Genomic DNA, 111,955 nt, shown 5'->3' on the forward strand with positions numbered 1-111,955 from the left:
CCAGGCAAGATCGTTCCGCAATAGCTCAGTGGTAGAGCAACCGGCTGTTAACCGGTAGGTCGTAGGTTCAAATCCTACTTGCGGAGCCAATTTAGGCCCGTTGGTCAAGCGGTTAAGACACCGCCCTTTCACGGCGGTAACACGGGTTCGAATCCCGTACGGGTCACCAATATGGAGGATTAGCTCAGCTGGGAGAGCACCTGCCTTACAAGCAGGGGGTCGGCGGTTCGATCCCGTCATCCTCCACCATTTTTATTTATTCCATCAAACCTATATATATGCCGGTGTAGCTCAGTTGGTAGAGCATCTGACTTGTAATCAGAGGGTCGAGGGTTCGAATCCTTTCGCCGGCACTCCTCGGGGGGGTAGCGAAGTGGCTAAACGCGGCGGACTGTAAATCCGCTCCTTCGGGTTCGGCGGTTCGAATCCGCCCCCCCCCACCAGGTTTGAGCCATTAGCTCAGTTGGTAGAGCATCTGACTTTTAATCAGAGGGTCGCAGGTTCGAGCCCTGCATGGCTCACCATTTTTTTGCGGAAGTAGTTCAGTGGTAGAATACGACCTTGCCAAGGTCGGGGTCGCGGGTTCGAATCCCGTCTTCCGCTCCATATTTTCTTCCCTTTAAGGGGCCTTAGCTCAGCTGGGAGAGCGCCTGCCTTGCACGCAGGAGGTCAGCGGTTCGATCCCGCTAGGCTCCACCATATGTTTGTTTCTTAAGTTAGTGATGACTTAAGTTTTTTTTTGCCTAAAACCATGAACCATTCAAATGAGAGTACAGAGAAAGGCAGCCTGCCACCATTCAGGCTGCCTTTTTGTATGTTTATTCATTGCGATGCCGAGTTGAACCAAGTGAATGATAGCGTTTACAATTTAGGTATCAAGTGCTTAAAGGGGGAATGGCAATGCAATGGTCATATATTCATGTGCCGCTACGATACGGTCAAGGAAAACTCGGGGTTGACCAAGGTCCGGCGAAATTAAACGAATTAGGAATGGAAAAACTCCTTCCGACTGAAACGGTCAAACATACAATTCGTGTATTACCGGAATCAGAGATTCGTGAAAATGAAGAACATTTAAAGCGAGTCGATGGTGTCTTACACACTGTCACCGAGTTAGCGGAAGTCGTGCATCGCGAAATCACCGCAAATCGGTTCCCGTTGATCGTTGGGGGCGATCATAGTATGGCAATCGGTACACTTGCTGGACTGGCGCAAACGGGACCATACGGCGTTATTTGGGTAGATGCACATGCCGATTTAAATACCGGAGAAACTTCGCCGTCAGGCAACATTCATGGGATGCCACTTGCTGCAGCAATGGGGATGGGCGATGTTCGTCTGACAGAGGTAGGTGGACGTGAGCCGAAATTATCGCCAGAGCATTTAGTGTATATTGCGCTTCGTGATATCGATGAGGGCGAAATGAATGAAATCAATCGTCTTGGGATTAAAGTCATTACGGTAGAAGAAGTACGTACGCGTGGTGTCGACGTCATTATGCAAGAGGCGTTGAGCTATCTCCGTGAACGAGTCAACCGTTTTTACATTAGCTTCGATATGGATAGTTTAGATGCAGCGCTTGTTCCAGGAACAGGGACACCAGTTGACGGTGGTTTGACAGAAGTCGAAGCCAAAGCCATTTTAACAGAAGCCATGAAGGCGGATGATCTAATTGCTGTTGAACTCGTTGAATTGAATCCATCATTAGATCGAGACAACATGACAGCAAACTTAGCATACCGTCTATGTGAAACGATTATAAAATCAAAAGAAAACCTGTTATTGGAAGGCGAGACAGTCTGATTTCCTTACAGTTTCCAAACCCGTTTGCTACAATGGGGGTGGAAACTTTTTTTTATTTTCATGAAACCATTTTATAAGTGAGACGTATATAGAAATGACCGCACGTGTAGCGGAGAGGGGAAGTGGATTGATGGAACGGCTGACCACCCGTTTGGTAGATGAATTGAGGGCGGGGAATCACGATTCGTTTGCCGAACTGGTAGAACTATACAAGGATGGCGTCTTTGCAATCGCCTATAAAATTTTGTATGATCGTGGCGAAGCGGAAGACGCTGCCCAGGAAGCGTTCATTCGTGCGTATACACGAATTGATACGTATGACGCACAATATAAGTTCAAAACATGGCTCTATCGAATCACAACGAACGTTGCCATTGATCGATTAAGGAAACGGAAACCGGAGTATTCGATGGATGCTGAAATTGCGGGTACGGACGGTTTGACCTATCAAGACCACTTAGCTGATGAAGCGCCCCAACCCGATGCCCAAGTGGTTCATCGCGAAATTCGAAGTGAGATGCATGAGGCAATCAAGCAACTTCCGGACAAATACCGCATTCCCTTATTGTTAAAGTATGTGGATGATTTGTCACTTAAAGAAATCAGCGTGATGATCGACATGCCGGTCGCAACGGTTAAGACAAGGATCTTCCGGGGAAGAGAAATGTTAAAAACAATCTTTCAAAATAGGGAGGGGTTCAATTGACTCCTGAAGAAAAAGTACAACAATATTTGGAAGATGGCGTTTTGCCCGAAGAATCTGACGAATTGCGTCAGTTGTTAGAGGACGATGAATTATATGAGTCGTATCTACAATATGAACGAATCGACGCAGAACTGAAAGCATTGCCTCGTCCAAAGTTATCAGCAGATTTTACGGCTCGTGTAATGGCGGCCTTGCCTGAAACACCTGCACAAAAAGCACCTGATGCGGTCATTCCGTTATCAAAACCGGTCCGAAAAGAACGAAAACCGCTCTCGAAGCAAATGGTCTGGTTACAACGACATCCAGGTTTGATTGCAGCAGTCCTATTCTTTAGTTTGATGTCGAGTGCGACCCTTGGACTATGGAACAGTGCATCTGAGACGATGACGTATACAAAAGTACCGGGTGTTGTCGTATCAGAGAACGAAGTCATTGTGCCGGCCGGTGTAACGGTCGAGAAAGATATCACGGTCCAAGGTGGCGATTTACGAATCGAAGGAACTGTCAAAGGTGACGCGACCGCTGTAAATGGTCGTGCGTATTTGGCCAGTGCCGGTCAAGTGACAGGTGAGCTTGAACAGATTGACCAAATGTTCGAATGGATTTGGTATTCGATCAAACAGCTTTTCTAAAGACGCTTTTGGCGTCTTTTTTTTCGTTTCAATCTGGTTTCGTTTTGATGTGACGCAATGCGAATATACAGAATTGATGATATAATGGAAATTGCACGATTTAGCTAGGTAGTTAAGGAGGGGAGCATTTGCCGCTACTTGAACAAGTATCATTTTTCTCATTTTTAAATCTTTCAGAAAACGTACATTGGTACGATTATTTGAATGATGTTTTAGATATCGTCGTCGTCACGTACGTCATTTATAAATTAATGATGATTGTGCGTGGGACAAAAGCAGTTCAGTTAATTAAAGGGATCTCGATCATCCTGGTCAGTTGGTTCTTGAGCGGTTTCTTCGGGTTGAAGACGCTCCAGTTCTTGCTAAATCAGGTGATTACGTATGGTCTTCTTGGAATCATCATCATCTTTCAACCTGAGTTGAGACGTGGTCTTGAGCATCTCGGGCGCACGAGCAATTTGTTCGGTCGTACGGGAACAAGTGACGAAGAGCAACAACGACAAATGATTGAAGCAATCGTCAGTTCTGCGCAGTACATGTCAAAACGGCGAATCGGTGCATTGATTGCCATCGAGCGCGATACGGGACTCAATGAATATGTGGAGACAGGTATTCGGATGGATTCTCATATTACGTCTCAGTTGATTATTAACTTATTCATTCCAAACACGCCACTTCATGATGGTGCGATGATTATTCAGGATGGAAAGATTGCAGCGGCAGCTTGTTATTTACCGCTCTCAGAAAGTCCACACATCGATAAAGCACTCGGGACGCGTCACCGTGCAGCTATTGGAGTCAGTGAAGTGACAGATAGTGTGACCCTCACCGTTTCAGAAGAAACAGGAGCGGTCTCTCTTGCGATTGCAGGACGTCTGTATCGAGAGTTGGATGAGGAAGCGCTACGCAACAAATTAATTCAAGAACTCGTCATCGAAGAAAAAGAGACGACCCTCTCGTTCTTCGGTAAAAAAGGAGGGGATAAGTAAGTGATTGATCAGTGGTTACAACATAAATGGTTTCTCCGCTTCATCGCACTTGCTTTAGCCGTCCTTTTATACTTAATGGTCGCAGAGACTAGTTCTTCGAACAATGCGTCGAGCGCGCTGCCAATCGTCGGGCAAAGTTCCATGACGCTCGATGTGCCGGTCGAAGTGTTTTTTGATGAGGTGCAGTATGTCGCATATAATGTACCTGAAGAGATGGGTGTTGAGCTCCAAGGTCCGTCAAGTAGTTTGACGATGACCAAATTGGTGAAAGATTATCAAGTATTCGTCGACTTGACGAACCTCGGGACTGGCTTTCACCGTGTCCCTGTGGAAGCACGAGGGTTCGGTGGCGACGTCAACGTCAAGCTAGACCGAGAAACCGTCGAAATCTACATTGACCGGAAGCAAACGATTGAAGTGCCGGTGTCTGTGAATTTATTAAATAAAGATCAGTTACCGGACGGAAAAGTGGCGGGTGATGTCGAGATCGAGCCGTCTACTGTGAAAGTCACAGGAGGCGCAAGTCGGATTCAAAACGTCAAAGAAATCACATTGAATGTCGATGTCGCAAGTCAAAGTCAGACGTTTACACGAGAAATTCCCCCGACCATTTTAGATGCGAACGGGAATCCGTTGAACGTGTCGGTCGATCCAAATATCATCAATGTGACCGTACCAATTTATGATGAGAGTGCGATGATTCCAATCGAGGTCGTCACGAGCGGAAAAGTGGCCGATGACTTCCGATTAGTTGATACGTTGTTAGGTGAGACGGAAGTCCGTGTCTTTGCACCAAAAGAGGTGCTCGACGCACTCGAAAAAGTCGAGACGGAACCGATTGAACTGGATGACTTAACGAAGTCGGAGAAGGTATCTGCTACTTTACGCCTTCCGGAAGGCGCCACATCACTTGGTAAAAAAGAAGTGGAAGTCCAAGTGCTCATTCGTCCGAACGATGAGTCGAAAGATGACACGGGCGAGTTGACAGAACGGATTCGATTGACGGTCCCGGTCAATGTTCGCGGATATGACCGGACGAATTATACAGTTCAAACACAAGAAGTCGTCAGTGTGACACTTTCAGGGAAACGATCTCTCCTAGAGAACATCTCTTCAAACAGTGTCAACGTGACACTGGATTTGACCGGTTTACCGAGTGGGACACACGCGGTAGATGTAGATTATGAAGTACCAAAAGGCGTGACTGTTGTCTCGCCAAAAACGATCGATGTTCAAGTGACGAGCGTCGATGAAGAAACAGAGACATCTTCCATTCAATAAAGATGTTCAATCATACAAAAGTGAGGATTTAATCTTATGGGTAAATATTTTGGAACAGATGGAGTTCGCGGTGTTGCGAACTCTGAGTTAACTGCGGAATTAGCATATCGTTTAGGTCGTGCGGGTGGCTACGTGCTCTCGAAACATTTGCCAGAAGGCGAACAGCCAAAAGTCTTGATTGGTCGTGACACACGAATCTCAGGACATATGTTAGAGGGTGCATTGATTGCAGGTCTTCTGTCAATCGGTGCAGAAGTGATGCGTCTCGGTGTCATCTCGACACCTGGGGTCGCCTACTTGACGAAGTCACTAGATGCGACAGCGGGAGTCATGATTTCGGCATCGCATAACCCTGTCGCAGACAACGGCATCAAATTCTTTGGTAGCGATGGTTTCAAATTAGATGATGCGACTGAGCAAGAAATCGAAGACATTTTAGACGCAGCGGAAGATACACTTCCACGGCCGACTGGAAAAGACCTCGGTTTCGTTTCAGATTATTACGAGGGTGCACAAAAATACCTTCAAATGTTGAAACAGACTGTAGAAGAGGACTTCGATGGTCTTCACATCGCTCTTGATTGCGCACATGGCGCAACGAGCGGTCTTGCAGCGCGTCTCTTCGCTGACCTTGAGGCGAACGTATCGACAATCGGTAACTCGCCGAACGGGTTGAACATCAATGAAGGTGTCGGCTCGACACACCCTGAGCACTTGGCTGAGTTCGTTCGTGAAAAAGGAGCGGACATGGGTCTTGCCTTTGATGGCGATGGAGACCGTTTGATTGCAATTGATGAGAACGGCGATATCGTGGACGGGGACAAAATCATGTATATTTGCGGGAAATACTTGAGTGAAAAAGGTCGTTTGAAAGACAACACGATTGTCGCAACGGTCATGAGTAACCTCGGTTTCCATAAAGCTGTGGAAGAAGCAGGCATGACGGCGCTTCAGACAGCGGTCGGCGATCGTTACGTTGTGGAAGAGATGAAGAAACATCAATATACACTCGGTGGCGAACAGTCGGGTCACTTGATCTTCCTCGATCACTCGACAACGGGTGACGGGATGTTGTCAGGCGTCCAGTTGGCGGAAATCGTCAAGTCGACGGGCCGTAAACTTTCTGAATTGGCGGCTGAGATGCCAGTTTATCCGCAAAAGCTCGTCAACATTCGTGTAACGAATAAGAACGATGCGATGAACGGCGAGCGTGTCCTCGCAACGATTCAAGAAGCAGAAGCTGAAATGGCTGGGAACGGTCGTATCCTCGTCCGTGCATCTGGAACAGAACCACTCGTCCGTGTCATGGCGGAAGCGCCGACAGCAGAAGAGTGCGACCTCTACGTTGAAAAAATTGCACAAGTCGTCCGTGAAGATTACGGTGTAGAAGGATAAAATTTCAGAAACCGGGAATAACACAAGGGAATCCAACGTTGGATTCCCTTTTTGTTTCCGTTTTGTCATCGAGAAAACAATGGTTCTTCTTGACGAATGGGGGTGTGATTTGTACTATTAAGAGCGTGACCTTGGAAACGGAAGGACACAAGAGTACGAACAAGCGCCAGAACTCTACGGAGTTGACGAGGTTGGAGGTTATCGAGATTTCGGCGGATGCCTCCTCGTCGCCTGTCACGACGAAAAACATACTTTTAAAACGACCGGGTGACCGGACGGACAAAGAAGTATGTGCTGACAGCTCTTAGAAAAAGCCCGTTTCCTTTTTCGAGAAATCGAAGAATAGAGGAGATTTGTTTATGTGTGGAATTGTAGGAATGATTGGGAATACCGGAGCGAAGGAAGTCCTTCTCAAAGGTCTTGAAAAACTCGAGTACCGTGGTTATGACTCGGCAGGTCTTGCGTTGATGCATGAAAATGTCAACGTTCACAAAGAAGTCGGTCGCATCGCTGCGCTACGCGAAATCATCCCAGCAGAAGTAGACGGCACGATTGGAATCGGCCACACACGTTGGGCGACACACGGGGTACCGAGCGTACCGAACGCCCACCCGCACCAAAGTACGACAGGACGCTTCACGCTCGTCCACAACGGCGTAATCGAGAACGACGAAATCATCAAGAAGACGCTTGATGTCCCGTTCCTTTCTGAGACGGACACGGAAGTCATCGTCCAGCTCATGGAGAAGCACTTCGTCGAGCTCGGTGATGTCGAGGCGGCGTTCCGCAAGACGCTCTCGGACCTCCACGGTTCATACGCGATCGCGATGATCGACTCAGAGGACAAAGAGCGCCTCTATATCGGCAAGAACAAGTCACCACTCCTCGTCGGACTTGGTGACGGCACGTTCAACGTCGTCGCATCGGACGCAATGGCGATGCTCCAGGTGACAGACCAGTACCTCGAGCTCCACGACGGCGAGATCGTCATCCTCACACGTGAGTCGGCGACGATCAAGACGCTCGACGGTGACGTGCTCGAGCGTGCACCGTACACGGCCGAGATCGATGCGTCAGACATCGAGAAAGGTACGTACGCGCACTACATGTTGAAGGAGATGGACGAGCAGCCGGCCGTCATCCGCAACATCATCCAGCACTACCAGAACGAGAACGGCGACATCGAACTCACAGAAGGCGTGCGCGAGCTCGTCTCGGAAGCGGACCGCGTCTATATCGTTGCGTGTGGAACAAGTTACCACGCTGGTCTTGTTGGGAAACAATTGATCGAGCGCGTCGCAGGTGTACCGACTGAAGTACACGTCGCGTCAGAGTTCGGTTACAACATGCCACTTTTAACAGAAAAGCCACTCTTCCTCTTCATCTCACAATCAGGTGAGACAGCGGACAGCCGTGCCGTGCTCGTTGAAGTGAAAAAGCTTGGCCATAAAGCGCTCACGTTAACAAACGTAGCAGGATCGACATTGTCGCGCGAAGCGAACGAAACGATGCTCCTCCATGCCGGACCGGAGATCGCCGTCGCTTCGACGAAAGCGTACACGGCTCAGATTGCCGTCCTCGCGATTCTCGCATACGACATCGCTCGTGCGAACGGGAAGAAACTTCCGTTTGATTTGATGCAAGAGCTCGCACTCGTTGCGACAACGATGGATTCGATCATGGCACAAAAAGAAATCTTTGAAGAGCTTGCTGATAAGTTCTTGAAAGAATCACGTAACGCGTTCTTCCTCGGACGTGGATTGGATTCATATGTTGGTCTTGAAGGCGCATTGAAGCTAAAAGAGATCTCATATATCCAAGCGGAAGGCTACCCAGGCGGGGAGCTCAAACACGGTCCGATCGCGTTGATCGAAGATGGGACACCGGTTATCACGCTCGTGTCTCAACCGAACACACACCTCAACATTCGCGGAAACATCAAAGAAGTTGTGGCGCGTGGTGCAGTAGCATGTACGATTTCCATGGAAGGAATGGAACACGAAAACGACGCATTCGTTCTTCCACGTGTTGAACCACTTCTCACGCCACTCGTGACGGTTCTTCCACTTCAACTCATCTCGTACTATGCGGCACTTGCCCGTGACTGTGATGTCGACAAGCCACGTAACTTGGCGAAGTCTGTAACGGTTGAATAATGTTTAAGACCAAAATCTTTCGGGATTTTGGTCTTTTTTGTTGCAATGCGTTAACAAATCATCGGAATGCTCTCAAAAACGTCTGTCCATTCTTAGGAATGGGTACACTCAACGTGAGTATGAATAAAGGAGAGATTCGATGAAACAGAAAAAATGGATGACGGGTTTAGGTGTCATCGTACTCGCTACATCGTTAGCCGCATGTGGGGATACGGCAGATGATCCATCGATGGAGATGTCAGAAGAACAAAGCATGGACCATTCGGCAATGGATCACTCGGGATCTGGAGAAGTACCAGAAGGTTTGATGGAAGCAAGTGATCCGACGTATCCAGTCGGGTCAACCGCGATGATGACAGCGGATCACATGCCAGGGATGGAAGGTGTGGAGGCCACGATTGTCGGTGCGTATGATACAACCGTCTACGCAGTCAGTTATACACCGACAACAGGCGGTGATCCTGTAGAGAATCACAAATGGGTGATTCATGAAGAACTTGAGAATCCGGGTGACGCACCGTTGGCAGAAAACGAAAAAGTCGTATTGACCGCTGACCATATGGATGGGATGAACGGAGCGGAGGCGACAATCGATACCGCCATCGATGCGACCGTCTACATGGTTGATTACACGACGGAAGATGGAGAAGAGGTCACAAACCATAAATGGGTGACCGAGAGCGAACTAGAAGCGATGAAATAAGTGAAGTAGACCTCAAGAGATGCTTGAGGTCTATTTTTTTCGATATATATTTATTGATAAACAATAAAAAACGACGTATGATGTAGAAAATGAAATGATTGGGGTGTGTGACAAGTGAAACGAGAAACCGTCTTTTTAAAACTATCGGTGATTGTCTTAGCCCTCCCGATTCTTGCGGCATGTATCTTTTTATTGCCATTTCTGTGGCGAGAAGCGACAGAGAGTGGGGGATGGATTGCGAATTCGATGCGTCCGATTATTGGGGGTATGTATGTGGCGGCAATCCCTTACTTCATAGCGTTATTCAAAACGTTCAACTTATTGGGGTTGATTGACCGGAATGAGGCATTCTCTTATCGCGCGGTGAAATCACTTCGCGTCATCAAATATTGTGCCCTTGTCATCACAATCATCTATATAGCGACGCTTCCATTCTTCTATTGGTTTGCCGAACGTGACGATTCGCCAGGATTTTTGGTCATCGGATTCGTGTTGGTGTTCGCCGCATTTGTCATTGCCGTCTTTGCTGAGCTGTTACAGAAATTATTGAAGCGGGCCATCGACATGAAACAAGAAATTGATTTGACGGTCTGAGGTGAGAGAGATGACAATCATTGTGAATTTAGACGTGATGTTGGCGAAACGAAAAATGAGCGTGACGGAGCTGTCGGAACGGGTCGGGATCACCATGGCAAACTTGTCGATTTTGAAGAATGGCAAAGCGAAAGCGATTCGTTTCTCGACACTTGAAGCGATTTGTGAAGCACTCGACTGTCAGCCTGGGGACATATTAGAATATCGAGCGGACGAACGAGCAGAGTGAACCCTCTGCTTTTTTTCATGAATTTGAAACGTATTCAATCCATGTTGCGTATATAAGGTAAATCGTTCAAGGGGAGATTAGAAAAAATGGTTCAAACATGGACAGAACGGACGCACGAAGCAATCAATGGGAAGCGGGGTCGACTGTTAGCCTGGTCGCTTCTCTGTGCCGTGATCTTAGAGTTTAGCGCATTGCTCGACCCGACATTGTATGGGGCGAAAGCCGATTCGTTTCAGGCGATTGTATTCCTTTTAGGTACAATCGTCGTATCCTTCATACTGTATCCCATCATCATCGGTTATCACTGGGTCATACTCTCGATTATTCGCGGACAAGACGCGCAGTTTCGTGAGGTGTTTCGACCGATGAAAGAACGATTTGGTAAGCATGTGATGGCTGTCATCCTACTAGCCATCTTCCAGACGTTATGGACACTATTGTTCATTGTTCCGGGAATCATGAAGTTTTTCTCCTACGCGTTCACGTACTTTATTTTGCGAGATGAGCCAGAGCTATCAGTAAGAGAATCAATCACGAAGTCACGCGCGTTGATGCATGGTCAGAAGTGGGAGGCATTCAAACTGATTTTGCCGTTCATTCCGATTTATTTGATTGGCTTCACGTTATTTATGGTCGTGAATTCGGTTTTACTTGCCGTATTCTCCTTATCAATCGCGACGATTCTCATTCGCCCATTCGTCGTTGCACGTTTCGCTGTCATGTATGAAGACTCGCGTCGGACGTACGACGAACAATGGAAGAAACCAGCCTGAAGCATATCAAATAGAGGTTGAAAGGAAAGGGCATGCTACAATCTTCATGAACAGAAAGGGGAATGCTGAATGAAGATTGGAATCATTGGGGCTGGTCTGAGCGGAATTATCGCAGCGCGTGAACTCGTACGTCGAGGTCATACCGTTGAATTGATTGAAAAGAGCCAAAGCGTCGGGGGACGTTTGGCGACACGGCGAATCGGTGACGGACAAGCAGATCACGGGGCCGTCTATTTCACTGTACGTGGGGAAGCGCTCGAACGAGAGGTACAGTCATGGATGAGTGCGGACTGGGTGCGTGTCTGGTATGCCGATCCTTATCCGCGATATGTTGCGACAGATGGGATGAACGGACTCGCCAAACATCTTGCTGAAGGGTTGACTGTCCATTTGAATGAATATGTGGAGCACGTTCGCATGGAGAAGGATGGCGCCGTTATCGTGAAGACAGACGTGACGGAACGTTCATACGAAAGAATCGTCATGACGGCACCGCTTCCTCAATCATTCGAACGACTCGGAAGTTTGGTTGACCAGATTGAACACTCACTCCGGCGTCTCGTGTATGCACCGACGTTCGTCGGTCTCTTTGAATGCACAGGTGATGTACAGATTGGGGCAGATGGGATTCTCGATCAAGACCTGACGCTAGGCGTATTGAAAGTAATCAATAATCGCCAAAAAGGAATCTCTGCGACCTCACTCATCAGCGTCTATATGGAAGAGGCGTGGAGTGAGGAGTGGTATGAGCGACCGGAAACGGAGACGCTTGCAGAGATTGAGCGGTTAGTGCGTGAGGAAGTCGGAGACCTCAGCATCGAATCACGGCAGTTGAAACGGTGGCGCTATGCGCAAGCGAAAGACGTGTGGCATGAACCGTTTTACCAGGTAAGCCACCATCCCATCTATTTGGCCGGCGATATTTTTCTTGAAGCGGATGATCCATCCGGACGTACACGATTTGAGAGTGCCTATTTGTCTGGATTACGTGTCGCTGAAGCAATCGTTTAAACCTTCTACGGAAGGTTTTTTCGTTTTGGTGACGAATAGACAGACAAACGAACTGGAGAGGGGCATTCATATGGGAATGATTGGAACTTATCTGCGAGTAACAGATGATGAGTTGGCGCGGCTACTCGATGAACCTGATTATTTTGAGGAATTGCTCGAGTATGAAGAACGACAAGCGGATATCGATAAAGCGTGGCAGGGGCTTTACTTTTTGCTGACCGGAGAAGCGGACTTGGACGACATTGCTCGTCACTCACTCGGCAGAACGATTTTCGGAGGAATTGTAATCGAAGAGGAAACAGGAACGACCTATTTGACATCGTCAGAGGTGAAAGACTTATCGACCCGTCTTCAATATATCGAACGAGATGCCCTTGAATCACGTTATGACATGACGAGGATGAATGAGCAGGAACTGTATCCGTTCGAGAGAGGATGGGGAAGTGAGGAAAAACAATACTTGCTTGAACAGTTCGAGGAATTAAAAACGATTTTTTCATCTGCGTCACAAAAACAAGAAGGGCTGATCACGTGGATTGGATAAAATACGACTGATATGTTGCGCCGATAGGGTTACCTAATCGGTCTTTTTATTTGACGTTATTTAGTTTAGGGCATAAACTATAACCATCTAGTTTAGGGGGTAAACTAAAAATGAAAGCATTGATGCGTGAAGCGGTGCAGTTGTTTGAAGAAGTGATGTTCCATGGGACGGAGCATGTCATCGAAGCGATGGAAGGGGACGTATGGCGCGAGTATTCGCGCGAACAGCTCCAACTATTGAAGTTACTCGATCAATTTGGGCCCACTCCTGCTGGGCAACTTGCGCAAAAACAAGGCGTCCACAAAAGCGCGGTCTCGAATCGCCTGAAAAAGTTGGTCGAAAAAGGACTTGTCACGAGTCGGCGAGGACAAGACCAACGCGAACGATTGATTGAATTGACCCCGGAAGGAAAGCGGCTCGTCGAAGAAGTGGACGGTGCCGTCTATCGATATGTGGAATCCCTCATCGATGGAGAAGTAGACGAAATTGAAATTGAGCAGTTTGTTCGGACGTTCCGAAAAATAAAACAATTGCTCCGAATTGGGGAGGAATAACACGTGCATAAAATCATTCAATGGCGTTGGGGCATCTTCATTTCCCTCATCGTATTGACGGCAGCCCTGTTTGTCGCGGCGCCGAACTTAACGAAGCAAGCAGAAGAAGCAGGTAGTTTCCAACTTGCAGACGATATGGACTCACAGCGGGCACAAGCGATTTTAGATGAAGCCGGGAAGAGTGACAAAACCATTTCCCTCGTCTACGAGTTCGAGTCGATTGGCGAAGCAGAGCGAACCGATGTCGCTCGTGTCATCGAAGAGCTTAGACAGAGTGAAACGGTCGTGACCGATGTTCTCGATCCGTTTGAAAGTGAGGAGACAGAGGCTCAGCTTGTCTCAGAAGACGGACAGATTGTCCTCGTTCCGATCACGGTCGAAGGTACGACAGAAGAAATCAATGCGTTTGCCGATGACGTGCGGGAAAATGTGCTTCCTCAGGACGAGACGGTATATATCACAGGGGAAGAAATCATTAACAATGATGTGAACTTGAGTGCCCAAGAAGGATTGAAAAAGACGGAGATTATCACGGTCGTGTTGATCTTTGGGTTACTACTCCTCGTGTTCCGTTCAATTGTGACCCCATTCATCCCGCTCATTGCGGTCGGGTTTACGTATTTATTGAGTCAATCGTTCGTCGCGTTCTTCGTGGATTGGTTCGGATTCCCGGTATCGAATTATACACAAATATTCCTCGTGGCCATCTTGTTTGGGATTGGGACAGACTACTGTATCCTGCTTCTTAGCCGATATAAAGAAGAGCTGAGCGCGGGGCATTCGATTGAAGACGCAATCGTCAATACGTACAAGACGGCAGGACGGACGGTCCTCATCAGTGGGCTCGCCGTCTTCGTCGGTTTTGCTGCCATCGGATTTGCTGACTTCCCGATCTTTAAATCGGCGGTCGCTGTCGCGGTCGGGATTGCGGTGTTGCTGTTGATTCTCTTCACAGTCGTTCCGTTCTTTATGGCGACACTCAAACAACGGCTGTTTTGGCCATCGAAAAAAGCGGGCGAGCATCATGACAGCAAGCTTTGGGCTGGATTGAGCCGATTGTCGGTTAATCGTCCGTTCGTCTCGATTTTAGTCGTCGGATTGATTACGGTGCCTGTCTTATTCACATATGACGATGCCCGTTCGTTCAATACGGTCGATGAGATTGGAGACGGGTACGATTCGGTACGTGGACTGAATTTGATTTCTGAAGGGTTCGGTCAAGGGGAATCCCTTCCGGTACAAGTCATTTTGAAACAAGATCAAGCCATTACAGAATCAGAAGTCCCATACATTGAAATGTTCGCAAGCGAGCTTGAAAAAGTAGATGGGGTGAGCGGGGTGCGTGCCCTCACACGTCCGACTGGCGAAGTCATCGATGATTTCTATGTAGACACGCAGCTCGGCGAACTCAGTGAAGGCTTGTCTGAAGCACAGACGGGTCTCGGTGATGTACAGGCCGGATTAGACGAAATCGAGCAGGGTCTGAACGCGGTCGTTGGACAGTTGCCAAGCGGTTCAACCAATGCCGGGGCACCGCTTGCAGAAGCAGCAGCGGGGCTAAATCAGTTAAATGGTCAACTTGGTTTGATTGGACAAGGATTGACAGCGACTCAAAACATTCCAGCTGCCGTCGGACAACTCGGTCAAGTATCGGCGGGTCTTACACAAATCGAATCGGGCATCAATGAAGCGGCGTCCGCATTAAATGCACAAGGTTCTCAAGTCGGTGAACTTGGTAACGGGTTATCACAACTCGCGACAGGTGTAGGTGAAGCGAACGATGGGCTAGGGCAAATCGAGTCCGGTCTTGGCGAGGCGGTTTCGTTCTTACAACAGCTGAGTGAAGCAGATTCACTTCGTGAGACGGGTGTCTATCTTCCGGAGGGGACGCTCACGTCAGATGCGTTCTCACCTGCCGTCGAACGCTACTTCTTTGATGAAGAGACAGCGACTCAGCTCGAAGTCGTACTCGAGATGGATCCTTATTCACCAGAAGCGATTGATGTCGTCGAGACAATTAAAGAGACGATGGATCGTGCTGTCACGAGGACGCCGTATGCAGATGCGACCATCGGGTATGCGGGTATCTCAAGCATCAACAGCGATTTGAATGAGACGTCAACGAACGATTTCAATCGAACGGTAGCCATCATGCTCGTGACGTTATTCATCGTCTTGACGGCATTGTTCCGCTCGATGATCATGCCACTCTATATGATTGCTTCGCTTCTCTTGACGTATTATACGTCGGCGGCGATTACGGAGCTGATCTTTGTAGAAGGACTTGGCTATGACGGAATTAGCTGGGCCGTTCCGTTCTTTGGATTTGTCATGTTGATCGCTCTTGGGATCGACTATTCGATTTTCCTTTTAGATCGATTCCGAGAAGAAACAATCAATGGGAAGACGGTACGTGATGCACTCATCTATTCGATGACGAAGATGGGTACCGTGATTATGACCGCCGCGGTCATCCTCGCCGGGACGTTCGGCGCCATGATTCCATCAGGCGTGCTCAGTCTCGTCCAGATTGCGACGATTGTCATCACTGGTTTACTATTGTACGGATTGATTGTGTTACCACTCTTGATTCCAGCCATTACGATTTCATTTGGCGATGGTGTCTGGTGGCCATTCCGACAAAAGAAAAAGTCTTAAGTAGAAGCGGATGTCTCGTATAATGAGATATCCGTTTTTTGGGATAGAATGTGGTGGATTCGGGAACAGAAAGGCAGGTCGATCATCTAAGGAGGAATATGGTATGGAAATCGTCATTACTGCAATCTTGAAAGCCCATCCCGGAAAAGAAGAGGCGTTACGTGATGCGTTGCATCGTGTGATTCCACCATCGAGAGCGGAAGAAGGATGTCTCGCTTACGTTCTTCACGAAGCAATCGATGCACCGGGAACGTTTGTTTTTTATGAGAAGTATAAAGACGAAGAGGCACTCGATCACCACATCCATTCGTCGCACTATCAGGCATATCGGGATGAAGCCGGGGAGCTTCTTGCTGAGCGTGAAGTCTATCGTTTGCATGAAGTCTGAAAGGAGACTTTCTCATGATTACGCAACCCGTGATTCCGTGTATTTGGTTTGAACAGGACGTTGAAGAGATTGCCGAGTGGTATGTATCCATCTTTCCAGATTCATTTGTCGACTATACGACAAGATTTTCAAGTTCACCCGCAGGCGAGACGACGATTGTGACGTTATCGCTCGCTGGACAGTTCTTTCAGTTACTCGGGGGAGGGACGACGCAAGAACGAAATCCGTCTATTTCCTACATGGTATCGCTCCCGACGACGGAAGAAATCAATGCGTTGTGGGAACGATTATCTGACGGAGCGGATATCTTGATTCCATTAGACACGTACGACTTCAGTCAGCGTTATGGGTGGTTGCAGGACCGCTACGGGGTTTCTTGGCAAATCATGCATGATGGCGGGATGGACATTCAGCTCGTGACGCCATGCTTATTGTTTGTCAAAGAAGCGTTCGGTCGCGCCGAAGCGGCGATGAACGATTGGATTTCCATTTTCAAAGATTCATATGTACTGGACGGACACACCGTACGATATACGGAGGAAGACGGCGACGAGCTCGACGGGAAAATCAACTATGCCCGCTTCGTCTTGTCTGGTCGAGAATTTGTTGTGATGGACAGTAATGAAAATCATATGTTTTCATTTAACGAAACACAGTCGCTCATCGCTTTTTGTGAGACACAAGACGAAGTCGATGCGTATTGGGAACAGTTATCGGCTGTACCGGAAGCAGAGGAGTGTGGGTGGCTGAAAGATCGCTATGGCGTCTCGTGGCAAATCATTCCGTGGGAAATGGAAGAGATGATGACGGTCGGGTCGCAAGAGCAGATTGAACAGGTCGTACAGGCATGTCTGCCCATGAAAAAGCTCGATATCGCAACATTGCGTCAAGCATACTAAACAAAGCTCCCGAGACAAATAGCTCGGGAGCTTGTTCATGGGTTCATTTGCGAGAGTGCGTCCTTCTCGATGATGGTATCTGAGAGACGGAGCTGGCTGGCCGCACGATCGATGTAAGGAGCGCATCGCTCGAATGCGACCGGTTTTTCTGTCTCGACGGAGTAGCATGTGCCGCTACCAGAACGTTTGGTCAAGTCTGGTTCATAGTAATGGTCTTCGTATCGGAAAGCGCCCGTCCGAAATACGGTCAGATTCGGCGTATCATTCAAGAGGGAGTCGCCAAGCATATACGCCGGAGAGATCCCAAGTAAATCGAGAATCGTCGGCGCGATATCAATTTGTCCACCGCTTGCCTCAATGACTTCTCCTGTCGTTAATCCAGACGGTTTGATGAAGAGAGGAACAGCACGGTCGAGTTGAAACGCGTCAACCGTCGAGTCTACTCCTTCGATGGTGGCCATTTCTTCTCCAGGTGCCGTCAGACCGCTATCGTGGTCACCATACATAACGAGAAGCGTCTCATCCCACAGCCCTTCTTCTTTCAATCGTTCGATGAACTGACCGACCGCCGCGTCGACGAAATGGACGGTATGGTAATAGTTTTCGAGAAGCGGGTCGTCAATTTCTGACAGGTCCAATCGTTTCTCGTCCTCCGGAATGTCATACGGCGTATGACTCGTCAATGCGACTAAAAACGCATAGAACGGTTCATTCAACTCTTCCATAAATCCGACTGACGTATTCAAGAAATCTTGATCGTTGAGTGCCATCCCGATGATGCCTTGGTCGGGGTAGTCTTTGTCGCTAAAGAAATGATTGAATCCGATGTTGTCATAAAAATCATCTCGATTCCAAAAGTCTTTACGGAATGAGTGCATCGCTGCCGTATCGTAGCCCGCCTCGTTCAATGATTGAGAGAGCGCACTGAATTGATTTCCCGGGAAACGCGTGTAGACGGAACCGGATTTGACAGGATAGAGTGACGTGTTGACGATGAACTCCGCATCGGATGTCCGCCCCTCATGCGTCTGATGATACACGTTCGGGAAATAGAGCATGTCACGTCGCAATCGGTTCAAATTCGGAGTCAATTCCTGTCCGTTGATTTGTTGATCGATGACAGATGTTTGGAACGATTCGAGTTGTAAGACGATGACATTCGTATCCGGGCTCGGAGCACTTAATTCTTGGTAAGAGAGTGCTTGGATTTGAGAACGCTCCTCGTCGGTCAGTCCCTCGTCCCATCCCATAGCGCGATCGACACCTCGTGCAACGTCCATTGCGTGATAGCCCCAAAAACCGAGATGATAATATTCACGCATGTTGGAGATTGGGTCGTCTGCAATCCATTTTTCCCCGCGCTGATAACTGAGGGTGAGCGGAATCGTGAAAAGTAGAAATCCGAGTGTGAAGCCAGCGAGCGCCAATCGTCTTCCGTGCCGTTTCCTTTCACGGACAGGATGACGTTTCATATAACGTAAAATCAAACCGTAGATGATGAGATCGATGAAGAAGAAAGCGTCGATTGGACGAATGAGCGTCAAGAAGCCTCCACCGACGTCTCCCATCTGTCCAATGTCGGACAGTAAGGCGACGGATAATAAGTCCTCGAAATAGCGATAGTACCAGACGTCCGAGACGAGCAAAGTACTATGTAAAAACAAAGAAACGTATAAAATCCATCGACGAATTGGGTAAGACACGGCGAGTGCCCAACTTGTCAGGAGCAAAATCGTCGCCAAATTGATGAGGAAGAATGAGAAGTCGAACGCCGTCGCGGTCAACCAGCTAAAGAAGAAGAGCTTTGCCAGAGAGAGTGATAAGTAGCTCCAATAATCGAGATATTTGATCATGAACAACACATCCTTTTCATACCCATTCCCGATGAGACGAGTGAGGGAAACGTGAAGATGTGTCCAACAAAAAAGAGGCACATCGGCCTCAGTTGATCAGAAACGTATCACGCAGTTCAATGATGGTTCCTTCAGGTGCTTTTAGTTTACTTAAATGTCCATCGACGACGAAGTAGATGTTCCCACCGTGCTTCGGTAAGAACGTGACACCAAGTTGTTCGAGTCGTGCGACTTCCGCTTCGAGGTCATCCACATAGAGGGCAAAATGGACGGGACCGGCCGCGTGTTTCGAATAGTCTTGTAACGCTTCATCGGCTTTGGCGGTCTGTAGCTCGATATAAAAATCACCGAGCTTGAGCCAACTATTGAAGTCACGCGTATGGAAGTTTGGTGACTCTTGGACGAGTTCAAAACCGAGCGCTTCGTAAAATGACTTCGATGCGGCATAATCTGGTGTTTGGATACAAATATGGTGAATTTGTTTCATCAGGACTTTCCTTTCGTTTGGAGGTCGTTCACTCGGTTGCGGTGGAACGGGGAAGTCACATCTTCCGAGATGAGACTGATCGTATGTCCATCCGGGTCTCGTACGTCAAAGTAAGACATGCCTCCGAAATCGTGAAGCGGTGTCGCGATCAATCCTGCTTGTTCGAACGATTGATACGTGAACTGAATGTCCTCACAGATGACGTTGAAATAGACATGGGCTTGTCCGGATGCATCTTTAAATGTTGCGGGTTGCGGTGACGAGGTCTGGATCAATCCGAGTTGAGTCGAACCGTCTGGCAGACAAATCCCTATTCCTCCTTCCCAGCGCCCGATTTCTTGGGCATGAAAATAAGTGGTATACCAGTTCAGAGACTGTTCGACATCTGATACGGGAATGAAGATACTTCCGATTCGAAACATATGATAACCTCCCTTTCTCTTATTAGTGTAGCGAATGCATGGTCTCGAAGATACGGGGGAAGAAACTTTTTATGGGAGCAAGCGTATGGAAGATAGAGAAAGATAGAAATCAACGAGGTGAAAGCATGAAAGGAAATGAATTCACGATTCAATCGATTGATGCAGTCAATCGAGAGGCGGTCATCGCCCTGACAGTGGACGAGAAACAATCCCGATTCATCGAGACAAATTCCGAGTCGCTTCAAGAGATGGCTGAGGATACGAAATACAATTGGCGGAGCTATGCATTCTATGAAGGCGAGCGACCGGTTGGCTTCATGATGGTCGGAGCGGAAAACCAGACAGAACGTTATGTATGGCTCGACCGCTTCATGATTGGTCAACATGAACAGGGGAAAGGCGTTGGAACGAAGTGCCTACGCATGGCGGTGGACTGGATTCAGACAGAGTACGACGTGGATGATATCATCCTGAGCCTTCATCCAGAGAATGAAGCGGCGAAACGATTTTATGCGAAGAACGGCTTTGTCGACAGCGGCTTAATCGATGAATGGAACGACGAAGCGATTTGGGTCTATCACACAAAAACCCGACCGTCATGAGTCGGTCGGGTTCTCGGATCAACAATTTGTTATTTGAGGACACTTGGTCGCAACTGTTTCACGCGCGACAAAACGAGCCAACCGAGAAGCGCTCCCGTCAAACTAGAAGCAAGGAACGCCGGCACGAAGAAGAAGGCGCCGAACGTTGAACCCATTAACAGTTTCGCGTACGGAACGGCAATCAACGAGGCGATGACACCAGTTCCGATGATTTCTCCGAGAGCGGCAGCATAGAGACGGTTCGTGCGAACGAAGAAGATGCCGGCAAGACACGCACCGATCATGCCGCCAGGGAATGCGAGCAGTGACCCGGTCCCAGTCATGACGCGAATGAGTCCTGTGACGAAAGCGACGAGAACGGCTCCGATCGGACCGACGGTGACTGCGGCGATCACGTTCACCATGTGTTGAATCGGATAAGCGCGAGCGACACCTGTGGGAATCGAGATGAACATCGAGCCGACGACGGCGATGGCAACGAGCATTGCCATCCAAGTGAGTTGTTGAATACGCATGAATAGTCTCCTTTCAAAATAAAAACGCCACGTTTCCAGACGGAAAAATGGCGTGGACATACAGAGACGTATCCCAAGCCACTTCCCTACGCTGGTATGAGCCAGATCAGGTTCAAAGGGTCCGGCAAATGCCGTCTCAGCCCGAGGGCTCCCCTAGTGGTCGTTTATTGGTTTGAGTATAGCATAAATTGGAAGGGGACGGAATTACCCCTCATACTTGGCTAACAGGTCCTCATAGTCCTTCTCGTTCCAAAAGAGCGGTGAGATGGATTCGGGACCTTTTAAAATTTCTCCATCCTGATCATATACGATGGCATACCCGCCTTCGACATCAAATACGAATAAGTCGACAGTGACTTCGGTCACGCCGTTGCCGGCGACGATCACATCATCAATTGGTTCCCGTGCGAGCTCGACGCCCGCTTCATCGAGTTCAACGAGGAGGGCTGACGTGTAGGCATGCCGGTCATAGACCGATTGGAATTCATCGTGTGTGAGGACGACATCGGTAGGTGGGGCACTTGTGCCGAATTTCCGATTCTCAATCTCTTCAACATATTGAAAGAAGGACTCTTCTTGCCAAAAGAGTGGAGCGACCGATTCGGAACCGTTGATTAATGTTCCATCCTGACTGTCGAATACCGTAGCGTACGTTCCGTCATCGAGTTTGAACGGATAAATATCCGCATATGTGTGTTCGAGACCGTTCCCGGCAATGATGACGCGTTCGAACGTCTCACGGAACGGTTTGATGCCTTGTTGCTCGAGCGCAGCAAGGAGCGGTTGTGTTTGTTCATATTGGTCATAGACGTCTTTAAAGTCTTCACGTGTCCATTCGGTGATGGGTTCATCGGGTGATTCGATTGGGATCGGATTGTCTGCCACCGTATCCGTACAACCTGTGAGTAAAAGTGCACTTAATCCGAACATCGCCCATCGTCTCATGATTTCATCCCCTTAACTGACATTTTCCACCATTTTATCATTCATGATGAAAAAGCAGAACCTGTGCACATTCTCACTCGGGGTGAGGACGTGTCGCGTAGTGATCGAGTGTGCTCTTGAAGTGGAGCGTATCTTCTTCAGAAATCGTCACGCCTGAGGAGGTACCGTAGCGAACCGCATGATAAATGGACAGGTTCATCGGTAAATCGATGCGTTGGAACCACTCTTGCAATGTCTCATGAGCACGCAATCGCTTAGTTGGAACGAGAGATTGATTGAATATGATTAGCGCATCACGAATTGGGACGTTCGTGAACGCTGTGAGCGTTGAGACGGACGAAGCGTTCTCGTGTTGTAGCGATTCGATAAGCGGGTCTGTGCTTGAATCAGCATGATCTCGTGCGCGCGCCAAACGTTGCTTCCGTTTCCGATAGATATAAAAGGACAGGCAACAAAGCGCAAGCAAAGCGACGAATAACCCGAGATTTCGTCGTATGTATTCTCCAGAGCCTGTCAATTTATCGAGTGGTTTTATTTTTCCTTTTTGGGGGTCCAATTTAAACGGGTAATCTGCTTTAGATTCATCCATTAAAAGCTTACTGTCTTCATCTGATATGAAATCCGTCGGAGGACTGTTATTTTCCTCGACCGGTATCGTTTCCGGATTATAGAGCCACTCGAATACACTCGTCGTGATTACCATCATCGTGAAGGTGATCAGAAGTGTGGTGGAAATCATGAGAAGAAACTTGTTCGTCCAACGCAAGAGGACACCTCCTTTTTGAATGTTCAGACTATTTGTTGTTTATCTTACCATAAAAAGGTAAAGTTTGATTAAGACAAAAAATGGAGGTCGTCATATGGGCATGGAGCAGGTCATCAAACAGTTGAACGAGGTGTATTTAGGAAAAGAGGATGTCGTACTGCTCTGTTGTACGGCGTTACTCGCGGAAGGACACATTTTGTTAGAGGATGTACCCGGTACGGGAAAAACGTTACTTGCCAAGACGATTGCAGCTAGCTTCGACGGAGCGTTTTCTCGGATTCAGTTCACGGCCGACTTGTTACCGTCTGACGTGATTGGCGCAGATTACTTCAACATGCAGACGCAGAAGTTCGACCATCGACAAGGACCGATCTTTGCGAATATCGTCTTGATCGATGAAATCAACCGAGCGGTTCCACGGACGCAGTCCGCCTTGCTCGAGGCGATGGAAGAGCGGCAAGTCTCCATCGGGGGAGAGACATATCCGATGCCGAAACCATTTTTCGTCATCGCGACGCAAAACCCGATCGAATCGGCAGGGACGTTCCCGTTACCGGATGCCCAGCTCGACCGCTTCTTGATTTCGATTCCGGTCGGTTACCCTGATGTCGCCGAAGAGCGAGAGCTGCTCTTACAAGTGATGCGTCAAACACGGAAAACCGTGGAGGCGGTCGCGACGTTAGACGAGTTACGTCACGCCCAGGAGGAAGTGAAGCAAGTATCGATTCAAGATGACGTCCTCGATTATTTACTCGGGCTCGTCCATGCGACACGAGAACACCAATCCGTCGAGGTCGGTGTCAGTCCACGCGGAGCCATCGCGCTCATGCGGGCTTCTCAAAGTTACGCCTATCTCCATAATCGATTGTATGTCATTCCGGAAGATGTGAAAGCCGTGGCACCTTATGTATTGGCCCATCGCCTGACGTTGACGCTTGAAGGAGGCATCAAATCGACGAAACAGGATATCATCCGTTACATCTTAGACACCGTTTCTGTGCCGGTCGAGGGTTGACGATGACGTTCTCGACACATAACGCCCTACAGAAACAATGGATTCCGGTCTATGGATTCGCTGGGGTGATTCTCGTATTCGTCCCGTACATGGAGATTGTCGGATATGCCCTCTGTTTACTTGCGGGCATCGTCTGGTTCTTCGAACGGACGCGGAAACAGTTAGAGCGAGCCCTTCGTCTTCATATACATACACACGAATCTCTTCTCTTTGTTGGGGATGAGGCGGAAGTGCAAGTGATGCTAGACGGAAGTGAAACCCTCGAACGACTCGGGCTTCCGGTTCGCGTTCGTCTGAAATCCAATACAGCGCTTAGCTTTCCAGACCACGATCGCTCCCCAAATAGTTTAGATATGACGTTACGGACGGATCAGGCCCGTCACTCGCTCCGCGTTCAGGCCGAATTTCGGGGACCAGCTTATATCGAAGAGTGTGTACTCGCTGTGACGCTCCCGTTTCATCTCGGGACGTATCTTCTTGAGTGTTCCATCGAGAAACGGTGGACGGTGCTGCCGTCCCTCACGTTACATCCTCCGGTCGGTACGAAACGATTAGCACTCGGTGACCGTCCTTTGACCGCATCGCCTCTACGGAATCCATTACAGATTCTAGGTTCAAAGCCTTATGAAGGAGAACCGGTCAAGGAGATTGACTGGGTCGCGACGGCGAAGCTTGGACGTGTTCAGTCGAAAGTCTTTCAAAAGACATCGCTCGATACGTTCACGTTCGCAGTCGATTTGAGTGGACCGTCCGGCTATACGTTGCATCACGATTTTGAGTCGATCATCAGCCAAGTCGCGTACGTGACGACCCGACTCTTAAAAGAAGAGTGTAAAGTCGAACTGTTCATCAATCGCTTCAATGGCGAAGGAAAGATGGAGCATCTCTCCCTTCAGGAAGGGGAACGGGGGACACGGATCATTCTCATGTTGCTGGCCGACCTTCATCCCGGGAATCGTTTCATCTCGACAGACGCGTTCGTCCGAATGGTTGAACGGAAACGTTTGAAACAAAGCCATCTCGTCTGGTTCAATCAGCATAACCTGTACGACTAACAAGGAACTTTCCTTCTTCTGGCGAACTGTATCATACAGAGATGACCGAAAGGGAGAGATCCATATGGCAAAACGGAAGTATGCGAATCGACGAGACTGGGAGCGAATTTTAAAGAACCGTTATGCGCAAGAACGCGTTCAGACGGAACAATTTTCAGGGGTGGTTGCTTTATTCCAAATCGATGAGGTTCGAGCGCCACTATATAAAAAACATAAAGGGGAAGAATTTATTGTGGCGGATGCCGGTTTTAGTTGGCTCCAATATTTCCCGGACAATGAACCGTTCGGTGTGACGGCGATGATCAATCCAGAAGGTGAAATCGTGCAGTGGTATATCGACCTCGTCGACCGGATCGGAGAAGAGGATGGCATCCCGTATATGGACGACTTGTTGCTCGATATCCTCGTGTTTCCGAATGGGGACATCGTCAAAAAGGATGAGGATGAGTTCGAAGAGGCGACCGAGAGTGGCGAATTGACACCTGAACAAGTCGAGCGGGGATGGCGTGAGTTTGAAGCGACACTCGAACGGATCAAACGCGGAGACTTCGTCTACTTTGATTTGGCAAAAGGACATTACGAACAGTTAAAACAAAAGCTATGAGTGGATTCACTCTCTCTGCTACAGTAAGAGCGTAGGAGGGGGAGTTTTTTATGAAAGAAATTGAAATCGAGACGTGGGCACGACGAAAACACTTTGAGTTTTTCAAAGCGTTTGACGCACCGCATTTTAACGTGACGGCGAACGTGGATGTGACAAATCTCTATACATATGCGAAAGCGAGTAATCAATCGTTCTTCAAACTCTTTTTGTACGGTGCGGTGAAAGCGGCGAACGCGATTCCGGAATTGCGCTATCGGATCCGTGGTGAAGCGGTCGTCGAACACGAAGTGGTCCACCCATCGTTCACGGTCATGTTAGACGAAGATGTCTTCAATTTTTGCGCGGCCACGTTCAGTGAGGATTTACCGACGTTCTTACAGGAAGTGACGACGCGTATGGAGCGAGCTGCTGATGAAGTCGTGGTTGGGGATGACGAGCCCGACGACTTACTGTATATCACGAGTGTGCCGTGGGTCACGTTCACGAGTATCATGCACCCGACGCATCAGCAACAACATGACAGCGTACCGCGCATCGCCTGGGGCAAGTTTGAACGTCAAGGCGAGCGTCTGATCATGCCGTTATCCGTCCAAGCCCATCACGCACTCGTCGATGGGGTGCATATCGGCAAGTATTACGAAACACTACAAGCTTGGTTAGATGAAGATTTCGCGAAGAAGGTGACTGACGTGCCAGAAAATCATGACTTTAATCGAGCAGTCCGTCTCCGTGAGGAGGGGCAACTCGAGCAGGCGAAGCAACTGTTCTTGTCACTCTTACGGAACGATGAGAAGAATCCGAGGCTACATGCGTACTGTGCGTGGTGCTATGACTCGCTCGGTGAAGAACGTCAAGCGGTACCGCATTATGAACGGGCCATCCGACTCGGGTTGACCGGGGAAGAGTTGGCGGAATCATATCTCGGACTCGGCAGTACGTATCGGGCACTCGGACGATACGCGGAAGCGGAACAGTTATTTGCAGAAGCGATTGAACATTTTCCGGATCATGGGGCGCTCAAAGTGTTTCAGGCGATGACGCACTATAACGTCGGTCGTCATGAAGAAGCGACGGGGGCGTTACTTGAGCTGCTCGCAAGTCCGAAACCGGACGAGAGCATCGCGCGATATCGGCGTGCCATCGCGTTCTATGCCAGGAATTTGAACGAAACATATGACTAAAGGAGAATGACATGATTTCATTACGACCGATCGATGCACAAAATTGGTATACATGCTGTCACTTATCATTGAGTGAACACCAACAATCTTATATGGAGCCGAATGCGATTTCGTTGCTCCAAGCGATGTACGAACCGACGTTACACCCGCGCGCCATTTATGAGGACGAGACGATGGTCGGCTTCCTCATGTACAACACGGAGCCGGAAGAGTTGGATGCATGGTGGATTTACCGAATCATGATCGACCACGCCCATCAAGGTAAAGGAATCGGTCGACAAGCGACAGAACTGATGCTTGAAGAAATCGGAGAAGGGAAATCAATCGTTGTCGGGTATCATCCTGAGAACAAGGCGGCACATCATCTATATGAAAGCCTAGGATTTGTCGATGAAGGCCATCGATTCGGTCGTGAAATGGCAGTGATTCGTCGGAGCGAATAAGGCGGGGAAATCCTGCCTTGTTTTTTTGAATCAAATCGATTGACGGCAAAATCGTCACGTGATATATTTATCTCGAATTAAAGATATTTGAATTTAAGTTAATGCTCTCTTGGACAAAGGAGGGAGACAGATGGAACCGTCTGATGCATTAAAAACGATTACCGTGCTGTTGCGTGCCTCTCAGTCGCTTCAAGACCTGGTGAAACAGGAAGTGGCGTCGTACGGATTAAACGCGACCGAGTTCGCGGTACTCGAGTTTTTATATCATAAAGGGGATCAACCGATTCAAGTCATCGGAAAGAAAATCCTTCTCTCGAGCGGGAGCATGACGTACGTCGTGGACCGGTTAGAAGAAAAAGGGTATCTCATTCGCAAGGCTTGTCCGAGCGATCGCCGCATCACATATGCCGCGTTGACGAATGACGGAGAACACCTGATGCAAGATATTTTCCCGAAGCATACGGAACATATGAACGCATTGTTTGAAGGGTTATCTCTGACAGAGACGATTGAACAGTTGAAACAAATTGGGAAGCGGGCAGAAGCCGCAAAAAATTTTAATCATGTATCTTGAATTCGAGATATAAAAGGAGAGAGAATGATGAATCACGTTAAAGGCATTCACCACGTCACGGCGATCACGAGTAGCGCCGAAAAAAATTATGACTTCTTCACCCATGTTCTGGGCATGCGCTTGGTGAAGAAAACGGTCAACCAGGACGACATTCAAACATACCACTTATTTTTTGCAGACGATAAAGGGAATGCCGGGACAGACATGACCTTCTTCGATTTCCCGGGCATCCCGAAAGGTAAGCACGGAACAAATGAAATCGCGAAGACGTCATTCCGCGTACCGACAGATGAAGCGTTGACGTATTGGGTCCGTCGATTCGACCGTCTCGGTGTCGAGCACGAAGGGATTCAAGAACAGTTCGGGAAGAAGACGCTCTCGTTCATCGATTTTGACGAGCAGGCGTATCAACTCATCTCGGATGAGTTCAACGAAGGCATCGCGTCGGGCGAGCCATGGAAGAACGGTCCAATCCCGCTTGAGTACGCCATCACAGGACTCGGTCCAATCTTTATTCGGATTGCAGATATCACATATTTCAAACAAGTGATGGATCAAGTGATGCTATTTAAAGAGATTGGGAGAGAGGGCGATGTTTATCTCTTTGAAGGAGGTGAAGGTGGAAACGGAGCGCAAGTGATCGTCATTCATGACGAGACATCTCCACAAGCGCGTCAAGGGTTCGGTACCGTGCACCATGTCGCATTCCGTGTCGAAGACCGCAGCGTCCTCGATGAATGGACAGCACGTCTCCAACAGTTCGGTTTACCGACTTCTGGCTATGTCGACCGCTTCTTCTTTGAATCGTCTTATGCACGTGTCGCACCGCAAATCTTGTTTGAGTGGGCGACGGACGGACCTGGATTCATGGGAGACGAGCCGTATGAGACGGTCGGTGAGAAATTGTCACTCCCGCCGTTCCTCGAAGCGAAACGTTCGCAAATCGAGGCGATGGTACGACCAATCGATACGGTCAGAAGCACGAAAACATTTGAGAAAGAATATGAGGGCATGAAATGAGTTTCTTGAATCGTTTGTTTGGAAAATCAGATGCGTCACAACATAACCAAGGAGGAACTACTATGTTAAACATCGGAATCGTACTCGGATCAACTCGTGAAGGTCGTGTCAGCCCGCAAGTCGGAGAATGGGTGAAGGAGCTCGCCGACAAACGTGGCGATGCCAACTATGAAGTCATCGATATCGCAGACTACAACTTACCGCTTCTCGGTGAAGCTGGTCAAGACGCATCAGGTGCAGCGGCCTGGTCGGAGAAAATTGCGCAAATGGACGGATTCATCTTCATCGTCCAAGAATACAACCATTCCATCGCAGCATCTCTTAAAAACGCACTCGACTACTTACGTCTTGAGTGGACGAATAAAGCAGCTGGAATCGTCTCATACGGTTCTGTCGGTGGAGCGCGGGCGACGGAACATTTACGTGGCATCTTGAGTGAATTGTCAATCGCTCACGTACGTGTCCATCCTGCACTCTCCCTATTCACGGACTTCGAGAACGGCACACATTTCACTCCGAAAGACGTTCAAGCACAATCGGTCAACGATATGCTCGATCAACTCCTTCTATGGACGGAAGCGATGCAGTCAGTCCGTACGAAAGCCGGAGAAGTTGCAAACAATTAACAAATCGCGCAGCCAGCCTGGATTCAGGCTGGTTTTTGTGCGTTTTCAAGTTGATTACGCTAAAGTGGAGGAGAATGGAAAAGAAAGGAGGGATTCGATGGTAACACGAAAAATCATCGCAGCTTCCTGGGCCTCACCACTCTATGCGTTTTTGTTAAGCATTGTTGAATTTACGAAACAGACACGTGTGGGAATTTCATTTTTAGAAAGTGTATCGGGATTCCTTTTATTATTTACGATTTATCTGGCATATAGTTTTCCAGTCATATTGACATATGGCGTCTTGACATCGTGGTTGAGCGATTGGTTAGCGAAGCGATTCAATTCGGATCGCGTGCAGTGGTTCATTTCGTTCGCTTTACATATTTTATTTGGACTCGTCTTGTCATGGCTGAGTCTTCTCGCAGCCATTCTGTTTTTCTTCATCGATCGTCGACTGATCAATCGGATGGACGTGACGAAACGAGCTGCAATCAGAAGTGTTTTCATCCCAATCGGATGTCTTCTTGTTGCGATGGGGAGTGTATATCTAATTGGAGTCATTCAAGATCTTTTCGTTCGATTCAACGCATTTTAGGGAAACGAACAAGGACAAACTGAACTAGGGAGGTTTCAAGATGAGATGGATGATTTACGGGGCGAATGGATATACAGGAGAATTGATTGCTCGTCAGGCGGTCAATGATGGGTTGCGTCCGATTCTTGCCGGTCGGAACGGTCGTCAGATTCATCAACTCGGAGACGAGCTCGGTTGCGAGACATCGATTTTTGCATTAAGTCGTGAGGCGGCAATCGAGGCACTTCGCGATATTGATTTAGTCCTCCACTGCGCCGGTCCTTTTACGGATACGAGTCAAGTGATGATCGAGGCATGTTTGGAGACAGGCACACACTACTTAGATATTACCGGGGAAATTGATGTGTTCGAATATGTTCATTCCAAACAGAGGTCGGCTCAGGCGAAAGCGCGAGGTGTCATACTATGTTCGGGTGTCGGATTTGATGTCATCCCGACCGACTGTGTCGCGCGGAAATTAAAAGAATTGATGCCGGATGCGACATCACTCGCCCTCGGATTCTCGGCTGCAGCGGGCATCTCGCCAGGAACGATGAAGACCGCAATTCGTGGGCTCGGGTCGAGTAGTATGGAGCGTGTGAATGGGAAATTGTCACCATTTCCAATCGGGGCGAAGCGGCGGACGATTGATTTTGGTCGTGGAAGCCGTACCGCGATCGCGATTCCGTGGGGAGACGTTTCGACCGCCTACTATACGACGGATATCTCGAATATTACGACATGGGTGCCCGTACCGACAACAGCCGCCTACGCTGCGCGCGCTTTGTCTTGGTTCAGCCCCGTTCTTGGAAAGGATGCAGTGCAACAGCGACTGCTTCGTTATGTCGACGAATACGTATCGGGACCAACTGAAGCCGAACGTGAACAATCATCGACGTATGTATGGGGCGAGGCGACAAATGAAGAAGGACGAAAAGTAGTCGTCCGTATTCAAACGGCGAGCACATACGCCTTTACTGTATACGGTGCACTCGCTGTCGTTAACCGCTTACTCGGCTCCGGTCGGATGCTTGCAGGAAGTTTCACCCCGGCCATGTTATTTGGGTCACATTTCATCGAGGAGATTCAAGGATCGTCCTCGTTCACGATTGACGAGATACGTCCATGAGTCGGGAAGCGTGGGATTTATTTGACGAACAGAGGCAACCGCTTGAACGAACGCATTTTCGAGGTGACGAATTGGAACCGCAGACGTTCCATACGGTCACCGAGGTGTTCACTTTCGACAAAGATGGAAAGCTACTCCTTTCTCAGCGGCATCCGGATAAGACGTATCCACTTCTTTGGGAAGGGACAGGCGGCTCGATTTTAGCGGGAGAGACGAGTCGTCAAGGAGCAGTCCGTGAATTAAAAGAAGAATTAGGACTACACGTCGCCCCTGAACAGTTGCGTTTCGTGACGACTGTCAAAGAGCGATTAATCCGATTCGGTCACTTGATTCGAATGTGATATGCTACACTCAACATGGAAGAAATAAGGGAGGGAACAGCGTGAACCGTTTAGAATTAGCACGACGCATCGAAGGCATCAAAGCGGAGGGGACGTCTGCTTACATTCGACATCGTAAACAAACCCCTCCCTATGAAGGTGCGGAACTGCACGTAGAAGGTAAAGGGCATGTGTTCAAAATGGGAAACATGAGCTTTGCAGTCGGGTTCGGACTTAATCGCCCGACAAGTTTCTATGATTTGCATCAGATGGAAAAATGGGTGCGGGGGAAAAATGTATCCCGTCTACATATCGAAGTTTGTCCACTCGCAGATGACTCCTTACTTCGCTTACTGCAGGAACGTAATTATACACTCGATCATTTCTTAGATGTGTGGATTCTTGATTTAAGGAAACATGAAGGAACCCATGTTTCGAATCAAGTTGAGAAAGTACGAGAGGATACGCTCGATGAGTGGGCGTACGCGATTGCGGCTGGCTTTGCTGAGTCAGGTACGATCCTTCAAGAAACGGTCGATACGGCAAAGGGATTTTATGCACTACCAAGTAATCATGCCTATCTCGTCCGGGAAGAAGATGCTGTCGTAGCGGGAGGGATTCTAGCGACGCAAGACGGGATTGGAGAGCTGTTTCTAACGAGCACCGTACCGTCTTACCGTCAAAAAGGTTACCAGACGCAACTGATTTTGGAACGAATCGCCGAAGCGAAAGCGATTGGATGTGACGTCTTGACGGTGACGACGAAGGTCGACTCCGCCTCGGGACGAAATATGGAACGACTTGGATTTCAGCCATTTTATCAAAAGGCGGTCATGAAAAGTCCAATCCTTAAATAATCAGGCCACCTCATGTGAGGTGGCCTGATTTTTGAATTAAAGGAGAGATTCAGCACCGTCGACATACACTTCAGAACCGGTGACGTGGCTTGACATGTTGCTCGCAAAGAATAAGACGACGTCAGCGACTTGTTTCGCGGCACCGGACTTTCCGGCAAGCGGTTGGTTACCAAGTGGATACTCAATGGGGATGACAATTTCTTCGAGCAATGCATCGTCTCGATTGGTTGAATCGTCGATATTCGTATCGATAGCCCCTGGGCAAATGGAATTCACGCGTATTCCGAATTGCGCGAGCTCCGCAGCTGCCATTTTCGCAAATCCGGTCTGACCTGCTTTCGTTGTCGCATAGCCACTGAAACCAAAGTTTTTAAAGTAGCGATTGCCGTTGATCGACGAGGTGATGATGATACTGCCGCCATTCTCTTTCAAATGAGGAATGGCATGTTTGACGGTCAAAAACGTTCCCGTCAGATTCGTCTCCACGACACCATTCCAGTCTTCAATGGACAAGTGTTCAATCGGTGTGATGGTTCCGTTGCGTCCGGCGTTGGCGAATACGATATCGATTTGTCCGAATCGCTCAATCGTCCGTTCATATGCTTCTTTCATCGCGACTTCATCTGAAACATCGGCGCTGATGCCGATGGCCCGTTCCTCTCCGACGAGACTAGCGAGACGCATTGCATCCTCTTCATTCAAGTCGAGAATGGCGACTTTCGCACCCGCTTGGATGAAACGGATAACTGCGGCACGTCCAATACCAGATGCCGCTCCAGTGACGAGCGCTACTTTTCCAGATAGTAATTTATTTGAAATCAATCCGATCACTCCTTTATCATGACTCTTTCTCATATTCCACAGTTCTGGAAAAGTTACGCTTCATTTCAGAAAATCATGGTGATGTGACTTCAATCGTCCGTGCGATGTTCAAGTTGGACTCTGTGGGGATGACCTCGATAGTGACGAGCTGACCGCTTTGTAATCCTTGTACGCTATTGACGATGCCCGTCACTTCGGTTTGGTCGTTAATTAAGATGACGCGCAAGGTGACTTCTTCTGAGGATTCAGTGGATTCAATCAATAGCTGAGGAATGTCGACTCGTTCAATTTGGCCCTCGACCACATTGTCATTCCATGTACTCATCCAATACATGACGATTAAAAAAAGACCGAGAAAGATTAGGGCAAAGGTTAACCGTGCACTCATGCGCAACCCACTCCTTCATTGTCCGGCATCGCATCTTGTCTAATTTACCTTTACCCGGAAATTCTCTCAATCCTTGAAAAAATAGTAGGAATCTCAAGAAAAATGGGGAATAGAAAGAAAAACGAAAAGGTGAGGTGCGGGCGAATGTGGATGATGGTTGCGGCGCTAGGATTTGTTGCTTGTGTATGGATCGCGTTTGGATGGTTTACAATCGGCAATGCAAGGCGACGAGTACGTGGAGGACTCTTTTCGCTAAGTATGACCTGTCTGTTTGCGCCACTCTTACTTGTGAAGCTAGGAGAACAATACGGATTTATCGGGGTTCAAATAGGACTGACCGTCTTATTCGGTTTACTAGCGGGTGCCTTTTTCTTCGTGGCGCTCGGCTGGACGGGGCGACCGACGAAAGTCCGAAAAGTAAGAACGTTATCAGAAGACCCTGATTTATTTTAAAGGTCGATTCACTAATCCTACGGTATAATGCCTCCTAAAGACATCGTAGGATATGGAGTGAAACATATGATTGCACCACCACAGTTGAAGAACGGAGATACAATTGGGATCATCACGCCTTCTTTTCCGGCACCCGTGCAGTTTGAGGAGCGCTATCAACGTGGAGTCGAGCAACTCAAGCGCATGGGGTTCAAGGTGAAAGAAGGCATCTGTACATATGAATCAGAAGGATATCGCTCATCGTCCATTCGGAATCGCGCGGACGAACTGAACGCATTTTTACATGATCCGGAAGTGAAAGCAATCATTAGTACGATTGGTGGAACGAATTCCAATTCGTTGCTCCCGTATATCGATTACGAGCAATTGCAGAATCATCCTAAAATCATCATGGGCTATAGTGATGTCACAGCGATTTTGATGGCGTGTTACGCCAAAACGGGAGTTGTCACGTTTTACGGACCGGCTGTCGTGCCGTCATTCGGTGAATATGGCGGCATGTTCGACAAAGGAGCGCAATATATGCGAGATATACTCAGCCTCGAACGGACGGCCCCTTTCGATTTGGACGTGCCGAAAGAGTGGACCGAAGAGATGCTCGATTGGTCGACGCAGCAACGCGTCAAAACTTTCCAACCGAATGAAGGGTGGACCTCATTAAGAGATGGAAAGGCGCAAGGAACGTTGATTGGCGGCAATTTGAACACGATGTCAGGATTCTTCAAGTCGGACTATTATCCCGATTTGAAGGGGGCGATTCTTTTCTTAGAAGACTCGTTCAAAACGATGGCTGAAGAAGAGCGTTCGCTCAGTATGTTGAAATTGGCTGGTGCATTTGATGAGATTTCGGGTCTGGTCATCGGCAAGCACGAACATTTCCAAGATCAATCAGCTCCGTTCTCGTTCAACGACTTGTTGCTTGAAGTCGTCGGCGACACGGACATTCCTATTTTGACGAATGTCGATATTGGTCATACGTTCCCGTCACACGTCTTCCCGATTGGCATTCAGGTCGAATTGGATGCGACGAATGGAACCATCCGGTTTTTAGAAGATGGGGTGTCAGCATGAAAGAATACCTCACGATATTTGACGAAAATCATCAAAAAATAGGAGAGAAAGAGCGGGGACAGGTTCATGTAGACGGAGATTGGCATGAGACGTTCCACTGTTGGTTCTGGAAAGACCGATTTGTCTATCTACAGCGAAGAAGCACGGAGAAACAAGATTTTCCCGGGAAATATGACATTACCGCGGCGGGACATCTCGCAACAGACGAGACGGTCGTAGATGGCGTTCGTGAAATCGAAGAAGAGCTCGGACTGTCGTTGACGTTCGAACAGCTCACCTCTCTTGGAATCTTTGAAGACGTGATTGAACTGAACGGATTCCTCGATCGCGAGTATGCACATACGTATAGCTACGCTTATCAAGACGAGCCGCTCCATTTTGATGACCAAGAAGTGATGGATGTCGTCGCTCTTCAACGAAGTGAACTGAGGGCGCTCACGGAAGGACGATTGCGTACGATTGAAGGGAGCTCCCTCATGACGAATCATCATGTTCAAATTACGCAAGCCGATTTAGTGCCGCATCGTCTGACGTACTGGCAACACGTGTTTGAGAGTTTGGCACGAATCGATACCTTAAATCGATAAGGAAAGAATCCGCTGCTCGCCAATCGGTCCACCGATTCGACGTCCGGTATCGACCCATCCGTTTGTCGCATACAGTGTAAAAGCAGCGTCGTTTTTCAGGTTGACGGACAAAACGACTTCCCGAATATGGGGGAATTGTTGACGCACGAACTTCGGAAGTTCTTGGAGTGCCGCTTTTGCATAGCCGTTGCCTTGATCTTCGTAATTGATGGCGAAAGCTGAGAAGAGCAGCGCATGTGATTCGGTCGTGTAGGAAGCGACGCGTTCATTGTCATGTAGTAAAAACATCCCGACCGGTTTCGACTCGACGACGACAATCGGATAAACACCTTTTGGGAGCGGGTCGTCCATGTCTTTTGGAAGAGTCGTGTATTTTTCTTGGTCTGTCGGCAAAGTGAACGTATCGAGAATCGGTCGATGCGCATCGTTTCGATATTCGAGCGTGATGTTCATGAAAAGTCTCCTTCGGGTGTTATTCATTTTTTTTAGAAAAGGGGAATTATATGGCTACACAACTTACATATCGTCAAAATCCACCGCTACACGATTTATATCGCGCGTTTATGACGGGATTTTCTGATTATATCATTCCATTCCAATTCGATGAGCAGACGTTTGAAGACGTCTTTCTCGTGCGAGATCAAAATCAGCCGTCCCGTTCGATTGTCGCCTATGACGGGGAAGAGCCGGTTGGCGTTGTATTGAGTGGGATTGCATACCTTGATTCAGAATGGGTGACGCGTTGTGGTGGACTTGCTGTAGCGCCGCACGTTCGAAAATTAGGAGTTGCGACCGAATTGATGCAACGATTTGATGAGTACGCAAAAGGTACTCGTTTGCTCGAAGTGATTCAAGGGAACAATGCGGCATTGTCTCTCTATCAGCGACTCGGATACAAGACGACCCGTGAAATTTATTACTTTCAAGCGCTATCACTTGAAACGAATGCCCACATGACTTCTGAACCGATTCAAACGCTGTTCGACCAACTGTATCCGACAGCTCAGCATGTTCCGATTTGGCAACGAGACGTACGCGTCACCCAACAGGAGGCGGAACTTGTGAAAGTGACAGAAGATCAACAAGAAGGATTTTTGTTATACCGCGATCATGTATTGCTCGATGTTTTTGGTCACGCTGAAGATGCAGAATGGTTATTGCGCGCGGCTGCGAGTCGATCTCCGCTTCACCTCACATTGACGTCGGACCGTCCTGAATGGATTGACGCAGCACGCCGATTAGGATTTGTACAAGATGACATTTCTCAATTTGAGATGGTGAAAGACAAGTGATAAAGCGATTGTTACTCGTTTGTATCATCGGATTGATGTTAGGGAATACTGCGACCATCATCGCGCTGACGACGAATCTTGCGCCCGGAACGGTGAATCTAATGCTGGCAGGTGGACTTGGGCTGACCATCCTGTCAGTCATCGGAATCGTCCTTATCGGATATTATACGAAGAAACGCAAGTGAAATCCTTGTGAAGTGACGCTTGAAAATATCACATCATGCTGTCATAAATGACATGAAAATGAAAAACTTCATATATTGAAATGTTTAACCCCCAGTGGTATATTCGCACATGTAGCTTTTTTGAAGTTTATGAATGTATCAATTTGGAGGGTTTTATATATATATGTGGAAACAACTGATCATGACAGCAGGTGTCGGCGTGCTCTTATTCCAAGGACAAACCGCATCCGCTAACGAAATGACCCCGCAAGATCTCGTTCAAACAGAGAAATCTGTGCAACAAACCACGAAACAAGTGAAAGAAACGAAACAAGCCATTCAAAAAATCCAGTCAAAATTGGATGAAGTCAATCGCAACGCAGAAGTATTGCGTGACAAGATTGAAGGTACTTCTAAAGAATTAGAAGCAGTCGAAGCGGAACTCGTTCCGACAGAGCAGTCACTCTTTGCGAAAGTCGTGTCTTCTGTTCTACCGAGTGCAAAAGCAGAGGCCGCTGAAGCCGAGGAAGCACATCAGGCACTCGTTGAAAAGAAAGAACAAGCGAATGAGACGTTGAAACAACTAAAAGAAGAGCAACAAAAGATTGAAGCGACCCGTCAAGACGTGAAGACGTCATATGACGAACAGTCGAAACAATATAAGAAGCAAACAAATCAGTTAAGTGATTTGAAGAAGCAATATGAAGCGATGGCTCCTGATCGATTCTTGATGCCTGCAGAAGGACGCCTCTCACAAGGGTTCGGTTCGGCTAGCGGACAGTTCGGATACACATTCCACAACGGTCTGGACATCGCTGCTAAAACAGGCACACCGATTTACGCCGCGGAAGCTGGAAAAGTCACAAAAGTCAGCTCAAGCGGACCTTATGGGAACCATGTTCAAATCGAGCACAACGTGGATGGTCAAAAATGGACGACGGTCTATGCCCATATGCACAAGGTTGATGTGAAAAAGGGACAGACGGTGCGCCAAGGTGAAACGATTGGTCAAATCGGAAACACGGGTAACTCGTCGGGTCCGCACTTACACTTTGAAATTCATAAAGGGGACTACCGTTTTTCGGCCAGTTCAGCCGGAAATGCCGTCAATCCGATGAAAGTGGCAGAACGCCTCGGTGGTGCTTCTCCAGTGAAAGCAACGTTTTAAGCAGACAGATGCCCTGAGCCTCTCAAACGAGGTCAGGGCATTTTTTATTGTTCGCGTGTCGGGTCGTGGTTGCCTTCGCTATCGGCAATCGTATCCGAACTTCCGTAATCTTCGACTTGCGAGAAGGCATCTGTTTTTTGACCGGGTTCATCCGTTCCGTCTAGTTCCTTACGACGGGAAGTCTCATTCGGGTTCAAGACGTCTTCTTCGACCGGGCGATCGAGTTCATGCTCGTGCTCTTCTTCTTCCTGTGCGCGAGCGTGTTCGATGCATAGCGTGGCTTCCGGGATGATTTCAAGTCGGTCGAGTTCAATGTCTTTCCCGCACACTTCACATTTGCCATACGTCCCGTTCTGGATGGCGAGTAACGCCTTATCGACATCGCTTAAGAACTCTTCATCGAGCTCATTGAGCGCTTGGTCACGTTCCCGTAAAAAGAGTTCCTCCCCTGAGTCGGCCGGGTGATTATCGTAATGAGAGAGTTCGCCTTCATCGTACGTCTCTTCTCGGCTATCCATATAACCTTCTGTTTTGGCTTTCTCTTTCAATAGACGTTTCTTAAACGTTTCGATTTGTTCTGCAGTCAACATATTGATTCACTCTCCAGTTCTCAAGTCATTAATATAAGGTTTCCCATTTTGTTTACGGACAAACCTTTTGACGTGGAATCCATCATGTCGAAAGAGGAAAAGGGTATGATAAACATAAAGCGTATGGATTTCAGTAAGGAGGGACGAATCATGAGGAAAGTCGAAGTGGTTGCATACAACCCGGAATGGCAACGTCGATTTGAAGACGAGGCCGGAAAATTGAGTCGATTATTTGAAGGAGAGCTCATCGCGATTCATCACATCGGGAGCACGTCTGTCGAGGGACTCGCGGCGAAACCGATCATCGACATGATGCCAGTCGTACGAAACATCGAGCGAGTCGATGCGTACACGGAACGAATGGAAGCACTCGGTTATCGAGGGCTTGGTGAATACGGGATTCCGAAGCGTCGTTATTTCCGGAAAGGGGAGGAAGAGCGGACGGTTCACGTGCATGTATTCGAAGAAGGAAACCCAGACATCGTGAGGCACCTCGCTTTCCGAGATTACTTATGCACCTATCCTGACGTTCGTGACGCGTATGGCGAATTGAAGCTGCAACTCGCAGCGCAGCACCCGAAAGATATGGAAGGGTACATTCAAGGAAAACATGATTGGATCATCGAGACGGAACGACTGGCGACGAAGTGGTATAAAGAAAGTCATGGAGATGTGAAACCTTTTTAGGGGAACCGTCGTAGAATACATCAAAACCTTGAAGGGGGAATCTCATATGAAACGGTTTCTTGGAAAATGCGTGGAATATTCCTTGGCTGCACTCGTTTTTGTCGGATTATTCTTTATTCTCCGGATGATCGCCGGAGATACAGATAAAGGGTATATGTTGACGCTATTCGGTTCGTTCTTTCTTGTATTACCGATTTCACTTCTGATAGGTTACTTTTTGGCTCGTCCGCTTCAACGTCGCCTAGAAGGGAAAGGGACTTCCTCTTCGAAAGAGCATACTTTGCAAGGGACTGAAAAACCACACGGTGTGCTCGAAGATCGGAACCACACAGGATTTAACGGATAATGGACGGCGTGTTCATCTCGACGACAGATGCCCGACTCATCGCTCGATTGAATCGTTCCATTCATGAGCATCACGTACGCATGAATGCAAATTACTTTGCGGAGTATGAGGAAGAGAAGATGTATGAGGCCTTTTTGACGCTGATGGGGAGACCGGGTCATCATTTCGTAGTGATGGAAATAGGAGCAACCCCAATCGGCTACATATGGTTCGAGGAGAAGGTGAGCGAAGCGACTGCCTTCCGTCAAGCCGTTCGGACGGTGTACGTGCACCACATCAGTATCGACACGATGTATCAGCGGAAAGGGTACGGGCGACGTGTGATGGAGTGGATGGAGCAATGGGCGCTTGACCACCAGTTCAAGTCGATCGAGTTGGATTATTGGATGATCAACAGTGAAGCCGGCTCTTTTTACGAAGATCTCGGATTCGCTCCAAAACGTCAGATTGTCATCAAAACATTGGGGGAATGAGCAAATGGAATGGTTCACAATCGGATTAGGAATTCTCGGGGTACTTTCATTAGGTTGGTTCTTTTATAGTTATTGGCTCGGATATAAAGGGGGAAATATCGTCATGACCCTCGATGAGCACTATACCAAGTTAGAAGAATATGTGCCTGCCATTTTGACGAAGTTATATGAAGATGGAAAGGCCGCTCATTACCTTGGGGACCGCAAGTTCGAAGTGGAAGGAAAGCGTTACGTTCTCGTGGAGCGTACTGTACCAATCGGTCATGTTCCGACACAGCAGACGGTATTACAACCGGAAAAATAAACAAAGGGAGCTCTCGAAAGAGAAGCTCCCTTTGTTTATTTGACGGCTGGGGGGCCGAAGTCACCGCTATGATAGTCGCGGAAGGCTTGGCGAATCTCCTCTTCCGTATTCATGACGAAAGGACCGTGCGCAATATACTCTTCTCGAATCGGTTTTCCCGAATAGATGAGGACGCGTGTGCGGCTTGTCGCTTTGAGGTGAAGGGTACTCATCGCATCAGACGTCTCGTCGAACGTCAATGTCGCGACGTCTGTTTTGCTGAGTGGCGTAATGGAAGATCCAACTTCAATCGAACCAGCGAGTACATACAAGAAGCTGTTATGGTTCGCAGGTAGGACATGTTCGTATTCGCCGCCTTCCTTCAACAATATCTCTGTCATCGTGATTGGAACGAGACTTTCCATCGGCCCTTTCACACCGGCGATTTCACCAGAGTAGACGCGAAGCTGTCCACCATCAATCGCTACGACCGGTGCATCTTCGATATATACATTTTGATAAGAAGTCTTCGTCGTCTTTAGAGACTTCGGTAAATTCAACCACAATTGAAGCGTATGGATGAGGTCATCGTCGACCGCCTCTTCCGCATGACGGGCGGCCCAACCGGCATTCATATATTGAACATCCCCGGCGTCTAAAATCGAATGCCCTCCATGGTTGTCAATGTGTTCGAGGCGACCGTCGATGACATATGTGATCGTCTGGAACCCACGATGAGGATGATCCGAAAATGTCCCTCGTTTGAACCAGTCTTCTGCCATTAAAATAAAGGGATCGAATGCCTCTTTTTGTTCAGGGGGTAATACCCAACCTTGTTGGACGTGCGGATATCCGTTTTGGCGATAATTGACGCGCCAATGTTTGTCGACATCTCTTATAAATGAATGGGTCATAGCATGTCACTCCTTTCCCTTCTTATCTTCCCAAAAAAAGTTTCGGATAAGGTCTAATTTGCCTCATGGATATGCAAAAAAGACAGATGCGCTCGGCATCTGTCGATTCAACTGTTTCCTTCAAATAGGTTATGCCACTTGATGGCGTCCTCACGTAACAGTTTAAAGTGGGCCCCGGTCTTCGAATTCGTGACGTAGACATCATTCCCGTCATAACTCACGTCAAACGTTTGGGCACATACACCTTGAAACAGTGTCAAATAAGGGACCGGTGCAGGTGTTCCTGCATGAGATGTCGCATTCGCCTGTTCAATCGCATGGAAGAGAAAGTCTACTTCTTCTGTTCCGACGTGCTGTAAAAACGAAGCGTCTTTCGACTCTGTACCGAGAAGTGCTAACTCATGAAACAGGGCATGGCGTTCACTGCTCAATGTTGCATGGATTTGTTTCGTCAATTCTTCTCCATGCAACAAATCCGGTTGATGGTAGGTGAGGGAAACGAGCTGACGATTCGCTGTTCCATCTTTCATATAAGTAAAACTATAAAGCGGATAGCGTTGTCCGGGTACAAGGACAGATGGCAATTGTGAGGCTGCTTTCGCTCCAAACATTTGTGACATGTGCGCTTGTTTCGGACGAAGGACCGTTTGATAATCATTTTGATCCGGGCTTGTGTAAATCGCATATTGCGACGTATCGTCTGATTTCTCTGTCCCGAGTCCGATTGAAAGATAAGGATGACGCGATGCATCAATCGGAATCATTAGACGTTCTTCTCCTTCTGACGAGTTCAAGGTCAATTCAAACTGTCCGTTGAATGGCATGGTGATATGGAAAAGGGTATGTTCGATGCCTTTTCGTTCTGGATAGGGCTCATTGCCTATCGGCTTTTTCATCTCTTCCGCAAAGTGTTCATATTCATGTGGTTCGGCAAAGCGAATCTTGGCGGTGTCTGGATACGTGTCTGCTGCATATTGTACGTCGCTCAAACTCTCGGGCAAGCTAGTGGTTTTTGTGACATACGTAATCGAGTCTAGCTGACATTGTACATATGACTCGTTATGGATTGTAAATAAAGTGGCCGTCGGAAATGTGGATGACGTAGCGACATCTGTCAATGGTTGTGTCAGTGTGACCGTCCCGAGCCAGCGTCTCTCGCCATTCGGAATTGTCGAAATCGCATTGTCAGGTTGACACAGTTCGATCATCAACGCACGGTCGGATTCTGGCATTTCGATTTGTTGTCCATTCGGTAACAAGGCACGTCCTTGATAAAATTCTGGGGCGGGCTGGAGTCGGAGTGCGCGTTCTTCCTCGCATCCGAATAAGAATAATAGGATGACGAGGGTACTGAAAATCAGGTACTTTTTCACATCGGTACTCTCCTTCGATGAATCACTTTCACCATTCTAGCACCATTTTTTTGTGACTTTAGTCTTAGGAAAATTAATGTGTTATTTTAAAAAAAAATTAAAAAACCCGTCCAACTTGAACTGGACGGGTAATGAAACCATTTATGCTTTATTTTTACTTTTTAACTTTTTTGCCGTGTCGATTTTTGACGAAAAAGTATTGATATAAAGCGATTTTGAAAACAAGTAAATTTTCTTATACATAATCAAATTAGAATCGAGTGGAATTTATTTGATGAAGTTCCCTTCAATCAACATCTCGACCACGTGCCGCCTTCAAAATTTCGAACCATTCTTCACGTGTAAGATCGATTTGAAGTGCATCGACACCTGTTTGAACGCGCTCGATTTTTCCTGATCCGATGATCGGCATGATGTTCGCAGGATGTTTGATGAGCCATGCGTAGACGATCGAATCAATCCCACTTGCGTTGTGACGTGCACGAATCTCCTCAAGCTTTTCACGGAGCGGTGCATATTGGTCATCTTTAAAGAGTTGGCCTCCGGCTAATGGGCTCCAAGCCATAAGTGGCATCCGTTTTTCGTGACAAAGGTCAACCGCACCGTCTTCGAAATGCTTCAATTGCATTGGAGAGAGCTCAAGCTGATTCGTGACGAGTTGGAATGGGAGACGTGATTGTAGCAAGTTCTGTGTAGATGGGACGTGGTTGGAAACGCCAAATTCGCGTACTTTACCGCTATCACGTAACGTAATGAACGCTTCAGCAACATCATCTGGGTTCATAAGCGGGTCTGGACGGTGAATCAATAATGTATCGATGTGATCAATCGCGAGTTCTTTCAACGAACGCTCCGCTTGCGCGATGATATGTTCTTTCGTCGTGTCATAATAGTTGAGCGTTTGACCCGGATTGAACGATCCTGTCAGTTTGATGCCCGTTTTTGTGACAATCTCCATTTGGTTACGGAGTTCAGGCTTTAGTTTTAACGCTTCCCCAAATAATCCTTCACATGTATAACCACCATAAATATCGGCATGGTCGAACGTCGTGACCCCGAGCTCGAGACATTGTTCGATGAATGTGAGACGTTCCTGCGGGGTCATGTCCCAATCAGCGAGGCGCCACATTCCATGGACGACGCGTGAGAATGATAATTCTTCTGTCAAAGCGATACGTTGCATAATAACTCCTCCTTGGTTGTCAGTCGCTCTTCATTATACGTCTTCAGAGAGTGGACGTCACTTGTCACCCTCTCGAGCAATTTTGGCGTCAAATGAGCTTGTATGCGCTATGATGATAAAGAAGAGAAACAGGAAAGAGGCGTGACAGATGGGTAATTATACACAATATGCGGACGTCACCTTCGAACGGGTGGGCGACTCGTTTCAAGTAACGGCGATGCATCCAGACCTTCATTTGCACGGAATCGGACGAAGTGCGGCCGTGTTTCGTTTAAAAGAAAAGGATCGTGTCATCAAAGTGTTCTTTCCAGGTTATGAACAAATCGCAATCGAAGAGGCAGTCATCTATGAAAAGTTAAAGGGCCTTCCTTATTTTCCGACTTGTTACGAAGCGGGCGACTCGTATCTTGTCATGGATTACATCGAAGGGAAGACGCTTTTTGAGTGTCTAACGGAAGGCGTTTGGATTGACCCGTCTTATATCGAGGTAGTAGATGAGGCGCTTCGCCAAGCACGTTTATTAGGCTTGACCCCATCGGACGTCCACTTACGAAACATTATTTTGACCCCGAACGGACAGATTTTTTTGATTGACTTGGCGCGCTTTCGACAAGGACAACACATTGACCATCAGTGGGAAGACTTGAAGCGAATGTATCGACTTTATCGCTGTCGTTTTATGCCGAAACAATATGATGAGACATTACTTAATCGAATCGCTTATTTGTATCGTAAGTTCGTGAACGACCCGGATTCTTGATCTGGGTCGTTTTTCTTTTATCGATTAGGGAACAAGAGTAACGTGTCCAAAACTGAAGGAGAAGAGAAAGGAGAATCACAGATGGCTCATCGAATTTATGCGAATGAACTCGAAACACTCCATGAGTGTGTGGAGACATGTAATTATTGCTTGGAATCCTGTTTAGAGGAAAAAGACGTACAGATGATGGTCGATTGTATCCGACTCGACCGGGAGTGTGCCGCTGCCTGTGCGTTTCTCGCCGAAGCGATGACACGTGACTCTGCGTTTGTTCCTGAACTCGCTCGCGCTTGCGCGGTCATTTGTAAAGCCTGTGCGCAAGAATGTGAGAAACATAAACACGCGCATTGTCAGGAATGTGCGCGTGTCTGTACAGAATGTGCTTCAATGTGTGACCGTTTGGCCGCATGAAACGAGTGACTGGTCGATTGGACCGGTCACTTTTTTCGTGTCTTTTAAAGAGGGGATTCGTATAATGAAAAAAACGAGAAGTGGGTGTTGGTATGATTCGCAACTGTCGACGAGATGATCTTCAAATGATTTTACATATTTATAATGACGCCATCGTGAATAGTACGGCCGTCTATCATTACGACCCGGTGACGCTCGAGAATCGAGTGACCTGGTATGAAGAGAAGAAAGCCCAGGATTGTCCAATCATCGTATGGGTCGAGGATGATGTCGTCATGGGGTTCGCGACGTTCGGACCGTTCCGTCCGTGGCCTGCGTACCATTACACGGTCGAGCATTCCGTCTATGTACATCCTGGATATCGCGGGAAAGGAATCGGCAACAAACTATTGAAGGAAATCATTCGTATCGCAGAAGCGAGAGGGATGAAGACCGTGATTGGTGGAATTGACGCATCGAACGTGACGAGTATTCGTGCCCATGAAAAAGTCGGGTTTGTTCATTCAGGTACGATCCGAAATGCTGGCTACAAGTTCGGGAAATGGTTGGACTTATCGTTTTATCAACTCGATTTAGAAGGTCCTGCGTCACCAAAAGAGGGATGAATAGGATAGAAAATCTGCCTCCCCATACGATATACTGAAACGAGTGAATCGAATGGAGGAAATCGTATGAGTGAGTACCCGAATTGCCCGAAATGCCAATCATCTTATGTGTATGAGGATGGTCCGCTTCTTGTCTGCCCGGAATGTGCCTATGAATGGTCACCGAGCGAGATGGCAGAAGCAGAAGCAGCATCCCAAATCAAAGATGCGAACGGAAATCCGCTACAGGACGGGGACACGGTCACCGTGATTAAGGACTTAAAAGTAAAAGGCACTTCGCTTGTCGTCAAACAAGGGACGAAAGTGAAAGGGATTCGACTTGTGGAAGGCGATCATGACATCGATTGTAAAATCGAAGGTCTTGGTGCGATGAAATTGAAGTCGGAATTTGTGAAGAAAATCTAAAAAAGTGTTTCGGCGAATTGCCGAAACACTTTTTTGTATTATGAGAAGAACGGTTTATACTCGCGACGTTCATGCATGATGGACACCCATTGAAGCGTCGTGAACTCTTCGAGCACCCATTCGCCGTTGAATCGTCCGAGACCAGAGTTCTTCTCGCCCCCGAACGGCATATGCGGTTCATCGTTGACCGACTGGTCGTTGACGTGAATCATGCCGGTTTCGACTTTTCGTGCGAAATTGGTCGCACGGTAAACCGAACCGTGGACGGCACCGCTCAATCCATACGGCAATTCATTCGAGAGACGAATAGCTTCTTCGTCATCTTTGAACGAAAGGATGACCGCAACCGGACCGAAGATTTCATGTTTCGCGAGTGGCATGTCATTCGTGACGCCACTGAGGACGGTCGGTTCGAGGACGTTGCCGTCTGCTGTTCCGCCGGTATGGACGGTCGCACCCGCATCGACGGTTTTTTCGATCTGTTCTAAGATACGATCGATTTGGTCGTGATCGATAAGCGGACCGACTTGCGTGTCTTTTTCGTTCGGATCGCCTGCTTTCAACTGTTTAACGCGCTCGACGTAACGTTCCACGAATTCATCATGAATCGATTCGGCGACGAGGATTCGGTTCGTCGACATACAAATTTGTCCCTGATGGAAGAACTTGCTGTAGACTGCTGATTCGACGGCACGATCGAGATCGGCATCGTCGAGCACGACGAACACGTTATTTCCGCCGAGTTCAAGAGCGGTTTTCTTCAAGAGACGTCCCGCCTTCTCTGCGATTCCTTGTCCGACTTCGGTCGAGCCCGTGAACGAGATGAGACGTGGAATCGGATGTTCGACGATCGCATCGCCGATTTCAGACCCTCGTCCGACGACGACATTGAGTACGCCTTTTGGAAGTCCTGCTTCTTCGAAGAGGGATGCGAACAGGAGACCACCTGTGACCGGTGTCGCTGTGGCCGGTTTGACGACGACCGAATTTCCGGTCGCAAGAGCCGTCACGATTGAACGTACGGCCAAATGGAGCGGGAAGTTCCATGGGCTGATAATGCCGATGACTCCGAGTGGCTTGCGATATACGCGGTTCTCTTTATTCGGAACAATCGAAGGTTTGATGAGTCCGTCCATACGGAACGGGAACGTCGAGGCTTCTTTAATGATGGCCATCGATGCGGCGAACTCACTTTCTGCCTTGATGCGTGTGCTCCCAGACTCTTTCACGAGCCAATCGACGATGAAGTCTTTATTGTCCATCGTCAGCTGGGCAAACTTCTCAATCAATTCCCGTCGTGCTTGCGGAAGCATATCGGCCCAATCCGTCTGAGACGCTTTGGCTGCTTCATAAGCGCGATTCAAATCATCTTCGTCTGCCGATTGAATCGAGAAGAGTGTCTCGTTTGAGAACGGATTGACGTTGTCGATCGACTTTTCACTTGATCCGCTTACCCATTCACCGTTGATGTACATTTTCGTAAAATCTGTATGCATATTTGAACACTCCTTTGATTTTTCTTCACCATAGGAAGTATTCACTTGTTTTAGAAAAATAAACATCTCAATGGGTCGAACGATCAGAGTTGAAGCATGACGTTCGAGATAGTGGAGGAAAGCATAGGTCTGTTGGTCAAAGTAGAAACGCTGAGGTCGATACAATCAGTAGAGCTATCGTGTGATTTATTCGTCATCACTCTTTTTGAAGTTCCTGAATACTTCCTGTACAGTTAGACGTAGAGAGGGGTTAGAAAGAAATATGAAACGTTATGAAGCGATTTTATTTGATATTGACGATACGTTGTTAGATTTTAAGCAAAGTGAACACGTCGCCTTGGAGCAATTGCTCGCATCCTATAACGTCCGGATGACAGAAGAGGTAAAGGCGCGATATGTCGACATTAATAGCGGTTTATGGCGTGCTTTTGAACGCGGCGAAGTGGACCGGGAAGAAGTGCTGGTCGGTCGTCACACGAAACTGTTCGATTCACTCGGTCTCACCGTCGACGGTCCACATGTCGAACAACAATATCGGGACTATTTACATGCGGGCGTGCACATGATTGACGGTGCGTTAGAGATTGTCCAAACGCTGAGCGTTGATTATCCACTCTATATCGTCACGAACGGCGTGACGGAGACGCAATTCAAACGGTTAGAGTCATCTGGACTATTGCCGTACTTCCAAGACGTGTTCGTATCGGATGCGACGGGCTCGCAAAAACCGATGAAGCCGTTCTTTGACTACGTCTTCGACCGAATTCCAAACGTGACGCCAGAGAAGGGCTTGATTATCGGTGACTCGGTCACGGCAGATATCGCCGGCGGACGGATGTATGGTCTAGATACATGTTGGTTCAACCCGAACGAAGTGGCCGCGACGATGGAGTCAACGTATGAGATTCGACATTTACATGAGTTGAAATCGCTTCTCTAAATTCAAGCCGGATTGAGTGAATGGGCTGGCAAACGGTTCGGTAGTTGAGCGAGTACTTCCGGATAAAGCGTGACGTCTTGTAGACGGTCGAGCTTTTGCCAACGATAAATCAGGTGATCTCCTTCAGGTCCGTAAAAGTCTCCGTCTTGGAGCGGGAGGTCACCGTCTACATAAAAGTACAGTCCAATCTCATGAAACGGTTGATCGTTGTACGTAAACAAGTTCTCGTGCACAAAGGCGAATGAAGTATCGGTCACCTGCATGTTCAGCTCTTCATGAAGCTCGCGTGCGAGTGCGGTTGCAGCTTCTTCACCGAGCGTCACGCGACCACCGGGTAATGCCCAAAAGTCATCCCGGATGTTTCGGTGAATCAATACGTGTCCGTCTTTCAAAAAAATACCGGCGACGCGATAATTGAAGACTCCTTGTTCAGTCGGAAATACGAGGTCCATCTGTATCACTTCCAATCTTTGTAATCTGTTCTAGTATACCTGAAGGAGGGATATGATGTTTCAATCACATACACAATATCGAGATGAAGATTTCCGTGACGTGACACTCCGCGACGAAGTGTTGTCACATGTCACGTTCGAGAACTGTCGCTTTACGTACGTCGATGCGACTGAGCTACAAACGGAGCGCTGTCAGTTCATCAACTGTGATTTCACGGACTCGAAATGGAATGCGTCCCGTCATGTCGGGAGCTCGTTTCTGAACTGCCAATTCCATGGTGCCAACTTGTTCACGAGCGAATTTGAACAATGTAAAATGACCGGATCTTCTTTTGAAGAAAGTCAGTTTGAAGGTGTTCGTGTCACGGAAGGGGACTGGTCGTTCGTCAACCTACGTCACGTGTCGCTCAAGAAAATGGACTGGTCCCACGTTCGATTGGTCGAGGCCGATCTGTATGGATCTGACTTGACCGAGACAGTCTGGCAACAGACGGACTTGACTCGGGCGACGCTTCAACACGCGGTGTGTCGTGGTGCCGACTTTAGAGGCGCACTCGTCGACGGGGTTGATTTTTCAAACGTAACATTGCAACAAACAAAACTAGACGCGATGCAGGCAATTCAAGTCGCGCGCTCATTGGGGGCGATTGTAGAATGAAACCAGAACAAATTATCGAGCAGTTGATTGCGTTCGCGAAAGAACGTGAACACATCCGGACGGTCGTCTTGAACGGCTCACTCGTCAATCCGAATATCCAGCCAGACGCATATCAGGATGTCGACCTTGCTTTTTATGTGGAAGATGTCCAAGCGGTTGCGGACGATTCCTCATGGATGGACACGTTTGGGGATATTTTGATTATGCAGACGCCTGAAACGACTGACCCGAAACGACATGTGACGTTCTTGGTGCAGTATGTGGACGGACATCGGATCGATTTGACGATTCGGAGTGTAGATCAAGTAGAAGCCATGCTCGAAATGGACTCGCTCAGTCAAATCGTATTCGACCGAGATCATCATCCGGACGTTACGCCTTCGGACACCACATATCGCGTAACACGTCCATCTGCTGACGAGTATGCGGCTTGCTGGAATGAGTTTTGGTGGGTGTCGCTCTATGTCGTTAAAGGCATCAAACGGCATCAGGTGCTGTATGCGCTCGATCACCTCGATATCATGCGGAATATGCTCCGTCAGATGATGGAATGGAATATCGGTTATGCGACGGAGTTCTCCGTGAATCTCGGGAAGTCAGGTGATGGGATGCGCGACCACTTGCCGGAAGAGTTGTGGGAGATGCTTACGGCAACATATGCTTCCGCTGAGCTGAGTGCGATTGAAGATACGCATGACCGCTTGCAATCGCTCTTCTTCTTTTGCGCGCAACGCGTCGCCGAACAAGGCGATTTCGTGTTCCGAGAAGAAGAAGCGAGACGTGTCCGTGCCGCATGTGCAACACTTCGACATTCGAACGATTAATGAGGCCGAGAGCCGGGAAACGCTCCTTATAGAGAAAGGAGCGTTTTTTCATGAACCCATATACGACATTTATTGCCCTTTTAGTCGGAAGTCTTGTCCTTTTTGTCGGTATTCGTTTAAAGAAATGGCCGATTATTTTGGTGGCGATGTTGCCTCTTGGTCTCGTCGCATTTAATATGTTCTTACTGATCACAGGACGCTAGAAACAGCTTAAATTGTTGACCGCCCAAATAGGAAAAGGTTTTCAATTGGTAAAAAGATTGATAGAATGTGGTCGAAGACGACTGAATTTCATAATGTTTGCCACTAGGGGAGTCGCGCCACGCGGCTGAGATGGACATGGTCCAGACCCTTCGAACCTGATCTAGTTCAAGCTAGCGTAGGGAAGTGGGCGAGACGAATCATATGGCTTCACCTAGATATGACTGTTCGAGACGCCGCTTCCGTTATGGGAGGCGGCGTCTTTTTATCTGTTATAAGGGGGAGTTACTATGAAATTTACAGATCATTTACGTCAGGAAGCAGACGGATTGTTTGAAGCAAGCTTCCATCATCCGTTCGTCCGTTCACTCGGGGAAGGGACGCTCGACGAGAAGAAGTTCAGACATTACGTCATGCAAGACTCTTACTATTTGAATCAGTTTTCGAAAGTGCAGGCGAAAGGAGCGACGCTCGCACCAACGATGAAACTATCGAGCCGCTTTTTGACGCATGCATTGCACACGATTGAGGCGGAACTCTCACTTCATCGTGAGTTCTTTACGATGCTCAACGTGACAGACGTGGAACTTGCGACATTCGAGCCGGCACCGACCGCTTATGCGTATGCCCTTCATATGCAACAAGCAGGACCGACACTCGGTGATGTATTGGCGTCAATCCTTCCATGTTACTGGGTATATTACGAGATTGGTGAACGCTTAAAAGATAAGCGACCCGATCATCCGATTTATTCGGCTTGGATTGCGACTTACGGTTCGGAATGGTTCCGTGAGCTGGTAGAAGAACAGATTGATCGATTGGATGAATTAGCCGGACAAGCGACAGAAGAAGAGCGGCTTCGTTATACGAAACTCTTCTTGAAGAGTTGTTACTACGAAGTCGCCTTCTGGGAAATGGCATGGACACTAGAGTCATGGACGTTGTCACAGGAGGTCAACCAATGAGACATGAGATTTGGAGTGAGATTCGAAAGCAGGCGCCGTTAATTCACAACATCACAAACACGGTCGTCGCCAATTTTTCGGCGAATGGACTGCTCGCCATCGGTGCCTCCCCGGTGATGGCAGACGCGATTGAGGAAGTGGCAGAGATGACATTCGTGAGCGATGCGCTCGTACTCAACATCGGGACACTCGGTACGATGACCGAAGCGACGATGATTCGTGCAGGGCAAGCTGCAAATGAAGCGGGATGTCCGGTCGTGCTCGACCCGGTCGGTGTCGGGGCAACGTCATTTCGTCGAGATGTCGTCGAGCGTATCCTTCGTCACGTCCGCGTGTCGGTCATTCGTGGGAATGCAGGAGAAATTGCCACATTGGTCGGCGTCGATTGGGCAGCACGTGGTGTCGATGCGGGGGACGGGGCGTGTGAACCACGCCAATTGGCGCTCGAAGCGGCGAAACGCTATGGATGTGTCGTGGCGGTGACCGGAAAAGAAGATCTGGTCAGTGATGGAAGTGTCGTCATAGAAGTCCATGGCGGAACAAAACGAATGACCGAGACGACCGGTACAGGCTGTCTACTCAGTGCGGTCGTCGGAGCATGTCTAGCGGTCGAGAAGAACGCCCTAAAGGCGACGGTGACAGCCGTGTCGGGATATGCCTATTGCGGGGAGTTGGCGAGTGAACGGGCAGAAGGACCAGGAGATTTTCCGATTCACTTCTTAAATGCCCTTCATCAATTGACGCAACATACAATCCCGACGAATCGAATCGAGGTGTCGACATCATGAGACCGCAAGTATTGACGATTGCTGGATCTGACTCAGGGGGAGGCGCCGGGATTCAAGCTGATTTAAAAACGTTTCAAGAGCTCGGTGCGTTCGGGACGAGTGTGCTGACTGCGATCACGGCTCAAAACACACTTGGTGTTCATGGGATTGAAGCGATTTCCACGGAAATGATCATTGGGCAAATCGATGCGGTAACTGACGATTTTAACATTACGGCATGTAAGACGGGAATGTTGGTAGATGCGGAGCGAATTGAAGCGGTGGCAAAAGCGCTTGAACGCCATCGGTTCGAGCATGTCGTCGTCGATCCTGTCATGGTGGCTAAAGGGGGCGCTTCTTTGTTGCAGGAGAATGCAATCGAAGCACTTCGTACGAAACTGTTGCCACATGCGACGGTCGTGACCCCGAATATTCCTGAGGCAGAAGTATTGACCGGAATTAAGATTCGGACGGAGTCCGACCGAATGAAAGCCGCTCATTCGATTCGTGGACTCGGTGTCGATGTCGTCATCATCAAAGGTGGGCATACGGAAGGTGTGGAGGCAGTCGATTTGATTGTGACTGAATCTGAAGCATTTCAAGTGAGCGCACCTCGCATAAAGACGAAAGATACACATGGAACGGGATGTACGTTCTCTGCAGCCTTGACGGCCGAATTGGCATATGGAAAGACGCTACGCCAAGCCGTCGTAGATGCGAAGCAGTTTATTCATCAGGCGATTACACATGGATTATCGATTGGACAGGGGCATGGACCGACGAATCATTGGGGACATCGTTTAGCGAAAGAAGAGGTGATTACCGTTGACGTTCTGTACGAAACAAGCGCTCGCTAAGCAACTTCGTCTTTATTTTGTGTGCGGGACAATCGATGCTTCTGATTTGGTGTCGACCGTCGAAACGGCACTTCGATGTGGTGTGACATGTTTTCAATTTCGCGAAAAAGGTAAAGATGCATTGTATGGAGATGAAAAAGAAGCAATGGCTAGGACGCTCCAACAGGTATGTCGCCAAGCGGAAGTGCCGTTTATCATCAATGATGATGTAGAGTTGGCACTTACGATTGATGCAGATGGAGTACATGTCGGACAAGACGATTTACCAGCTGAATGGGTTCGTAAACAATTAGGACCTGATAAATGGTTAGGGGTGTCTGTCCATACGATGGAAGAAGTGCGTGCAGCGCTTCCGTTCGCAGATTATGTCGGAATCGGTCCGATTCATGAGACGAAAAGCAAACTGGATGCGGGACATGTGCGTGGGACGGAACTGATTCGACAGGTCCGTCAGCAATATCCACAGCTTCCGATTGTGGGGATCGGAGGTATTCGTCCAGAGCATGTTCCTTCAATCATTCATGACGGGGCAGACGGCGTTGCCGTCATCTCTGCCATTGCTTCTGCACCGGATGTAGCAACGGCTACCCGGCGTTTCGCTTGTCTCTGAATTCATTTTTGAGGAGGAAGACAGATGAACGTATTTGTAATCGGTGCAAACGGTCAGATTGGCCACCAATTGGTGGAGAAGTTACACAAGGAAGGGAAACATCAAGTCACGGCGATGGTACGTAAGGAAGAACAACTCGAGGACTTTAAGTCAAAAGGGTATAATGCGGTACTCGGTGACCTCGAAGGTTCGGTGGCAGATTTGCAAAAGGCGATTGATGGGATGGATGTCATCGTGTTCGCGGCAGGTTCTGGTGGAAGCACTGGGGCAGATAAGACACTTTTGATTGACCTAGATGGTGCGGCGAAGAGTATCGAAGCGGCACAAGCGAATGGGAACATCAAACACTTCGTCATGGTCAGCGCCTTAAAAGCAGAAGATCGCTCGTCTTGGCCAGATTCGATGAAGCCTTACTACGTAGCGAAGCATCACGCAGATCGCTTGCTCGAACAGAGTGGACTCACATACACGATTGTACGTCCTGGTGCTTTGACAGACGATGCAGGAACGGGCAAAGTGAACACGAAATTCGAAGGAAGTGGAGAGATTCCACGCGAAGACGTCGCATCATTCTTGGTGCATGTCCTTCATAACCATTCGAATGCACAGAACAAAGCGATTGATTTAATTAAAGGGGATACCCCAATCGAAGAAACGTTATAAGCGTGTGATATTAGGAACGGGATGTAAATCATCCCGTTTTTTGTCGCTTTAAAGAGGGAAAAGGGTGCAACATAGCGAAATAACCGAATACGAATCAATAAGGAGGTTCTGCATGACCGAGATGTTCATTTATCTGGTGGTTTACTTACTGCCGTCATTTTTGCTCGGCTTTTTAGCACTCGATGTCTTTCAACGAAATCCGAATAAAGTCGAGCATCGGTTGCTGAGCCTGTTTGTATTCGGCTATTCGATGCTTTTCTTGGCGGAATTTGTCCGCCATCTCTCTCCGATCGAGTATAGTCCAGCACTCATCGCGTATTGGTTTGGGAATGCCGGGATTTTCATCTTTATTTTTTCCGTACACTTTATATTAAGTATTACGGGCGTTGGAGCGAAAGCGCCTCGTTGGCTTTATCCATGGGTCGTCTATTTACCGTTGATTCCTGTCATATTGACATACATTCGGCGAGAGAACATCATCAACAGCCAGCAATTTGAACAAGTTGGCATTTGGATTTATCCCGAATTCAATTCTTCTTACTTGATTACGTTGACTGTCGGAAACATCTTTCACCTATTGATTATCGGTCTGATTTTTTATGCGCTAAAACGCGCAGAGCGAAGGGAGCACCAACGCGTGTTGCGCATGCTCTTTTGGACTGCAAATGCCGTGTTGGTGTGGGATGTCGTATTCGGCTATTTTCAATTCCGTGGATTCATCCCGCCCTATTCATACATGTATGGCGGGCTCGTTTGGGCGGTGGCCTTGGTCATCGCGATGAATCGTTTGGACTTCTTAACTTCTTACGTGAAACGATACGGCACCCTCTATAATTTGAATCCATCCGCTATCCTATTGATTGATTCGGAAGGCAAGGTAGAGAGTGCGAACCCTGCCGCACGAACGTTATTCCATACGGTACGTGTCGTGAATGAACGCTTCGTCGACTTGTTACCGGAAAAGAAAAAAGCGGAATGGATTGAACATTACAGCCAACACTTCAGGACACGGAAGAAGTTTTTAGAATTTGAAACAAAGATTATGACGAAGTCTGGGCAAGAGCGATATGTCGTCATCGATGGGGACTTTGTCGATATTGATCGAACAATCCATGGGATGATCATCATACGGGATGTACATTCGTTCAAAGAGGCCGAGCAAACGATTCGCTTCTTTGCCTACCATGATCCGCTTACGAAATTGGCAAACCGACGTGCCTTTTATGAACGGGCAGATCATGAGTTGCTTCATGCATCGAGATTATCATTACTCATCATTGATTTGGACGGCTTCAAAGCGGTCAACGATACGTATGGACACCAAATCGGGGACCACTTCCTGACCCATTTAGGTGGACTATTGGAAATGTCGGCACGAGACGTCGGCTTGGCTTCCCGTGTCGGAGGCGATGAGTTCTACATCTATGTAATCGACTTATCGGAAACCGAAGTGCTTGCGTTTATTCATGAGCTCCAGATGACGTTGAGCCGGAACCCTTACAGAACGTCGGATGTGACGATTCCGATTCGGGCAAGTATCGGGGTCAGTCATGCCCCGGACCAAGGAACGGACTTGGATACATTGATTCACAAAGCAGACCAGGCGATGTATCAAATCAAGCAAGGCGGGAAAAATGATTATGCGATTTATGATGAGGCGTTACATGGTCCAAAATAACGGGAACATAGAAATGGTTAATCGTTGAGAGGAGGATGGAATATGTCAGAAAGACCGTTAGTAACGATGCGTGCCGAAGGAGATGCAGGAGGCGTCAAGACAACTGTACATGTAGGAGAGCACACCCCTTTTATCGTGGATGAGCCGGAACGGCTCGGTGGAACGAATATGGGACCGAATCCGCTCGAATATCTTCTCGGAGCGCTATCATCTTGTACGACGATCATGATTGCCTATGTCGCCCAAGATTTAAATTTTGATTATGAAGGGGTCCAATTCGTGACGGAAGGGACACTCGATCCGAGAGGATTCCAAGGGATGGAAGGCGTCCGAACGTATTTTGAGTCAGTTCAGATGAAAATCGTATTGGATACGACCGAGTCGGATGAGCGAATTGCCGAACTACGAAAAGGCGTCGAGGCACGATGCCCGATTCATAATCTCATGCACGCGGCGGACGTGGAGATGAAGGCAGATTGGACTCGAAAATAAAGATGGGGGAAACCTCATCTTTTTTACATAGTAACCATGAAAAGAGTACGGAGGAAAACCAAGTGAACCACCAACTGATGACATCTGAATGGGCAAGTCAAATTCAAAAATGGACGTACGCAGCTCCTTATGATTTCTATAATCAATCACCTTCCGAAGAGGGGATTGACGAGTTGATGACGTATCAGGCGATGGTAGAAGAACACGAGCTGATTGGCTTCTATTGCATCGGCGTCCCGGCTCAAGTGCCGAATTCGGACTACTCGTATTCTTCAGATATGACGGATATCGGATTCGGAATGCGACCCGATTTGACAGGTAAGGGACGCGGACGGTCGTTTGTGACATACGTCATCGAAAGGGCATTGGAACGGGGGAAACCGCTCCGTCTGACCGTTGCTTCTTTCAATGAGCGAGCGATTCATCTATACGAAACGGTCGGCTTTCGTATAATCACATCGATTGAACGCAATGGTGTCCCGTTCCACGTGATGGTGCGCGATTAACCATACTGTTTTTGATGTGCCTTTTTACGTCGTAAATAATCCTCATCGGCACGGAGTTGATCCCAATACGTTTTGAAGATACGGGCAGACTCTGCTTTTTCTTCGTCAATTTCGCGCTCGTGGATGTCACCATCTTCTTTATATTTACGACCACCTTTATAATTGGCATAGCGCCGGGCCCGCGTGTAGCCCATTTGGATGAACTTTCGGGCCATGTCCATTCCGACGAAATCATCGTTCGCGCGATACTGTTCAAACAATTCTATGATCTCTTCAGCGGATTGCTGGGCGATGTCTGGCGTCTTGAATCGCCAATGGGGCAAAATCTCACTTTTATACGGTTCCACGAGTAGTACACCTTGTTCACCACGACCGACCCGATACAATTCGGGTTGTTGTCGGAAGTCGATTTCATCGAAGTTTAAGTCATAATCAAATGGCATGTTCATTCCTCCTCGCCTAACGTTTTCCCATTAGGTTGGGGAAAGAAACAACTTGAAGGAAAAGGATGGGTTTATATGATCAAGATGGAGACAGCGCGGTTGATGTTAAGAGCATTTACGCTAGAAGACGCAGAGGATATGTATCGTTACGCTAAAGACGAACGTGTCGGACCGATGGCTGGTTGGGCGCCACATGAATCCGTTGAAGAGACGAAAGATGTCATTCGACTGTTTATTGAGGAAAAAGACGTATGGGCGATTGTGTTGAAAGAAACCGGGCAAGTGATTGGCAGCATTGGATTACACGACCGAAGACCGGACCCAATGATTCAACATGAGGCCCAACGTGAAATCGGTTATGTACTCAGCCCCGATTATTGGGGGCACGGCTATGTGCCGGAAGCCGTTCAGGCGATGATTCGATTTGGATTCGAAGCGTTAGGACTGGAGCGGATTTGGTGCGGCTATTTCAGCTTCAATGACCAATCGCGACGCGTCGTTGAGAAATGTGGGTTCACTTATGCGTTCACGAAAACGCAAGAATTGACCCGACTCGACGGACGAACGGTAGAATGCCTCGTCTATGTCCAACTCAATCCGACGTTCTCCACACATTGAAGCGCTGTTTCAATGTGTTTTTTCATGAAATGATAAAAACCTCTTGATATGTAACCGGTTACACATTAAGATGGTTTTGTAAGCGTTTCCAGAACGGAGGATGACAAATGGCGACCATCAAACAAGTGGCAAAACATGCGAACGTCTCGGTGGCGACCGTATCACGGGTCATGAATAAAAGCGGATACGTAAGCGAAGAGGCGAAAGAAGCAGTTGAAAAGGCGATTGCAGAATTGAATTACGCACCGAACCGAGTCGCTCGTTCGCTCTATAAAAAGTCATCAAATTTGATTGGACTCATCATGCCAGACATCACGAACCCGTTCTTTCCACAACTGGCTCGGGCAATTGAAGATGTCGCCAATCAGCATGGGTATCAAGTCGTCCTGTGCAATACAGACGAACAACTTGAAAAAGAGCAGACGTACTTGGTTGCCTTGCAGACGATGCATGTCGATGGTCTGATCATCACGACGAATCATTCGCACAATCCGAATTACGAGACGTTGGACTTACCGATGGTCGCACTCGACCGGATCGTGAAGGCGGGAATCGACGCCGTCGTATCTGACGGATATGAGGGCGGAAAGTTGGCAGCCGACACGTTGTTAAGACGAGGTGCGACACGACTGGCTCACATAGCCGGACCCGATCATCTGAAGACGGTCAAACGTCGGACGGAAGGATTTGTCGAAGAAGCAGGAGACAAGCTCGTCGGGATGACCGAGTCCACGTTCACGTTCAAAGATGCGTTGAAAGCGTCCCAACAACTGTTCGATCATGCTTGGCCGTTTGACGGCATCTTTGCAGCGAACGATGTGATTGCGGCCGCTGTGCTTCAGGAAGCGGTTCGTCGACACATCCGTGTCCCGGAAGAGCTTCAGGTCATCGGATATGACGGAATTGAATTAGGCGAGATGACGTCTCCACCACTGACGACCATCGTGCAGCCCATCTATGAGATGGGACGAGTGGCGACAGAGCGGTTGCTTGATTTGATTGAGAAAAAAGATACACGACCGAAAGAGATGCTTTTACCGGTCACGTTACTTGAAAGACAAACGACAAAGCGGGAGGAGAGATAAAGAATGAAGCGCATTGTTGTCATTGGCAGTATATCGATGGACCTTGTCGTCACGTCCGACAAACGTCCGCAAGCAGGGGAAACGGTCATCGGCGAGTCGTTTCGTACCGTTCCAGGGGGGAAAGGTGCGAACCAAGCGGTCGCCGCTTCTCGATTAGGCGGTGCTGTGCAGATGGTCGGTTGTGTTGGAAGTGACCCGTTCGGCCAACAGATGATTGAAAACTTTAAACAGCAAGACGTCGATGTCACGCATGTTCGGATCGTCCCGAACGAAGTGACAGGTACGGCGCACATCGTCTTGGCGGAAGCCGATAATTCGATTGTCGTCGTCCAGTCAGCGAACAAACAGGTCATCTTCACGAAGGAAGAATTGGATCAACTTCTTGATGAGCAGTCGTTCGTACTCTTGCAACTCGAGATTCCAATCGAAACGGTCAAACAAGTGACCGCTTACTGTAAGGCAAAAGGAATCCCGGTGCTTCTCAATCCGGCACCGTCTCAACCCATCCCACCGGAAGTGGTTGAAGCGGTCACGTACTTAACACCGAACGAACATGAGTGTCGTGACTTATTTAACGACGCCTCCGTGGATGAAGTGTTGGAACGATATCCGAACAAACTACTCGTCACAGAGGGCGTCCGTGGCGTTCGGTTCCATGACGGGCAAGAGGTGCGACACGTACCAGCGATTCAAGCGAACGTCGTCGATACGACAGGGGCAGGTGACACGTTCAACGGTGCGCTCGCTGTTGCCCTCATCGAACAAAACGAGCTAGAGGCGGCGGTGCGGTTTGCGGTGGTCGCGTCCGGCATGAGCGTCGAAGGGTTTGGTGCCCAAGGCGGAATGCCGACACGGCAAGATGTATTACAACGATTGGAGCGCGTGTGATGAAAAAACAAGGGATTTTAAACAGTCATCTAGCAAAAATCTTTGCCGACCTTGGGCATACGGATCGTGTCGTCATCGCGGATTGCGGATTACCAATTCCAGACGGGGTGAAGCGGGTCGACCTTAGCCTTCGAGTCGGAGAACCGTCATTTCTAGAGGTGCTCGATGTCGTCGAAGCGGATTTGGTCGTAGAGCGCATCACGATTGCCGAGGAAATCCTCACAAACAATCCGACGATTGCAACTTCACTGAAAGAACGATACACCAACGTCGACATGTGTTCGCATGAAGACTTCAAACGAGAGGTAGCAAAAGCAAAAGTCGTCATTCGAACCGGGGAAGCGACACCTTACGCCAACGTCATCTTACATGCAGGAGTCATTTTCTAAGGGGGGATTCGATGCATATTCAGTTGAAAGGCATCCATAAGTCGTTCGGCCCGGTCTCTGTCTTAAAAGGAGTCGATTTCGAATTGTTGCCTGGAGAGATTCATGCGCTCATGGGTGAGAACGGAGCTGGAAAATCGACGCTGATGAAAGTGATGACCGGTCTTCATGCTCAAGATGAAGGAGACATCCTCATCGATGGGAAAGTGCGTCAGTTCAAGCACCCAAAAGAAGCTGAGCAAGAAGGGGTCGCCTTCATCCACCAGGAACTCAACATTTTGCCGGAGATGACGGTGACCGAAAACCTATTTTTAGGTCGTGAACTGACGGGACCGTTTGGGATGGTCAAACAGCAGGAAATGACTAGACGCGCTCGCGAATATTTGGCAGAACTGAACGTCTTCATGGATGTCGATGAAGTAGCACGCAACTTATCGGTCGGTCAACAACAGATGATTGAAATCGCCAAGGCGCTCATGACGGATGCGAAAGTCATCGTCATGGATGAACCGACGGCCGCCTTAACGGACCGTGAGATTCAGGCACTCTTCGCCGTATCACGGGCACTGCGAGATCAAGGCGTGTCCATCATCTATATCTCTCACCGGATGGAAGAGATTTTTGACTTATGTGACCGAATCACCGTGCTTCGGGACGGACAGTCCATCTCGACCCGGCTGATTCCCGACACTTCCTTTGAGGAAACTGTACGTGACATGGTCGGACGCGAAATCGGTGAACGGTATCCGACACGCACCGCGCAGCTCGGAGATGTCGTGCTCGAAGTAACTGATTTAATAGGTAACCGGTTCCACAATGTATCGTTCAACGTCCGTGCCGGTGAGGTCGTCGGATTCTCCGGATTGATGGGAGCAGGACGGACTGAAGTGATGCGAGCCTTGTTCGGAGCAGATGCCCATAAAGGTGGAGTTATCAAATTGAACGGACAACCAATTCGGATCAAGACGCCGGCTGACGCCATTAAACACGGAATCGCCTTTTTGACAGAGGACCGAAAAGGGGAGGGCTTGCTCCTCGATTTCTCACTTCGAGAAAACTTGTCGCTCCCGACACTCGATAAACGAGCGAAAGGATCGGTCATCTCCAAACAACAAGAAGCGACGTTCGCGGAAACATATTTACAAAAGCTACGAGTTAAACATCATTCGATGGAACAAAAAGTGAAGTCGTTGTCTGGTGGGAATCAACAGAAGATTGTGCTCGGTAAATGGTTAGGGGTCGAGCCGGACGTCTTGATTTTGGATGAACCGACCCGTGGAGTCGACGTTGGCGCCAAGAAAGAAATTTACAACATCATGAGCGACCTCGCGGAATCGGGAGTTGCCATCATCATGGTTTCCTCCGATTTACCAGAGGTGCTCGGGATGAGTGACCGAATCGTCGTCATGCGGGAGGGCATTGTGACCGGGACGCTCACGAAAGAAGAGGCGACACAAGAAAAAGTGATGACATATGCGACAGGAGGGCAATGATATGGAATTGAAAGCAACGACTGCACTGAAGCGCCCGGGTCGACTTGGATGGGGACAAAAGTTAGGACCACTGTTTGGTCTACTCGTCATCGTCGTCGTCGTGACCGCGCTCGAACCTGGATTTTTATCATTAAATAACATCTTTAACGTACTGCGCCAAGTTTCCATCAATGCCTTGATTGCCTTCGGGATGACGTTTGTCATCTTGACAGGTGGGATTGATTTATCAGTCGGATCGATTTTAGCACTCGCATCCGCATTGGTGGCTGGCATGATGGTGGACGGTCAACATGCGGTCATGGCCGTTGCACTCGGATTGATTGCAGGTGCAGTTCTCGGAGCATTTAACGGGGCTGTCATCACATACGGGAAAGTGGCACCGTTCATCGCGACATTGGCCACAATGACGATTTATCGGGGGTTGACGCTCGTCTATACGGACGGAAGACCAATTACCGGTCTCGGGAACTCTGGCTGGTTCGAGATGCTCGGACGCGGCTACTTCTGGATCATCCCAGTGCCTGCATTGACGATGTTACTCGCATTCGGTGTCCTTTATTTCATTTTGAAAAAGACGACATTCGGACGTCATACGTACGCGATCGGTGGGAATGAAGAAGCGGCTAAATTGATGGGGATTGGTGTCAACAAGGTCAAAATCATGATTTATTCGCTATCGGGTATGCTTGCGGCACTCGCTGGCATCATTTTGACGTCACGTCTCAATTCCGCACAACCGACGGCAGGAACGTCATATGAACTTGATGCCATCGCGGCGGTCGTTCTCGGGGGAACGAGTCTTGCGGGTGGTCGCGGCTGGATTGTCGGAACATTGATTGGGGCACTGATCATCGGAACGTTGAACAACGGATTGAACCTTCTCGGCGTATCTTCTTTCTTCCAACTCGTCGTAAAAGGTGCAGTTATATTGTTTGCAGTATTGCTTGATCGTCGACAAAACGCGTAACACGCGAAAGGGGAAACGGAACATGAAAAAATGGACAGCTTGGCTACTTGCACTGACAATGGTACTGATGGCAGCTTGCTCGACTGAACAACCGGGGTCAACGTCTGAGACGGAAACGAAAGATGGGGACTATGAAATCGGACTCTCAATCTCGACGTTAAACAACCCGTTCTTCGTCGCATTGAAAGAAGGGGCAGAAGAACAGGCAAAAGAAATGGATGCGACATTGACGGTAGCGGACGCGCAAAACGATGCCGCGAAACAAGTGAATGACGTCGAAGATATGATTCAAAAAGGAATGGATTTGATTCTAATCAACCCGACAGATTCAGAAGCGGTCGGTGCAGCGGTTCAAGCAGCGAACGACGCCGGTATTCCAGTCATCACGGTGGACCGTAATGCGGAAACAGGTGATGTGGTCGCACACGTTGCTTCAGACAACGTCGCAGGTGGACAGTTGGCAGGGGATTACATGGTTGAACTCGTAGGCGAAGGTCAAAAAGTCGTCGAGCTCGAAGGGATCCCAGGAGCTTCTGCGACGCGTGACCGTGGACAAGGATTCAACGAAGCGATCGATGGAAAATTGGAAGTCGTGGCAAAACAATCTGCAAACTTTGACCGTGCAGAAGGATTGACGGTCATGGAGAACATTTTGCAAGACAATAAAGACATCGTCGCTGTATTCGCACATAACGATGAAATGGCACTCGGTGCCGTTCAAGCGCTTGAAGCAGCTGGAATGAGTGATGTCAAAGTCATCGGATTCGATGCGACAGACGATGCGGTCAAAGCAGTTGAAGGTGGGACAATGGCAGCGACCGTCGCACAAAAACCGGCTGAAATCGGAAAACTCGGTGTAGAAGCGGCCATCAACCACTTGAGTGGTGAAACGGTGGAAGCGAACATTCCGGTAGAACTTGAATTAATTAAATAATCAAGATGAAACCTCACGGTGCCTCGATTTCGGGTAGGGCCTCGTGAGGTTTTTGAATATTCACATATCCCCCTTCATAAATTGGATAGGAACTCCCTTTTTCAGGGTATATCTAGGTAAAATACAGGAAGGGGGAGTCGTTTCTTCTTTTTGAGAAACGCAACACATATGTATAAGCTCAAACCGGTGTTTAAAGAACGTATTTGGGGTGGTCGTCAGCTAGAGACGTTATTTCATCTTTCGTTACCGGAAGGGAAAATCGGTGAGTGTTGGGCTGCCTCCGCACATCCAAGCGGAATGACCACTTTTGAAAACGGACCATATGAAGGGCAAACGTTAGCGGATTTATGGGATGCACACCGATTGGAGCTATTCGGTCCGTATCCATTCGCAACGTTCCCCCTACACGTCAAACTACTCGATGCTCGTGCCTATTTATCGGTACAAGTTCATCCGAACGATGAGCAGGCACAACGTCTCGAACAAGAAGAGTTTGGGAAAGAGGAGTGTTGGTACGTGTTAGACGCAGAACCAAATGCCGAGATTATCGTCGGCCACACGTTCCGAACGAAACAAGATGTGTATACATGTGTGCAACAAAAAGAATGGGCGACTCGTCTAAAGACGCAAGCCGTAAAAAAAGGAGATTTCATTTATATTCCGAGTGGAACGGTACACGCTCTCGGTCCAGGTGTCGTATTGCTCGAAATTCAACAGACGAGTGACCGAACATATCGCCTATACGACTTTGATCGAGTGGATGACACGGGTCGTCTTCGTGAGCTTCATATCGAAAAAGCCGTAGACGTGATGAACATTCCGGATCGCCGGACAGATGAACTCGTGCGGACGAATTTAGAAGATGCGTTGACGACCGAATTGATTTCAAAACCATCCTTCAAAATCATACGACACCAAGTGAATGGGGTCCCCGCGATTTTAGAACAGTCCGAAACGTTCCGGTTGATCTCGGTCGTTTCGGGAGAAGGCTTCGTGCAAGGTGAAGACGGCATCCAAACCATCCGGGCAGGGGAGCACTATTTCGTTCCAAAAGGAAAAGGACCTCACTTGTTCACCGGGAAGGTGGAAATCGTCACAAGTGAAGTCCCTGTTCCAACAACGCATCGCGTCAATACTGTTTATCAAGTGGAGACGGCACAGGACAAGCATCGTCGAGTGTCCAATCGTTTGAATACTGAACCTCGATGAACACGACGTCTTCGTGAGCTTTGAGCGTGTGAGCCGCACCGCGTTGAATCGAGATGACGTCGGTCGGCTTCGCTTCAAACGATTGTCCGTCAATTGTCACGGTCGCTGTTCCTTGAAGTAACGTCCAAATCGTATCGGTCGCTTCATGGTAATGATAGCTGAGTTCTTTCCCTGACTGGACGAGCATCCGTCTTGTCACACTATGATGACCGTCCGCGAGTGTCTCGTGATGAATCACTTCTGATTGTCCCCAACGCTTCCATTTGAACTTTGGATAGTCGTCAGAAGAAGCGAGATAATCTTTCAGTTGCGGGGTCGCATCTTTTGTCGATACGAGAATCCCGTCTGCGTTGACGGCGACGACGAGGTCTTCGAGCCCGATTCCAATCAACGGGAGGTTCAATTCGTTGATGACATGCGTGTTCGTTGATTCGAACAGATCCACTTGGCCGTGGGTGGTGGACGTCATTTCTTCGGTCAATGTGTTCCATGTTCCTAAGTCCTTCCAGTCCCCATCGTAGCGATGAACGAACACGGACTCCGCATGCTCGACGACGGCGTAGTCGAATGACGTTTTTTCTAAATCATCGTAGCGAGTTGTCAGCTCTGAATAGGTCGTAGGCAAGTTCCGCTCTGCCAGTTCATCAAGTAACAAATGAAGCTTACACGCAAATATCCCACAGTTCCACAATGCACCTTGCTCAATCAGTTGCTCCGCCACGTCGACCGTCGGTTTTTCTTGGAACAAGCGAACGGAGGAGATTTGAGCCGTTTCGTGTGGGACGATGTATCCGTATTTCGATGTCGGGTGAAGGGGAGTGACCCCAATCAAATGTAAGGCATCGTCACTCGTCTGTACCGCTTCATCCACTTGAGGGAAATATTCAAAGAAGCGAAGATCGACATAAGCATCGACCGGCATCACGAGTACCGTCTCATTCGGGTCGACACGTTGTTCGTTCAAATAACTAGCGCCGAGCACGATGGCAGGAAACGTATCACGACGACTCGGTTCGGTGATGATATTGGCATCGGTCCCGATTTGATAAACGATGGCATCGCGTTGAAGCGCGTTTGTTAAAATAAAGGCATCCCGATTTAATTGCATGTCACTTAGTTGTGAGAAAACGCGTTCAATCATCGATTGTTTAGCACCTTGACCGTCATCAAGTAATCGAATGAACTGTTTCGAGTTGATATCGTTTGAAAGTGGCCAAAGACGCTTTCCAGATCCACCTGATAGTAAGAGTAGTTTCATTTCGTGACACCCTTTCTCGATTAACATTTCGGAGGTACACAACATGGCAAATTACTTACTCGTCGAACCGCACGAGCATACACGCAAGACATTGGCTCGTCTGTTGATGAAAGAAGGAGAACTCATTTTTGAAGCGACCGAAGCGACGGAAGCGATTGAGATTTTAGAGTCGAGCGACATCGACGTCGTCATCACCGAATTAAGACTTCCGCATACGGACGGGGTCGAACTGTTATCTTATGTGAAGAAAAAATTCCCGCTCATTCATCAAATCGTATTGACTGACTATACGCACACCCATACGTTGATCGCGGCCGTCAATTACGGAAACGTCAAGCGTATCATGACAAAGCCGATGAAAATCGATGAGTATGTGATCCGCGTCATAAAGGATGTCGGTCAACAAGCCGTCATTATGAAGACGAATAAGTATCGAGTCGCAGACACGTTGACGGAGTTTCTAAACGACCTTGGACAGGCATACTGTCTGTTTTATGAGAGCGGAGACTTGGTCAGCTCGGAAAATCTCGTCGTCCCGTTCGAGTCAGGGGAGACGAATGAGTTGAAACGGTTCGTCATCCCGACGCAATACGGCGAATTTATTTTGTATCAGTCACGGGATCGTTCTTCCCGAACTTGTGGGTAAAGAGTTGCGATACCCCGATCATCGTTAATCGAACGTACATGTAGGCGACCCCTAATGTTAATACAGGGTGTCGTCTATATTTTTTGAGGTTGGACGGATGATAGAGCACCGGTCTGAAGAAATACCAGCGAGCGAGTGCCTTCCGGAACCCACCTTCCTCTGTCTCGAGCGTTTGCGGCATCACTTGGAAGTAATAGCGTTTCTTCTCGAGCAGATTTTGTAATGTCACTTCTTTTTCATTGTGCTTCACTGAAGTGAATGTGGCGCGACGGATCACGCCACCTTGTTGAATGTATCGGATTGTCGGTTGCGTCTCTTCAAAACTGATTTGAGCGGGATTGATGCCGCCCGATGCCTCGTACGCTTCCATCCGCCAAAAGCGTGCCGCCTCGATGGAGCGGTCGTCAATCCGTTCCTCAGGGATTTGGAACAGATTTCGTTCGAATACCTTCACTTTAGAGAAAAAGTTGGTGTACGTGCTATAAGCCTCTTCTGGGATGACGAGCGCTCCGACATCTTCATGATGTTGAAGATAAAGCAGGCAACTCGTCAATAATCCTTCGGTCAACACCATATCCGAGTCAATGACATATAAGACGTCAACGTTTCGTTCACGGAGTTGGCCGATTGCCTCTTTACGAGCGATTCCACGCTCACCGTGGGGAAGTGATAGGATGATGAAGCGGTCATCGTCTGCCGTCAACTCCCGCATGACGTTGACCGTTTGATCGGTTGAGCCGTCATCCGCAATCACACAAACAAAATCGGCCGTTTGCTGGTGGATGGATTGAATCGTTTCTCGAATGATTTCCTCGTTACAATACGTAGACATCGCGATTCCAATCATGATGTTCTCCCTTCCTGAATCAAGATTCCAAGCTTTTGACTCAACCATTGTTCAAATGCGGCACCGGTGCGACTCCATTGCAGTGTCTTCGAGAATGCGTGAGCGTCACGACGGACGGTCTCATAGTGATCAAGGTCGTTCAAACAGCGTCGCATCTCAAGTGCGAGTGCCTCCGCTGTTTGTGCCATCGTCATATAACCGAGCTTTCCATACTGAACGGCATCTCGAAGTCCCGGAGCATCGTACACGATGGTCGGTGTTCCAACGGCAGCGGCCTCACTGACGGTCAAGCCCCAACCTTCGCGACGAGACGGGAAAAGAAGGGTTGTCGCTCGACTCATGCGTTCAAGCTTCTCTTCTTCACTGACAAATCCGAAATAATGGATATCCGATCGTACCTCCTCAGGTGTGATCGGATCGAGTTGTTCGGCGATGTACGCCTCGTTCTTCTTCCCGATAATCCATAGTTGCGCAGTCGGGAAGTCGCGTTTGATGGAGACAAACGCCTTGACGGCATCGTTGATTCCTTTATACGCGGACATGCGCCCAACATATAAAAACGTAGGATGTTCTTCTTTTGCAAACCATTCTTCTTCTGGCCACGGTGTGAAGTTGAGCCCTTCCGGCAAAATCGTGATGTGTGACTCGGGAATTCCGACGGCGACCAAGTCATTTGCCGTCGACTGACTGACGGTCAAGACATCGTTTTGCCGATAGAGGCGCAGGCGACTCGTTTCTGTCCATGCTCCCACCCATGAAACAGGAGGCGGTAGGTTGATACGCCAAATTTCACGCGTCAATTGGTGGATGAAGAGAATACGTTTATGTGCCGGCACATAAAATGGCGTGAAGTAATGATGTGTGTTCATTTGGTCGAGGACGAGGTCGATTTCCTCTTCGTGCGATTTGTAGTAGCGTCGTGCCTCTACGATGCTCGTGATGTCTGTACCCGAGCGAATATAACGAACGCCATCAATCCATTCTTCGTCCTCGCGTCCTTCAATATGAGGGGATAGGTGGATGATGTTGTAACGAGGAGCTACGTAAGATAGCATCTCATGCGTGAATACTTCTGCTCCTCCTGCTTTCGGATGTTTGATATCTCGCCAAGATAGACATAATAAAGTGGGTTTCATGACGATTCCTCCTTAAATTGTTGGCGTCGCTCAGAATGGAAGCGGAGACGAAGAAGCAGTGATCCTCCGAGTAAGACGACCGCTTGCGCCAAGAGCCAAATCTCCATCGACTGACGGAATAGGAATAAGGCGATGAGAAAGACGAAAAGTAGTGCCCAATACCATCGCAAGTATCGCTTGTTCCGCAATATAAATTGCAACATCGCCTCGTACTGAACGATGATGATGCCGATATAGGTGAAAATCATATAACGTACGAAATACCCTGCCTCGTCGTATCCTTGCCCAAAGAAGATTGGTACGACCGATGGGATAATCAAGAAATACAACACTGTAATGATGCCAAGGGCTACTAATAACAAGCGGAATACGATGCGTTCGAATGATAGGAACGAATCTGTTTCGGCTGCTCGACTCAGTCGTGGTAAGAGTACTTGGAAAATCGAGAGACAGACGAACAAGACGAGCTGACTAAAGCGTAGACTGACGGAGTAATCTCCGACTAACGATGGGAAGAACAAGGTGACGAGTAAACTATCGACCGAGAAGAAGAGCGTCATGACAATTTGCACATGAATGAGTTGGAACAAGCCATGAAACTGCTTGTCACCAGCCGTTTCTGGGAAATGCGTTTGCCAGATGCTAAGCCCATATGTGAGAATCATGCCAATCAAAATCCCAATCAAGGCGAGTGTAATATCAAGCTGTTCGAGAAAGATCCATGTGACGCCCACTTTCACAATCGCTTCGACGTAATAGGAAAGAGTGAGGGCATAAAACCGCTCATTCGCTTGTAAGACACCACGTCGGAATGACACGAGAATATGGAAAAATACTGTAACTGCAAGTAAAAAGAGGTTAATCCTAGATAAAGGAAGAATATATGGGATAAGTATAAAGAGTACACTGGATAAACCCATTGCGACGAGCAGGATGATCCGTTCGATATACCGATAGTCGGTCGCAATTTGTTGTCCCAAGTTTCGAGTAACGATCCATTGGACGGCGCTACCGATAATGAGTAGTAATCCGAGAAGAGCGAGATAGGCATTTAAGAGACCGTAGTCTTGACTCGTCAAACCACGGGCTAAAAAGAAGTGATAGGAATAGTTAATAATATTCAATAAGGCATCAAGGACGGGAAAAATGAGTAAAATCGAATAACGACTCATAACAGCTTTCATATCAACCACCTCTTTTAATTCGTCAATCCTTAAGGAGGACCATGTGATGGATAAAGGTAAAGTAGTGATTTTTACAGATCGACAACGAAACATTCCGTACGCTTCGTCTATCCCGCACTATGAGCTTATGATTTCTGAATCGAATCCATCTTCTGAACCAAAGATTTCACCAGAAATTCGTGCAATGAAAGATCATATTAAAGTATATGTGATTGATTATGTTGATTATGAAACCGGATTAACGATTGCTGCGGCGCTGCGCACCTATCATCCCCAGTCATCGATTTTATGGGTTGATGACGTTATTCGACATAGAGGGAACTTCCCCTTCAATCAATTGTTAGGGAATGGGATATTTAGAATATTCTATTATAGAGAAGAGTATGCAGATGAACTGTTAGCCGAAATTCAAAATGTTATTCATCCAGAATATGCTGTGAAAAAAGGGACTGTAGCCTTTATATTACCAATTTTCAATGAAGAGAAACGGTTTTCACATATTCATGCTTTTTTGACATCCCTTACCAAAATGATTGAACGAAATTACTTACATGGGTCGATTTATTTTGTAGATGATGCCTCTTCCGATCAATCGAAACACTTGTTACAGGAGTATCGGGATATCGTCATGAATGCGACGGACACGTTGTTCAAAATTGATTATTTGAAGATGTATGAGTTGAAGCAGAATACGAAAAAAGCAGGTCTCTTTATCGAGGGAATGACGCATATCTCGAGCGAATATTATGTGTTCGTCGATGCGGACAATTCGTTCAAAGTCGATGACATCGCTCAACTATTGAGCATCGCAGAAAATGATTATTATGATATCGTCATCGGCACGAAAGATTTGACGATTGAAGATCGGAGTCTCGTCCGAAAATTTGTCAGTTTCGCAAAACGAACGATTACAAAACCGTTCCTACCAAAAGGGGTGTCGGACTCACAGACGGGTCTCAAAATCATTAATCGCCGGGCGATTCCGCGGTTACTTCCTTATTTGAGCGCAACGAGCGGGTTCGCCATCGATTTGGAGATGATGTATGCCGCCAAAAAAGAACGCCTTCGTGTCTATCAACAACCAGTGACCTGTATCGAACGGGAGGGGTCTCACGTCGATCTCGTGAAAGATTCCATCGCATTTTTGAAGACGATGGCACTTCTTTTACGCCGGCAGCGGGCCGTCAATCGAGCCAGACGATAACATCACATCACGTACAAAGCCCACGTCTCTTATTGGACGTGGGCTTTGTTTGTACTCATTTGTGTGTAATCGATTCGGCAATCGAAGAGTCTGTCTCGGCATAGTCGATCGTGATGACGTCTCCGACGTGCAGTGCATCAAGGTGATTCTTTTTGCCGTCAACAATCGTCGAAGACGTGAGTATCACCTCTTGTAGCGCATACTGTTCTTCAGGGTCTTGGTCGGACGGAGCAATCAATAGTGTGTATCCTTCCCGGTCTTCAATCACACTTTTTTCATCATCAATCGTACAAGCACTAAGAATCATCATACAGCCTATCAACGTCGTGAGCGCTAGAGTCCGAATCATCATGCGTCATCCTTTCTTGAATCGATGTCGCATCCGACGAAGGAACGGCTCTTCTTGTCGCGCGTTCCAATAGAAGAGGAACGAAAGCGGTGTGGCGAGTAACAGGAGGACCATGCCTGCGAAGTACACGAGACGTAAGACGGCATTCACCTGTACGTCACTTTCGGAAGACATGTACAGTTGTGTCACGCCGTTCAATGCGACTTCACCACGCTGCGCCCCCTCATCTGTCAAGAGTTCAAACAGCGGGGACGGAGAGTCGTTTAACGTGAAGCGACCGAGCGAATCTTCGTGAGAGACCGTTCGTTTCATGACGCTTCGTGTCACATCGAGGGATTCTGCTTCTGTATTTGCGATTAGTGGACGTTCCGTCACTTCTTCGACGGTCACTTGATCGGTCAGGAGAAGGTGATCGTAGCGGACGACATTCAAGTTTTTCATCTCGAGTCTCCCGGCATTTTCAATATTTCCCCGTGCCCAAATATGAAGCTGCATCGAGGTGGTTCCCTCTGGCGGAATCAAAATCTGTTCATAGTGGTTCCATGTCGATTTACGATATTCTTCCACTTCGCTGATGAAGTCAGTCCCAATCACGCGACGTTCCTCGTCGAGATAGTACATCTTCACGTGACGATTTCGAATCTGTTCGCTTCGTGCGTCAAAAGCAACCAAATATTCTCGGTCTGGGAGTGCTTCGATTTGTTCCGATGCGAAGATGTACCAGTCACAAGAACAAGTCGGTTCGTAGGATGCGATAAACGTATCGTCTTCCACCGTTGACTCGAACATATCGTCTGTAATGGATACACAAGTCGCACACGTGGCGGCAGCCTCGGGTGTCGCAAGTGGTTCAGTCACCACAATCTCGTTCGGGTCGAACTTTCGTAAATCCTCCAGCTCGATTCGTGACGGCACGCGACTTTCCACAGCTAGTTCGAGCGTGTACGATCCCGGTTCCATCTCAAATGTATTCGGTGTCCAACGTTTCATAGTCGGGTGGACGCCGTCGAGTTCCTGAAGTTTGTACGGGAAATCACGACGCAAGGAATCATATGTGACCGTCTTCGACCCGATCTCGGTTTTTACATCAGGCAGTTGCCGCATCGCTGTGACATCGATTGTTTCTTCTTGGACGACATCTTCGTCCTGAAGGAGACGCAAGCGGACCGTCCCATCTGTCGACACAGGCGGTGTCAGATTGATATGGAATCGATAATTACCGGGTTCTGCCACATCAATCGTACGAGACAATGTGCCGGACGTGAGTGAGACACCTTTCCCGAAACTGAGCGACGGATAGTTACGCTCGGATTGGATTGTGCCGCTATAATCAAAGTCTTGTTCTCCTTCGAGCACCATGAACGTATTCGTTGGTGCTAGTACGTTTTCGAGAGATTGCTGTAAAGATGTCCATTCGTCTTCGGGCAGGAAGACGATATTTTGAATCGCGTTAAAACCGACTGTATTCTCAACGGTGATGGTCGTCTCTTCCGTACCGACATCATGTATCCCGAGCGGTACCCATTCAAGACGTGCACCCGTTTGCCGAGTCGTTTCGACGATTTGCTTGTCATCGTTGATGGTGACATCAAGCTGTCCGCCACTCTGATTCATCAAGACACGAGCGAATCCGATATAGCGACCCGGCGGTGTCTCTTTTGTGATGGAGAACGTATTCGGGACCATATGCGACTCGAAGCTCTCGATTTGTACATCGTGAATCCACCAATACGTCTTTCGTTCTGGTTTTTGATAACTCAATAAGTCGATGCGCATCGTCTCGGCCGCTCGTGGTGTCACGTATTCCCCGCGAAGGTGAATCCCGTCTAAATTTCCGGAATCTCTTGGTGCCACGACGTAGGTTTGGTCGATTTCTTCTCCGGACGCGTCAAAGAAGCGAACTTTGACGTGCAAGCGGTCGACGCCTCGACCTGATGCGATGATATCGAACCGATACGCGTTATTCGGGAGTGCCGGCAACAGACCGGACTTCGCGACTTGCCAAATATAGTTCGGGTCTCCTTTTGCGACCTCCGCTTGTAGAAGTGGTAAATCGTTCGTCGAAGACAACGGATTTGGGGACAGGTCAACGATATCCGGATTATCTGCTTTAAAGAACGTCTCGTCTTCGAGCATCGAGTTGAACGAGGCGACTTGCTTTGTGGGTAAGTCGTCGAGCTCGTACGGTGGGGCATCGATGCGGGCAGAAGCGAAAGATAATCCGACGCCGTCTCCGAAATCAAGGTCGAACGCAGGGTCTTTCACGCCTTGCGTCTGTTGATACCAACGCCAGTCACTGTTCGCGAAAAGAGTTTTGCCCCACGTGAGAAACGGGTTGGCGGAATCAATCGCTTCGAACGGCTTCCAGTAATAGTCGTCCGGAACCTGGCTGAGGAGCATATCTTTTTGCTCAATCATCTCAATCGCGTCACCTGGACGAATCCACTCAAAGTCGTCGCTATGTCGCTGTGTCGTGAATAGAATCGATTGCTTCCCTTGCTCATATCCAGGCAGTGTCCCATATGTGATGGATCGATCGATTCCGTAAGGCGTCACGATGAGCTGGGGCACGGTCCGGTCGGTGAGCGGGGCGACGACATCGAATAAGGTGAACAGTCCGACTTGTTTCGTCCGGAGTAAGTCACGTTGCGAGGCAAGCATCTCTAAGTTGAACTGTTGACGTTCCTCCATCCCTAAATATTCATCTCGATACGCGAACTGGTTGACACCGAACACTTTGATTAAGTTGCTCGCCTCGTCTGAACGTCCTGTGTCGAGGAGATACTGAAGGAGCGAAAACAGATAGCGAATCGCAGGCGTCGATCCTTCGTGATGGAACACCGTGTTTTCGAGAGAACTATACACATGGAAGTCCCCAGTCGGTTTGACCGTCTCACCGAGTGCGGGGTTTTGATTCCATCTCGGTGTCGCAACGCCGGTGATCGGCTGCGTCATCTCATCGGCAACAGGGAACTGAAGCCATTTCCCTTCGACCTCATCTTGGACGGTCGCATATTCTTCAGGCACATTGACAGGCTTATAAAAGCCTTCCATATAGACGGTACGATACGGATGAATAAAGAGTGTCAATGCGACAAAGCTGCCGATGAAAAGGATGCCGCGATAGAGCGGTCGGGGAATTGCCTTGGATTGTCTGGCATCGACAATTCCAATCCCAAGTGCGAGCAGTAGACTGTAACTGACAATCAACAGCCCGACAAGTTTATTTGGGTCACGGAACATCGGACCGATCAACGGTGTGTACGTGACGAGCGCGACGAATGCAGTTGCTACCCACTCATATGTCCCGGTCGCAAAGATGATCAGACCGACACCGAGTAAGCCGAAGAACAAGTGAATCGGTCGTTTATAGCTACCGAGAAAACCGATTGCGATGAAGAAGAGCAAGACACCACCCGCTACCCAAAACGTCAACGGTAGTGTATGCAAGTCAAACATCGGCCACCAGTAACTGATTGTATAGAGTACGTTCTCGATGGACGAGTTGCGACTGAACAACATCAACGTCTCGGTGACGTTAATATTATGTTGGGATGCCTGTGCTCCGAATAGAATGGAACCGACATACATAAAGAACCAGTAGCCGTTGAACAAGATGAACACGAATCCGACTGCCGTGATGAGTCGGACATAGTAGAAAATATAAGATTTGAACGGCAACGTCTTCCGTTCGGTCCAAAGCGTTTTGAGCACGATGAGCCCGAGCATGATCCCCATATAAATGGCTGAGAAGAAAAAGTAATGAATCCCGGCCGACATGAACATGAACGTCACAGACAATCCGGTGGCATCAATCCAGATTCTTGGGGAGAGTCGTTTGTCGAACGAGAAGTCTGGATCCAACTGACGGCGGAATTTCGGGTCGAACAAGTTGAAGAAGAGTAGGAGTGCGAACGGGAATAACGCATACCCGCATAAAAGGTAAATGTGTTGGATACGTGTGATGATCCATGGGTTCAACGCATAAAATAAACCGGCGAGCGTGAATGTCATGAGCGTCATCAATTGAAAATGTTTCGTGATATAAATCGAATGGAGTCGTTTGACGAGCGCATACATGCTGAGCGCCGACATAACAAGCAACGATAAAATGAATGATTTGATCAAAAACGGTCCAGATGCACCAAACAATAGACTCAGTCCATAAAGAGGCGCGATAAAGACGAGTCGAGGAACGTTCAACAATGTCGTCGTGCTCCATCGCTCATTCCAGGCACCAAAAATCTCTTCGATATAACGGTCAGACGATAGACCGAAAGCAATATCGCTAAAGACGACCATTCCCGGGGAAAACAGCGGGTACGCATAGACGAATATGCATAACATCATAATCGTCAAGGCGATGAGATCGTAACGGTACGTATGCAGACCGTTTCGTAGAGTGGATAAGATGCGTTGCAAGCCCGATCTGCCTCCTTTCATAACGTATGTCATCTATTTCGCCAAACGTCGGACTATCCCTGTCTAATCAAAAAAGAGACAGCCGATTCCGACTATCTCTTTATGACATGGAGTTAATAGATTGATGAAAACTCTTCCATCAAATTGAACGATATTGAGAAGGGGTCATTCCTGTTTTGTTTTTAAAGAGTTTACTGAAGTACTGCGGATATTCAAAACCTAGTGTGTAGGCAATTTCACTAACAGAATGTGACGTACTAAGAAGCTCGTTTTTGGCTCTATCGATTAACATATAATGAATATGTTCTTGTGCACTTTTCCCTGTTTCTTGCTTCAACATATCAGACAGGTAATCAGGGGACATCCCTATTTTATCAGCACATTGTTTTACAGTTGGAAGACCTAGATCGCTAGCTTTCCCGGAATCAAACCAATCTATGAGGTGAGCTTCAAACATTGATACAAGATCACTATTGTGAGCTGTCCTAGTAATAAATTGTCGACTATAAAATCTTTGGGAATAATTGAACAGTAGCTCTAGCTGTGACACAATGACTTCTTTCGTGAATACATCAATATTACTTGAATATTCTTCTTGAATTTGGTCAACTAATGCACTGATGATACTTTTTTCTTTTTCGGATAAATGGAGAGCTTCATGAACATTGTAGTGGAAAAAGGTATACTCAGACATTTTTTTTGCTAGTTTACTGTGACGTATCAGTTCTGGATGAAAGATCAACGCCCATCCGGAAGAGGTTGTATCATCAGTACTACTCATAGCTTGGTTGGGTCCGACGAACATCATTGACCCTTCACTAAAATCGTAAGTGTTTCTGCCATATTTCAACTGTCCGCAAGGGAAATCTTTTACACTTACCATATAAAAATCAAAAACTGCTAGTCCATCATTCTTTTCATTTGCACCTTCTTGAGGTTGAACATCCTCCCAATTGAAAATACTAATATGAGGATGTTTAGGCGGAGCTAGTCCAAGAAGCTTATGCATTTTACTTATTGATTCGATCCTAACAGTATTCATAATCATTCTCCTGATATGATTTATTTTTTCTTAAAATTCAATTCAAACGATTTTTAACATGGAGACTACCCATATTTATTATTGTGCCAGTTCCTTTAGTAAAGTATCAGCTACTAATTTTCCAAGTTGATCACATGCTCTAGGACTATCCCCGGAGTAGAGTTTTCGATCAACATGTACTGCGCCTTCAACTTTTTTATTAATAAAACTCAAACCTTGTTCAGAAAGTTTTTCACCTTGATACCAAGGTAGTTTTCCAGGCAAATATCCTAATGAAGGTGATTGTCTGTCAACACTGTCTGGGAAAATAGCCATCTTATAACCTCTGTATGGGTGAGGATCACTCGTATTTACTGATGCAGCCAAGAGTGCAGCCGGACCGTGGCAAACAGTGACCATATAACGGTCAGATTGATGAATCCAACGTATGAGTTTCCCAACATGTTCATTCGTTGGTAAACCAACCATCGAACCATGACCACCCGGTAAAAAGAGCGCTACATAGGGGGAGTCATCATTTAAGTCTCCGCGACCAACCATATCTTGAAGTGAGAGTGGTTGATCAAATTTCGAATTCTTTTCTCTCATAAATGCGAGAACTGCATGATCTTTTCGTGGGATCGACCATTGTTCTAGAACTGCCGATGAACCTGTTGGCGTCACTACATCAAAATCAAATCCTGCATTCGTTAAATGCATCAATGGAACTGCAGTCTCTTGAACGTTATTTCCAGTAGAAAATAAAGAACCGTTTTCCATCTTGAAGTAGCGTTCTTCCGTACAGAGCACTAATATTTTTTTATTCCCTTTGTATTTCCCGGCAACACGTTTGTTATGCGTGTAGCCACTTTTTTTATCCACACCTAACAGTATTCCGAGTGGTGAAGGAATAAATCCTCGACCATTTTTTTCTTTAGTTGGGGCAATTCCTAGCGCTTTCTTTACAACTGTTGCCATTGCGACTCCTCCTTGATTATAAACCGTATGATTTTCTCATATACTCTACAAATTGCTCATCTGTTTCACTTGAGTATCGATTTCCCAATGTTGCTCTCGCATCATTTCCGGATATATAGCGCAACTGGTCGCTACCATCTGTTGCTGCTTCCCAAATAACATCCGCTACCTCTTGAGGGTTTTGGTTTCTAGAAGTATCCATATTGGACATTGCTTCTATGAATGACTCTACAAGTGGTTGATATTCCTCTAGACTTTCATCATTTGAAAAAACAAAAGATCTTCCGCTAAAATCTGTATTCACTCCACCTGGTTCAATGAGTTTGACCCGAACACCAAAAAGGCGTACTTCAAAATGTAATGCCTCGGAAAGTCCCTCGACAGCCCATTTTGAACCATGGTATAGAGAACCAAAAGGGAATGCCATTCGTCCTCCGATGGATGATACGTTTACTATTGTTCCATCTTTGTGTTCTCGCATGATAGGTAGTACTTCTTTAATGACTTCAGCTAATCCAAATAGATTTACATCAAATTGTCTTCTTAATACATCCATCGGTGTAGCCTCTAGAGGACCATAAGCGCCATAACCTGCGTTGTTAATCAAAACATCTATTTTTCCAAAATGTTCTACTGTTTCTTTAACTGCACGCTTAATTGATTCTGAATCAAGTAAATCAAGCTTTGTGACAAGAACACCATCTCCTTCAAGGTCGGTGCCATCTTGTGTGTTTCTCATTGTAGCCACTACATTCCAACCTTCAGCCTTGAAACGCTTCGCCGTCGCCTTCCCAATACCACTTGACGCACCTGTAATGAAAACTGTTTTTTTCATATAAATCCTCCTTTTAAAAGTCCTATAACATTTCTTTTTATAAAATATTTTCAAAATGACATTTATTTATTCATATTATAATTTAGAAAAAAGTATGGCGTCTTATACGAATCTGATGAACTTCAATACAAATCCAGAATTTCAAATGATTTTCTGTACAACAAAAAGACGCTAATTCTCGAAACGTAAAGAGAATCAACGTCTTTTTAGACATACTGCAATCACTTTTTCGTACCAGTCCAAAAACTCGTTCACATAGGGCGAAGCAGTGCGCGAACGGGGCTTCCGTCGCCTTCGACAATCGGGAGAGGGACGGCGTTCAAGTCATAATCTCCCGGCAAGATGTCGTCTAGGACGAGCCCTTCTAATATATGGACGCCATTTCGTGCTAACGCATGATGGGCGCTCATCTCTTTGCTGTCAATCGCATCAACGGATGGCAAATCGAGTCCAATCAAGAAAATCCCTAGTTCCCCGAGGCGATCGGCAAGAGACGGCGTCAGTTCAGGAATCGTCTCTGGAAAGACGCGTTTATCTGGCCAACCATCTGTCTTCAAAATGAGACGTTCGACCCCGGTCAAGTCATGACCGTCCAAGTCAGAAGCTTCAATTTTAGACTTATGCGGCAGATGAATGACGCGTGCCGGACCAATATAGAGGGAAGGGTCGAGGTCGATGACGCGTTTTCCGTGATCATCGAAGTGGAAAGGTGCATCGATATGTGTTCCGACGTGTAAACTCATCGTCACTTTCCCGACATTGACCGAACCGCTCTGTGCCATCGGCCAAGCAATCTCGTACGAAAACTTCGTGTCTCCCGGCCATGTCGTCACGTCGGCATGAAGCGGTTGTGATACATCAATCCATGTCATTTCGTTCAGCTCCTCTTATAGTGATGTCCGGACCGTCCAAAGCTCAGGGAAGAAACGATGGTCGAGCACGCGGCGTAAGTAGTTCACGCCAGACGAGCCACCTGTCCCCATTTTCTGTCCGATGATTCGTTCCACAGTACTCATATGGTTGAAGCGCCACATCTGTTGCTGGCTACCGATATCGAGTAGCTTTTCACCTAGCTCATATAAGTCCCAATACGTCTCGACGTCTCGATAGACCTCGACCCACGCCTTCTCGACACTCTCGTTCCATTCCCAATCCTGTGTGACATCTCGTTCGAGCACGCTCGCATCAATCGACAGACCACGGCGATGCATTTCACGGACAGTCACATCATAAATGCTAGGGGCTTGAAGCGAGCCTTCGAGCAGTGGATACAGCTTTTCATCATGCGCATAAACACTGAGTGTGCGCGCGTTTTTAAAACCGAGCGCAAATTCGATTTGTCGGTTCTGGTAGGACTGAAAACCGGATGAAGAGCCGAGCTCGTCCCGGAACTCCAAATACTCTGCCGGAGTCAACGTCGCGAGGACGCCCCATGATTGGATCAGTTGCTGCTGAATCTTCGAGACACGGGCGAGCATCTTGAATGAGCGCTCGAGTTCCCCGTTCGTGATAGCGGTCGTGGCCGCCGTCAATTCATGCAAGATGAGCTTCATCCATAACTCACTCGTCTGATGGATGATGATAAACAACATCTCATCATGGTGGTCGGAAAGACGATGCTGACTCGACAAAATTGGGTCGAGCTGAAGGTAGTCACCGTACGACATGTCTTTCGAGAAGTCAGTTTGAATCGTTTTTTCCACTTTATGTTCCATACGTTCACTCATGTCGGTTCCCCCTTATGCGACCACTTCACGGACGTTCTCGAACGCCTCATATTCTTTGTCATCCATGATTTTCTTCAACGTTACAATCACGTCATACACATCGGTGAACGTGTTATACAGTGCGACCGGTGCGAGACGGATGATATTCGGTGCCCGGAAATCTGGGATGATATGATGTTTCTTCAATGCTTTACAGATGCGTGCCGCCTCTGGGTGCTCAAGGCTCAAATGGGCACCGCGTTGACGTGTGTCCGTCGGGCTGCCGATAAAGAATCCGTGTGGTGCCAGCATGTCTTCGATCAAATCTATCATATACGTCGTGAGTGCGAGCGATTTTTGACGAATCGCTTCCATTCCGACCTCATTAAACATCTCGAGAGCGCCAAGTTGCGGAGCGAGACTCATGACGTGTGGCGTCCCGATTTGGAACGCACCGGCATGCTCAGCCGGTGTCATCGTATGGTCCATATCAAACTGTTTGTCTTTGCGTGAACCGAACCATCCAGCGAGTCCAGGTGCCGTGCCGAAGTGACGTTCATGTACGAATAAACCGCCTACCGTTCCTGGACCACCGTTCAAATGTTTGTAGTTGCACCAGTAAGCGAAGTCGACACCCCATTCATGGAAGTCGTGAGGGATAGCGCCGACGGAGTGACAAGCATCGAATCCAATTAAAATACCGCATTCATGCGCCGCTTTCGCTAGACGAGACATATCTAAAATCTGACCGCTCCGATACAGGACGGTCGGTAACACGATGAGCGCAATCTCATCGGTCATCGCGGCAATCAAATCGTCTTCTATTAAGAAGCGTCCGTCCGGACTGTCCACTTGAACGAGATGTTCTGATGGGTCGAGCCCGCGTAGTTCGAGCTGACTCTTCAAAGCATAAATATCAGACGGGAAGGTGAGGGCGTCTGCCAAAATCTTCGTACGCTTGCCTTCTGGCTTAAAGAAAGAGGCGACGAGTTGATGCAAGTTCACCGTCGTCGAACCGGTGACCATAACTTCTTCCGGCTTTCCACCGATGAGCGGCGCATTCAGTTCGGCCAACTCTTCGGACAAGTTGAACCAAGGGTGACGCCCCGACATCCAACCGTCAATCCCGAGTTCTTTCCAGTCTGCAAGCGATTCAAGGAGTGTGCGCTCGGCTCGTTTTGATAAGAGACCGAGTGAATTCCCATCCATATAAATCCCGTCTTCCGGTAAATAAAACTCTTTCCGATACGATGCGAGCGGGTCTTGTTTGTCTAGTTGTTGTGCGTAAGCACGTGTGAAATCTTTCATGTCCCCATTTTCCCCCTTTTAAAGCTGTGTACGTTGTCAAAATCGTAGCAATCGGACATAAGGAAGTCAATAAACAACGAGGTGGCGACGACTCAAACAAAAACCGCTCAAGCATGATCTTGAGCGGTGAAGAATGCGCCTTACTTTATTTTTCGTACATTCTCTTGTCGAAGTAACTTGAATAGTGTGAAGACCATCAAGAGAAGAATAATCGTAAAGGGCAAGGCAGAAATCAACGACGCAGTTTGAAGTCCTTCTAAGCCACTCGCAATCAATAGGACGGCAGCGATTCCTCCTAATAGAACACCCCAGGCGATTCGAACAGGGAGGGGAGGGTTTAGACTTCCGTTTGTCGTCATACTACTGATAATGTAGGTGGCGGAATCGGCTGACGTGATTAAGAACGTCAAAATTAATAGAATCGACAAGACGGACAGGATGAAACTGAACGGGAGCTCGGCAAACGTCACAAACAAAGCGCTCGTCACATCCGCATTGACGGCTTCGGCAATCGACGTCCCTTCGAATAAATCTAGATGTAGGGCAGTGCCGCCGAATACGGCAATCCATAAGAGTGCGATGAACGGAGGAACGATGAGGACACCGACGATGAATTCACGGATGGTCCGTCCTCGTGAGACACGTGCGACGAACGCTCCGACGAACGGTGACCAGGCGATGGCCCATGCCCAGTAAAAGATGGTCCAATCCCGGACCCATGTCCCTTGCTGATATGGTTGCAAACGAAGACTATAGCGAATGAAATTTTGTAAGTAGTCACCTAGCCCAAGGGTGAGGGTTTCTAAAATGAAGATGGTTGGACCGGCAAAGAAGACAAAGACCATCAAGACGAGGGCGGTCCCTAAATTGATATTACTCAACCATTTGATGCCACGATCGAGCCCAGTCGTCGTCGATGTTAAAAAGAGAGCAGTCAAGACGACGATGATGGCGACTTGCATCCAAGCGGTGTTTGGGAGCCCGAACACACTGTTTAGGCCACCGTTGATTTGAAGAACACCTAAACCAAGTGACGTCGCGACACCCATGACAGTGGCGATGACCGCTAAAATATCAATCGTCTGGTTCAATGGTTGTTTGTACGGTCGTTCTTTGATAAGCGGTGAGAGGCTAGTCGAGATGAGTCCATCCGCATTACGACGGAACTGGAAGTAGGCGATGATCAGTCCGACAATCGCAAAGACAGACCATTGACTGACACCCCAATGGAAGAACGAATAAGCCATCGCAAGACGTGCTCCCTCAACCGTCAGTGCTTCCGTATCCGCGTACGGTGGCGTGAAGAAATGACTCATCGGCTCGGCAACACCCCAAAAGACGAGTCCGACACCGAATCCAGCGGAGAATAACATGCCGATCCAGGTGAAGAACGGATATTGTGGACGATCGTCATCCTTTCCAAGACGGATTTTTCCGTATTTACTGAACGCTAAAAAGATTAAAAAGAGCACAAACAAGAAGACGGATAGTAAATAAAACCAACCGAACGAGCGAGTCGTAAAGTTGAAAATAGATCCTGCGATCGAAGCGAATGTCGTTGGAGCGATGGCTCCGAATAGAACGAGTAAGGCGATCAAACTTGCTGAGATGTAAAAGACGCGATTCAAACGTGGCTTTTGTGTAGAATCTTTCATAGATGTCTCCTTCCAAAAAATATTATGTAGCACTAATAAACCGTTCCCTAATCTCCACATTGCAAACAGGAAGCGCGTTTAATCGTGTTTTGTGGAGTGGAATCGGGAAAAGAAACAAAGAGGAGGGAATGCTATGAAATTGATTGCTATTGATTTAGATGGGACGCTGTTATCGCGCACCGGTGTGATTACAGAGGCGAACCAAGAAGCGATTCGTCGTCGGCAAGAGGGTGGCGATATCGTCGCGATTTGTTCAGGACGCTCCATCCATGATATCGAGGAGCTATTGAAGCGAAGTGACCTCGTCTGTCCGATTTTGTCAGGTAACGGAGCAATCGGCTTTTATGAGAACGAGCGAATTTACTATCATGCAATGGACCGAACAGTTGTAGATGAGTTATGGGAGATTGCGAAGGCGGACGATGCGTACGTCGAATTTTATACAAATGCGGGTGTGAAGGTGCTCCGTTCGGGAAGCGACTTACTAAAGCGGGAACTTGATGAAGTATTGCCGCATGATCAATCGTTCACCCGTGAATGGGCAGAACGTGAGATTGAGATTCAAAATGAGCAATTCGGTCTGACGTATATGGATTCGATGGAAGACATCGACTTTGCACGAGATGAGGTGTACAAGGTGTTTGTCTACTCGTTCGATCGCCAAAAGCTACATCGTTTGCGCAAAATCTATGAACCACGGAACGATATTTTAATTACGACGGCGGGGTGGACGAAAATTGAGATTGGACACCCACATGCGAGTAAAGGGGCAGCATTAAAACAGCTAGCGGAACATTATCAGATTTCGATGCGTGATGTCGTCGCAATCGGAGACAATTTGAACGATGTGTCGATGTTTGAAGTGGCAGAGACGAGGATTGCGATGGGGAATGCTGTGGACCCGCTAAAAGATTTGAGCACACATATTACAAAAGATGTGGAAGAGGACGGGGTCGCTTACGCACTGACGCATTATGTGTAAACAGGATTATGGAGAAATCGTGAACGAGGGTTGAACCACGCTTAAAACGGATATTGTATACATGTAACCATTCACTTTCTGAAATGAGTCGGGGAAAGGGTAGGCACTTTCGTCACCTGTAGCTGATGGCAGAAGGCGGATGGGAAAGTCCATGTGAACGTGAATCGTGTATTCCAAACGATGATGCGTCGGCCTCTGCTTGCCATCCGAGCAAGCATACCAGACAGACTGTTTGTATAAGGAATTCCACATGATCCGCGTCAGAAGTGGACATCATAGGTGCCAAGTCCTGCCGTGCCCATTCAATCAAAACGGTCTACGAGTCACTTGTTCGATTTCATTTCGTTTGATGGAAGACGACTAGTGAGCCAATAGACAACGAACCGATTCGAATGATGCGTCACGCTGGCTTTGACATCTCTAGTCGAACCAAATCATAGATGGGACGGTCAATCGAGCGGGGCTTGGTTGGATGAAAGTCCGGGGACTAGAGAATCAAGAAAAGCGCCGAGTGAGGGCGCTTTTCTTGTGGTATCCTATGGGAGGAATGCAATCGATGGAGGGATGACATGCCAAAGCTATATTGGTTCGGGACGTTCCTTAGTGGAATGATTCTATTGACGACGGGAACGATGGAAGGTCTTTACCGTCTCCTCCCGATCGGGCTGATGGCCATCGCGGTCATCGGCTATTTCATACAGACTCGATTCGAGCAAAAGAAGCGGCGCCCTTGATTGGGTGCCGCTTCTCTTTATAGGGATTCGAGTAAACGTGTCATCACGTCATCGATTTCTATTTGCAGTGCATCGACTTGTTGCTGTAGCGCCATCAACTCATCAAGGTCGTTCAATTCGTTCATCTGCTCAAGTAATGCCTGGTGTTCCGCCTCTAATTGAGTCAAATGAGCTTCTTCGTTCATTGTAGATGAAGCAGATGTCGTCTGCTTCACTGATTTGGATGGTTTGACGGGTTCCGCTTTCGATTCCTCTTTTGATTCTTGTCCCCGTTTTTCGAGGGCATAGGCGACGTTGCCTTCAAATCGTGTCGTCGTCCCGTCAAGCCAATACGTGATCGGGAACAGCTTATTTAAGAAGTAACGATCGTGGGAGACGGTGACGACCGTTCCAGGGAATCGTTCGAGCGCTTCTTCAAGCGCCTCTCTCGATTCGATATCGAGGTGGTTCGTCGGCTCGTCTAGGACGAGGACATTGATTTCTTCATGGACGAGGATGGCGAGCATGAGTCGCATCTTCTCACCACCGCTCAAATTTGAGACAGGTTTAAACACGCTCGGTCCGTAGAACAAAAACTGGGCGAGGAGGTGTCTCGCTTTTCCTTCATCGACTGCAATCCGGTCTCGGAATGCTTCGATCAACCGATGTGATTCATCGAACGTGATATGTTGCGACAAATAACCGATTTTGGCTTGGTCGGCGCGCCTTACGGTTCCGGTTTGCGGCATGACTTCACCGAGTAACATCTTCAAAAGTGAAGATTTCCCACTCCCGTTCGGTCCGACGATGGCGACACGTTCCCCATGCCCCGTATAAAAGTGCACGTCTTCAAATAAGGGACGGTCATAGACGAGTGTCACATCACTCACTTCGAAGACGTCACGTCCGGTCCGACCGTTCGTCGTGAAGTGGATGTTCGGTTGGTCGGCTTCGAGTTGTGGTTTCTTGATTCGTTCAATCCGTTCGAGTGCCTTTTCCATCGATTTGGCGCGACGATAAAATTTTTCGTTCGGTGGATGACCTTCGTTGGCCCATTGGCGCAATTGCCGAATCGTTTCTTTCATCTTTTTAATCTTCTTTTGTTGCTCGGTATACGCATGGAACTGGTCGAGTAGCTGTTTTTCTTTTTGTGCGACGAAATCCGTATAGTTGCCAGGATAACTCGTCAATTCCCCGTCTTCACATTCGACGATTCGCGTAGCAACCACATCCAAGAAGACGCGGTCATGGGAGACGATGAGGAGCGCTGAGGCATAATCCCGTAAATAGGATTCGAGCCACGTCATCGCTTCTAAATCCAAATGGTTCGTGGGTTCGTCCAAAATGAGGAGCTCTGGCTCTTGAAGAAGCGCCAAGGCGAGACCGATTTTCGTTCGTTCCCCACCGCTCAACGTATCGAACGGTTGGTCCACGAACGAGGTCAGCTTTAGCCCGTCAATCATCGCACTGATTTTTGATTCGTAGACGTATCCGCCCGTATGTTCGAATTGTGCTTGGACGGTACCATACGATTCGAGGAGACGTTCGAGTTGTTCAGACGTCGCCATCTCTTGCTCGAGACGAGACATCTTCTCGCGAAGACGAAGCACGTCCTCGAAGGCAGTAAGGAGCACGTCGCGTCCGCTATGACCGGGATAGTCGGGAAGTTGAACTAAATAGCCGATGGAGAGTCGCTGCCGACGGTAAATCGTCCCGGCATCATGCTCTTCAGAGCCGACAATCATGCGCAACAACGTCGTTTTGCCACTTCCGTTTCGGCCGACGAGCCCGACTCGTTCATTTTCGTTTATCAATAAATTCGCATCTGTGAGAACGGTGTGACCACCGTATTGTTTTTGAATGTGTTGAAGATCAATCAACATAATAGGTTCCTCCTAAGTTAGGGCCTATCAAAAAAACCGAGCGCAAAGAAGCGCTCGGTTTAAGGAGAGAGGCGCTTTGTCGTATATTCAGCAATGTCTAAAAAAGGACAGACGGGTCCCTTGATTAAGCGACATCGTGAAAAATCGCACGCAAAATGTACAAATGTTCTGTTGTCCAATGCGTACGTCCGACAAAATTCACCTTTCTCCCTCCTTTCCATTCATCTATGACTTAATTGTAAGCGTTTTTCATATGGCTGACAACGAAAATAGAGGAAATCGAAGCGAAGGCGTCGTATATAGTCGCCATTGAGGGGGCGAGAGCATGAGGAAAGAATGGTTAGGGGCACTCAGTTTAACACTTGCGGCGAGTATATGGGGCGGGATGTATGTGGTCAGTAAATATGCGCTCGCCTATATCGAACCGTTCACATTCGTCTGGTTACGATATGCGGTCGCATTTACCGTGTTATTCGTTGTCTGGCTTCGGTTTGGACGGGAATCGATTCGGCGGACGGATTGGAAATGGATCGGACTCGTCGGTGTCATCGGGTATGTCGCCTCGATTTCGTTTCAATTTATCGGGACGAAGCTATCGGATGCGCATACCGGATCTCTCGTGACCGCAGCGACGCCGGCGTTTATGGTCTTATTCGCTCGAATTTTGTTGAAGGAACGATTGACCCCAGTCAAAATCGGGGCGCTCGGACTGGCGACGGTGGGTGTTCTCATTGTGGTTGGTTGGGAAGGGGAAGGGACGTATCGATTAGGTAGTTTTATACTCGTATTAGCCGCCGTGACGTGGGCACTCATGTCCATCTATGTAAAAATCGGAACACAGACTTTATCGACGTTGACGCTCACTACGTTTGCGATTGGAGTCGCCTGGTTGTTGATGACCCCTTTGATGAGTATGGAGGTCATGCAAAACGGCTTTCCGGAATTGAATGGTGTCCTTTGGCTCAGTGTCCTGTATATCGGTATCGTATCGACGGCAGGGGCGTTCTTCTTTTGGAACAAAGGGCTTGAGTTGATGGATGCGAGTGTCGGGTCACTCTTTTTCTTCTTTCAACCATTGGTCGGAGGGACGCTCGGATGGCTCGTCTTGAATGAGACGCTTCATCTGAATTTCTTTATTGGTGCCGGTTGTATCATGACGGCCGTGACGTGGTCGACGCTCGCAGAACGACGACAACAGCTGCCCATTTCAGAACGCAATCTTTGACGACAAAGCGGTCGCCCTCTAAAAATCGGGGCGACCGCTTTTGATTAAAAGCCGTGATGATCGAGCTTGTCTTGTTCGCGTTTAATTTCGAGTTGGAGACGTTGGATGGCAAGTTTCTCTTCCTCAATTTTCAAACGACGTTCTTCGACACGGGCTTCTCTCGTTTTAATAATCGTGTTGGCACCGACCGACGAAACGACGATCACCATGACCATAATGTAGAAAAAGAAATCCATATGTAGCCCTCCTCTATTTGATTAGATTTGTGACAAGTCGCTGTGTCTCGAGGGCGACACGACCGTCTGTTTGAATCGGCGTATCATCGATGAGCGCAGAAAGGAAGTGGTCGATTGCCCCTTGGAATCCTCGCTGGGTGAGTGTCGTGTCCCACGATCCAAATATTTCGACTTCATGTCGTCCATCTTTGAAGCGATGTAACGAGATCATCTCATCCACAGACAATCGCTCTCCGTCACGAACGATGGAGACGTGCTCATGGTTCGCGCCGGCCGAGCGATGCATCGATGTCGTGTGCATCCCATGCTCATCTTGCCAAACGTGGCGGGCGAAGCGGAGTTCCTGTTTGGCATTAACCTCGACTTGACCAGAAACAAGTCGAAGCTCGTTTCCGGCGAGGAAGCGTAACGTATCGACGACATGTAGATAGTCGTCAAGTAGCGTGAACGTCGCATCATGAGGACCGATGCCGTCTTCTCGATGTTTCACCACATCAATCATATGCGCAGGTGACTCCTGTTGGAGACGTTTGTACATCGGGGCGAAGCGTCGATTGAATCCGACCATCAACTTGCGACCGAGCCGTTCGGCTTGCTCGACGAGTTGTTCCGCCTCATCCAATGTTGCTGCGAGCGGCTTATCGACATACACGTCGATTCCGTGCTCTAGTAAATACGATACGACGTCATAATGAGTTTCAGTCGAACTATGTACGAAGGCCGCATCGACCGATGAGGTGAGTTCACTTAGCGTATCGAAAGAGGTCATCCGATACGTTTGGCAAATGCTCTCCCGTTTAGATTTATTCGGAGAAAAGGCACCGATCACGTCAATACGTGGGTGGTTCGCGAGGATCGGTATATACGCTTTTTGGGCAATGTTTCCGAGTCCGACGATCCCGATTTTAGGTTTTTGCATCCTATCCACTCCTTTGGTCCATCATAACAAAAAAACCGGACGGCAGATGCGTCCGGTTAGGGAATTATAAACTTGCGCTTAAGACGATTTCACCTTCTGGTGTCTCGTTTCCACGGTTTGGTTCTTTCGTGACGGCGACCGTATCCCAGTCGACGTCGACTTCATCCGAGTCGAGCGTATAGATGACGGTCCCGTTGCCTTTATCGTCTGTGACAAAAGCACCGGTCGGGATTGGGGCGTTATCTTTTAACAGCCACACTTGATACACTTCATTGTCGTCGAGTGAGGCTAAGCCGTTCGTTTGGACAATCAATTGAGTCGTACCGTCTTGCTCTGCAAGATAAGCGGTCCCTTCCGATTCACCCTCAAGTGGAATCGTTTCGGTCAATGCGATGCCAGGTGAGTCGGGTTGATTGGTGAGCAGATACCCGTTTCCGATCAGAGAGAGAAGGAGTGCCGCGGCAAGCGTAACCATCCCCCAGACAGGTACTTTCCGTTCTCGTTTTGTTTTGAAAGGTGTGACAGGTGGAACGGGATCAGATGTCACAGAAGATGTTACAGGTTCATTGTCTTCTTCTTCGAATACACGATCGAGGACACGTGCTTTCATGCCTCGGGGTGGTTCAATCGGAGTAGACAAGAACGCGACGCCACCGACGAGTGCTTCGAGTTGTTCGAGCTCTTCTTGACAATCTTTACACGAAGCCAGATGTTGTTCAAATTTCGCTCGCTCATCTTCTGATAGATGTTGGTTGAAATAGTCAATCAATTGGTCGCATGCGTTCATTGTTCTACCTCCTTTCCGATGAATTCATGGGATAACTGTTTCCTCAGTTGCTTCAGCGCCAGTCGGACCCTTCCTTTCACTGTACCAAGCGGGATACCACATGCATCAGCGATCTTCTGCTGACTCAACCCTTGGAAGTACATGAGTCGGACGACTTGCTGTTGTTCGGCCGGAAGTGTTGCCATGGCCGTCTCGATTTGAGCGCGTTCTTCTTGCCACTCCACTTCTTTTTCAACGGATGGTGACTCAGAAGGGATGGCCTCGGCGTAGGACTCATCTAATTGTAAATCAGGTTTACGCTTTCGAATCAAGTCGATGGCCACGTGGCGGCTCATCGTAAAGAGCCAAGACCTGAATTTGCCTTTCGAGTCATCATAGACGCCACCGCCGCGCCACAACTTGATAAATACTTCTTGCATGGCTTCTTCGGCTAAATCGCGATCCTTTGTCAGCTGTAGAACAAAGGCGTATAAAATTCGCTCATACCGATCATACAATATTTCGAGCGCTTCTTTGTCCTTTTGTCGGACACGCTCGTATAATTCTAAGTCAGTCATAACATACTCCTTTGCGCAGAAGGGATGTCCCTTGTATTGATCTAACGGACAAAATAGAAAAATGGATGACTATTTTGTGTGACTATTTATTGAACATGTTGATGATTGGCTTGGAAGTCTCGTATAAATGAACAATCGTAATTTCTCTAAAAAGGTATAGGTGATGGCGCTCAGTCCTACCGCTGTCACGAGCATCAATCCGATAGCAATCAAGGGAGAACTGACCGTTATCCAAAAGAAATAGGATCGAATGCCGAGTAGAAAAGCGAAAACAATGAAAAATCCTGTAATCAGGCTACTCACTTGGCAATATACTTGAAAGATACGTTGAATCATAAGATGCCTCCTCTGTTTCATTGTACTATAGGAGAAAGAGAAAACGATAAGGAGACGATACGATGAAGCGATTTACGAATGAAGGAAACATTCTCATTTGTTTTGACTTTGATGAGACTTATTTTCCTCATGCATGTACGCCAGCTCAATTGGCATCCGTGCGTCGTCTTGAAGATTTTCTAGAGCGACATTCCTCCAAATTTTCGACAATGTGGGTGACAGGAAGCTCTCTGGCGTCATTACACGAAAAAGTAAAACGGGCGAATCTTCGCTTTTGGCCACATCGAATTGCTTCGAGTCTTGGGACGGAGCTCTATCGAATCGGTTCGGACGGGACGTTTGTTGAAGATAGGATGTATCAACAGTCGTTCCCGAGCGATTTTGTGTCTCGAGTGGAACGTATCGTGTCACAAGTCGAACAAATGAGGATCGGTCTGGAAGAACAGCCAGGGAATGGGACAAGTCCTTGGATTCGGAGTTATTACATACGTCATCAACAACGGAAATGGAGAGAAGGCGTCCAAGTGCTAGCTGATGAAGAGGGCATTGCTGTCAATATTAGTCGATGCAATCCGAAAGCGGGTGACCCTGCTGATGCATTCGATGTCGATTTTTATCCGAAGCATGCGGGGAAAGTATCAAGCCTAGAATATGTATACGCCACTGCTTCCTTTTTACGAGAAGATACGTACGCTTTTGGTGACAGTGGGAACGACATTGGCATGTTGAAACATGTCGGGAACGGATACTTAGTGAACAATGCGACCGAACAGGCGAAGTGGTTGCATTCAACGGTGACAAAAAAGCCCTATGCAGAAGGGATTTTAGAAGTGCTCGAAGCAGATGTCTCTTCTTTCATATGATGCATGATGTGTTCTAACGAACGCATAAGGGTTGCACGAACGGTTTCTGTATGGGGTTCGAAGTTGAGGCGTTGTTGCCAGACTTGACAAAATAAGTCCGTCAAAGCTGCCTCAGCAGTTGCGGGATGGTTATTTAGATGAAGCGCATATCGATAGAGAAGATTTTCATAGCGGGCATATAAATGTTCTAGGGCTTGTCGATTTTTTAAACGAATTTGATCGATTAGGCGCTCGTCGAGTGTAGGAAGCATATGCAACTCCTTTCGCATGGAATGAGGATTCAACAGTAAAAAAGAATAAGGAACTTTACTTGGATAAAGCATCCTTTTTCTTATTTCACTAATTTGAGGTCATTCAAACAAAAGGATGTGAAAAACGGCAAACGAATATGCAACTACTTACCCATTCAAAACGTGTGATAGCAATTCGGACAAGTCTGTGCATCTCCTGGAGCACGTTTAAACGACGTTTTGCACTTCGGACAAGTGACGGTCTCACTCTGTTGATTAAACAAACTGCCACGGTTGAATAGAATATTGCGAAGGTTCGGTAACGCGAGTGCGGCGAAAATCATCGCGCCGAATAAAAAGACCGCTAAAATCAGTAACAAAACATAGGTCATGGTCTTCTTTCCTTTCTTGTTGAATTTCCTTCATCATAATCGAAATTTGAGTAAGCGAACAGCTTATCCATAGAAACAAGAACAAATGTTCTGTATAATGGAGTTAAAGGAGGGGAAAGCAGGATGAGAGAAGAATTGTTACGATGGATGCGTTCGGGTCTGGTCACGGAGATGGTATATGTGGATCGACATGGGGCGTTTTCAAAACGGCGGGTCAAATTGATTAAAATGCAAGGGGAACATGTCGTGGCGTGGGATTTGAATAAACGGGCCAGACGAACGTTTCGAATCGAACAAGTTCTTGCCTGTCTTCCTATCAACGAACGAGTGAGAAAGCGGAAGGTGGAGATTGGATGATCGCCTTACCGAAATTAGCTGCACCAGCCCGAAGAGCTCTGGCGTCAAAAGGAATCGAGTCCTTAAGTCAACTGTGTCACTATACGCGTCATGAGGTGGAAAATTGGCACGGAATCGGACCGAATGCCATCAACATCCTACAAATGGAGTTAACCAAACATCATCTCGCATTCAAAGAAGAGGAACCTAGTACGTGAAAGTGACGTCTAGGTTTTTTTCGTGAAGTGATTGCTTTTCATTGAAAACGGGAAGTAATATATTTGTCATCTCAATTGCCGTTAAAATCTAGTAACATGACGATAAGGTTTATACACCTAGCGACACCCATGAGAAAGGACGTACACAGCATGAGAACGAAACGTTTATCCGCCATTTTACAAAATGAGATGGATGACATGAAGCTTGATCCATGGGTGACCGGAGTCGAAACAGACTCCAGGAAGGTCAGTTCAGGGAATGTCTTTATTTGCATTCGTGGCTACACGGTCGACGGACACAAGTTTGCGGAAGACGCCGTGGCCAATGGTGCGAGTGCGGTCATCTCAGAATATCCACTCGATCTCGATGTACCGAATGTGGTTGTTGCCGATACGAAGCAGACGGCAGGAGCGGTTGCGAGTGTTTTTTATGACCATCCGTCTCATCGGATGCGCATATATGGTGTGACAGGAACGAATGGAAAAACAACAACAGCGACACTGACATACGATTTATTACGTCTTTCAGGACAACGCGCCGGAATCGTCAGTACGATTGGCGCTCGTTTTCTTAATCAGACGATTGAAACGGCCAACACGACTCCAGAAGCCGTCGTCTTACATCGTATTTTAGCGGATATGGTCGATGCTGGTGTCACGGATTGTGTGCTTGAAGTGTCATCACATGCGTTGATGGAAGGCCGCGTGGCCGGAATCCATTTTCATGCAGCCGCCTTTACAAACTTGACGCATGATCATTTAGACTACCATCGTTCGATGGATGAATATGCCCGGGCGAAGGCGCGATTGTTTGAACAGGTAGAAGTGACGAATGGTGATGCGATCGTGTTAAATGCGGAAGACCAGGCTAGCCGAGTGATGGCTGAGTTTGCACCGACGCGCCGAGCCATTATGTATAGCACGAGAGAAGAAGTAGAAGCCGATATTCAAGTCATTTGGCGAGAGGATACGGTTCTTGTTCATATGAAAGAATTTAAGCTAGAAGTACCCGTGCGATTTATGGGTTCGTTCAATGCGGCGAATTTGGCAGCAGCGATTGGACTCGTCTCGACTTCTGATATGGCGCTTCGAAAGATTGTCTTGAATGTACCAGGACTGACGTTACCAAAAGGACGTCTTGAGCGCCTCGACACAGAGGATGCCGAAATCTATATCGATTATGCCCACACCCCAGACGGTTTAGAGAAGTGTTTGTCCACGTTACAACAAGACGATGGGTCTCTCGTCGTCGTCTTAAGTGCGGCAGGAGACCGGGACCCGACGAAGCGTCAAGATATGGGGCGCATCGCGAGTCAATATTCGAACGAGATCATCGTCACCGTACATGACGTCCGTATGGAGAACCCGAAACAAATCGTTGATGATTTAGTAAAAGGACTTCAGCCGAACGTGAATTACGTGACGTTTGAAGCGAGAGAAGATGCGCTTCGCCATGCCGCGATGCAAGCATTAAAAGGGAAGCGAGTCGTTGTCGTCGGTAAAGGACATGACCACGTCGAGCGAATCGGTCGACATTCGATTCCATTCAATGAATCAACTATTCTATTGGAAGAATTGAAAAAACAAAAAGGGCAGGAACCTGCCGTTTAACAAAACGATGACGTTTGTCATCGTTTTTTAATGTGTGAAGAGCATCAAGGAAGGTAATACATACTAGTGTAGTAGAATTGAAGGAGGAAAATAGACATGTCAGTTTTGTACAAAGAATTTACAAATGATGAAGAAGTCGTTACCGCCGTTCAATCAATGAAATCAAATGGGGTAGATGAGTCGAACATTTACGTCATCACACATGACGATGACCGGAGTAAGCGCGTTGCAGACAATGCGGATGCGAACACGGTTTCGGCAAGCGATGTCGGCTTGGGGACAGCCGCTAAAAACGTGTTCCGGAAAAAAGGGGACGAACTTCGCGCAGAGTTCCAGGAACTTGGCTTCACGAAAGACGAATCGGAACGTTTAGAAGAAAAGTTAGATCAAGGAAAAGTGCTCGTCGTTGTGAAAGATGCACCGGCCGGCTTTACCATCTAATTCCACACCATGGAGAATAGAGAGAAAAAGAGGCTGAATCGCCAGAGCGATTCAGCCTCTTTTGATGTGGTTAGCGTAAACGGACAACGGTGCGACCGCTCAACTCGCCGCGCATCATCGCCTCTGCGTGACGTGGGACATCGTGTAACGGAATCTCATGGATCATGTCGTTCAACACTTTCGGATCGATGAGTTCTTCAAGGCGTTCCCATGCGTTCGTACGGCGTGTCATCGGCTGCATGACCGAATCGATTCCAATCAGTTTCACCCCGCGTAGGATGAACGGATAGACGCTCGTCGGTAAATCTGCTCCTCCGACGAGACCGCATGCGGCGACCGCACCCTCGTAACGTGTTTGGCTTAAAATGTTGGCGAGGGTATTCCCGCCGACCGAATCGATGGCGGCATCAAAACGTTGTTTCGCCAGTGGACGAACCGGTCCTTCTAATTCGCTTCGGTCGATGATGGTCTCGACACCGAGTGAACGTAAGTAAGGTGAATCTGTTTTACCAGTAGAGGCGACGACGTGATAGCCAAGACGGCGAAGCAACGTGATGGCGAAGCTCCCAACTCCACCCGTCGCGCCTGTGACAAGCACTTCTTCACCCGGACGAACACCGGCATGCTCGAGTGCGTCAATGGACAACATGGCGGTGAGTCCTGGCGTTCCGATTGCGATGGCGTCCCTCATATTCATCCCTTTTGGTAATTTGACGAGCCAGTTACCAGGCACTTGGGCGTATTGACTGAAACCGCCGAAATGACGCTCTCCGATTCCGAAACCAGTGGCGATGACCTCATCGCCGACTTTGATGTCGAGATGGTCCGATTCGACGACGGTGCCTACGAATTCACAACCTGGAATGAACGGGTAATGGCTCACGATTTTACCTGATGACGTTAATCCGAGTGCGTCTTTATAATTCAATGCGGAGTAGTGAACTTCCACCAAGACGTTCCCATCCTCTTCTTTTGGAAGCACGTCAGCTTTTACTTCTTTCACTTCGGCATGAAGGTGTTCATCGTGCTGGTCGAGCACGAGTGCTTGGAATGACTCATTCATCTGCATAACCTCTTTTCCTATGGATGTTCTCACTCTAAGACTCTTTCCCGTACAAAATAAAATATATGCACGAATCTTTAGGGGGAAACGGGTAGAGAGTGGTACAATAGAGGGGATTCAAATTGCGTAAGGAGGAATGTAGTATGCGGCACGATGACTATGAGTTTGACGATGTAGAAGTAGAAGAAGGCGAATTGTTCAACGTATACGATATTCTCCCGCCAGACGGAACAATCCTCGAGATGGCAACCGCTGAAGAAATGGTTCGGGCGGCCGAATTAGAAGCGAAACACCATGCGCTTCAACGACTTCAGGACTCAAACTTCCAGCTATCAGGTGTTTCGTTTAAAGAACTCCTGACAGAATTTGAACGGTTTGAGCAAGAGTCAATGGAGTTTTGGACAGGGGTATATAACCGGTTACGCATTCCTTGGGCGTGGACGATTCGAATCGATGTGGCCAATGGACCGATTCACGTCGTGAATGATTGCGATATTTTTATCGACGAAGATGACTTTGAAGAATATGATGTCGACGATTTATTAGATGAATACGAAGAAGACTGAATCAAAAACGTCTTTCCCTCATTCAGATGGGAAAGACGTTTTTTTGTCGTGAAACAGGTCGCTACGTACTCGGGCAAGCTCAGTTGCTCCGAAAAACAGTCCGACACTACACAATAGTGCGACCCCGCTCACCATCGCCCCGACGACAGCGGTATCCCCGATCATCGTGAACGACATCGTTAAACTGAACAAGCCAAATAACAGTAATCCTCCGGCAATGGTCTTCATCATGATCCACCCTTTCACATGTCTATGAAAGTAGTGTAGACGGTTTATCGGCAGTAGGGTGGTTTTATTTTTGACCAGGTAAATTATTTGATTAAGTCATAAATCGAATACGTCTTGCCATTTTCAAGGGGACGGTCAATCAACTGTTCGGCGAATACACGCGCGACCGTCTCGGGAGAACGTAGGCGTCCTTCTGTTTCGTATGAACGGAATTGTTCGAGGTCCGCGAACGCCTCTTCCGAAGAAGAACGAATCTCCGCTTGCATCGACGTATCCATCACACCGGGATTAAAGAGCGCCGCGCGATGCGGTGTACCGTCGAGTTCAAGTGCCAGCGTTTCCGTGAAATGGTCGAGTCCAGCTTTCGTACCACAGTACGCGCTCCAACCTGAAATCGGACGTTTGGCCGCACCAGACGTCACATGAATCAACTCGGTCGGTTTGTTAAAAGAGAGGACCGCATTCGCTAACAGCATCGGCGCGAGTAAGTTGGCGTGAACATGCGCCGTCACTTTCGTCCCATCCAACTGTCCGACACGATGAATCGGTTCGATCCATGCTGCATTTTGAACGAGAAGGATTGAATCGGCACTCTCGAATAGCGGAGTGATTTCTTCGATGGCTGTCTCGATTCCTGAGACGTTTGAGAGATCCACAGAACGTTGTTCGAACGTGACGTCTTCTGCCTGTGAGCGTGAGAGTCCGACAACTTCGTAACCTCGAGATTGTAGTTCTTGGGCGATGGCACGACCGAGACCACGCGATGCCCCAGTGACGAGAGCGAGTTTCATATATATTCCTCCTATTCGTGAATGGTTTTCCGAAACCCGTAAAACGGACGGAATCGTAGTTTTTCATAGTATGTGTGCGAAGATGAGCTCGCCAGCATTTCAAGACGCGTTTCGGGGTATAGCGCATGGACATGTTGGAGAATCTGTTCACCAAGACCACGTTTTCGATAGGCAGAAGCGACCAATAGTTCACACACATATAGACTGACTGTCGTATCGGTCAATCCACGCAAATAAGCGATAATCTCCCCATGATCAGACTCCATGACGTAGGTGACGTTCGATTGACGCCATGCTTCACGGGTCAATTCATGTCGTTCAACGAGCTGAGTCCAACCCTCATCACGATTGAGTCGCTGGATGTGTTCAAAATCTTGTGAGACATATGGACGGACCTTCATTCGAATTTCTCTCCAATCTGTGTTTCGATTTGCTTCATCACGTCGAACGCGCCATCGGACTGATTGGCACATACGACAGAAATGATATCGGTTTCCGGATAGTAACCGGAATGAAAACTGACACCCGGGTCATATCCCATTACATGATATTTAAAGATATCCCCTGTCGCATGATGCTGAATCCAAAGTCCATATCCATAGCTCCCACCTCGGTCATTGACGGTGACGTGTGGTGTGAGGAGGCGCGCCGTGGAAGACGCATCAAGAAGTTGATGTGAAAGCAATGCCTGCCAAAATCGGGTCATGTCTTGAACGGTCACAAAAGCCCCACCGTCTGCTCCGCCCTTAATTGGAATCGCATATTGATTCGTACGCCACGTTCCGTCCTTGTGGTCGATATAGCCGAGCGCTGTGTTAGCAGGCAAGGCATCGAGTGAGAAATATCCGGAATCGCTCATGCCGGCAGGCTGAAAAATCGATTGCTCGACATAGTCGGTGAAGGATTGCCCGGTCACTTCTTCGACAATCAACCCTAACAGGATATACCCCGCATTGTTGTAAGAGAATCGGGAACCTGGTTCATCCCGCATCGCTTTTTGTTGAAAAAACGGTAAAAAATCACGTAGCTGTCGAAGCCGATACATCGGAACATTGCGCCATAACGCTTCGAAGTCGTCAGAGACGGACTCATCAAAATAGTCCGGGATGCCCGACGTATGGGTCAACAGCTGATGCACCGTGACTTGGGACGAAATGTAAGGCAAGTCGAGTGTCTGAAAGGACTCAAGTGAAGTTGAAAAAGAGAGTCGACCTTGTTCGACTAACTGACAAATGGCGATTGCCGTGAACAGTTTGCAGCCAGAAGCGATCCCGAACCTTGTCGTCACGTCATGTTGAATCTGTTCGGAACGATTGGCGTAGCCAAAGGATTGATGAATGGACGCGCCTAAGCTCGTAACGGAATAGACGCCAGAGAACGTTTCGTCTACTGGTACATGTGTAAAGTTTTGCAAAAGAACCTCCATAGTGTGAGTCATCAAGTACTTCGACTATATCATGTACCTCGAGATCATCCATAAATTTACTCAATATTCAAAAAAACATTTACCAAATAACAGGAATTGAAACAGGTGTCTGACCTCGAACGTGGTACGATATGGGCGAATAGAGAGGAAGTGTGTTCAATGACGCTATTCTTTTTAGGGATACTCGTTGGATGTTTGATTGTTTTGTGGCTACATAAGCGTCAACGGCTACAACCACAGACGCTTTCGTTCATGCATTTCGGGAACCAAACGAAAGATGTTATCTATATTTTTGAAACGAAACCGATGTGGCGTTTTCGGTATATCAGTCCTTCCTTAGATTTATATTTGGGGGAAGGGACGGTCATGCGTAGTTATGCAGATGCGCAGGAATGTTTCCGTAGAATCCATCCGGATGATCGACGGCTGTTGCTAGACAAAGTGATGGGGCGTGTCGACTATGAAGAAGCGATTCTTCAACGGTGGCGTACGAATGAAGGCACCTATGTATGGTTTGAGGAGTATACGACTCCGATTTATGAAGACGGTCAAATTGTGGCGGTTCAAGGTGTGATTCGAAACATCGAGGCGGCCATGACCGAGCGTGAGCGTCTGCTGTATGAGAGTCGGCATGACAGTTTGACCGGTGTCTTCAATCGTCGGGCGTTTGAAGAGACAATTGGTCAAGCGGAAGGAGTGACCGACGTTGGGATCATCGTACTCGATGTGAATGATTTAAAAATCGTGAACGATGAGGAAGGGCACTCTGCCGGTGATTGTTTATTGAAGCGTGTCGGTAGCCTCCTTCAAACCATCGAGTCCTCTGTCTATCGGATTGGAGGAGATGAGTTCGTCTTGTTTCTTCAGATGATGTCGGAAGAGGCGTGCAAGAAGATGGTCTGTAAAATCGAAACGACATGCAGGAAAGAAGGAATCTCAGTTGCCATCGGGTTGGCCTGGTCAGCTTACCCAGAATCGATTGAAGTACTCTGGCAAGCAGCAGATGATGCGATGTATGAACAGAAGCAGCAACAAAAAAGAGATCTTCTTGACGTCTAGTCCAAGAAGGTCTCTTTTCATTAGCTACTCGCTTCCTCTACTTCAGATGGCTCTTCACCCAAGTTGTTGAGATAGCGTTCATATCGTGCGAGTCCATAACGATAGGATGCCCATATCAGAAGGGTCGTTACGGCAATGAGTCCAATCGTCAATGGAGCGAACCATCCAGAAACAATCCCGTCTGCGTAGGCGAGTCCGATTGGTGAGAAGACGAGATAGACGAAAATCATCGAAGCGACAAGCAAGATTGAAGTCGATAACGCGTGGCGCCACGGTTTGACCCGTCCGAGTTCGATTCGAATCGGATTGGCTTGAAGCATCGGTCGTACACGCGCAAAGACGAGCATGATGCCTGTTTCGACAACAAAGAGGACACCGTAAATATGAATAAAGTTAATCCCGATTTCCACACCGAACCATTGTTCTGTCCCCCACACGAGGAAATAGTAAGCGATGACATGGAAGAAGACGACGGTCTTCGCGGCAATCGGTGGAACTCGTTTGACGAGCATACCGATCAAAACGATGACAAGAATCGGGATGTTAAAGAAACCGGTAAAACGACGAATCAAATCCCATAACCCGTCTGGTGCATACATAAGATTCGGAGCGACAAAGAAAGAGACGAGCGCCACGAACGTGCCGAACCATTTGCTGACGCGAATCAAATCTTGATCAGAAGCATTCGGCTTGAACTTCGGTTTATAAATATCGAGGACGAACAGCGTCGCGATACTATTTAACAGTGAGTTAAATGAGCTGAACACGGCACCGAGTAAGACGGCGAGGAAAAAGCCCATGAGCCACATCGGCAACAGTTCAGCAATTAAGCTCGGATACGCCAAATCGACTTTCTCGACGTTCGATCCATACAAATGAAACGCGATGACCCCAGGCAAGAGCATAAAGATGGGAACGAGTAATTTCAAATAGCCAGTGAAGAGTACTCCTTTTTGTCCTTCTGCTAAGTTTTTTGCGCCAAGGGCTCGTTGAATCACGTATTGGTTGAGCGCCCAGTAGAACAAGTTTGCAAAAATCATCCCGGTGAAAATGGACAGGAACGGAACCGAGTCGTTGGCTGAGCCGATGGCATTCAACTTTTCAGGGTTTGTCGTCGCAATGGTCTTCATCCCGTCCAAAAGATTCCCGTCACCTAACGCGAGGAAACCGAGTGTCGGAACGAGAAAACCGATGATGATAAGACCAATCCCATTCAACGTGTCGGAAACGGCGACCGCGCGAAGACCGCCGAAGATGGCGTAAATCGCCCCGATGATCCCGATGAACCAGACGACAATCCAAAGGGACTGTTCAAAACTGATGCCGAGAAGGGCGGGCACGTCGAACAGTTGAAGGACGGCCAATCCACCCGAGTACAACATAGACGGAATCGTGACACACATGTATCCGAGTAAAAACAATAGGACGGTCAACCGACGAACGTCCTCGTCATAGCGTTGACTTAAAAATTCAGGGATGGTCGAGATCCCGATGCCAAGAAAGCGAGGCAACAAAAAGAGTGCCATGATAATTGCGGCAATCCCCGCCGTGACTTCCCAAGCCATGGCCGACATGTTCCCGGCGAACGATTGACCGTTCAAGCCAATCAATTGTTCTGCTGACAAGTTGGTCAACAGGAGTGACCCCGCGATAAAGACGCCTGTCAGTCCACGACCGGCCAAGAAGTAGTCATCTGCACTTTCGACTTTTCCTCGTGTCATGCGATACGAGACGTAGGCGACGAGTGCCATGAACGCGGCACCGGTCACGAGTATGTAGAGCACTTGTTGAATCGTCATACAATCCCCTCACTTCTTACTTATGTTTTATATGTATTTGTAGGAAATACCCTAAAGTGTCAGAAAGTAGTCCCTTTTTCTTGATAGAATGATAGAAAGTCATGGATTGGGGCATAGATTAGTTGAGCTACCGTTGCGATCGATTAGAAAATCAAGAGGTTGAATAGATGAATCGATAGGAGGAATCTCTTTGAAGAAGTGGATGATTGGAATGTTATCTGTTGCAGCGGTAGCAGGTTATGTCATTTTTGGTGAAATGCTTAAAGAAGTAAACACGAGTGATTTGGCTGTGACCGAAAGCTTTCGACATATAGACGAATTAGCTACACGTTCGCCGGTCGTCATTGTCGGAGAAGTGGACCGTCCCCCGAGACCTTTTGAATATCATTCGGTTAATTTCTTCGAATCACGCATTCAAGTGGAGGAGATATATCGAGACGTGAGTCATGAGCTGACGCGAACTGATACAATCACCCTCCTACAAAATGATATGGAAGAAGACCCGCTCGTCAAACAGGGTGAGAAAGTTTTACTGTATTTACAGCCATATGAAGGACCTGTAATCCAAAAAGCGTATCGGATCGTCGGTCTACAACAAGGACACTTCAAAGTGAGTCAGACGGGGACATTGACTTCGGTAGGAGCATCCAACCTCTATCAAAAAAGCGGATTAAGTGCTGAATTAAGTAAACTAGAGACATTATTGAAAGACAATCCTTATGTGTCAGAACATAACGACGTGATGACGGATGAAGACATTGAAGCTTTTAACGAAACGCAAAAACGTCTGTTAGAAAAATCTCAATAAAAGCGACGCTGAAAAAATCAGCGCCGCTTTTTTAGTGTGAACTTTTACAAATGTCATAAAAACTGAAGCATAGACGTTGCGACCGTGAAGTAGATGATGAGACCGAGATTGTCCATCAGTGTCGTAATGAACGGTCCGGATGCGACGGCAGGGTCTAATTTCAAGCGATTGATGAGAAGTGGAACGATTGTGCCAATCATCGTGGCGACACTGAGAGCGGCGAAAATGGAAATCCCGACAATGAAGCCGATGAGCATGTTGTCATACAAAATCGTGATGACCCCGAAGATGACAATCATACAGGCGATTCCTAACAGGATACCGGTCCCGAGCTCGCGTCGAATCATCTTCATGACGTTCTTACGATTGATCGTACCGAGCGCAATCGAGCGCACGGCGACGACAAGGGACTGGGTGGCCGCGTTCCCGGCAGACCCCATGACAAGTGGCATAAAGACAGCAAGTAGCACAATCGTTTCAAGCGTGTCTTCAAAGCTACCAATCGTTGAGGCGGTAATCATACCAAGAAACATGAGGCTGACAATCCACGGGGCGCGTTTCTTTGCTGCCTCAAGCGGACTCATGTTGATATCGGACGACCCCTTCGTCGCCGAAAGTTCTTCAAAGTCTTCTGTCGTCTCACGCTCGATGACGTCTAACACATCATCGACCGTGATGATGCCGAGTAGCTTTTGCTGGTCATCCGTGACAGGGAGAGCCAACAAGTCATACTTTTGGACAATCCGAGCCAAGTCTTCCTGGTCGGTCATGACGTTTGCCGAGATGACGCGGAACCCCATGATGTCTTCGATTTTCGCATCGAGCGGCGCGACAATCAAATCACGTAAGGAGACGACGCCAACGAGTTGGTGCGTTTGGTCGACCACGTATAAGTAATAAATCGTTTCGGCATCTGGACCGAGGTCACGTAGTTCTTCGAGGGTCAGTCCGACCGTCTTATTCGCTTGAAGGACGACGAACTCGGTCGTCATGAGCGCACCGGCCGTCTCTTCTGGGTATTGCATCAAATCTTTAACTTCCTGTTCTTCGATATCATCCATCTGTTCGAATAGCGTATCCATGAACACGTCGGGAAGTTCCCGCATCAAGTCGGCTGCGTTATCCGAATACATCTCATTTAAAATACGGACAGCGTACGGCTGAGGTGTTTCTTGAATAAATGTACACTGTTCATCTAACGTCAGTTTTTCGAACAAATCGGTGAACACCTCTGGAGAAATCGTGCGATACACGAATGCGCGCTCGTGTTGATCAAGTTCGATAAAGTGATCGGCCTGTTCACCAGGGTGGAGGGAGAGGAAGAGGTCTTGAAAATCGACTGGATCTCCCTTTTGAATCAATGTACGGAGTGCTGCTTCATGTTCGTTGTATTCCATTTCTTCTATTTTCATATGCTCACATCCTGATCTCTCACATTTTTCAACTTATTCTCCGAATCTCAAAAAAAGTTTTTCATCTTTTTTTGGGAGAGGGTATTCATCGTCCATACATCTCATTTCCCCTTGTCATGACGCCAATTTTTTATGCATTGTTTGTTCATTCACAAAGGTGAACATTTATACACAGCAATGTGGAATCCCTAACAGGTGAAGTGCCGGATTAGACATTCGCAAATTTGGTAAAGTGATAAGGTAAGGGTAGTCACACACCCGAATCACAAGGAGGAAGCGAGATGATCTCAATGACGAATCAACCGATTTCACAAGATACGACGCTGAAACATCCGATTCATGTGTATTCAGAAATTGGAGAATTAAAAACGGTATTACTGAAACGACCGGGAAGGGAATTAGAAAATCTCACCCCGGAATATTTAGAGCGCCTCTTGTTCGATGATATTCCCCATTTACCGGTCATTCAAAAAGAACACGACTATTTTGCGAGTGCGCTCCAAAATCGCGGTGTGGAAGTCCTTTACCTCGAAAAACTAATGGCTGAGACGTTGTCACTCCCCGGTGTTCGCGAAAAGTTTGTCGCGGATATCTTATCGGAGTCTAAATCAAATATCAACGGCTCTTACGAAACATTAAAAGAGTATTTACTCGGCTATGACAATGAGACGTTGATTGAAACGGTGATGGCCGGTATCCGAAAATCGGAAATCAAACCGGAGAAACGCCGACATTTGCACGAAATGATTGAAGATACGTACCCCTTCTTTTTAGATCCTATGCCAAACCTCTATTTCACACGAGATCCGGCCGCTGCAATCGGTCATGGTCTCTCCATCAACCGAATGAAAGAACCGGCACGTCGCCGTGAGTCACTCTTCACGCAATATATTATGCGCTATCACCCACGCTTTGCGAAACATGATGTTCCGATTTGGTCAGACCGCGACTATCGATTTGCGATGGAGGGCGGAGACGAGCTCGTCTTATCGAAAGAAGTTGTCGCCATCGGCATCTCTGAACGAACGACCGCTCAAGGAATCGAACGGGTCGCCCTCAATTTGCTTAAACATGGAGACAGCTTCAAAAAAGTGATCGCCATCGAAATTCCGAAATCCCGGGCATTCATGCATCTCGATACCGTCTTTACGATGGTCGATCATGACAAATTCACCATCCATCCGTTTATTCAAGGACCTGAAGGCAAGATGAATATTTTCGAGCTTTCACTAAATGCAGAAGGCGAATTACAGATCACACAGCACACTGATTTGTTGAAAGTCTTAAAAGATGTCCTCGGCTTACAGGAAGCGACGTTGATTCCTTGCGGCGGCGGTGATCCAATCGCAGCGGCTCGCGAACAGTGGAACGATGGATCGAATACGCTCGCCATCGCCCCAGGTGTCGTGGTCACATATGACCGGAACTACGTATCAAATGAACTGCTCCGTAAAGAAGGCGTTGAAGTGATCGAAATCATGTCGAGTGAACTATCGCGCGGACGTGGGGGTCCACGTTGCATGAGCTGTCCGATTATCCGTCAAGACATCTAAATGTGATAAGGAGGAAGCAGTATGTCTACAACGTTCAATTTTGATTTGAAAGGTCGTCACTTTTTATCGTTAAACGAGTTTTCTGGTGAAGAAATCAATTACTTGATCGATTTGTCTGCTGCATTCAAACGTCAAAAGAAACAAGGCATCCCACATCGGATTTGTGAAGGGAAAAATATCGCCCTTCTATTTGAAAAACCGTCGACACGGACGCGTTGTGCGTTCACGGTCGCCGCAATCGACTTAGGGATGCACCCTGAATATTTAGGCAAGAACGACATCCAGTTCGGGAAGAAAGAATCGGTACGCGATACGGCCATCGTTCTCGGACGCATGTTTGACGGCATTCAATTCCGCGGCTTCGCCCATGAGACGGTCGAAGGTCTCGCGAAAGATGCTGGTGTACCGGTTTGGAACGGATTGACCGATCTCTATCATCCGACACAAATCTTGGCTGACTTTTTGACAGTGAAAGAACAAAAAGGAGAACTTGCCGGAATCAAATTCGTGTACGTCGGCGACGGGCGGAACAACATGGGGAACACCCTCTTGATCGGTGGTGCAAAAGTAGGAATGGACATGCGGATTTGTGCCCCGAAATCACTTTGGCCGTCTGACGAGATCGTGGATTATGCGAAATCCGTTGCCGCCGAAACAGGTGCCGTCATCACATTGACGGAGAGCATTGAGGAAGCGATGGACCAGGCGGACGTCGTCTACACAGATGTATGGGTGTCGATGGGTGAAGAAGCGGCCTTCGCAGAACGGATCGAACTGTTGCGACCATACCAAGTGAATATGGATATGCTTCAAAAGAGCGGCAACCCGGACATCATGTTTTTGCATTGCCTCCCTGCCTTCCACGACCTAGAAACGGAAGTCGGTCGGGCGATTCACGAACAATACGGGTTGACGGAAATGGAAGTGACTGATGAGGTGTTCCGCAGTCGTCACTCGTTCGTATTTGATGAGGCGGAAAACCGCATGCATACCATCAAAGCGGTGATGGCGGCAACGCTCACGGAGACACGCGAATGGCTTGAACGTTGACGGCGAGGGGAATGTCCCCTCCCGTTTCAAAATAAGCGAAAGGGATGAGTAGAATGTCTACGAAGTTGGAGCATGACTCAGGTGGTTCGGCTGGAGTACATCCTGACAAGCAAGATAAGCGGTTAGGTCTCGGAGCGTTGACGGCACTTGTCGTCGGATCGATGATTGGTGGTGGCGCCTTTAACTTGGCAGCCGATCTGGCGCAAGGTGCGAATGCAGGTGCCATTCTCATTGGATGGGTCATCACCGGAATCGGGATTATCGCGCTCGGTCTCAGTTTTCAAAATTTGACGATGCGTCGTCCTGATTTAGATGGTGGTGTGTATAGCTACGCACGGGCAGGTTTTGGCTCGTTTGTCGGATTTAACTCGGCATGGGGATATTGGTTGTCTGCCTGGCTCGGAAACGTGGCGTATGCGACGCTGCTGTTCAGTTCGGTCGGTTATTTTTTCCCGATTTTTGAAGGGGGGCAAAACATTGCCTCCATTGTTGGAGCATCCATCATGCTGTGGCTCGTGCATACGCTCATCCTACGAGGGGTGCATGAGGCCTCGATGATCAACATCGTCACAACGATTGCCAAGCTCGTTCCGATTTTTGCATTCATTACGATTACGCTGTTCTTCTTCAATCTCGAAAACTTCACCTTCGATTTTTGGGGGCAAGGCGGCTTATCATGGGGTAGTGTTCGCGACCAGGTTGTCTCGACAATGCTCGTCACACTTTGGGTGTTCATCGGTGTTGAGGGTGCGGTCGTCCTCTCGGGTCGTGCCCGGAAGCGCTCTGACGTCGGGAAAGCGACCGTGATCGGATTACTCGGAACACTCGTCATTTATCTACTCATTTCCGTCATGTCGCTCGGTCTCATGACACCGGAAAACGTAGCGAACGCCTCGCAACCGGCAATGGCTTACTTGCTCGAATCGGCAGTCGGTCCGTGGGGCGCGATGCTCATCAACGGCGGATTGGTCATCTCCGTACTCGGGGCATGGCTCGGTTGGACGCTTCTCGCGGCTGAAATTCCGTTCGTCGCTGCGAAAGATGGTGTGTTCCCGAAATGGTTCACGAAAGAGAACAAAAATCAGGCACCCGTCAACGCGCTTTGGTTAACGAACGGGTTGATCCAACTGTTCCTCTTCACGTTCTTGATTTCAGATGCCGCATACAATTTTGCGTTCTCACTTGCATCAAGTGCCATTTTAATCCCATATGTGTTCTCGGCATTTTACCAAGTGAAAGTATCGAAAAACGGGATCGGTTATAGCGCTGGCGAACGTAGAACACGGGATTTGACGATTGGATTGGTCGCTTCCATCTATGGACTCTGGCTCATCTACGCCGCAGGAATTGATTATTTACTCCTGACAACCCTTCTATACGCACCAGGAACCCTTCTCTACATGAAAGCGCAACGTGAGAATGGCATCAAGTCACTCAACAAAACGGAATGGCTGGTCGCCGGTGTCTTGACCGCACTCGCCATCTTTGCAGTCGTTCGCATACTATCTGGTAATATCTCAGTCATCTGATCGGGGGTATCGATATGGGAAAAAAACGTGTGGTCATCGCCTTAGGCGGTAATGCGATTCAACAAGGGAAAGATGCGACAGCTGAAGCACAAATGCGGGCGGTCGAGGCGACGGCGGAATCTCTCGCCACACTCATCGCGGAAGGAATCGACGTCATCATCACTCACGGGAACGGGCCGCAAGTCGGAAATTTGATGCTACAACAAGCCGCGTCAGACAGTCCGGCAACGCCGGCGATGCCTCTCGATGTATGCGGTGCGATGACGCAAGGGATGATTGGATACTGGTTTGAAAACGCGCTGACGAAAGCACTCCGTGCGCGCGGTCTAGAAAGAGAAGTGGCTTCACTCGTCACACGAAGCGTGGTCGATCCGAATGATAGCGCGTTCCATCATCCGACGAAGCCGATCGGTCCATTTTATACGGAAGAAGAGGCACTTCATCTCGAACGGACGACCGGTTACGTATTCAAAGAAGATGCAGGACGGGGACATCGTCGTGTCGTCCCGAGTCCGGTTCCGGTGCAAATTGCCGAACATGCCGTCATTCGAACGCTCGTCGAAGCGGGACACATCGTCGTCGCCTCCGGTGGCGGTGGTATCCCGGTCATGGAGACAGCAGAAGGGTACGTCGGCATCGAGGCGGTCATCGATAAGGATTTTGCGGCTGCGAAACTGGCGGACCTCGTCAACGCAGACGTATTGCTCATCTTAACCGCTGTCGAACATGTGTATGTCAACTTTGGAAAGCCGGATGAGAGGGCGCTTCAGGAAACGTCAAAAGAGCAGATGGAGACATACATCGCCGAAGGGCAGTTCGCTCCGGGTAGCATGTTACCGAAAGTGAGAGCGGCACTGCAGTTCGCGGAATCTGGTACGAACCGGGTTGCCATTATCACATCGCTTGATCAGGCGTTAGCCGCCATTGATGGGGATGCCGGAACACGCGTCCGCTTGGCTCCTTCGCTTCAACAATAACAATGTGTCGCAAACGTGAACCGTTTGCGACTTTTTGTTTTCTGTCGCCATTCATGGGGAAGGAATGTTGTATGCCAAAAATGAGATTGCTATCATATTCAGTGTAAACGTTTGCACTTATTTCAGGAAGGAAGTGACGGAGAGCGGAGACGCTCGGATGTATGCGCCTATTCGAAGAAAATCATGTTTATCAGTCGTGGATGAGACCAAAAGCAAAGGAAGAGGCAATCGTTCAAGGAAGCTGTTATCGCTTCACCGTATTGACGAGTCAGTTGATTCGAATGGAGTACGCAGAGGACGGGGTTTTTGAAGACCGTGCCACCCAAGTGGCGTGGAATCGAGAATTTGATGTTCCGCAGTTTCGGGTGATTGAAGACGAGACCGAGCTCCAAATCATCACCGAACATGTCCATTTATATTATACGAAAGGTCCGTTCGCTCCGAATACGCTCTATGTGGACGTGAAAGGAAACTTTAGTACGTACTATAGCCGCTACATGTTCAATGGTCCGGAGCGAACATTGAAAGGAACAGCTCGGACACTCGATCATGTGGACGGGGCGACCGAATTAGAGGAAGGGATCCTCTCCAAACAAGGGTATGCAATCATTGACGATTCGGCCTCGTTCTTAATGACGGATGACCGTTTCGTCGAGCCGAGACGTAAAGGGATTCATGACATCTACTACTTTGGATATGGCCATGACTATAAGCAGGCACTTCGAGACTTTTACACGTTGACGGGTCCGACACCGATGCTTCCGCGTAAAGCGCTCGGGAACTGGTGGAGCCGCTACTGGCGATACGACGAAAAAGAATATAAGGCGTTGATGCGTCGTTTCAAGTCTGAAGACGTGCCGTTCTCGGTCAGCGTCATCGACATGGACTGGCACGTGACTGACATTCCAGAAGAGTACGGGAGTGGTTGGACGGGGTACTCGTGGAATAAAAACTTGTTCCCTGAGCCGAAGCGTTTCCTCAAGTGGTTGAAAGACGAGGGGATGATGGTGACACTGAACCTGCATCCCGCCGACGGGGTCCGTGCGTTTGAAGATCAATATGCAGCGATGGCTGAGGCGATGGGGGTCAATCCGGAATCGGGGGACCGCATCCCGTTTGATTTTTCAGACAAGCGATTCATTCAAGCGTATTTTGAACAGATGCATCATCCACATGAAGCGGACGGCGTTGATTTTTGGTGGATTGACTGGCAACAAGGATCGACGTCGAAGATGGAAGGACTCGATCCGTTATGGATGCTGAATCATTATCACGCCATCGATATCGCCCGTGACGGCAAACGTCCACTCATTTTCTCTCGATACGCAGGACCGGGAAGCCATCGTTACCCAGTTGGATTCTCGGGAGACACGATCATCTCGTGGGCATCACTCGCTTTCCAGCCGTATTTCACGGCAACAGCCACAAATATCGGCTACGGATGGTGGAGTCATGACATTGGAGGGCATCATCGTGGTAAAAAAGACGATGAGCTCGCCGCGCGTTGGGTCGCATATGGGGTGTTTAGTCCGATCATGCGTCTCCATTCGACGTTCAGTACGTTCAACGGAAAAGAGCCTTGGCGTTTCGGAATGGAAGCCGAACAGTCGATGAAGCGATTTTTACGACTGCGCCACCAACTCATTCCGTACTTGTATACGATGAACTATCGCAATCATGCCGACTCATTGCCGCTCGTGCTACCGATGTATATCGAACACCCTGATGACGACGTGGCTTATGAGGTGGCGAATCAGTTTTATTTCGGAAGTGAACTCATCGTCTCCCCAATCGTTACGCCGATGGACCGACAGCTTCACGTCGCCAGTGCGAACGTGTGGTTGCCAAAAGGAGAATGGTTCGACTTCTTCACGGGACATCGTTATGAAGGGGACAAGTCGATTCGGGTGTTCCGTGGACTTGAGGAACAACCGGTCTTCGCCAAAGCCGGTGCGATCATCCCGATGATGCCGCATGAACCGCATGCGAACAATACGGGGAATCCGAGTGATCTCGAAGTACTC

126 protein-coding genes, 8 tRNA genes and 2 riboswitches (1 of these 136 cut by a window edge) are annotated in these 111,955 nt (G+C 48.1%); of the genes, 90 read left to right on the forward strand and 44 right to left on the reverse strand.

What is annotated here, in order from left to right; all coding sequences use genetic code 11:
* Positions 1-14 precede the first annotated feature (14 nt).
* From KNO91_RS03275 to KNO91_RS03395, 25 genes are all read left to right on the forward strand, one after another.
* Positions 15-89, forward strand: a tRNA-Asn gene (locus KNO91_RS03275).
* Between the two features lie 5 nt (positions 90-94).
* Positions 95-169: transfer RNA gene (locus KNO91_RS03280), tRNA-Glu, on the forward strand.
* Positions 170-173: 4 nt separating this feature from the next.
* Positions 174-249 (forward strand) — tRNA-Val (locus tag KNO91_RS03285).
* Between the two features lie 31 nt (positions 250-280).
* Positions 281-353: transfer RNA gene (locus KNO91_RS03290), tRNA-Thr, on the forward strand.
* A gap of 6 nt (positions 354-359) precedes the next feature.
* Positions 360-443 (forward strand) — tRNA-Tyr (locus KNO91_RS03295).
* 5 nt (positions 444-448) lie between these two features.
* Positions 449-524: transfer RNA gene (locus KNO91_RS03300), tRNA-Lys, on the forward strand.
* A gap of 7 nt (positions 525-531) precedes the next feature.
* A tRNA-Gly gene (locus KNO91_RS03305) sits at positions 532-606 on the forward strand.
* A 17-nt stretch (positions 607-623) separates the two neighbouring features.
* Positions 624-699: transfer RNA gene (locus KNO91_RS03310), tRNA-Ala, on the forward strand.
* A 201-nt stretch (positions 700-900) separates the two neighbouring features.
* Positions 901-1,803: an arginase gene (rocF, locus tag KNO91_RS03315; protein ID WP_214792350.1), complete on the forward strand. Its 903-nt coding sequence runs from the start codon at positions 901-903 to the stop codon at positions 1,801-1,803.
* Positions 1,804-1,933: 130 nt separating this feature from the next.
* A complete protein-coding gene (gene sigW, locus KNO91_RS03320; RefSeq protein ID WP_012727640.1) occupies positions 1,934-2,509 on the forward strand; it encodes an RNA polymerase sigma factor SigW in 576 nt (191 codons plus the stop codon).
* A complete protein-coding gene (locus KNO91_RS03325) occupies positions 2,506-3,141 on the forward strand; it encodes an RseA family anti-sigma factor (RefSeq protein WP_214785819.1) in 636 nt (211 codons plus the stop codon). The genes sigW and KNO91_RS03325 overlap by 4 nt, the downstream gene beginning before the upstream one ends.
* A 128-nt stretch (positions 3,142-3,269) precedes the next feature.
* Positions 3,270-4,130 carry a diadenylate cyclase CdaA gene (gene cdaA, locus KNO91_RS03330; protein ID WP_214785821.1) on the forward strand — a complete coding sequence of 287 codons (861 nt, stop codon included), beginning with the start codon at positions 3,270-3,272 and terminating at the stop codon, positions 4,128-4,130.
* Positions 4,131-5,411, forward strand: coding sequence for a CdaR family protein (locus tag KNO91_RS03335; RefSeq protein ID WP_214792353.1), 1,281 nt, complete (start codon positions 4,131-4,133; stop codon positions 5,409-5,411).
* A 36-nt stretch (positions 5,412-5,447) separates the two neighbouring features.
* Positions 5,448-6,806 carry a phosphoglucosamine mutase gene (gene glmM / locus KNO91_RS03340; protein ID WP_214697357.1) on the forward strand — a complete coding sequence of 453 codons (1,359 nt, stop codon included), beginning with the start codon at positions 5,448-5,450 and terminating at the stop codon, positions 6,804-6,806.
* A gap of 359 nt (positions 6,807-7,165) precedes the next feature.
* Positions 7,166-8,962 (forward strand): glutamine--fructose-6-phosphate transaminase (isomerizing), encoded by a 1,797-nt coding sequence (glmS, locus tag KNO91_RS03345; RefSeq protein ID WP_214816106.1) that lies wholly within the window; start codon positions 7,166-7,168, stop codon positions 8,960-8,962.
* 139 nt (positions 8,963-9,101) lie between these two features.
* Positions 9,102-9,665, forward strand: a complete 564-nt coding sequence (locus KNO91_RS03350) for a YdhK family protein (protein ID WP_214792359.1) — start codon at positions 9,102-9,104, stop codon at positions 9,663-9,665.
* Positions 9,666-9,779: 114 nt separating this feature from the next.
* Positions 9,780-10,259, forward strand: a complete 480-nt coding sequence (locus tag KNO91_RS03355; RefSeq protein WP_214785829.1) for a DUF2975 domain-containing protein — start codon at positions 9,780-9,782, stop codon at positions 10,257-10,259.
* Between the two features lie 10 nt (positions 10,260-10,269).
* On the forward strand, positions 10,270-10,488 hold the full coding sequence (locus KNO91_RS03360; RefSeq protein ID WP_214785831.1) for a helix-turn-helix domain-containing protein: 219 nt from the start codon (positions 10,270-10,272) through the stop codon (positions 10,486-10,488).
* A gap of 86 nt (positions 10,489-10,574) precedes the next feature.
* Positions 10,575-11,261, forward strand: a complete 687-nt coding sequence (locus KNO91_RS03365; RefSeq protein WP_214816109.1) for a DUF975 family protein — start codon at positions 10,575-10,577, stop codon at positions 11,259-11,261.
* Positions 11,262-11,330: 69 nt separating this feature from the next.
* Complete coding sequence (locus tag KNO91_RS03370; RefSeq protein ID WP_214816112.1) at positions 11,331-12,272, forward strand: NAD(P)/FAD-dependent oxidoreductase; 942 nt, start codon at positions 11,331-11,333, stop codon at positions 12,270-12,272.
* Between the two features lie 70 nt (positions 12,273-12,342).
* Entirely contained in the window at positions 12,343-12,816 is a 474-nt protein-coding gene (locus KNO91_RS03375; protein ID WP_214816115.1) for a YfbM family protein, read from the forward strand.
* Between the two features lie 110 nt (positions 12,817-12,926).
* Positions 12,927-13,370, forward strand: coding sequence for a MarR family winged helix-turn-helix transcriptional regulator (locus tag KNO91_RS03380; RefSeq protein WP_078147853.1), 444 nt, complete (start codon positions 12,927-12,929; stop codon positions 13,368-13,370).
* A gap of 3 nt (positions 13,371-13,373) precedes the next feature.
* A complete protein-coding gene (locus KNO91_RS03385) occupies positions 13,374-16,028 on the forward strand; it encodes an MMPL family transporter (protein WP_214816118.1) in 2,655 nt (884 codons plus the stop codon).
* 103 nt (positions 16,029-16,131) lie between these two features.
* Entirely contained in the window at positions 16,132-16,416 is a 285-nt protein-coding gene (locus KNO91_RS03390; RefSeq protein ID WP_214816121.1) for a putative quinol monooxygenase, read from the forward strand.
* 14 nt (positions 16,417-16,430) lie between these two features.
* Positions 16,431-17,315, forward strand: a complete 885-nt coding sequence (locus tag KNO91_RS03395) for a VOC family protein (RefSeq protein ID WP_214816124.1) — start codon at positions 16,431-16,433, stop codon at positions 17,313-17,315.
* 35 nt (positions 17,316-17,350) lie between these two features.
* Here the strand turns inward: KNO91_RS03395 and KNO91_RS03400 are convergent, their stop codons facing one another.
* From KNO91_RS03400 to KNO91_RS03410, 3 genes are all read right to left on the reverse strand, one after another.
* Positions 17,351-19,168 carry an LTA synthase family protein gene (locus KNO91_RS03400; RefSeq protein ID WP_214816127.1) on the reverse strand — a complete coding sequence of 606 codons (1,818 nt, stop codon included), beginning with the start codon at positions 19,166-19,168 and terminating at the stop codon, positions 17,351-17,353.
* A gap of 88 nt (positions 19,169-19,256) precedes the next feature.
* Positions 19,257-19,655, reverse strand: a complete 399-nt coding sequence (locus KNO91_RS03405; protein ID WP_214816130.1) for a VOC family protein — start codon at positions 19,653-19,655, stop codon at positions 19,257-19,259.
* Positions 19,655-20,077, reverse strand: coding sequence for a VOC family protein (locus KNO91_RS03410; RefSeq protein ID WP_214816133.1), 423 nt, complete (start codon positions 20,075-20,077; stop codon positions 19,655-19,657). Before KNO91_RS03410 ends, KNO91_RS03405 begins: the two co-directional genes overlap by 1 nt.
* Positions 20,078-20,202: 125 nt before the next feature.
* Between KNO91_RS03410 and KNO91_RS03415 the strand changes: the two genes are divergently transcribed.
* Entirely contained in the window at positions 20,203-20,679 is a 477-nt protein-coding gene (locus KNO91_RS03415) for a GNAT family N-acetyltransferase (protein ID WP_214816136.1), read from the forward strand.
* Between the two features lie 29 nt (positions 20,680-20,708).
* Here KNO91_RS03415 and thiW read toward each other — a convergent pair whose 3' ends face one another.
* The 3 genes from thiW to KNO91_RS03430 form a co-directional block, all read right to left on the reverse strand.
* Positions 20,709-21,194: an energy coupling factor transporter S component ThiW gene (gene thiW, locus KNO91_RS03420; RefSeq protein WP_214792383.1), complete on the reverse strand. Its 486-nt coding sequence runs from the start codon at positions 21,192-21,194 to the stop codon at positions 20,709-20,711.
* A 66-nt stretch (positions 21,195-21,260) separates the two neighbouring features.
* Positions 21,261-21,359, reverse strand: a riboswitch (TPP riboswitch).
* A gap of 39 nt (positions 21,360-21,398) precedes the next feature.
* Entirely contained in the window at positions 21,399-22,139 is a 741-nt protein-coding gene (locus KNO91_RS03425; RefSeq protein WP_214816139.1) for a hypothetical protein, read from the reverse strand.
* Positions 22,140-22,212: 73 nt separating this feature from the next.
* Positions 22,213-22,905, reverse strand: a complete 693-nt coding sequence (locus KNO91_RS03430; RefSeq protein WP_214816142.1) for a hypothetical protein — start codon at positions 22,903-22,905, stop codon at positions 22,213-22,215.
* Between the two features lie 94 nt (positions 22,906-22,999).
* Between KNO91_RS03430 and KNO91_RS03435 the strand changes: the two genes are divergently transcribed.
* From KNO91_RS03435 to KNO91_RS03490, 12 genes are all read left to right on the forward strand, one after another.
* Positions 23,000-23,920 carry an AAA family ATPase gene (locus KNO91_RS03435; protein ID WP_214816144.1) on the forward strand — a complete coding sequence of 307 codons (921 nt, stop codon included), beginning with the start codon at positions 23,000-23,002 and terminating at the stop codon, positions 23,918-23,920.
* Between the two features lie 2 nt (positions 23,921-23,922).
* Positions 23,923-24,975: a DUF58 domain-containing protein gene (locus tag KNO91_RS03440; protein ID WP_214816148.1), complete on the forward strand. Its 1,053-nt coding sequence runs from the start codon at positions 23,923-23,925 to the stop codon at positions 24,973-24,975.
* Positions 24,976-25,039: 64 nt separating this feature from the next.
* A complete protein-coding gene (locus KNO91_RS03445; RefSeq protein ID WP_214816151.1) occupies positions 25,040-25,579 on the forward strand; it encodes a ribonuclease FAU-1 family protein in 540 nt (179 codons plus the stop codon).
* A 50-nt stretch (positions 25,580-25,629) separates the two neighbouring features.
* On the forward strand, positions 25,630-26,760 hold the full coding sequence (locus KNO91_RS03450) for a tetratricopeptide repeat protein (protein WP_214816154.1): 1,131 nt from the start codon (positions 25,630-25,632) through the stop codon (positions 26,758-26,760).
* A gap of 11 nt (positions 26,761-26,771) precedes the next feature.
* The gene (locus KNO91_RS03455) at positions 26,772-27,203 is read left to right on the forward strand and encodes a GNAT family N-acetyltransferase (RefSeq protein ID WP_214816157.1); all 432 of its coding nucleotides are present in this window, start codon (positions 26,772-26,774) and stop codon (positions 27,201-27,203) included.
* Between the two features lie 130 nt (positions 27,204-27,333).
* Entirely contained in the window at positions 27,334-27,777 is a 444-nt protein-coding gene (locus tag KNO91_RS03460) for a MarR family winged helix-turn-helix transcriptional regulator (RefSeq protein WP_214792407.1), read from the forward strand.
* Positions 27,778-27,804: 27 nt separating this feature from the next.
* A complete protein-coding gene (locus tag KNO91_RS03465) occupies positions 27,805-28,797 on the forward strand; it encodes a ring-cleaving dioxygenase (RefSeq protein WP_214816160.1) in 993 nt (330 codons plus the stop codon).
* Positions 28,794-29,423 carry an NADPH-dependent FMN reductase gene (locus KNO91_RS03470; protein WP_371816632.1) on the forward strand — a complete coding sequence of 210 codons (630 nt, stop codon included), beginning with the start codon at positions 28,794-28,796 and terminating at the stop codon, positions 29,421-29,423. Before KNO91_RS03465 ends, KNO91_RS03470 begins: the two co-directional genes overlap by 4 nt.
* A 97-nt stretch (positions 29,424-29,520) precedes the next feature.
* On the forward strand, positions 29,521-30,000 hold the full coding sequence (locus tag KNO91_RS03475; RefSeq protein ID WP_214816166.1) for a hypothetical protein: 480 nt from the start codon (positions 29,521-29,523) through the stop codon (positions 29,998-30,000).
* A 40-nt stretch (positions 30,001-30,040) separates the two neighbouring features.
* Positions 30,041-31,108, forward strand: a complete 1,068-nt coding sequence (locus tag KNO91_RS03480) for a saccharopine dehydrogenase family protein (protein WP_214816169.1) — start codon at positions 30,041-30,043, stop codon at positions 31,106-31,108.
* On the forward strand, positions 31,105-31,449 hold the full coding sequence (locus tag KNO91_RS03485; RefSeq protein WP_214816171.1) for an NUDIX domain-containing protein: 345 nt from the start codon (positions 31,105-31,107) through the stop codon (positions 31,447-31,449). Before KNO91_RS03480 ends, KNO91_RS03485 begins: the two co-directional genes overlap by 4 nt.
* A gap of 41 nt (positions 31,450-31,490) precedes the next feature.
* Positions 31,491-32,285: a GNAT family N-acetyltransferase gene (locus tag KNO91_RS03490; RefSeq protein WP_214816174.1), complete on the forward strand. Its 795-nt coding sequence runs from the start codon at positions 31,491-31,493 to the stop codon at positions 32,283-32,285.
* A 36-nt stretch (positions 32,286-32,321) separates the two neighbouring features.
* Here the strand turns inward: KNO91_RS03490 and KNO91_RS03495 are convergent, their stop codons facing one another.
* Positions 32,322-33,107, reverse strand: a complete 786-nt coding sequence (locus tag KNO91_RS03495; protein ID WP_214816177.1) for an SDR family oxidoreductase — start codon at positions 33,105-33,107, stop codon at positions 32,322-32,324.
* Positions 33,108-33,180: 73 nt separating this feature from the next.
* Positions 33,181-33,495, reverse strand: a complete 315-nt coding sequence (locus KNO91_RS03500) for a hypothetical protein (RefSeq protein WP_214816180.1) — start codon at positions 33,493-33,495, stop codon at positions 33,181-33,183.
* Between the two features lie 144 nt (positions 33,496-33,639).
* Here KNO91_RS03500 and KNO91_RS03505 point away from each other — a divergent pair, with 144 nt between their 5' ends.
* The 3 genes from KNO91_RS03505 (at position 33,640) to KNO91_RS03515 (ending at position 35,606) form a co-directional block, all read left to right on the forward strand.
* On the forward strand, positions 33,640-33,948 hold the full coding sequence (locus tag KNO91_RS03505; RefSeq protein ID WP_214816183.1) for a hypothetical protein: 309 nt from the start codon (positions 33,640-33,642) through the stop codon (positions 33,946-33,948).
* 66 nt (positions 33,949-34,014) lie between these two features.
* Positions 34,015-35,019 carry a S66 family peptidase gene (locus KNO91_RS03510; RefSeq protein WP_214816186.1) on the forward strand — a complete coding sequence of 335 codons (1,005 nt, stop codon included), beginning with the start codon at positions 34,015-34,017 and terminating at the stop codon, positions 35,017-35,019.
* Positions 35,016-35,606, forward strand: a complete 591-nt coding sequence (locus tag KNO91_RS03515; protein WP_214816189.1) for an NUDIX hydrolase — start codon at positions 35,016-35,018, stop codon at positions 35,604-35,606. The genes KNO91_RS03510 and KNO91_RS03515 overlap by 4 nt, the downstream gene beginning before the upstream one ends.
* On the opposite strand, the gene KNO91_RS03520 is transcribed toward KNO91_RS03515, so the two are convergent.
* A complete protein-coding gene (locus tag KNO91_RS03520) occupies positions 35,595-36,059 on the reverse strand; it encodes a GNAT family N-acetyltransferase (protein ID WP_214785888.1) in 465 nt (154 codons plus the stop codon). The two genes, KNO91_RS03515 and KNO91_RS03520, sit on opposite strands and share 12 nt — an antisense overlap.
* 50 nt (positions 36,060-36,109) lie before the next feature.
* Here KNO91_RS03520 and KNO91_RS03525 point away from each other — a divergent pair, with 50 nt between their 5' ends.
* From KNO91_RS03525 to KNO91_RS03535, 3 genes are all read left to right on the forward strand, one after another.
* Positions 36,110-36,898 carry a GNAT family N-acetyltransferase gene (locus KNO91_RS03525; protein ID WP_214816192.1) on the forward strand — a complete coding sequence of 263 codons (789 nt, stop codon included), beginning with the start codon at positions 36,110-36,112 and terminating at the stop codon, positions 36,896-36,898.
* A complete protein-coding gene (locus tag KNO91_RS03530) occupies positions 36,895-37,083 on the forward strand; it encodes a hypothetical protein (protein ID WP_214792441.1) in 189 nt (62 codons plus the stop codon). The genes KNO91_RS03525 and KNO91_RS03530 overlap by 4 nt, the downstream gene beginning before the upstream one ends.
* Positions 37,084-37,246: 163 nt before the next feature.
* The gene (locus KNO91_RS03535; RefSeq protein WP_214816195.1) at positions 37,247-38,230 is read left to right on the forward strand and encodes a M23 family metallopeptidase; all 984 of its coding nucleotides are present in this window, start codon (positions 37,247-37,249) and stop codon (positions 38,228-38,230) included.
* Positions 38,231-38,274: 44 nt separating this feature from the next.
* Here KNO91_RS03535 and KNO91_RS03540 read toward each other — a convergent pair whose 3' ends face one another.
* Positions 38,275-38,820 carry a TraR/DksA C4-type zinc finger protein gene (locus KNO91_RS03540; RefSeq protein WP_214816197.1) on the reverse strand — a complete coding sequence of 182 codons (546 nt, stop codon included), beginning with the start codon at positions 38,818-38,820 and terminating at the stop codon, positions 38,275-38,277.
* A gap of 150 nt (positions 38,821-38,970) precedes the next feature.
* On the opposite strand from KNO91_RS03540, the gene KNO91_RS03545 reads away from it, so the two are divergent.
* From KNO91_RS03545 to KNO91_RS03560, 4 genes are read left to right on the forward strand one after another with little or no spacing between them, the layout of a single operon-like run.
* Positions 38,971-39,507 (forward strand): GrpB family protein, encoded by a 537-nt coding sequence (locus KNO91_RS03545; protein WP_214816200.1) that lies wholly within the window; start codon positions 38,971-38,973, stop codon positions 39,505-39,507.
* Between the two features lie 46 nt (positions 39,508-39,553).
* Complete coding sequence (locus KNO91_RS03550) at positions 39,554-39,853, forward strand: hypothetical protein (RefSeq protein ID WP_214816203.1); 300 nt, start codon at positions 39,554-39,556, stop codon at positions 39,851-39,853.
* On the forward strand, positions 39,853-40,326 hold the full coding sequence (locus KNO91_RS03555) for a GNAT family N-acetyltransferase (RefSeq protein WP_214816206.1): 474 nt from the start codon (positions 39,853-39,855) through the stop codon (positions 40,324-40,326). Before KNO91_RS03550 ends, KNO91_RS03555 begins: the two co-directional genes overlap by 1 nt.
* A 4-nt stretch (positions 40,327-40,330) precedes the next feature.
* Positions 40,331-40,630, forward strand: a complete 300-nt coding sequence (locus KNO91_RS03560) for a hypothetical protein (RefSeq protein ID WP_214792459.1) — start codon at positions 40,331-40,333, stop codon at positions 40,628-40,630.
* 35 nt (positions 40,631-40,665) lie between these two features.
* Here the strand turns inward: KNO91_RS03560 and KNO91_RS03565 are convergent, their stop codons facing one another.
* The 3 genes from KNO91_RS03565 to KNO91_RS03575 all read right to left on the reverse strand — a co-directional run bounded on the left by KNO91_RS03565 (position 40,666) and on the right by KNO91_RS03575 (position 44,079).
* Positions 40,666-41,523 carry a pirin family protein gene (locus tag KNO91_RS03565; protein WP_214816209.1) on the reverse strand — a complete coding sequence of 286 codons (858 nt, stop codon included), beginning with the start codon at positions 41,521-41,523 and terminating at the stop codon, positions 40,666-40,668.
* A gap of 107 nt (positions 41,524-41,630) precedes the next feature.
* A complete protein-coding gene (locus KNO91_RS03570) occupies positions 41,631-42,896 on the reverse strand; it encodes a hypothetical protein (RefSeq protein ID WP_214816213.1) in 1,266 nt (421 codons plus the stop codon).
* Between the two features lie 286 nt (positions 42,897-43,182).
* Positions 43,183-44,079, reverse strand: a complete 897-nt coding sequence (locus KNO91_RS03575; protein ID WP_214816216.1) for an aldo/keto reductase — start codon at positions 44,077-44,079, stop codon at positions 43,183-43,185.
* A gap of 148 nt (positions 44,080-44,227) precedes the next feature.
* Here KNO91_RS03575 and KNO91_RS03580 point away from each other — a divergent pair, with 148 nt between their 5' ends.
* From KNO91_RS03580 to KNO91_RS03595, 4 genes are all read left to right on the forward strand, one after another.
* The gene (locus KNO91_RS03580; RefSeq protein WP_214792473.1) at positions 44,228-44,839 is read left to right on the forward strand and encodes a protein kinase family protein; all 612 of its coding nucleotides are present in this window, start codon (positions 44,228-44,230) and stop codon (positions 44,837-44,839) included.
* 81 nt (positions 44,840-44,920) lie between these two features.
* Positions 44,921-45,250 carry a four-helix bundle copper-binding protein gene (locus tag KNO91_RS03585; protein ID WP_214785912.1) on the forward strand — a complete coding sequence of 110 codons (330 nt, stop codon included), beginning with the start codon at positions 44,921-44,923 and terminating at the stop codon, positions 45,248-45,250.
* A gap of 92 nt (positions 45,251-45,342) precedes the next feature.
* Entirely contained in the window at positions 45,343-45,855 is a 513-nt protein-coding gene (locus tag KNO91_RS03590; RefSeq protein ID WP_214792476.1) for a GNAT family N-acetyltransferase, read from the forward strand.
* Between the two features lie 66 nt (positions 45,856-45,921).
* Complete coding sequence (locus tag KNO91_RS03595; protein WP_214792479.1) at positions 45,922-46,260, forward strand: zinc ribbon domain-containing protein YjdM; 339 nt, start codon at positions 45,922-45,924, stop codon at positions 46,258-46,260.
* Positions 46,261-46,298: 38 nt separating this feature from the next.
* Here the strand turns inward: KNO91_RS03595 and KNO91_RS03600 are convergent, their stop codons facing one another.
* Positions 46,299-47,756 carry an aldehyde dehydrogenase family protein gene (locus KNO91_RS03600; RefSeq protein WP_214816219.1) on the reverse strand — a complete coding sequence of 486 codons (1,458 nt, stop codon included), beginning with the start codon at positions 47,754-47,756 and terminating at the stop codon, positions 46,299-46,301.
* Positions 47,757-48,018: 262 nt separating this feature from the next.
* Between KNO91_RS03600 and KNO91_RS03605 the strand changes: the two genes are divergently transcribed.
* Positions 48,019-48,696 carry a YjjG family noncanonical pyrimidine nucleotidase gene (locus KNO91_RS03605; protein WP_214785920.1) on the forward strand — a complete coding sequence of 226 codons (678 nt, stop codon included), beginning with the start codon at positions 48,019-48,021 and terminating at the stop codon, positions 48,694-48,696.
* A 2-nt stretch (positions 48,697-48,698) separates the two neighbouring features.
* On the opposite strand, the gene KNO91_RS03610 is transcribed toward KNO91_RS03605, so the two are convergent.
* Positions 48,699-49,148 (reverse strand): NUDIX hydrolase, encoded by a 450-nt coding sequence (locus tag KNO91_RS03610; protein WP_214785922.1) that lies wholly within the window; start codon positions 49,146-49,148, stop codon positions 48,699-48,701.
* 55 nt (positions 49,149-49,203) lie between these two features.
* Between KNO91_RS03610 and KNO91_RS03615 the strand changes: the two genes are divergently transcribed.
* From KNO91_RS03615 to KNO91_RS03665, 11 genes are all read left to right on the forward strand, one after another.
* A complete protein-coding gene (locus KNO91_RS03615; RefSeq protein WP_214792489.1) occupies positions 49,204-49,806 on the forward strand; it encodes a pentapeptide repeat-containing protein in 603 nt (200 codons plus the stop codon).
* On the forward strand, positions 49,803-50,630 hold the full coding sequence (locus KNO91_RS03620; protein WP_214816220.1) for an aminoglycoside 6-adenylyltransferase: 828 nt from the start codon (positions 49,803-49,805) through the stop codon (positions 50,628-50,630). The genes KNO91_RS03615 and KNO91_RS03620 overlap by 4 nt, the downstream gene beginning before the upstream one ends.
* Before the next feature lie 50 nt (positions 50,631-50,680).
* On the forward strand, positions 50,681-50,833 hold the full coding sequence (locus KNO91_RS03625; RefSeq protein ID WP_012727577.1) for a hypothetical protein: 153 nt from the start codon (positions 50,681-50,683) through the stop codon (positions 50,831-50,833).
* 95 nt (positions 50,834-50,928) lie between these two features.
* Positions 50,929-51,033, forward strand: a riboswitch (TPP riboswitch).
* 88 nt (positions 51,034-51,121) lie between these two features.
* A complete protein-coding gene (tenA, locus tag KNO91_RS03630; RefSeq protein WP_214816223.1) occupies positions 51,122-51,796 on the forward strand; it encodes a thiaminase II in 675 nt (224 codons plus the stop codon).
* Positions 51,793-52,584, forward strand: a complete 792-nt coding sequence (thiM, locus tag KNO91_RS03635; RefSeq protein ID WP_214792495.1) for a hydroxyethylthiazole kinase — start codon at positions 51,793-51,795, stop codon at positions 52,582-52,584. The genes tenA and thiM overlap by 4 nt, the downstream gene beginning before the upstream one ends.
* Complete coding sequence (gene thiD, locus KNO91_RS03640) at positions 52,581-53,420, forward strand: bifunctional hydroxymethylpyrimidine kinase/phosphomethylpyrimidine kinase (protein ID WP_214816226.1); 840 nt, start codon at positions 52,581-52,583, stop codon at positions 53,418-53,420. Before thiM ends, thiD begins: the two co-directional genes overlap by 4 nt.
* On the forward strand, positions 53,389-54,030 hold the full coding sequence (thiE, locus tag KNO91_RS03645) for a thiamine phosphate synthase (RefSeq protein WP_214816230.1): 642 nt from the start codon (positions 53,389-53,391) through the stop codon (positions 54,028-54,030). Before thiD ends, thiE begins: the two co-directional genes overlap by 32 nt.
* Positions 54,031-54,054: 24 nt before the next feature.
* Positions 54,055-54,693 carry an SDR family oxidoreductase gene (locus KNO91_RS03650; protein ID WP_214816234.1) on the forward strand — a complete coding sequence of 213 codons (639 nt, stop codon included), beginning with the start codon at positions 54,055-54,057 and terminating at the stop codon, positions 54,691-54,693.
* Positions 54,694-54,805: 112 nt separating this feature from the next.
* Positions 54,806-56,371, forward strand: coding sequence for a GGDEF domain-containing protein (locus KNO91_RS03655; RefSeq protein WP_214816237.1), 1,566 nt, complete (start codon positions 54,806-54,808; stop codon positions 56,369-56,371).
* 42 nt (positions 56,372-56,413) lie between these two features.
* On the forward strand, positions 56,414-56,863 hold the full coding sequence (locus KNO91_RS03660; RefSeq protein WP_214816240.1) for an OsmC family protein: 450 nt from the start codon (positions 56,414-56,416) through the stop codon (positions 56,861-56,863).
* Between the two features lie 62 nt (positions 56,864-56,925).
* Complete coding sequence (locus tag KNO91_RS03665; protein WP_214816243.1) at positions 56,926-57,369, forward strand: GNAT family N-acetyltransferase; 444 nt, start codon at positions 56,926-56,928, stop codon at positions 57,367-57,369.
* Here the strand turns inward: KNO91_RS03665 and KNO91_RS03670 are convergent.
* Entirely contained in the window at positions 57,366-57,812 is a 447-nt protein-coding gene (locus KNO91_RS03670; protein ID WP_214816246.1) for a DUF4385 domain-containing protein, read from the reverse strand. The genes KNO91_RS03665 and KNO91_RS03670 overlap by 4 nt on opposite strands.
* A 75-nt stretch (positions 57,813-57,887) precedes the next feature.
* Here KNO91_RS03670 and KNO91_RS03675 point away from each other — a divergent pair, with 75 nt between their 5' ends.
* The 8 genes from KNO91_RS03675 to KNO91_RS03710 all read left to right on the forward strand — a co-directional run bounded on the left by KNO91_RS03675 (position 57,888) and on the right by KNO91_RS03710 (position 65,392).
* On the forward strand, positions 57,888-58,430 hold the full coding sequence (locus tag KNO91_RS03675) for a GNAT family N-acetyltransferase (protein ID WP_214816249.1): 543 nt from the start codon (positions 57,888-57,890) through the stop codon (positions 58,428-58,430).
* Between the two features lie 107 nt (positions 58,431-58,537).
* Positions 58,538-59,515 (forward strand): LacI family DNA-binding transcriptional regulator, encoded by a 978-nt coding sequence (locus KNO91_RS03680; RefSeq protein ID WP_214816251.1) that lies wholly within the window; start codon positions 58,538-58,540, stop codon positions 59,513-59,515.
* A 3-nt stretch (positions 59,516-59,518) separates the two neighbouring features.
* On the forward strand, positions 59,519-60,403 hold the full coding sequence (rbsK, locus tag KNO91_RS03685; RefSeq protein ID WP_214816254.1) for a ribokinase: 885 nt from the start codon (positions 59,519-59,521) through the stop codon (positions 60,401-60,403).
* Positions 60,403-60,792 carry a D-ribose pyranase gene (gene rbsD, locus KNO91_RS03690; RefSeq protein ID WP_214816257.1) on the forward strand — a complete coding sequence of 130 codons (390 nt, stop codon included), beginning with the start codon at positions 60,403-60,405 and terminating at the stop codon, positions 60,790-60,792. The genes rbsK and rbsD overlap by 1 nt, the downstream gene beginning before the upstream one ends.
* A gap of 11 nt (positions 60,793-60,803) precedes the next feature.
* On the forward strand, positions 60,804-62,282 hold the full coding sequence (locus KNO91_RS03695) for a sugar ABC transporter ATP-binding protein (RefSeq protein ID WP_214816260.1): 1,479 nt from the start codon (positions 60,804-60,806) through the stop codon (positions 62,280-62,282).
* Between the two features lies 1 nt (position 62,283).
* Complete coding sequence (locus KNO91_RS03700) at positions 62,284-63,249, forward strand: ABC transporter permease subunit (protein WP_214694930.1); 966 nt, start codon at positions 62,284-62,286, stop codon at positions 63,247-63,249.
* Positions 63,250-63,271: 22 nt separating this feature from the next.
* Positions 63,272-64,183 (forward strand): ribose ABC transporter substrate-binding protein RbsB, encoded by a 912-nt coding sequence (rbsB, locus tag KNO91_RS03705; RefSeq protein ID WP_214785953.1) that lies wholly within the window; start codon positions 63,272-63,274, stop codon positions 64,181-64,183.
* A gap of 168 nt (positions 64,184-64,351) precedes the next feature.
* Positions 64,352-65,392: a type I phosphomannose isomerase catalytic subunit gene (locus KNO91_RS03710; protein ID WP_214816263.1), complete on the forward strand. Its 1,041-nt coding sequence runs from the start codon at positions 64,352-64,354 to the stop codon at positions 65,390-65,392.
* On the opposite strand, the gene KNO91_RS03715 is transcribed toward KNO91_RS03710, so the two are convergent.
* Positions 65,313-66,650: a sugar phosphate nucleotidyltransferase gene (locus KNO91_RS03715; protein WP_214816265.1), complete on the reverse strand. Its 1,338-nt coding sequence runs from the start codon at positions 66,648-66,650 to the stop codon at positions 65,313-65,315. The genes KNO91_RS03710 and KNO91_RS03715 overlap by 80 nt on opposite strands.
* 43 nt (positions 66,651-66,693) lie before the next feature.
* Here KNO91_RS03715 and KNO91_RS03720 point away from each other — a divergent pair, with 43 nt between their 5' ends.
* Positions 66,694-67,296 carry a response regulator gene (locus tag KNO91_RS03720; RefSeq protein WP_214816268.1) on the forward strand — a complete coding sequence of 201 codons (603 nt, stop codon included), beginning with the start codon at positions 66,694-66,696 and terminating at the stop codon, positions 67,294-67,296.
* Here KNO91_RS03720 and KNO91_RS03725 read toward each other — a convergent pair.
* From KNO91_RS03725 to KNO91_RS03735, 3 genes are read right to left on the reverse strand one after another with little or no spacing between them, the layout of a single operon-like run.
* The gene (locus tag KNO91_RS03725) at positions 67,250-68,128 is read right to left on the reverse strand and encodes a glycosyltransferase family 2 protein (RefSeq protein WP_251126537.1); all 879 of its coding nucleotides are present in this window, start codon (positions 68,126-68,128) and stop codon (positions 67,250-67,252) included. The genes KNO91_RS03720 and KNO91_RS03725 overlap by 47 nt on opposite strands.
* 11 nt (positions 68,129-68,139) lie before the next feature.
* Positions 68,140-69,279: a glycosyltransferase family 4 protein gene (locus tag KNO91_RS03730; RefSeq protein ID WP_214816274.1), complete on the reverse strand. Its 1,140-nt coding sequence runs from the start codon at positions 69,277-69,279 to the stop codon at positions 68,140-68,142.
* A complete protein-coding gene (locus KNO91_RS03735) occupies positions 69,276-70,463 on the reverse strand; it encodes a lipopolysaccharide biosynthesis protein (RefSeq protein ID WP_214792531.1) in 1,188 nt (395 codons plus the stop codon). Before KNO91_RS03735 ends, KNO91_RS03730 begins: the two co-directional genes overlap by 4 nt.
* Before the next feature lie 46 nt (positions 70,464-70,509).
* On the opposite strand from KNO91_RS03735, the gene KNO91_RS03740 reads away from it, so the two are divergent.
* On the forward strand, positions 70,510-71,667 hold the full coding sequence (locus KNO91_RS03740) for a glycosyltransferase (RefSeq protein WP_214816275.1): 1,158 nt from the start codon (positions 70,510-70,512) through the stop codon (positions 71,665-71,667).
* A 55-nt stretch (positions 71,668-71,722) separates the two neighbouring features.
* Here KNO91_RS03740 and KNO91_RS03745 read toward each other — a convergent pair whose 3' ends face one another.
* The 9 genes from KNO91_RS03745 to KNO91_RS03785 all read right to left on the reverse strand — a co-directional run bounded on the left by KNO91_RS03745 (position 71,723) and on the right by KNO91_RS03785 (position 83,941).
* On the reverse strand, positions 71,723-72,016 hold the full coding sequence (locus KNO91_RS03745; RefSeq protein WP_251126538.1) for a hypothetical protein: 294 nt from the start codon (positions 72,014-72,016) through the stop codon (positions 71,723-71,725).
* A 6-nt stretch (positions 72,017-72,022) separates the two neighbouring features.
* Positions 72,023-76,438 (reverse strand): hypothetical protein, encoded by a 4,416-nt coding sequence (locus KNO91_RS03750; protein ID WP_214816278.1) that lies wholly within the window; start codon positions 76,436-76,438, stop codon positions 72,023-72,025.
* Positions 76,439-76,577: 139 nt separating this feature from the next.
* A complete protein-coding gene (locus KNO91_RS03755; RefSeq protein WP_214816281.1) occupies positions 76,578-77,480 on the reverse strand; it encodes a helix-turn-helix domain-containing protein in 903 nt (300 codons plus the stop codon).
* 78 nt (positions 77,481-77,558) lie between these two features.
* Positions 77,559-78,437, reverse strand: a complete 879-nt coding sequence (locus KNO91_RS03760; RefSeq protein ID WP_214792543.1) for a DJ-1/PfpI family protein — start codon at positions 78,435-78,437, stop codon at positions 77,559-77,561.
* 16 nt (positions 78,438-78,453) lie between these two features.
* A complete protein-coding gene (locus KNO91_RS03765) occupies positions 78,454-79,272 on the reverse strand; it encodes an SDR family oxidoreductase (protein ID WP_214816284.1) in 819 nt (272 codons plus the stop codon).
* A 251-nt stretch (positions 79,273-79,523) separates the two neighbouring features.
* The gene (gene kynB, locus KNO91_RS03770) at positions 79,524-80,144 is read right to left on the reverse strand and encodes an arylformamidase (RefSeq protein ID WP_214792549.1); all 621 of its coding nucleotides are present in this window, start codon (positions 80,142-80,144) and stop codon (positions 79,524-79,526) included.
* 15 nt (positions 80,145-80,159) lie between these two features.
* Entirely contained in the window at positions 80,160-80,999 is an 840-nt protein-coding gene (gene kynA / locus KNO91_RS03775; RefSeq protein ID WP_214792553.1) for a tryptophan 2,3-dioxygenase, read from the reverse strand.
* 12 nt (positions 81,000-81,011) lie between these two features.
* Positions 81,012-82,286, reverse strand: a complete 1,275-nt coding sequence (gene kynU, locus KNO91_RS03780) for a kynureninase (protein WP_214816287.1) — start codon at positions 82,284-82,286, stop codon at positions 81,012-81,014.
* A gap of 140 nt (positions 82,287-82,426) precedes the next feature.
* Positions 82,427-83,941 carry a glycine betaine uptake BCCT transporter gene (locus tag KNO91_RS03785; protein WP_214816290.1) on the reverse strand — a complete coding sequence of 505 codons (1,515 nt, stop codon included), beginning with the start codon at positions 83,939-83,941 and terminating at the stop codon, positions 82,427-82,429.
* 133 nt (positions 83,942-84,074) lie between these two features.
* Between KNO91_RS03785 and KNO91_RS03790 the strand changes: the two genes are divergently transcribed.
* A complete protein-coding gene (locus tag KNO91_RS03790; protein WP_214792559.1) occupies positions 84,075-84,923 on the forward strand; it encodes a Cof-type HAD-IIB family hydrolase in 849 nt (282 codons plus the stop codon).
* A 569-nt stretch (positions 84,924-85,492) separates the two neighbouring features.
* Positions 85,493-85,657, forward strand: a complete 165-nt coding sequence (locus KNO91_RS03795; protein WP_214816293.1) for a hypothetical protein — start codon at positions 85,493-85,495, stop codon at positions 85,655-85,657.
* 17 nt (positions 85,658-85,674) lie between these two features.
* On the opposite strand, the gene abc-f is transcribed toward KNO91_RS03795, so the two are convergent.
* Positions 85,675-87,519 (reverse strand): ribosomal protection-like ABC-F family protein, encoded by a 1,845-nt coding sequence (gene abc-f, locus KNO91_RS03800; protein ID WP_214816296.1) that lies wholly within the window; start codon positions 87,517-87,519, stop codon positions 85,675-85,677.
* Positions 87,520-87,844: 325 nt separating this feature from the next.
* Between abc-f and KNO91_RS03805 the strand changes: the two genes are divergently transcribed.
* Positions 87,845-88,744 carry a DMT family transporter gene (locus KNO91_RS03805; RefSeq protein WP_214785993.1) on the forward strand — a complete coding sequence of 300 codons (900 nt, stop codon included), beginning with the start codon at positions 87,845-87,847 and terminating at the stop codon, positions 88,742-88,744.
* Between the two features lie 44 nt (positions 88,745-88,788).
* Here the strand turns inward: KNO91_RS03805 and KNO91_RS03810 are convergent, their stop codons facing one another.
* The 5 genes from KNO91_RS03810 to KNO91_RS03830 form a co-directional block, all read right to left on the reverse strand.
* Positions 88,789-88,980, reverse strand: coding sequence for a hypothetical protein (locus tag KNO91_RS03810; RefSeq protein WP_214816299.1), 192 nt, complete (start codon positions 88,978-88,980; stop codon positions 88,789-88,791).
* A 13-nt stretch (positions 88,981-88,993) separates the two neighbouring features.
* Positions 88,994-89,899, reverse strand: a complete 906-nt coding sequence (locus tag KNO91_RS03815; RefSeq protein WP_214816302.1) for a Gfo/Idh/MocA family protein — start codon at positions 89,897-89,899, stop codon at positions 88,994-88,996.
* A 64-nt stretch (positions 89,900-89,963) separates the two neighbouring features.
* Complete coding sequence (locus tag KNO91_RS03820) at positions 89,964-90,686, reverse strand: anti-sigma factor (RefSeq protein ID WP_214816305.1); 723 nt, start codon at positions 90,684-90,686, stop codon at positions 89,964-89,966.
* On the reverse strand, positions 90,683-91,243 hold the full coding sequence (locus KNO91_RS03825; protein WP_196431369.1) for an RNA polymerase sigma factor: 561 nt from the start codon (positions 91,241-91,243) through the stop codon (positions 90,683-90,685). Before KNO91_RS03825 ends, KNO91_RS03820 begins: the two co-directional genes overlap by 4 nt.
* Before the next feature lie 69 nt (positions 91,244-91,312).
* Complete coding sequence (locus tag KNO91_RS03830; protein ID WP_214816308.1) at positions 91,313-91,579, reverse strand: hypothetical protein; 267 nt, start codon at positions 91,577-91,579, stop codon at positions 91,313-91,315.
* Between the two features lie 62 nt (positions 91,580-91,641).
* On the opposite strand from KNO91_RS03830, the gene KNO91_RS03835 reads away from it, so the two are divergent.
* Positions 91,642-92,442, forward strand: coding sequence for an HAD family hydrolase (locus KNO91_RS03835; RefSeq protein ID WP_214816311.1), 801 nt, complete (start codon positions 91,642-91,644; stop codon positions 92,440-92,442).
* Here KNO91_RS03835 and KNO91_RS03840 read toward each other — a convergent pair.
* Entirely contained in the window at positions 92,388-92,693 is a 306-nt protein-coding gene (locus tag KNO91_RS03840) for an RNA polymerase sigma factor (RefSeq protein WP_214816314.1), read from the reverse strand. The genes KNO91_RS03835 and KNO91_RS03840 overlap by 55 nt on opposite strands.
* A 155-nt stretch (positions 92,694-92,848) precedes the next feature.
* Positions 92,849-93,064 (reverse strand): zinc ribbon domain-containing protein, encoded by a 216-nt coding sequence (locus KNO91_RS03845; RefSeq protein ID WP_214786007.1) that lies wholly within the window; start codon positions 93,062-93,064, stop codon positions 92,849-92,851.
* 123 nt (positions 93,065-93,187) lie between these two features.
* Between KNO91_RS03845 and KNO91_RS03850 the strand changes: the two genes are divergently transcribed.
* The 4 genes from KNO91_RS03850 to KNO91_RS03865 all read left to right on the forward strand — a co-directional run bounded on the left by KNO91_RS03850 (position 93,188) and on the right by KNO91_RS03865 (position 95,670).
* Entirely contained in the window at positions 93,188-93,421 is a 234-nt protein-coding gene (locus tag KNO91_RS03850) for a hypothetical protein (protein WP_214786009.1), read from the forward strand.
* A complete protein-coding gene (locus tag KNO91_RS03855) occupies positions 93,418-93,618 on the forward strand; it encodes a hypothetical protein (protein WP_214786011.1) in 201 nt (66 codons plus the stop codon). Before KNO91_RS03850 ends, KNO91_RS03855 begins: the two co-directional genes overlap by 4 nt.
* 150 nt (positions 93,619-93,768) lie before the next feature.
* A complete protein-coding gene (locus KNO91_RS03860; RefSeq protein WP_214792584.1) occupies positions 93,769-95,229 on the forward strand; it encodes a UDP-N-acetylmuramoyl-L-alanyl-D-glutamate--2,6-diaminopimelate ligase in 1,461 nt (486 codons plus the stop codon).
* 96 nt (positions 95,230-95,325) lie between these two features.
* Positions 95,326-95,670: a YflT domain-containing protein gene (locus tag KNO91_RS03865; protein ID WP_214792587.1), complete on the forward strand. Its 345-nt coding sequence runs from the start codon at positions 95,326-95,328 to the stop codon at positions 95,668-95,670.
* Between the two features lie 70 nt (positions 95,671-95,740).
* On the opposite strand, the gene KNO91_RS03870 is transcribed toward KNO91_RS03865, so the two are convergent.
* Positions 95,741-96,733, reverse strand: a complete 993-nt coding sequence (locus KNO91_RS03870) for an MDR family oxidoreductase (RefSeq protein WP_214792590.1) — start codon at positions 96,731-96,733, stop codon at positions 95,741-95,743.
* Positions 96,734-96,876: 143 nt separating this feature from the next.
* Between KNO91_RS03870 and KNO91_RS03875 the strand changes: the two genes are divergently transcribed.
* Positions 96,877-97,299: a hypothetical protein gene (locus tag KNO91_RS03875; RefSeq protein WP_214816318.1), complete on the forward strand. Its 423-nt coding sequence runs from the start codon at positions 96,877-96,879 to the stop codon at positions 97,297-97,299.
* An 18-nt stretch (positions 97,300-97,317) separates the two neighbouring features.
* Here KNO91_RS03875 and KNO91_RS03880 read toward each other — a convergent pair whose 3' ends face one another.
* The 4 genes from KNO91_RS03880 to KNO91_RS03895 form a co-directional block, all read right to left on the reverse strand.
* Entirely contained in the window at positions 97,318-97,527 is a 210-nt protein-coding gene (locus KNO91_RS03880; protein WP_214786019.1) for a hypothetical protein, read from the reverse strand.
* A gap of 83 nt (positions 97,528-97,610) precedes the next feature.
* The gene (locus KNO91_RS03885; RefSeq protein WP_214816321.1) at positions 97,611-98,318 is read right to left on the reverse strand and encodes an SDR family NAD(P)-dependent oxidoreductase; all 708 of its coding nucleotides are present in this window, start codon (positions 98,316-98,318) and stop codon (positions 97,611-97,613) included.
* 11 nt (positions 98,319-98,329) lie between these two features.
* Entirely contained in the window at positions 98,330-98,719 is a 390-nt protein-coding gene (locus KNO91_RS03890) for a GNAT family N-acetyltransferase (protein ID WP_214816324.1), read from the reverse strand.
* Complete coding sequence (locus KNO91_RS03895; protein ID WP_214816964.1) at positions 98,716-99,744, reverse strand: serine hydrolase domain-containing protein; 1,029 nt, start codon at positions 99,742-99,744, stop codon at positions 98,716-98,718. Before KNO91_RS03895 ends, KNO91_RS03890 begins: the two co-directional genes overlap by 4 nt.
* Positions 99,745-99,903: 159 nt before the next feature.
* Here KNO91_RS03895 and KNO91_RS03900 point away from each other — a divergent pair, with 159 nt between their 5' ends.
* The gene (locus KNO91_RS03900; protein ID WP_214816326.1) at positions 99,904-100,803 is read left to right on the forward strand and encodes a sensor domain-containing diguanylate cyclase; all 900 of its coding nucleotides are present in this window, start codon (positions 99,904-99,906) and stop codon (positions 100,801-100,803) included.
* A 20-nt stretch (positions 100,804-100,823) separates the two neighbouring features.
* Here KNO91_RS03900 and KNO91_RS03905 read toward each other — a convergent pair whose 3' ends face one another.
* Entirely contained in the window at positions 100,824-102,602 is a 1,779-nt protein-coding gene (locus tag KNO91_RS03905) for a solute:sodium symporter family transporter (RefSeq protein ID WP_214816329.1), read from the reverse strand.
* Positions 102,603-102,792: 190 nt separating this feature from the next.
* On the opposite strand from KNO91_RS03905, the gene KNO91_RS03910 reads away from it, so the two are divergent.
* A complete protein-coding gene (locus KNO91_RS03910) occupies positions 102,793-103,410 on the forward strand; it encodes a hypothetical protein (protein ID WP_214816332.1) in 618 nt (205 codons plus the stop codon).
* Positions 103,411-103,463: 53 nt separating this feature from the next.
* Here the strand turns inward: KNO91_RS03910 and mgtE are convergent, their stop codons facing one another.
* Positions 103,464-104,822, reverse strand: coding sequence for a magnesium transporter (gene mgtE, locus KNO91_RS03915; RefSeq protein ID WP_214816334.1), 1,359 nt, complete (start codon positions 104,820-104,822; stop codon positions 103,464-103,466).
* Positions 104,823-105,145: 323 nt separating this feature from the next.
* Between mgtE and arcA the strand changes: the two genes are divergently transcribed.
* From arcA to KNO91_RS03940, 5 genes are all read left to right on the forward strand, one after another.
* The gene (gene arcA, locus KNO91_RS03920) at positions 105,146-106,375 is read left to right on the forward strand and encodes an arginine deiminase (protein WP_214793795.1); all 1,230 of its coding nucleotides are present in this window, start codon (positions 105,146-105,148) and stop codon (positions 106,373-106,375) included.
* A gap of 21 nt (positions 106,376-106,396) precedes the next feature.
* Entirely contained in the window at positions 106,397-107,425 is a 1,029-nt protein-coding gene (gene argF, locus KNO91_RS03925; protein WP_214816337.1) for an ornithine carbamoyltransferase, read from the forward strand.
* Between the two features lie 53 nt (positions 107,426-107,478).
* Complete coding sequence (arcD, locus tag KNO91_RS03930) at positions 107,479-108,954, forward strand: arginine-ornithine antiporter (protein ID WP_214816340.1); 1,476 nt, start codon at positions 107,479-107,481, stop codon at positions 108,952-108,954.
* 14 nt (positions 108,955-108,968) lie between these two features.
* The gene (arcC, locus tag KNO91_RS03935) at positions 108,969-109,931 is read left to right on the forward strand and encodes a carbamate kinase (RefSeq protein WP_214816343.1); all 963 of its coding nucleotides are present in this window, start codon (positions 108,969-108,971) and stop codon (positions 109,929-109,931) included.
* Positions 109,932-110,092: 161 nt separating this feature from the next.
* Positions 110,093-111,955: the 5' portion of a glycoside hydrolase family 31 protein gene (locus KNO91_RS03940; RefSeq protein WP_214816346.1), read on the forward strand. 480 nt of this gene lie beyond the right edge of the window; 1,863 of the gene's 2,343 nt are visible here — the first part of the coding sequence; its start codon is at positions 110,093-110,095; its stop codon lies off the right edge, out of view.

Source organism: Exiguobacterium sp. s59 (genome assembly GCF_018617475.1).
Taxonomy (GTDB): Bacteria; Bacillota; Bacilli; order Exiguobacteriales; family Exiguobacteriaceae; genus Exiguobacterium; species Exiguobacterium aestuarii.

Excerpts from the sequence above, each read along its gene's own strand:
- KNO91_RS03825 (WP_196431369.1), bottom strand. The coding sequence starts at position 91,243 with ATGACTGACTTAGAATTATACGAGCGTGTCCGACAAAAGGACAAAGAA.
- KNO91_RS03610 (WP_214785922.1), bottom strand. The coding sequence starts at position 49,148 with ATGGACCTCGTATTTCCGACTGAACAAGGAGTCTTCAATTATCGCGTC.
- KNO91_RS03455 (WP_214816157.1), top strand. The coding sequence starts at position 26,772 with ATGATTTCATTACGACCGATCGATGCACAAAATTGGTATACATGCTGT.
- KNO91_RS03700 (WP_214694930.1), top strand. The coding sequence starts at position 62,284 with ATGGAATTGAAAGCAACGACTGCACTGAAGCGCCCGGGTCGACTTGGA.
- KNO91_RS03890 (WP_214816324.1), bottom strand. The coding sequence starts at position 98,719 with ATGAAGGTCCGTCCATATGTCTCACAAGATTTTGAACACATCCAGCGA.
- KNO91_RS03725 (WP_251126537.1), bottom strand. The coding sequence starts at position 68,128 with ATGTCTACGTATTGTAACGAGGAAATCATTCGAGAAACGATTCAATCC.
- KNO91_RS03680 (WP_214816251.1), top strand. The coding sequence starts at position 58,538 with ATGGCGACCATCAAACAAGTGGCAAAACATGCGAACGTCTCGGTGGCG.
- KNO91_RS03625 (WP_012727577.1), top strand. The coding sequence starts at position 50,681 with ATGAACCCATATACGACATTTATTGCCCTTTTAGTCGGAAGTCTTGTC.
- KNO91_RS03710 (WP_214816263.1), top strand. The coding sequence starts at position 64,352 with ATGTATAAGCTCAAACCGGTGTTTAAAGAACGTATTTGGGGTGGTCGT.
- KNO91_RS03370 (WP_214816112.1), top strand. The coding sequence starts at position 11,331 with ATGAAGATTGGAATCATTGGGGCTGGTCTGAGCGGAATTATCGCAGCG.
- KNO91_RS03865 (WP_214792587.1), top strand. The coding sequence starts at position 95,326 with ATGTCAGTTTTGTACAAAGAATTTACAAATGATGAAGAAGTCGTTACC.
- arcC (WP_214816343.1), top strand. The coding sequence starts at position 108,969 with ATGGGAAAAAAACGTGTGGTCATCGCCTTAGGCGGTAATGCGATTCAA.
- sigW (WP_012727640.1), top strand. The coding sequence starts at position 1,934 with ATGGAACGGCTGACCACCCGTTTGGTAGATGAATTGAGGGCGGGGAAT.
- KNO91_RS03715 (WP_214816265.1), bottom strand. The coding sequence starts at position 66,650 with ATGAAACTACTCTTACTATCAGGTGGATCTGGAAAGCGTCTTTGGCCA.
- KNO91_RS03655 (WP_214816237.1), top strand. The coding sequence starts at position 54,806 with ATGACCGAGATGTTCATTTATCTGGTGGTTTACTTACTGCCGTCATTT.
- KNO91_RS03620 (WP_214816220.1), top strand. The coding sequence starts at position 49,803 with ATGAAACCAGAACAAATTATCGAGCAGTTGATTGCGTTCGCGAAAGAA.
- KNO91_RS03365 (WP_214816109.1), top strand. The coding sequence starts at position 10,575 with ATGGTTCAAACATGGACAGAACGGACGCACGAAGCAATCAATGGGAAG.
- KNO91_RS03605 (WP_214785920.1), top strand. The coding sequence starts at position 48,019 with ATGAAACGTTATGAAGCGATTTTATTTGATATTGACGATACGTTGTTA.
- KNO91_RS03805 (WP_214785993.1), top strand. The coding sequence starts at position 87,845 with ATGAGGAAAGAATGGTTAGGGGCACTCAGTTTAACACTTGCGGCGAGT.
- KNO91_RS03475 (WP_214816166.1), top strand. The coding sequence starts at position 29,521 with ATGGTAACACGAAAAATCATCGCAGCTTCCTGGGCCTCACCACTCTAT.
- KNO91_RS03380 (WP_078147853.1), top strand. The coding sequence starts at position 12,927 with ATGAAAGCATTGATGCGTGAAGCGGTGCAGTTGTTTGAAGAAGTGATG.
- glmM (WP_214697357.1), top strand. The coding sequence starts at position 5,448 with ATGGGTAAATATTTTGGAACAGATGGAGTTCGCGGTGTTGCGAACTCT.
- KNO91_RS03395 (WP_214816124.1), top strand. The coding sequence starts at position 16,431 with ATGATTACGCAACCCGTGATTCCGTGTATTTGGTTTGAACAGGACGTT.
- KNO91_RS03760 (WP_214792543.1), bottom strand. The coding sequence starts at position 78,437 with ATGGCAACAGTTGTAAAGAAAGCGCTAGGAATTGCCCCAACTAAAGAA.
- KNO91_RS03830 (WP_214816308.1), bottom strand. The coding sequence starts at position 91,579 with ATGATTCAACGTATCTTTCAAGTATATTGCCAAGTGAGTAGCCTGATT.
- KNO91_RS03460 (WP_214792407.1), top strand. The coding sequence starts at position 27,334 with ATGGAACCGTCTGATGCATTAAAAACGATTACCGTGCTGTTGCGTGCC.
- KNO91_RS03735 (WP_214792531.1), bottom strand. The coding sequence starts at position 70,463 with ATGAAAGCTGTTATGAGTCGTTATTCGATTTTACTCATTTTTCCCGTC.
- mgtE (WP_214816334.1), bottom strand. The coding sequence starts at position 104,822 with ATGAAAATAGAAGAAATGGAATACAACGAACATGAAGCAGCACTCCGT.
- KNO91_RS03485 (WP_214816171.1), top strand. The coding sequence starts at position 31,105 with ATGAGTCGGGAAGCGTGGGATTTATTTGACGAACAGAGGCAACCGCTT.
- kynU (WP_214816287.1), bottom strand. The coding sequence starts at position 82,286 with ATGAAAGATTTCACACGTGCTTACGCACAACAACTAGACAAACAAGAC.
- KNO91_RS03510 (WP_214816186.1), top strand. The coding sequence starts at position 34,015 with ATGATTGCACCACCACAGTTGAAGAACGGAGATACAATTGGGATCATC.
- KNO91_RS03585 (WP_214785912.1), top strand. The coding sequence starts at position 44,921 with ATGGCTCATCGAATTTATGCGAATGAACTCGAAACACTCCATGAGTGT.
- abc-f (WP_214816296.1), bottom strand. The coding sequence starts at position 87,519 with ATGTTGATTGATCTTCAACACATTCAAAAACAATACGGTGGTCACACC.
- KNO91_RS03480 (WP_214816169.1), top strand. The coding sequence starts at position 30,041 with ATGAGATGGATGATTTACGGGGCGAATGGATATACAGGAGAATTGATT.
- rbsB (WP_214785953.1), top strand. The coding sequence starts at position 63,272 with ATGAAAAAATGGACAGCTTGGCTACTTGCACTGACAATGGTACTGATG.
- KNO91_RS03615 (WP_214792489.1), top strand. The coding sequence starts at position 49,204 with ATGTTTCAATCACATACACAATATCGAGATGAAGATTTCCGTGACGTG.
- arcD (WP_214816340.1), top strand. The coding sequence starts at position 107,479 with ATGTCTACGAAGTTGGAGCATGACTCAGGTGGTTCGGCTGGAGTACAT.
- KNO91_RS03580 (WP_214792473.1), top strand. The coding sequence starts at position 44,228 with ATGGGTAATTATACACAATATGCGGACGTCACCTTCGAACGGGTGGGC.
- rbsD (WP_214816257.1), top strand. The coding sequence starts at position 60,403 with ATGAAAAAACAAGGGATTTTAAACAGTCATCTAGCAAAAATCTTTGCC.
- KNO91_RS03590 (WP_214792476.1), top strand. The coding sequence starts at position 45,343 with ATGATTCGCAACTGTCGACGAGATGATCTTCAAATGATTTTACATATT.
- KNO91_RS03575 (WP_214816216.1), bottom strand. The coding sequence starts at position 44,079 with ATGCAACGTATCGCTTTGACAGAAGAATTATCATTCTCACGCGTCGTC.
- tenA (WP_214816223.1), top strand. The coding sequence starts at position 51,122 with ATGAAATTTACAGATCATTTACGTCAGGAAGCAGACGGATTGTTTGAA.
- KNO91_RS03560 (WP_214792459.1), top strand. The coding sequence starts at position 40,331 with ATGGAATGGTTCACAATCGGATTAGGAATTCTCGGGGTACTTTCATTA.
- argF (WP_214816337.1), top strand. The coding sequence starts at position 106,397 with ATGTCTACAACGTTCAATTTTGATTTGAAAGGTCGTCACTTTTTATCG.
- KNO91_RS03660 (WP_214816240.1), top strand. The coding sequence starts at position 56,414 with ATGTCAGAAAGACCGTTAGTAACGATGCGTGCCGAAGGAGATGCAGGA.
- KNO91_RS03440 (WP_214816148.1), top strand. The coding sequence starts at position 23,923 with ATGACGTTCTCGACACATAACGCCCTACAGAAACAATGGATTCCGGTC.
- KNO91_RS03720 (WP_214816268.1), top strand. The coding sequence starts at position 66,694 with ATGGCAAATTACTTACTCGTCGAACCGCACGAGCATACACGCAAGACA.
- KNO91_RS03755 (WP_214816281.1), bottom strand. The coding sequence starts at position 77,480 with ATGAATACTGTTAGGATCGAATCAATAAGTAAAATGCATAAGCTTCTT.
- KNO91_RS03855 (WP_214786011.1), top strand. The coding sequence starts at position 93,418 with ATGATCGCCTTACCGAAATTAGCTGCACCAGCCCGAAGAGCTCTGGCG.
- KNO91_RS03895 (WP_214816964.1), bottom strand. The coding sequence starts at position 99,744 with ATGGAGGTTCTTTTGCAAAACTTTACACATGTACCAGTAGACGAAACG.
- KNO91_RS03515 (WP_214816189.1), top strand. The coding sequence starts at position 35,016 with ATGAAAGAATACCTCACGATATTTGACGAAAATCATCAAAAAATAGGA.
- KNO91_RS03360 (WP_214785831.1), top strand. The coding sequence starts at position 10,270 with ATGACAATCATTGTGAATTTAGACGTGATGTTGGCGAAACGAAAAATG.
- KNO91_RS03470 (WP_371816632.1), top strand. The coding sequence starts at position 28,794 with ATGAGTTTCTTGAATCGTTTGTTTGGAAAATCAGATGCGTCACAACAT.
- KNO91_RS03435 (WP_214816144.1), top strand. The coding sequence starts at position 23,000 with ATGGGCATGGAGCAGGTCATCAAACAGTTGAACGAGGTGTATTTAGGA.
- KNO91_RS03410 (WP_214816133.1), bottom strand. The coding sequence starts at position 20,077 with ATGTTTCGAATCGGAAGTATCTTCATTCCCGTATCAGATGTCGAACAG.
- KNO91_RS03875 (WP_214816318.1), top strand. The coding sequence starts at position 96,877 with ATGCGGCACGATGACTATGAGTTTGACGATGTAGAAGTAGAAGAAGGC.
- KNO91_RS03400 (WP_214816127.1), bottom strand. The coding sequence starts at position 19,168 with ATGATCAAATATCTCGATTATTGGAGCTACTTATCACTCTCTCTGGCA.
- KNO91_RS03730 (WP_214816274.1), bottom strand. The coding sequence starts at position 69,279 with ATGAAACCCACTTTATTATGTCTATCTTGGCGAGATATCAAACATCCG.
- KNO91_RS03785 (WP_214816290.1), bottom strand. The coding sequence starts at position 83,941 with ATGAAAGATTCTACACAAAAGCCACGTTTGAATCGCGTCTTTTACATC.
- KNO91_RS03405 (WP_214816130.1), bottom strand. The coding sequence starts at position 19,655 with ATGAAACAAATTCACCATATTTGTATCCAAACACCAGATTATGCCGCA.
- kynA (WP_214792553.1), bottom strand. The coding sequence starts at position 80,999 with ATGAGTGAACGTATGGAACATAAAGTGGAAAAAACGATTCAAACTGAC.
- KNO91_RS03525 (WP_214816192.1), top strand. The coding sequence starts at position 36,110 with ATGGCTACACAACTTACATATCGTCAAAATCCACCGCTACACGATTTA.
- KNO91_RS03845 (WP_214786007.1), bottom strand. The coding sequence starts at position 93,064 with ATGACCTATGTTTTGTTACTGATTTTAGCGGTCTTTTTATTCGGCGCG.
- glmS (WP_214816106.1), top strand. The coding sequence starts at position 7,166 with ATGTGTGGAATTGTAGGAATGATTGGGAATACCGGAGCGAAGGAAGTC.
- KNO91_RS03810 (WP_214816299.1), bottom strand. The coding sequence starts at position 88,980 with ATGGATTTCTTTTTCTACATTATGGTCATGGTGATCGTCGTTTCGTCG.
- KNO91_RS03520 (WP_214785888.1), bottom strand. The coding sequence starts at position 36,059 with ATGAACATCACGCTCGAATATCGAAACGATGCGCATCGACCGATTCTC.
- KNO91_RS03880 (WP_214786019.1), bottom strand. The coding sequence starts at position 97,527 with ATGAAGACCATTGCCGGAGGATTACTGTTATTTGGCTTGTTCAGTTTA.
- KNO91_RS03550 (WP_214816203.1), top strand. The coding sequence starts at position 39,554 with ATGAAACGGTTTCTTGGAAAATGCGTGGAATATTCCTTGGCTGCACTC.
- KNO91_RS03465 (WP_214816160.1), top strand. The coding sequence starts at position 27,805 with ATGAATCACGTTAAAGGCATTCACCACGTCACGGCGATCACGAGTAGC.
- KNO91_RS03415 (WP_214816136.1), top strand. The coding sequence starts at position 20,203 with ATGAAAGGAAATGAATTCACGATTCAATCGATTGATGCAGTCAATCGA.
- KNO91_RS03540 (WP_214816197.1), bottom strand. The coding sequence starts at position 38,820 with ATGTTGACTGCAGAACAAATCGAAACGTTTAAGAAACGTCTATTGAAA.
- KNO91_RS03885 (WP_214816321.1), bottom strand. The coding sequence starts at position 98,318 with ATGAAACTCGCTCTCGTCACTGGGGCATCGCGTGGTCTCGGTCGTGCC.
- KNO91_RS03535 (WP_214816195.1), top strand. The coding sequence starts at position 37,247 with ATGTGGAAACAACTGATCATGACAGCAGGTGTCGGCGTGCTCTTATTC.
- KNO91_RS03450 (WP_214816154.1), top strand. The coding sequence starts at position 25,630 with ATGAAAGAAATTGAAATCGAGACGTGGGCACGACGAAAACACTTTGAG.
- KNO91_RS03555 (WP_214816206.1), top strand. The coding sequence starts at position 39,853 with ATGGACGGCGTGTTCATCTCGACGACAGATGCCCGACTCATCGCTCGA.
- KNO91_RS03850 (WP_214786009.1), top strand. The coding sequence starts at position 93,188 with ATGAGAGAAGAATTGTTACGATGGATGCGTTCGGGTCTGGTCACGGAG.
- thiW (WP_214792383.1), bottom strand. The coding sequence starts at position 21,194 with ATGCGTATTCAACAACTCACTTGGATGGCAATGCTCGTTGCCATCGCC.
- KNO91_RS03765 (WP_214816284.1), bottom strand. The coding sequence starts at position 79,272 with ATGAAAAAAACAGTTTTCATTACAGGTGCGTCAAGTGGTATTGGGAAG.
- KNO91_RS03545 (WP_214816200.1), top strand. The coding sequence starts at position 38,971 with ATGAGGAAAGTCGAAGTGGTTGCATACAACCCGGAATGGCAACGTCGA.
- KNO91_RS03600 (WP_214816219.1), bottom strand. The coding sequence starts at position 47,756 with ATGCATACAGATTTTACGAAAATGTACATCAACGGTGAATGGGTAAGC.
- KNO91_RS03835 (WP_214816311.1), top strand. The coding sequence starts at position 91,642 with ATGAAGCGATTTACGAATGAAGGAAACATTCTCATTTGTTTTGACTTT.
- KNO91_RS03670 (WP_214816246.1), bottom strand. The coding sequence starts at position 57,812 with ATGCCATTTGATTATGACTTAAACTTCGATGAAATCGACTTCCGACAA.
- KNO91_RS03350 (WP_214792359.1), top strand. The coding sequence starts at position 9,102 with ATGAAACAGAAAAAATGGATGACGGGTTTAGGTGTCATCGTACTCGCT.
- rocF (WP_214792350.1), top strand. The coding sequence starts at position 901 with ATGCAATGGTCATATATTCATGTGCCGCTACGATACGGTCAAGGAAAA.
- KNO91_RS03790 (WP_214792559.1), top strand. The coding sequence starts at position 84,075 with ATGAAATTGATTGCTATTGATTTAGATGGGACGCTGTTATCGCGCACC.
- KNO91_RS03445 (WP_214816151.1), top strand. The coding sequence starts at position 25,040 with ATGGCAAAACGGAAGTATGCGAATCGACGAGACTGGGAGCGAATTTTA.
- KNO91_RS03595 (WP_214792479.1), top strand. The coding sequence starts at position 45,922 with ATGAGTGAGTACCCGAATTGCCCGAAATGCCAATCATCTTATGTGTAT.
- thiM (WP_214792495.1), top strand. The coding sequence starts at position 51,793 with ATGAGACATGAGATTTGGAGTGAGATTCGAAAGCAGGCGCCGTTAATT.
- KNO91_RS03900 (WP_214816326.1), top strand. The coding sequence starts at position 99,904 with ATGACGCTATTCTTTTTAGGGATACTCGTTGGATGTTTGATTGTTTTG.
- KNO91_RS03820 (WP_214816305.1), bottom strand. The coding sequence starts at position 90,686 with ATGAACGCATGCGACCAATTGATTGACTATTTCAACCAACATCTATCA.
- KNO91_RS03695 (WP_214816260.1), top strand. The coding sequence starts at position 60,804 with ATGCATATTCAGTTGAAAGGCATCCATAAGTCGTTCGGCCCGGTCTCT.
- KNO91_RS03795 (WP_214816293.1), top strand. The coding sequence starts at position 85,493 with ATGCCAAAGCTATATTGGTTCGGGACGTTCCTTAGTGGAATGATTCTA.
- rbsK (WP_214816254.1), top strand. The coding sequence starts at position 59,519 with ATGAAGCGCATTGTTGTCATTGGCAGTATATCGATGGACCTTGTCGTC.
- KNO91_RS03675 (WP_214816249.1), top strand. The coding sequence starts at position 57,888 with ATGATCAAGATGGAGACAGCGCGGTTGATGTTAAGAGCATTTACGCTA.
- KNO91_RS03815 (WP_214816302.1), bottom strand. The coding sequence starts at position 89,899 with ATGCAAAAACCTAAAATCGGGATCGTCGGACTCGGAAACATTGCCCAA.
- KNO91_RS03500 (WP_214816180.1), bottom strand. The coding sequence starts at position 33,495 with ATGAGTGCACGGTTAACCTTTGCCCTAATCTTTCTCGGTCTTTTTTTA.
- thiD (WP_214816226.1), top strand. The coding sequence starts at position 52,581 with ATGAGACCGCAAGTATTGACGATTGCTGGATCTGACTCAGGGGGAGGC.
- KNO91_RS03860 (WP_214792584.1), top strand. The coding sequence starts at position 93,769 with ATGAGAACGAAACGTTTATCCGCCATTTTACAAAATGAGATGGATGAC.
- KNO91_RS03745 (WP_251126538.1), bottom strand. The coding sequence starts at position 72,016 with ATGATTCGGACTCTAGCGCTCACGACGTTGATAGGCTGTATGATGATT.
- KNO91_RS03740 (WP_214816275.1), top strand. The coding sequence starts at position 70,510 with ATGGATAAAGGTAAAGTAGTGATTTTTACAGATCGACAACGAAACATT.
- KNO91_RS03565 (WP_214816209.1), bottom strand. The coding sequence starts at position 41,523 with ATGACCCATTCATTTATAAGAGATGTCGACAAACATTGGCGCGTCAAT.
- KNO91_RS03650 (WP_214816234.1), top strand. The coding sequence starts at position 54,055 with ATGAACGTATTTGTAATCGGTGCAAACGGTCAGATTGGCCACCAATTG.
- KNO91_RS03505 (WP_214816183.1), top strand. The coding sequence starts at position 33,640 with ATGTGGATGATGGTTGCGGCGCTAGGATTTGTTGCTTGTGTATGGATC.
- kynB (WP_214792549.1), bottom strand. The coding sequence starts at position 80,144 with ATGACATGGATTGATGTATCACAACCGCTTCATGCCGACGTGACGACA.
- KNO91_RS03390 (WP_214816121.1), top strand. The coding sequence starts at position 16,132 with ATGGAAATCGTCATTACTGCAATCTTGAAAGCCCATCCCGGAAAAGAA.
- KNO91_RS03870 (WP_214792590.1), bottom strand. The coding sequence starts at position 96,733 with ATGAATGAGTCATTCCAAGCACTCGTGCTCGACCAGCACGATGAACAC.
- KNO91_RS03905 (WP_214816329.1), bottom strand. The coding sequence starts at position 102,602 with ATGACGATTCAACAAGTGCTCTACATACTCGTGACCGGTGCCGCGTTC.
- KNO91_RS03425 (WP_214816139.1), bottom strand. The coding sequence starts at position 22,139 with ATGAGACGATGGGCGATGTTCGGATTAAGTGCACTTTTACTCACAGGT.
- KNO91_RS03375 (WP_214816115.1), top strand. The coding sequence starts at position 12,343 with ATGGGAATGATTGGAACTTATCTGCGAGTAACAGATGATGAGTTGGCG.
- KNO91_RS03840 (WP_214816314.1), bottom strand. The coding sequence starts at position 92,693 with ATGCTTCCTACACTCGACGAGCGCCTAATCGATCAAATTCGTTTAAAA.